96 protein-coding genes and 1 pseudogene (2 of these 97 running past the window's edge) are annotated in these 114,081 nt (G+C 68.1%); 39 read left to right on the top strand and 58 right to left on the bottom strand.

The window, feature by feature from the left end; genetic code table 11:
* Positions 1 to 679, bottom strand: the 5' end (the start) of a protein-coding gene (locus BLU09_RS30005; RefSeq protein ID WP_244172134.1) for an OmpA family protein. The gene continues 899 nt to the left of window position 1, outside the view; 679 of the gene's 1,578 nt are visible here — the first part of the coding sequence; it begins with the start codon at positions 677 to 679; its stop codon lies off the left edge, out of view.
* 36 nt (positions 680 to 715) lie between these two features.
* Positions 716 to 4,585 carry a Kelch repeat-containing protein gene (locus BLU09_RS30000; protein ID WP_090493507.1) on the bottom strand — a complete coding sequence of 1,290 codons (3,870 nt, stop codon included), beginning with the start codon at positions 4,583 to 4,585 and terminating at the stop codon, positions 716 to 718.
* Positions 4,586 to 4,896: 311 nt separating this feature from the next.
* Here BLU09_RS30000 and BLU09_RS29995 point away from each other — a divergent pair, with 311 nt between their 5' ends.
* Together BLU09_RS29995 and BLU09_RS29990 are read left to right on the top strand one after the other, a co-directional pair.
* Positions 4,897 to 5,544, top strand: coding sequence for a TetR/AcrR family transcriptional regulator (locus tag BLU09_RS29995; protein WP_167371188.1), 648 nt, complete (start codon positions 4,897 to 4,899; stop codon positions 5,542 to 5,544).
* Between the two features lie 34 nt (positions 5,545 to 5,578).
* The gene (locus BLU09_RS29990; protein ID WP_090493502.1) at positions 5,579 to 6,055 is read left to right on the top strand and encodes a VOC family protein; all 477 of its coding nucleotides are present in this window, start codon (positions 5,579 to 5,581) and stop codon (positions 6,053 to 6,055) included.
* A gap of 85 nt (positions 6,056 to 6,140) precedes the next feature.
* Here the strand turns inward: BLU09_RS29990 and BLU09_RS29985 are convergent, their stop codons facing one another.
* Positions 6,141 to 6,956 (bottom strand): spermidine synthase, encoded by an 816-nt coding sequence (locus BLU09_RS29985; RefSeq protein ID WP_244172133.1) that lies wholly within the window; start codon positions 6,954 to 6,956, stop codon positions 6,141 to 6,143.
* 287 nt (positions 6,957 to 7,243) lie between these two features.
* Here BLU09_RS29985 and BLU09_RS29980 point away from each other — a divergent pair, with 287 nt between their 5' ends.
* From BLU09_RS29980 to BLU09_RS29970, 3 genes are read left to right on the top strand one after another with little or no spacing between them, the layout of a single operon-like run.
* The gene (locus BLU09_RS29980) at positions 7,244 to 7,576 is read left to right on the top strand and encodes a hypothetical protein (protein ID WP_090493608.1); all 333 of its coding nucleotides are present in this window, start codon (positions 7,244 to 7,246) and stop codon (positions 7,574 to 7,576) included.
* Positions 7,573 to 8,535 carry a hypothetical protein gene (locus BLU09_RS29975; protein WP_244172132.1) on the top strand — a complete coding sequence of 321 codons (963 nt, stop codon included), beginning with the start codon at positions 7,573 to 7,575 and terminating at the stop codon, positions 8,533 to 8,535. The genes BLU09_RS29980 and BLU09_RS29975 overlap by 4 nt, the downstream gene beginning before the upstream one ends.
* 12 nt (positions 8,536 to 8,547) lie before the next feature.
* Positions 8,548 to 11,700, top strand: a complete 3,153-nt coding sequence (locus tag BLU09_RS29970; protein ID WP_090493498.1) for a hypothetical protein — start codon at positions 8,548 to 8,550, stop codon at positions 11,698 to 11,700.
* Between the two features lie 41 nt (positions 11,701 to 11,741).
* On the opposite strand, the gene BLU09_RS29965 is transcribed toward BLU09_RS29970, so the two are convergent.
* Positions 11,742 to 13,349, bottom strand: a complete 1,608-nt coding sequence (locus tag BLU09_RS29965) for a right-handed parallel beta-helix repeat-containing protein (RefSeq protein ID WP_090493496.1) — start codon at positions 13,347 to 13,349, stop codon at positions 11,742 to 11,744.
* Between the two features lie 300 nt (positions 13,350 to 13,649).
* Here BLU09_RS29965 and BLU09_RS29960 point away from each other — a divergent pair, with 300 nt between their 5' ends.
* Positions 13,650 to 16,256: an MXAN_6230/SCO0854 family RING domain-containing protein gene (locus tag BLU09_RS29960; protein ID WP_090493494.1), complete on the top strand. Its 2,607-nt coding sequence runs from the start codon at positions 13,650 to 13,652 to the stop codon at positions 16,254 to 16,256.
* Between the two features lie 199 nt (positions 16,257 to 16,455).
* Entirely contained in the window at positions 16,456 to 16,701 is a 246-nt protein-coding gene (locus BLU09_RS29955; protein ID WP_090493492.1) for a hypothetical protein, read from the top strand.
* 58 nt (positions 16,702 to 16,759) lie between these two features.
* Here BLU09_RS29955 and BLU09_RS29950 read toward each other — a convergent pair whose 3' ends face one another.
* From BLU09_RS29950 to BLU09_RS29930, 5 genes are all read right to left on the bottom strand, one after another.
* Positions 16,760 to 17,221 carry a hypothetical protein gene (locus BLU09_RS29950; RefSeq protein ID WP_244172131.1) on the bottom strand — a complete coding sequence of 154 codons (462 nt, stop codon included), beginning with the start codon at positions 17,219 to 17,221 and terminating at the stop codon, positions 16,760 to 16,762.
* A gap of 26 nt (positions 17,222 to 17,247) precedes the next feature.
* Complete coding sequence (locus BLU09_RS29945; protein WP_143043221.1) at positions 17,248 to 17,715, bottom strand: hypothetical protein; 468 nt, start codon at positions 17,713 to 17,715, stop codon at positions 17,248 to 17,250.
* A gap of 5 nt (positions 17,716 to 17,720) precedes the next feature.
* Positions 17,721 to 18,767 (bottom strand): hypothetical protein, encoded by a 1,047-nt coding sequence (locus tag BLU09_RS29940; RefSeq protein ID WP_279627379.1) that lies wholly within the window; start codon positions 18,765 to 18,767, stop codon positions 17,721 to 17,723.
* A gap of 73 nt (positions 18,768 to 18,840) precedes the next feature.
* Positions 18,841 to 19,392, bottom strand: coding sequence for a response regulator transcription factor (locus BLU09_RS29935; protein WP_090493487.1), 552 nt, complete (start codon positions 19,390 to 19,392; stop codon positions 18,841 to 18,843).
* A complete protein-coding gene (locus tag BLU09_RS29930) occupies positions 19,379 to 20,752 on the bottom strand; it encodes an ATP-binding protein (RefSeq protein ID WP_090493485.1) in 1,374 nt (457 codons plus the stop codon). Before BLU09_RS29930 ends, BLU09_RS29935 begins: the two co-directional genes overlap by 14 nt.
* Before the next feature lie 164 nt (positions 20,753 to 20,916).
* Here BLU09_RS29930 and BLU09_RS29925 point away from each other — a divergent pair.
* Positions 20,917 to 21,393: pseudogene (locus BLU09_RS29925) on the top strand (SDR family oxidoreductase); the annotation flags it as partial.
* A 371-nt stretch (positions 21,394 to 21,764) separates the two neighbouring features.
* Here BLU09_RS29925 and ileS read toward each other — a convergent pair.
* Together ileS and BLU09_RS29915 are read right to left on the bottom strand one after the other, a co-directional pair.
* Positions 21,765 to 25,508, bottom strand: a complete 3,744-nt coding sequence (gene ileS, locus BLU09_RS29920; protein ID WP_090493482.1) for an isoleucine--tRNA ligase — start codon at positions 25,506 to 25,508, stop codon at positions 21,765 to 21,767.
* Positions 25,509 to 25,562: 54 nt separating this feature from the next.
* A complete protein-coding gene (locus BLU09_RS29915) occupies positions 25,563 to 25,844 on the bottom strand; it encodes a hypothetical protein (protein WP_090493480.1) in 282 nt (93 codons plus the stop codon).
* A gap of 150 nt (positions 25,845 to 25,994) precedes the next feature.
* Here BLU09_RS29915 and BLU09_RS29910 point away from each other — a divergent pair, with 150 nt between their 5' ends.
* From BLU09_RS29910 to BLU09_RS38930, 5 genes are read left to right on the top strand one after another with little or no spacing between them, the layout of a single operon-like run.
* Positions 25,995 to 26,735, top strand: a complete 741-nt coding sequence (locus BLU09_RS29910) for a hypothetical protein (RefSeq protein WP_090493478.1) — start codon at positions 25,995 to 25,997, stop codon at positions 26,733 to 26,735.
* Complete coding sequence (locus BLU09_RS29905; RefSeq protein WP_090493475.1) at positions 26,726 to 27,328, top strand: toxin-antitoxin system YwqK family antitoxin; 603 nt, start codon at positions 26,726 to 26,728, stop codon at positions 27,326 to 27,328. The genes BLU09_RS29910 and BLU09_RS29905 overlap by 10 nt, the downstream gene beginning before the upstream one ends.
* A gap of 16 nt (positions 27,329 to 27,344) precedes the next feature.
* On the top strand, positions 27,345 to 28,508 hold the full coding sequence (locus tag BLU09_RS29900; RefSeq protein ID WP_244172129.1) for a S1 family peptidase: 1,164 nt from the start codon (positions 27,345 to 27,347) through the stop codon (positions 28,506 to 28,508).
* An 18-nt stretch (positions 28,509 to 28,526) separates the two neighbouring features.
* Positions 28,527 to 28,901, top strand: coding sequence for an ArsR/SmtB family transcription factor (locus tag BLU09_RS29895; protein WP_090493473.1), 375 nt, complete (start codon positions 28,527 to 28,529; stop codon positions 28,899 to 28,901).
* Positions 28,894 to 29,061 (top strand): VOC family protein, encoded by a 168-nt coding sequence (locus BLU09_RS38930; protein WP_167371187.1) that lies wholly within the window; start codon positions 28,894 to 28,896, stop codon positions 29,059 to 29,061. Before BLU09_RS29895 ends, BLU09_RS38930 begins: the two co-directional genes overlap by 8 nt.
* Positions 29,062 to 29,083: 22 nt before the next feature.
* Here the strand turns inward: BLU09_RS38930 and BLU09_RS29890 are convergent, their stop codons facing one another.
* Together BLU09_RS29890 and BLU09_RS29885 are read right to left on the bottom strand one after the other, a co-directional pair.
* A complete protein-coding gene (locus tag BLU09_RS29890) occupies positions 29,084 to 30,793 on the bottom strand; it encodes a hypothetical protein (protein WP_244172128.1) in 1,710 nt (569 codons plus the stop codon).
* Between the two features lie 122 nt (positions 30,794 to 30,915).
* Positions 30,916 to 31,182, bottom strand: coding sequence for a hypothetical protein (locus BLU09_RS29885; RefSeq protein WP_090493467.1), 267 nt, complete (start codon positions 31,180 to 31,182; stop codon positions 30,916 to 30,918).
* Between the two features lie 48 nt (positions 31,183 to 31,230).
* Between BLU09_RS29885 and BLU09_RS29880 the strand changes: the two genes are divergently transcribed.
* Both BLU09_RS29880 and BLU09_RS29875 read left to right on the top strand, forming a co-directional pair.
* Positions 31,231 to 32,055 (top strand): SDR family oxidoreductase, encoded by an 825-nt coding sequence (locus BLU09_RS29880; RefSeq protein WP_090493465.1) that lies wholly within the window; start codon positions 31,231 to 31,233, stop codon positions 32,053 to 32,055.
* 225 nt (positions 32,056 to 32,280) lie between these two features.
* Entirely contained in the window at positions 32,281 to 33,453 is a 1,173-nt protein-coding gene (locus BLU09_RS29875) for a winged helix DNA-binding domain-containing protein (protein WP_244172127.1), read from the top strand.
* An 89-nt stretch (positions 33,454 to 33,542) separates the two neighbouring features.
* Here BLU09_RS29875 and BLU09_RS29870 read toward each other — a convergent pair whose 3' ends face one another.
* The gene (locus BLU09_RS29870) at positions 33,543 to 34,430 is read right to left on the bottom strand and encodes an RNA polymerase factor sigma-32 (protein WP_090493462.1); all 888 of its coding nucleotides are present in this window, start codon (positions 34,428 to 34,430) and stop codon (positions 33,543 to 33,545) included.
* 312 nt (positions 34,431 to 34,742) lie between these two features.
* Between BLU09_RS29870 and BLU09_RS29865 the strand changes: the two genes are divergently transcribed.
* Positions 34,743 to 35,198, top strand: coding sequence for a hypothetical protein (locus tag BLU09_RS29865; protein ID WP_090493604.1), 456 nt, complete (start codon positions 34,743 to 34,745; stop codon positions 35,196 to 35,198).
* Positions 35,199 to 35,319: 121 nt separating this feature from the next.
* The gene (locus tag BLU09_RS29860) at positions 35,320 to 36,267 is read left to right on the top strand and encodes an alpha/beta fold hydrolase (protein ID WP_090493460.1); all 948 of its coding nucleotides are present in this window, start codon (positions 35,320 to 35,322) and stop codon (positions 36,265 to 36,267) included.
* Positions 36,268 to 36,317: 50 nt separating this feature from the next.
* Here BLU09_RS29860 and BLU09_RS29855 read toward each other — a convergent pair whose 3' ends face one another.
* Positions 36,318 to 37,121, bottom strand: a complete 804-nt coding sequence (locus BLU09_RS29855) for an AraC family transcriptional regulator (RefSeq protein WP_244172126.1) — start codon at positions 37,119 to 37,121, stop codon at positions 36,318 to 36,320.
* Between the two features lie 137 nt (positions 37,122 to 37,258).
* Between BLU09_RS29855 and BLU09_RS29850 the strand changes: the two genes are divergently transcribed.
* A complete protein-coding gene (locus BLU09_RS29850; protein WP_090493602.1) occupies positions 37,259 to 39,499 on the top strand; it encodes a M9 family metallopeptidase in 2,241 nt (746 codons plus the stop codon).
* A gap of 42 nt (positions 39,500 to 39,541) precedes the next feature.
* On the opposite strand, the gene BLU09_RS29845 is transcribed toward BLU09_RS29850, so the two are convergent.
* The 7 genes from BLU09_RS29845 to BLU09_RS29815 form a co-directional block, all read right to left on the bottom strand.
* Positions 39,542 to 41,116 carry an aldehyde dehydrogenase (NADP(+)) gene (locus BLU09_RS29845; protein ID WP_090493457.1) on the bottom strand — a complete coding sequence of 525 codons (1,575 nt, stop codon included), beginning with the start codon at positions 41,114 to 41,116 and terminating at the stop codon, positions 39,542 to 39,544.
* Positions 41,117 to 41,186: 70 nt separating this feature from the next.
* Positions 41,187 to 42,077 (bottom strand): dihydrodipicolinate synthase family protein, encoded by an 891-nt coding sequence (locus BLU09_RS29840; RefSeq protein ID WP_090493455.1) that lies wholly within the window; start codon positions 42,075 to 42,077, stop codon positions 41,187 to 41,189.
* Positions 42,074 to 43,351: an NAD(P)/FAD-dependent oxidoreductase gene (locus tag BLU09_RS29835; RefSeq protein WP_090493453.1), complete on the bottom strand. Its 1,278-nt coding sequence runs from the start codon at positions 43,349 to 43,351 to the stop codon at positions 42,074 to 42,076. The genes BLU09_RS29840 and BLU09_RS29835 overlap by 4 nt, the downstream gene beginning before the upstream one ends.
* Entirely contained in the window at positions 43,344 to 43,613 is a 270-nt protein-coding gene (locus tag BLU09_RS29830; protein WP_090493451.1) for a (2Fe-2S)-binding protein, read from the bottom strand. The genes BLU09_RS29835 and BLU09_RS29830 overlap by 8 nt, the downstream gene beginning before the upstream one ends.
* Positions 43,606 to 44,742 carry an NAD(P)/FAD-dependent oxidoreductase gene (locus BLU09_RS29825; RefSeq protein WP_090493449.1) on the bottom strand — a complete coding sequence of 379 codons (1,137 nt, stop codon included), beginning with the start codon at positions 44,740 to 44,742 and terminating at the stop codon, positions 43,606 to 43,608. The genes BLU09_RS29830 and BLU09_RS29825 overlap by 8 nt, the downstream gene beginning before the upstream one ends.
* Positions 44,739 to 45,674 carry a proline racemase family protein gene (locus tag BLU09_RS29820; protein ID WP_090493447.1) on the bottom strand — a complete coding sequence of 312 codons (936 nt, stop codon included), beginning with the start codon at positions 45,672 to 45,674 and terminating at the stop codon, positions 44,739 to 44,741. Before BLU09_RS29820 ends, BLU09_RS29825 begins: the two co-directional genes overlap by 4 nt.
* A 179-nt stretch (positions 45,675 to 45,853) precedes the next feature.
* Positions 45,854 to 47,146 (bottom strand): ATP-binding protein, encoded by a 1,293-nt coding sequence (locus BLU09_RS29815; RefSeq protein WP_186817932.1) that lies wholly within the window; start codon positions 47,144 to 47,146, stop codon positions 45,854 to 45,856.
* Positions 47,147 to 47,373: 227 nt separating this feature from the next.
* On the opposite strand from BLU09_RS29815, the gene BLU09_RS29810 reads away from it, so the two are divergent.
* Positions 47,374 to 48,222 (top strand): DUF2911 domain-containing protein, encoded by an 849-nt coding sequence (locus BLU09_RS29810; protein WP_244172125.1) that lies wholly within the window; start codon positions 47,374 to 47,376, stop codon positions 48,220 to 48,222.
* Positions 48,223 to 48,242: 20 nt separating this feature from the next.
* Here the strand turns inward: BLU09_RS29810 and bshA are convergent, their stop codons facing one another.
* Genes bshA through bshC form a run of 3 tightly spaced genes read right to left on the bottom strand, consistent with a single transcriptional unit; the run spans position 48,243 to position 51,879 of the window.
* A complete protein-coding gene (gene bshA / locus BLU09_RS29805) occupies positions 48,243 to 49,406 on the bottom strand; it encodes an N-acetyl-alpha-D-glucosaminyl L-malate synthase BshA (RefSeq protein WP_090493441.1) in 1,164 nt (387 codons plus the stop codon).
* Positions 49,403 to 50,209, bottom strand: coding sequence for a bacillithiol biosynthesis deacetylase BshB1 (gene bshB1, locus BLU09_RS29800; protein ID WP_090493439.1), 807 nt, complete (start codon positions 50,207 to 50,209; stop codon positions 49,403 to 49,405). The genes bshA and bshB1 overlap by 4 nt, the downstream gene beginning before the upstream one ends.
* Positions 50,206 to 51,879 (bottom strand): bacillithiol biosynthesis cysteine-adding enzyme BshC, encoded by a 1,674-nt coding sequence (gene bshC / locus BLU09_RS29795; protein ID WP_186817931.1) that lies wholly within the window; start codon positions 51,877 to 51,879, stop codon positions 50,206 to 50,208. The genes bshB1 and bshC overlap by 4 nt, the downstream gene beginning before the upstream one ends.
* A gap of 94 nt (positions 51,880 to 51,973) precedes the next feature.
* On the opposite strand from bshC, the gene BLU09_RS29790 reads away from it, so the two are divergent.
* The 4 genes from BLU09_RS29790 (at position 51,974) to BLU09_RS29775 (ending at position 57,425) form a co-directional block, all read left to right on the top strand.
* The gene (locus BLU09_RS29790; RefSeq protein ID WP_090493434.1) at positions 51,974 to 54,457 is read left to right on the top strand and encodes a PIG-L family deacetylase; all 2,484 of its coding nucleotides are present in this window, start codon (positions 51,974 to 51,976) and stop codon (positions 54,455 to 54,457) included.
* Positions 54,454 to 54,633, top strand: a complete 180-nt coding sequence (locus BLU09_RS29785) for a hypothetical protein (protein ID WP_011556135.1) — start codon at positions 54,454 to 54,456, stop codon at positions 54,631 to 54,633. The genes BLU09_RS29790 and BLU09_RS29785 overlap by 4 nt, the downstream gene beginning before the upstream one ends.
* Positions 54,630 to 56,342 carry a sodium:solute symporter family protein gene (locus tag BLU09_RS29780; RefSeq protein WP_090493431.1) on the top strand — a complete coding sequence of 571 codons (1,713 nt, stop codon included), beginning with the start codon at positions 54,630 to 54,632 and terminating at the stop codon, positions 56,340 to 56,342. Before BLU09_RS29785 ends, BLU09_RS29780 begins: the two co-directional genes overlap by 4 nt.
* 93 nt (positions 56,343 to 56,435) lie before the next feature.
* Positions 56,436 to 57,425, top strand: coding sequence for a hypothetical protein (locus tag BLU09_RS29775; protein ID WP_090493429.1), 990 nt, complete (start codon positions 56,436 to 56,438; stop codon positions 57,423 to 57,425).
* A gap of 1 nt (position 57,426) precedes the next feature.
* Here the strand turns inward: BLU09_RS29775 and BLU09_RS29770 are convergent, their stop codons facing one another.
* The 6 genes from BLU09_RS29770 to BLU09_RS29745 all read right to left on the bottom strand — a co-directional run bounded on the left by BLU09_RS29770 (position 57,427) and on the right by BLU09_RS29745 (position 66,007).
* Positions 57,427 to 59,577 carry a catalase gene (locus BLU09_RS29770; protein ID WP_090493426.1) on the bottom strand — a complete coding sequence of 717 codons (2,151 nt, stop codon included), beginning with the start codon at positions 59,575 to 59,577 and terminating at the stop codon, positions 57,427 to 57,429.
* A 156-nt stretch (positions 59,578 to 59,733) separates the two neighbouring features.
* Positions 59,734 to 60,393, bottom strand: coding sequence for an SRPBCC family protein (locus tag BLU09_RS29765; protein ID WP_090493425.1), 660 nt, complete (start codon positions 60,391 to 60,393; stop codon positions 59,734 to 59,736).
* Positions 60,394 to 60,516: 123 nt separating this feature from the next.
* A complete protein-coding gene (locus BLU09_RS29760) occupies positions 60,517 to 61,932 on the bottom strand; it encodes an L-serine ammonia-lyase (protein ID WP_090493423.1) in 1,416 nt (471 codons plus the stop codon).
* A gap of 313 nt (positions 61,933 to 62,245) precedes the next feature.
* Entirely contained in the window at positions 62,246 to 63,070 is an 825-nt protein-coding gene (locus tag BLU09_RS29755) for a hypothetical protein (RefSeq protein WP_090493421.1), read from the bottom strand.
* 14 nt (positions 63,071 to 63,084) lie between these two features.
* The gene (locus tag BLU09_RS29750; RefSeq protein WP_244172123.1) at positions 63,085 to 63,888 is read right to left on the bottom strand and encodes a hypothetical protein; all 804 of its coding nucleotides are present in this window, start codon (positions 63,886 to 63,888) and stop codon (positions 63,085 to 63,087) included.
* Positions 63,889 to 63,949: 61 nt separating this feature from the next.
* On the bottom strand, positions 63,950 to 66,007 hold the full coding sequence (locus BLU09_RS29745) for a serine/threonine protein kinase (RefSeq protein ID WP_090493601.1): 2,058 nt from the start codon (positions 66,005 to 66,007) through the stop codon (positions 63,950 to 63,952).
* 162 nt (positions 66,008 to 66,169) lie between these two features.
* Between BLU09_RS29745 and BLU09_RS29740 the strand changes: the two genes are divergently transcribed.
* The gene (locus tag BLU09_RS29740) at positions 66,170 to 66,853 is read left to right on the top strand and encodes a GNAT family N-acetyltransferase (RefSeq protein WP_090493417.1); all 684 of its coding nucleotides are present in this window, start codon (positions 66,170 to 66,172) and stop codon (positions 66,851 to 66,853) included.
* Between the two features lie 75 nt (positions 66,854 to 66,928).
* On the opposite strand, the gene BLU09_RS29735 is transcribed toward BLU09_RS29740, so the two are convergent.
* The 8 genes from BLU09_RS29735 to BLU09_RS29700 form a co-directional block, all read right to left on the bottom strand.
* Positions 66,929 to 68,320 (bottom strand): ammonium transporter, encoded by a 1,392-nt coding sequence (locus BLU09_RS29735; RefSeq protein ID WP_090493415.1) that lies wholly within the window; start codon positions 68,318 to 68,320, stop codon positions 66,929 to 66,931.
* 143 nt (positions 68,321 to 68,463) lie between these two features.
* On the bottom strand, positions 68,464 to 68,748 hold the full coding sequence (locus BLU09_RS29730; RefSeq protein ID WP_090493414.1) for a hypothetical protein: 285 nt from the start codon (positions 68,746 to 68,748) through the stop codon (positions 68,464 to 68,466).
* Between the two features lie 374 nt (positions 68,749 to 69,122).
* Positions 69,123 to 70,226, bottom strand: coding sequence for an efflux RND transporter periplasmic adaptor subunit (locus BLU09_RS29725; RefSeq protein WP_090493600.1), 1,104 nt, complete (start codon positions 70,224 to 70,226; stop codon positions 69,123 to 69,125).
* Position 70,227: 1 nt separating this feature from the next.
* On the bottom strand, positions 70,228 to 73,371 hold the full coding sequence (locus BLU09_RS29720) for an efflux RND transporter permease subunit (RefSeq protein WP_090493413.1): 3,144 nt from the start codon (positions 73,369 to 73,371) through the stop codon (positions 70,228 to 70,230).
* Positions 73,368 to 74,801: a TolC family protein gene (locus BLU09_RS29715; protein WP_244172122.1), complete on the bottom strand. Its 1,434-nt coding sequence runs from the start codon at positions 74,799 to 74,801 to the stop codon at positions 73,368 to 73,370. Before BLU09_RS29715 ends, BLU09_RS29720 begins: the two co-directional genes overlap by 4 nt.
* Positions 74,802 to 74,956: 155 nt before the next feature.
* A complete protein-coding gene (locus tag BLU09_RS29710) occupies positions 74,957 to 75,382 on the bottom strand; it encodes a hypothetical protein (RefSeq protein ID WP_244172121.1) in 426 nt (141 codons plus the stop codon).
* Between the two features lie 160 nt (positions 75,383 to 75,542).
* Entirely contained in the window at positions 75,543 to 76,094 is a 552-nt protein-coding gene (locus tag BLU09_RS29705) for a hypothetical protein (protein WP_090493408.1), read from the bottom strand.
* Positions 76,081 to 76,614 carry an RNA polymerase sigma factor gene (locus BLU09_RS29700; RefSeq protein WP_090493406.1) on the bottom strand — a complete coding sequence of 178 codons (534 nt, stop codon included), beginning with the start codon at positions 76,612 to 76,614 and terminating at the stop codon, positions 76,081 to 76,083. Before BLU09_RS29700 ends, BLU09_RS29705 begins: the two co-directional genes overlap by 14 nt.
* Positions 76,615 to 77,028: 414 nt before the next feature.
* Here BLU09_RS29700 and BLU09_RS29695 point away from each other — a divergent pair, with 414 nt between their 5' ends.
* Positions 77,029 to 77,592, top strand: coding sequence for a hypothetical protein (locus tag BLU09_RS29695; protein ID WP_090493404.1), 564 nt, complete (start codon positions 77,029 to 77,031; stop codon positions 77,590 to 77,592).
* Positions 77,593 to 77,634: 42 nt separating this feature from the next.
* Here BLU09_RS29695 and BLU09_RS29690 read toward each other — a convergent pair whose 3' ends face one another.
* Positions 77,635 to 78,660: an aldo/keto reductase gene (locus BLU09_RS29690; RefSeq protein ID WP_090493402.1), complete on the bottom strand. Its 1,026-nt coding sequence runs from the start codon at positions 78,658 to 78,660 to the stop codon at positions 77,635 to 77,637.
* Positions 78,661 to 79,063: 403 nt separating this feature from the next.
* Here BLU09_RS29690 and BLU09_RS29685 point away from each other — a divergent pair, with 403 nt between their 5' ends.
* Together BLU09_RS29685 and BLU09_RS29680 are read left to right on the top strand one after the other, a co-directional pair.
* Positions 79,064 to 80,149, top strand: coding sequence for a glucose 1-dehydrogenase (locus BLU09_RS29685; protein ID WP_090493399.1), 1,086 nt, complete (start codon positions 79,064 to 79,066; stop codon positions 80,147 to 80,149).
* Positions 80,150 to 80,301: 152 nt separating this feature from the next.
* Positions 80,302 to 82,146 (top strand): glycoside hydrolase family 15 protein, encoded by a 1,845-nt coding sequence (locus tag BLU09_RS29680; RefSeq protein ID WP_090493397.1) that lies wholly within the window; start codon positions 80,302 to 80,304, stop codon positions 82,144 to 82,146.
* Positions 82,147 to 82,304: 158 nt separating this feature from the next.
* On the opposite strand, the gene BLU09_RS29675 is transcribed toward BLU09_RS29680, so the two are convergent.
* On the bottom strand, positions 82,305 to 83,204 hold the full coding sequence (locus tag BLU09_RS29675; protein ID WP_090493598.1) for a LysR family transcriptional regulator: 900 nt from the start codon (positions 83,202 to 83,204) through the stop codon (positions 82,305 to 82,307).
* A gap of 145 nt (positions 83,205 to 83,349) precedes the next feature.
* Here BLU09_RS29675 and BLU09_RS29670 point away from each other — a divergent pair, with 145 nt between their 5' ends.
* The gene (locus BLU09_RS29670; protein WP_090493395.1) at positions 83,350 to 84,270 is read left to right on the top strand and encodes a pyridoxal-phosphate dependent enzyme; all 921 of its coding nucleotides are present in this window, start codon (positions 83,350 to 83,352) and stop codon (positions 84,268 to 84,270) included.
* 147 nt (positions 84,271 to 84,417) lie between these two features.
* On the opposite strand, the gene BLU09_RS29665 is transcribed toward BLU09_RS29670, so the two are convergent.
* Positions 84,418 to 85,710, bottom strand: a complete 1,293-nt coding sequence (locus BLU09_RS29665) for a hypothetical protein (protein WP_244172119.1) — start codon at positions 85,708 to 85,710, stop codon at positions 84,418 to 84,420.
* Between the two features lie 1,317 nt (positions 85,711 to 87,027).
* Here BLU09_RS29665 and BLU09_RS29655 point away from each other — a divergent pair.
* Positions 87,028 to 87,606, top strand: coding sequence for a class I SAM-dependent DNA methyltransferase (locus BLU09_RS29655; protein ID WP_090493389.1), 579 nt, complete (start codon positions 87,028 to 87,030; stop codon positions 87,604 to 87,606).
* A 24-nt stretch (positions 87,607 to 87,630) separates the two neighbouring features.
* On the opposite strand, the gene BLU09_RS29650 is transcribed toward BLU09_RS29655, so the two are convergent.
* The 6 genes from BLU09_RS29650 to BLU09_RS29620 all read right to left on the bottom strand — a co-directional run bounded on the left by BLU09_RS29650 (position 87,631) and on the right by BLU09_RS29620 (position 92,200).
* Positions 87,631 to 87,948, bottom strand: a complete 318-nt coding sequence (locus BLU09_RS29650) for a DUF1634 domain-containing protein (protein WP_090493387.1) — start codon at positions 87,946 to 87,948, stop codon at positions 87,631 to 87,633.
* A complete protein-coding gene (locus BLU09_RS29645; RefSeq protein WP_090493385.1) occupies positions 87,945 to 88,811 on the bottom strand; it encodes a sulfite exporter TauE/SafE family protein in 867 nt (288 codons plus the stop codon). Before BLU09_RS29645 ends, BLU09_RS29650 begins: the two co-directional genes overlap by 4 nt.
* 15 nt (positions 88,812 to 88,826) lie before the next feature.
* Complete coding sequence (locus BLU09_RS29640; protein ID WP_244172118.1) at positions 88,827 to 89,573, bottom strand: GntR family transcriptional regulator; 747 nt, start codon at positions 89,571 to 89,573, stop codon at positions 88,827 to 88,829.
* A gap of 224 nt (positions 89,574 to 89,797) precedes the next feature.
* A complete protein-coding gene (locus BLU09_RS29635) occupies positions 89,798 to 90,778 on the bottom strand; it encodes a homocysteine S-methyltransferase family protein (RefSeq protein ID WP_090493383.1) in 981 nt (326 codons plus the stop codon).
* Between the two features lie 282 nt (positions 90,779 to 91,060).
* Positions 91,061 to 91,843, bottom strand: coding sequence for an SDR family NAD(P)-dependent oxidoreductase (locus tag BLU09_RS29625; RefSeq protein ID WP_090493379.1), 783 nt, complete (start codon positions 91,841 to 91,843; stop codon positions 91,061 to 91,063).
* A gap of 75 nt (positions 91,844 to 91,918) precedes the next feature.
* Positions 91,919 to 92,200 carry a hypothetical protein gene (locus BLU09_RS29620; protein WP_167371186.1) on the bottom strand — a complete coding sequence of 94 codons (282 nt, stop codon included), beginning with the start codon at positions 92,198 to 92,200 and terminating at the stop codon, positions 91,919 to 91,921.
* A gap of 95 nt (positions 92,201 to 92,295) precedes the next feature.
* Between BLU09_RS29620 and gcvA the strand changes: the two genes are divergently transcribed.
* Together gcvA and BLU09_RS29610 are read left to right on the top strand one after the other, a co-directional pair.
* Positions 92,296 to 93,273 carry a transcriptional regulator GcvA gene (gcvA, locus tag BLU09_RS29615; RefSeq protein ID WP_244172117.1) on the top strand — a complete coding sequence of 326 codons (978 nt, stop codon included), beginning with the start codon at positions 92,296 to 92,298 and terminating at the stop codon, positions 93,271 to 93,273.
* Between the two features lie 220 nt (positions 93,274 to 93,493).
* Positions 93,494 to 94,660, top strand: coding sequence for a cytochrome c biogenesis protein CcdA (locus BLU09_RS29610; RefSeq protein WP_090493373.1), 1,167 nt, complete (start codon positions 93,494 to 93,496; stop codon positions 94,658 to 94,660).
* 10 nt (positions 94,661 to 94,670) lie between these two features.
* Here BLU09_RS29610 and BLU09_RS29605 read toward each other — a convergent pair whose 3' ends face one another.
* Complete coding sequence (locus BLU09_RS29605) at positions 94,671 to 95,174, bottom strand: TlpA family protein disulfide reductase (RefSeq protein WP_090493371.1); 504 nt, start codon at positions 95,172 to 95,174, stop codon at positions 94,671 to 94,673.
* 341 nt (positions 95,175 to 95,515) lie between these two features.
* On the opposite strand from BLU09_RS29605, the gene BLU09_RS29600 reads away from it, so the two are divergent.
* Both BLU09_RS29600 and BLU09_RS29595 read left to right on the top strand, forming a co-directional pair.
* Complete coding sequence (locus BLU09_RS29600; protein WP_090493369.1) at positions 95,516 to 95,857, top strand: zinc ribbon domain-containing protein YjdM; 342 nt, start codon at positions 95,516 to 95,518, stop codon at positions 95,855 to 95,857.
* Positions 95,858 to 95,945: 88 nt separating this feature from the next.
* The gene (locus BLU09_RS29595) at positions 95,946 to 96,314 is read left to right on the top strand and encodes a hypothetical protein (RefSeq protein ID WP_225888145.1); all 369 of its coding nucleotides are present in this window, start codon (positions 95,946 to 95,948) and stop codon (positions 96,312 to 96,314) included.
* 25 nt (positions 96,315 to 96,339) lie between these two features.
* Here BLU09_RS29595 and BLU09_RS29590 read toward each other — a convergent pair whose 3' ends face one another.
* The 7 genes from BLU09_RS29590 to BLU09_RS29560 form a co-directional block, all read right to left on the bottom strand.
* Positions 96,340 to 97,359 (bottom strand): trigger factor, encoded by a 1,020-nt coding sequence (locus tag BLU09_RS29590; RefSeq protein ID WP_244172116.1) that lies wholly within the window; start codon positions 97,357 to 97,359, stop codon positions 96,340 to 96,342.
* Positions 97,360 to 97,553: 194 nt separating this feature from the next.
* The gene (locus BLU09_RS29585) at positions 97,554 to 98,600 is read right to left on the bottom strand and encodes a hypothetical protein (protein ID WP_090493363.1); all 1,047 of its coding nucleotides are present in this window, start codon (positions 98,598 to 98,600) and stop codon (positions 97,554 to 97,556) included.
* Positions 98,601 to 98,973: 373 nt separating this feature from the next.
* Positions 98,974 to 99,741, bottom strand: a complete 768-nt coding sequence (locus tag BLU09_RS29580) for a glucose 1-dehydrogenase (RefSeq protein WP_090493361.1) — start codon at positions 99,739 to 99,741, stop codon at positions 98,974 to 98,976.
* Positions 99,742 to 99,808: 67 nt separating this feature from the next.
* Positions 99,809 to 100,795 (bottom strand): aldo/keto reductase, encoded by a 987-nt coding sequence (locus BLU09_RS29575; protein WP_090493358.1) that lies wholly within the window; start codon positions 100,793 to 100,795, stop codon positions 99,809 to 99,811.
* Between the two features lie 147 nt (positions 100,796 to 100,942).
* Complete coding sequence (locus BLU09_RS29570) at positions 100,943 to 102,169, bottom strand: NAD(P)-dependent alcohol dehydrogenase (RefSeq protein ID WP_279627377.1); 1,227 nt, start codon at positions 102,167 to 102,169, stop codon at positions 100,943 to 100,945.
* Positions 102,170 to 102,243: 74 nt separating this feature from the next.
* Complete coding sequence (locus BLU09_RS29565) at positions 102,244 to 103,071, bottom strand: SDR family oxidoreductase (protein ID WP_244172115.1); 828 nt, start codon at positions 103,069 to 103,071, stop codon at positions 102,244 to 102,246.
* 294 nt (positions 103,072 to 103,365) lie between these two features.
* Positions 103,366 to 104,295: a LysR family transcriptional regulator gene (locus BLU09_RS29560; RefSeq protein WP_186817930.1), complete on the bottom strand. Its 930-nt coding sequence runs from the start codon at positions 104,293 to 104,295 to the stop codon at positions 103,366 to 103,368.
* A gap of 141 nt (positions 104,296 to 104,436) precedes the next feature.
* On the opposite strand from BLU09_RS29560, the gene BLU09_RS29555 reads away from it, so the two are divergent.
* Entirely contained in the window at positions 104,437 to 105,453 is a 1,017-nt protein-coding gene (locus BLU09_RS29555) for a zinc-dependent alcohol dehydrogenase family protein (RefSeq protein WP_090493354.1), read from the top strand.
* The gene (locus BLU09_RS39955; protein WP_306440807.1) at positions 105,416 to 105,976 is read left to right on the top strand and encodes a cyclophilin-like fold protein; all 561 of its coding nucleotides are present in this window, start codon (positions 105,416 to 105,418) and stop codon (positions 105,974 to 105,976) included. The genes BLU09_RS29555 and BLU09_RS39955 overlap by 38 nt, the downstream gene beginning before the upstream one ends.
* 146 nt (positions 105,977 to 106,122) lie before the next feature.
* Here BLU09_RS39955 and BLU09_RS29545 read toward each other — a convergent pair whose 3' ends face one another.
* Positions 106,123 to 107,631, bottom strand: coding sequence for an alkaline phosphatase family protein (locus BLU09_RS29545; RefSeq protein ID WP_341865188.1), 1,509 nt, complete (start codon positions 107,629 to 107,631; stop codon positions 106,123 to 106,125).
* 510 nt (positions 107,632 to 108,141) lie between these two features.
* Between BLU09_RS29545 and BLU09_RS29540 the strand changes: the two genes are divergently transcribed.
* Positions 108,142 to 109,653 carry an alkaline phosphatase family protein gene (locus BLU09_RS29540; RefSeq protein WP_090493350.1) on the top strand — a complete coding sequence of 504 codons (1,512 nt, stop codon included), beginning with the start codon at positions 108,142 to 108,144 and terminating at the stop codon, positions 109,651 to 109,653.
* Positions 109,654 to 110,073: 420 nt separating this feature from the next.
* Entirely contained in the window at positions 110,074 to 110,997 is a 924-nt protein-coding gene (locus tag BLU09_RS29535) for a hypothetical protein (RefSeq protein ID WP_090493347.1), read from the top strand.
* 67 nt (positions 110,998 to 111,064) lie between these two features.
* Here BLU09_RS29535 and BLU09_RS29530 read toward each other — a convergent pair whose 3' ends face one another.
* A complete protein-coding gene (locus BLU09_RS29530; protein WP_090493344.1) occupies positions 111,065 to 111,988 on the bottom strand; it encodes a LysR family transcriptional regulator in 924 nt (307 codons plus the stop codon).
* A gap of 148 nt (positions 111,989 to 112,136) precedes the next feature.
* Here BLU09_RS29530 and BLU09_RS29525 point away from each other — a divergent pair, with 148 nt between their 5' ends.
* Complete coding sequence (locus BLU09_RS29525) at positions 112,137 to 113,063, top strand: alpha/beta hydrolase (protein WP_090493342.1); 927 nt, start codon at positions 112,137 to 112,139, stop codon at positions 113,061 to 113,063.
* 352 nt (positions 113,064 to 113,415) lie between these two features.
* On the top strand, positions 113,416 to 114,081 hold the start of the coding sequence (locus tag BLU09_RS29520) for a ligand-binding sensor domain-containing protein (protein ID WP_244172112.1). It continues 2,553 nt past the right edge of the window; only the first 666 of its 3,219 coding nucleotides appear in the window; its start codon is at positions 113,416 to 113,418; its stop codon lies beyond the right edge, outside the window.

The following is a 114,081-nucleotide window of genomic DNA, read 5'->3' as shown; positions in this document are numbered from 1 at the left end:
CGCCTTGCTCCAACTCGGTGCCGAAGTCGCGTCCGGGTTCGTTCTCCGTGGAGCGGATGCGCACGCCCGCGCTGGCGCCGAGCACGACGGGGCCCAGCTCCCGGCTCACCGCGACCCGGGGCGCGACCTGGAGGCCCGCCCAGCCCTGTTGCCGGCCAAAGGCATCCGCGGTGCCACCGGGCGTGCCCACGTCCAGGCCCAGGCTGAGGAAGACGGGGGCGCCGTCCTCGCGCCGCAGCAGCGCGTAGCGGGCGCCCAGCTCTGGCGTGCCGAGGCCGAACGCGTCCGGCGCGGAGATGCCGACCAGCGTGTCCGCGCCTTTGCCGCCCTGGTGGATGATGACGGGCAGCCGCGCGGACAGCTCCAGTCGGTCGGTGGGAGACCAGGCGCCCGCGAGCCAACCGGAGACGCGGTAGTCGAGGATGGAGCGCTCCTGGCCATCGCTGCCCTTGAGCAGGAGGATGCCGCGCTCATACCCGGCCATGAGCATCAGCCGGTAGGCGCCCTGGGGGAGCACGTGGCCTGTGTCCACGAGCATCGAGTCCGTGGCGGCGGGGGTGAAGCGAAGCCGCTCCAGGTCGATGGGGACGAGCGCGCCCGTGGTGCTTTGTGCCAGGGCATTGGGCGCGATTGAGGAGATGAGCGCGGCCAGCGCCCAGCTCCGAGCCTGTGTACGCAAGGTGAAGTCCATTCGCGAAAGAGGGTGACGTACGGGTCAGTGCGAGGCGTGACGCGAGCGGCGACGCAGTCCGCTCCACGATGCCAGAACCACCAGGAGGGCCAGCGACGAGGCAGCGCCACCGCCAGCGGCCTGGCAGCCGCCTCCGGCGATGGAGACGACCGTTGCCTGGACGGTGACCTGGAACGTGCAGCGGGCTTCATTGCCTGCGGCGTCCGTGGCGGTGACGGTGACGGTGTTGTTGCCGTGCCGGAAGGTGCTCCCCGACGCCGGCGAGGACGTGACGGAGGGCGTCGAGACGCCGTCCGTGGCCTCGGGCAACTCGAAGGTCACCGTCGTTCCCGACGCATCATCGGAGGTCGTCCGGATGTCGGCGGGGCACGTCAGCGCGGGCGGGGTGGTGTCCCGCACCTCGACCTGGAAGGTGCATGTGACTTGCGTGCCAGAGGCGTCCTCCGCGGTGGCGGTGACGGTCGTGGTCCCCAGCGGCAGCGTGCTGCCCTCCGCCGGTGAATAGGTGAGCGTGGCGGGGCCGCCCGCTCCAGGCGTCACGGTGGCGGGGGGCCAGTTGCCTGGAGCGCCGTCAGGCCCTGTTGCCTCGATGACGGTGTCCTCGGGGCAGGTGATGGCCAGGGGCTGGGTGGCCTCCACCGCGATGTCCACCGAGGGCTCGTTGCTGTCCAGGCCGCAGTCACTGACGCGATAGGTGAAGCTGTCGGCGCCCACGTAGCCCGGGTTGGGCGTGTACTGGAGGTTCGGCGGCGTGCCGCTCAGCGTTCCATGCTGGGGCGGCGTGACGATGGTCCACGTCAACGTCTGGTCCGCGTCCGGGTCGGTCGCGGTGAGCGTGATGTCCAGCGGGACGCCGGTCATCGTGGCGATGCGCACGGCGTCCGCGGTGGGCGCGGTGTTGGCGCGCACCATCACCATGCGTCCACCCGGAATGGCGTTGGCGAAGACAGACAGGGCATACGGGCCCGGCGGCGCCTCCGCGGGCACCCGCACCGTCGCGCGCGTGGTGGACATGTCCGTGGCGGGAAGCGTCCAGAGCCGCCCTCCCTCGGCGGCGCGCAGGCGCACCAGGGGGAAGTCCGTTGGCGAGTCCAGGTAGCTGCCGCTGGACGCGCCCGAGATGCCCCGGAAGCCCTGGCCTTCGATGACGGTGGGGCAGGTCTGGTACAGCGTCTCCGGCGCGGAGACGACCGGACGCCAGGCGGGAAGCGCGAGGACGTCCTCGTAGCGCTGGGCCGTGGTGGCGGCCGTGCCACCCGCGAGCAGGACCTCGCCCGTGGGCAAGGCAACGGCAACGGCCCCACCCCGCACGTCGGGCGCGATGACCGGTGTCCAGGTCCGCGACGGGGCTCCGTAGGTTTCGGCGGAGGCCACGTAGGTGTCTGGCGCGCTCAGGCCTCCGGCGACCAGGAGTGTACCGGACGGCATCAGGGTGGCGGTGTGGCGCCAGCGCGCTTGCGTCAGCGGGCTGTCTGGCGTCCAGGTGTTCGCGACGGCCGAGTACCGCTCCGTGGTGGTGAGCGCCACGCCTCCCGCGGCGCCGCCCGCCGCCAGGAGCTCTCCAGAGGACAGCAGCGTCAGCGTGAAGCGCTCGCGTCCCTGGGCGAGGCCGGCGATGGGCGCCCAGGTGTTGGTGGCGGGGTCGTACACCTCCGCCGACGTGAGGGCTGCTCCACCCGCGTCACGTCCTCCCGCGATGAGCACCCGTCCATCGGGCAGCAGGGCGGCGGCGTGCGCGGTGCGCGCCCCGGCCGCGGACGCCGCGGCGGTCCACGCCTGGGTGCCCGGGTCGTACAGCTCCGCGGAGGCGAGCACGTCCGCGCCGTCCTGGCCACCGACGACGAGCACCCGACCATCCGGCAGGCGCGTCGCGGTGTGCAGGTGTCTCGCGCGGGTGAGCGACGCCGCGGGGCTCCAGGTGTTCGTGGCCGGCGTATAGCGCTCTGCCGTGTTCAGCGTGCCGCCTGCGTTCGTGCCACCCACGACGAGCAGCTCGCCCGAGGCCAGCGTCGTCGCCGTGGCATCCGCTCGCGCGGTGGAGAGGCCCGCGGCCGCGGACCAGGCGTTCGTCGCCCGGTCATACAGCGAGGCGGACGCCAGCGCGGTGCCCGCTCCGTCACGGCCACCCGCCACGAGGACGCGGTTCGTGGGCAGCAGCGCCATCAGCGGGTCAATGCGAGGAGCGCCCAGGGTCCCCGCCGCGGCCCAGGCCTGGACGCCAGGGTCATAGACCTCCGTGTCCGCGTAGAACGTGGTTGCCGGATTGGAGTGGAAGCCTCCGGCGGTGAGCACCTTGCCGGAGGGGAGCAGGGTCGTCGTGCTGTTCTCCCGGCCAATCGCCATGGCGGCCGTGGCGGTCCACGTGCCGGTGGCGGGGTCGTAGAGCTCGGAGACCGGCTGGGCATCTCCCGCGGCGTTGGCGCCGCCCATGACGAGCACCCGGCCGTCGGGCAGCAGTGAGGCGGTATGGCCGTTGCGCGGGAAGTTCAGGGCGCCCGTGGCCGTCCACGTGTTGGCCGCCGGGTCGTAGAGCTCCGCATGCGTGGTGACACCGGTCGCGGTGCGTCCACCCGCGAGCAGCACGCGGCCATTGGGAAGCAGGGTGGCGGTGGCGTAGTGCCTGGGGACCAGGGGCGCCGCGGCGGCGGTCCATGTTCCCGCCGCCGGGGCGTAGAGGTCGGCGCCCGGGACTTCGCGGTCCTCGTTGTTGAAGCCGCTCACCGCGAGCACCCGGCCGTCGGGCAGCAGCGTGGCGGTGTGGCGGCTCCGGGCCCTCAGGAGGCTGCCGGTGGGGAGGAACGTGTTGCTCGCGGGGTCGTACAGTTCGGCGGTCGCGAGATTGTTGCCGCCCGCGATGAGGAATTGACCGGAGTCGAGCCGCGTGAGGGTGGCCAGGGGGCGGGGCGCGGCCATGGGGCCCGTGGCCGACCAGGTGTCCGTCGCGGGGTCGTAGATGCGCCCCGACGTGGAGCCGTCCGTCAGCACGAGCGCACGCCCGTCGGAGAGGCGCGCGGAAATGGTGACGTTGCCTAAAATCCCGGCGGCGGCCGCCGCGCTCCAGGTGTCGGTGTCGGGGTCGTAGCGTTCGGACGAAGCCACGAAGCCCAGGCGGTTGACGCCGCCGACGACCAGCAACTGGCCGGTGCCGAGCAGGAGGCCGGCGTGCTGAGCGCGGGCCTCCGCCATGGCAGCGGTGGAGGACCAGCCTGGGTCGACGACGAGCGGCGCGGTGAGCCCGGCGAGGGAGACCTCGGTCGTGATGCGGACCTGCGCGCCGTCCACGTCGAACACCTGGGTGCGCGGATTCATGCGTCCACCCGCGAGCCGCGTGCTGCCCGCGCGCGAGTGGCCGTTGGCGTCTCGCACCACGGCGGGATGGAAGCGGAGCACGGGGCGCGCGCTTTCATCCAGGAACTGGAGGTAGTCGCCCGTGTCCTGGATGCGCCGGACGGAGGCCGGCAGCGTGACGGTGTACTCGGCGCGGTGCGTTGGCTTGCCACCGCGCGCCTCCGGTACCTCGTCCAGAATCCACGCCTCCTCGACCCGCGAGGTGCGCCAGCCCTGTGGGGTGGTCTGCGTGCTTCCCGCGGGCCACCAGAGGTGCCGCTCGCCCTGGAACGCGGCGAAGCGCTCGCGGTGGAGTGTGCCCGGGGTGGCGGCCGCCGGCTGGACCTGGAAGGTCAGCCCGCGCGTGGTCAGCGTCAGCCCTCCGTCATTCCCGAGCTGCGCATCGAGCAGCCGGGACGAGGGCGCCGAAGGGGCCGGACCCGTTTCAAGGTCGGGGAAGTAGGCCAGCGCCAGCGCCAGGGCGGTGGGGGCGGAAGGGGCCTGCTTCCACTGGGACAGGGCCTGGCCTCGTGCGGCGGCCAGCGCGTCGTCACCCGGAGGCGTCAATCCCTCCTTCCCGCATGACAGGAGGATGACGCTCCCCACGAGTATCAGGCGCCTGCTCCAGACCGCGCGATGTGACTGCATCCAGGAACTCCGGTTCGAAAGGAGCGGCGGGACGGCGCGAGCCGTGAACCCGACGCTGTGAGTCATTTTCAACGGCTTATCCGCTGCGGGGGCGGATGGGCAATGTCGACCGTGTCTCCGTTGTGCGTTCTGTGCGTCTCCTGGCTCACGGCGCTGGAAGCTTCCGTTCCCCCTGTCGCTTGACGGGGTGGGGTGGATTCAATACATACCAACCAGTCTGTATGAGCCAGATGCCCACCCGACGAAGGCGTGACGCCCCCGAGACGCGGCGTCAGCTCATCGCGGCCGCGACGCACCTGATGATGCGTCAGGGGTTTTCGGCGACGACGGTGGACCAGATTTGCGCCGAGGCCGGGCTGACCAAGGGCAGCTTCTTCCACCACTTCGAGTCGAAGGAGGCGATGGGCCTCGCCGCGATGGCCGCCTTCGCGGAGATGGGCATGGGGCTGTACGCCGAGGCCTGGGACGAGCCCGGCGTGGACCCGCTGGAGAAGCTGCACCGGCTGCTGGACGTCATGAGCGACCTGGCTCGCCAGCACGGCGGGATGCTCACGTGCATGGTGGGCATGCTGTCCCAGGAGCTGGCGCTGTCGAACGCCATTGTGCGCCAGGCGGGTGAAGGCCACATGGAGGCCTGGGTCGGCGCGGTGGCGGGGCTGCTCACGGAGGCGAAGCGGCTGCATCCGCCGCGCGTGGGCTTCGACCCCGACGCCGTGGCCTGGATGCTCTACAGCACGTGGCAGGGCTCGATGCTGGTGGGCAAGACGCGGCAGCGGCCCGAAATGGTCCTCGAGAACCTGCGCCAGATGCGCACGTACCTGGATGGGCTCTTCGAGTCGCCGGTGAAATCAAAGTCCAAGCAATCCAAGCGCGCCTGACGCCGGGCGCATCCTGAACAGAGGAGACCGCACCATGCAGAAGATCACGCCTTTCCTGTGGTTCGACGGCAACGCGGAAGAAGCCATGAAGTTCTACGTGTCCGTCTTCAAGAAGGACGCGAAGATTCTCAGCCTCAACCGCGCTGGGGACTCGGACACCGCGCCGGTCGTCTCTGGCACGTTCCAGCTTCATGGACAGCAGTTCATGGCGCTGAACGGCGGGCCTCACTACAAGTTCACCGAGGCCATCTCCCTGTTCGTGGACTGTCAGACGCAGGAAGAGGTGGATGAGCTGTGGTCGAAGCTCCTGGAGGGCGGAGGCCAGACACAGCAGTGTGGCTGGCTCAAGGACCGCTTCGGCCTGTCCTGGCAAATCGTCCCGTCCGTGTTGGGGAAGATGCTGAATGACAAGGACCCGGAGAAGGCGCGCCGGGTGATGGAAGCCATGCTGGGCATGGTGAAGCTCGACATCCAGGGCTTGCAGCGCGCGTACGACGGTGCGGACCAGTAGGCTGCCCGACGGCACGGTGGTGCCGCCCCCTGTCCGTATGGGGCAGGGGGCCGCTTTCAACTCGACGTCAGTCGATACCTGCGCGTCAGCCGTGGCTGTTCGCAGGGGTGCGGCTGACGCTCACGCGGCGGGCCACCCGTGCGCGGAGGTTGAAGGGCACGCCCCATTCGCGCGCGAGCTGCCCGGCGCGTGCCAGCAATCGCGCACGGAGGAGCCTGCGCGCATGGGGCAGCCCCACGAGGATGCGGTTGTCCGACGCCTGCACGTCGAAGGCGTAGAGCTGCGGGAAGCTGGCCCGCCACAGCGGGTCCATCAGCGAGCCGGGCCGGCCCGACTTCCGGAGCACGTTGCCCACCACCACCCCGTCCGGCGTCAGCCTCGCCTGCGTGGCCCGCAGGAACTCCTGCGTCGCCAGCGCCGGCGGGATGCTTCGCGTGCCGTAGGCATCCAGGATGATGACGTCATACGGCGCCCCGGGTGATTCGATGAAACGCCGTCCGTCCGTGAGATGGGCGTGCAGGGCCTCGTCCTCGTGGAAGTCGAAGTAGCGCCGGGCCATGTCCAGCACCTGGGGCTGGATTTCCACCGCGTCGATGTGCGCGTGCGGGAGCACCGCGCGGAGGAAGGTGGGAATGGTGCCGCCTCCCAGTCCCACGACGAGCAGGCGCGAGGGCTCGGGCACGAAGGCCAGCGTCGCCGCCACCGCTCGCGTGTAGTCCAGCTCCAGGCGCAGCGGGAAGCCCGGCCACATCGCGCTCTGGAATGCGCCAATCCACCCGAACTGGAGGTAGCGGCGGCCCTCGTCGTCCTCGCTGACGATGATGGGGCCACTGGCGGACTTCGCGACGTGCAGAATCGTGCGGGGAAACTCGAAGGCGCGGGAGACACGCGCCAGGGCCACGACGATTCGGTGGCGCTGCCTCGCTCGTGAAGGCTCCTTCGTTGGCCACCGGGCGGAACTGGCGAGTGCCGTCCGCCAAGGCCTCGGGCCCCACGCTTGTCCTGCCTGACGCATCCACCTCACGCCCCGAGCATACGGGCTGCTCGGCGCAGGGGAAGGATGTGTCGAGCGTGAGGTGGCATTCCAAGGGCATTGATTTTGCTTCGATTACATCTATTCCTGCTTTGTTGCTGTTGATAGCCTCCGTGCCCGCCATGCTGAGAATCCGTCCGGAGCAGATGGCTTTCATGAACGCGCAAGGGCGCGAGCGCTTCATCGCGGAGACGCTCCATAGCCTGCCCTCGGTATTTCCGGGAGACGCGCGACTCCAGGATGCGAGGGTCCTGCGCGGCACGGTGGAGGATGGCATCGCCCATGCCGAGCGTCACGGCATCACGGACGCCCGTGAGGTGACGTTGTACGTCTTCTTGTTCATCGAATTCGGGCCCGGGTTCGAGAAGGCGCCAGCCACCCGCTGGATGGGAGACCTGCTCACGGATGCTCAGCGGCCGGCTTCCGAGAAGCTCAATCTCATCTATGCGCGCTTGGAGCTGGCTCAGGCGCGCGAGGGGAATGGATGAATCTCGACGCCGCCTTGAAGGCCGCGGAGAAGACCGCGTCGACCGTCGTGGGGACTTCGACTCTTCCCTGTGTCCAGCACCAGACGGGCCTGTTGGTGCTCGTCTATCGGGCAGACACCCAGGAGATGCTGGGGCAGGTCCAGGTGTCGCTGTCGGGACGCGCCATCCGGCTCATCCCTCCCGTGTACGATCCGCACCGCAACAAGGCCATGCAGCCCAAGGGCCGCGTCCTGCGCTACGCCGTGAATGACATGACGGCCGCGACGCAAGACGATGGCGTGGCTCGGTTCCTGCCCTTGGATGCGGGGGCCTACACCGTCACGGTGGATGGCCTCTCGGCGGTGGACGACCTGCTCCTGAATCCAGGGGCCCGGGAGCAGCCGGTCATCTTGAACACCTGCCCGGTGTGCCTGGTCCCAGTCGAAGTGGGGGCGCGCCCCGAGTTCCTGCTGCGATGGAAGCACGATGCCGCGGGTGTCGGCGGCGTGGAACTCACGCTGGGGGATGCCCATCCCCTGGCTCAGGCCACGGGGACCTCGGGCCTGGTGGGATGGAGTGGGGAACCGCTGGTGCCCGGGCCCTATCCGCTCGCCCTGCGCTTCGCGGGAGGCGGCAAGTTCCAGCTCTATTCCGCCACGGGTCAGTTGCTGGACGCCGCACCTGTGCTGGACATCCCCGCGGGCCGGTCTCAATTCCACTTCCAGGTCCAGCAACTGGGACAGCTCAAGCTCGCCGTCCAGCTCCAGCGGCCTGATGGGACGATGGCGCCCATCGACCGGCCGCACGTCACCGTCCAATGGCCGCCGAGTGCCTCGCCAAGGCAGTGGGTGCTCGACCACGGCGTCAGTGAGGACATTCCCCTGGTGAATGGACCTCAGACCGCGTTGACGCTCGACGCACTCGAGCTCGAGGACGACGGCGCCCCCGAAGTCTTCGAGTTCATGGCCTTGAACCCGTAACGGAGGGCGTCCATGCCTCCTGTCTTCGCCCGCCGGTCGGATTCCAACAAGATTGATGTGACGCACCGGCAGACACTGGGTGAGTTGCTCGACACGAACGGTCTCACCGGACGGTTGAACGACGTGGCCCTCTACAATTGGGGCACCCTCGTCCCGGCGGAAATCAACCGCGCGCTGATCGAACTCGTGGGTTGCGCCAGGCCGGAGACGGACCCGCTCGCGTCGCTGCTCGACCCCGCGCTGGGACCGAAGCCCTTCATTCACAAACCCGTGCCGTGGAAGCCCGCCGCGCCGCTCGCCCTGGACACGGCGCACACCGTGCAGGTGCGGCGCCGGTTTCCTGCTCCGGCGGTGTCCATCCGCAAGCTCACCCGGTGGTTCCTGCCACCCTCCGGCACCTGCGAAGCGGAGTACGTGCTGGAAGGTGTCGCCTCTAGTGCCGACAAGGTGGACTTCGAGGTCCACGCCCATGGGTATCACTCGCTTTCGCCTCAGGGCGGGCAGGTGGCCTGCGACACGGATGCGACGGAGGGGGGCTCCACGCACTTGTTCCGCCGGCGCAAATGCTACGAGGTCGCTGACAGGCGGCCGCCCGCCGTGGCCCAGAAGCTCCCGGACTGGAAAGGGGAGAGCGAGGCCACGCAGGGCGTGCTGAAGCGGGAGGGCACGGGGACCTTCATCCACCACGGCTGCGCGCCCTATGACGTGCTGGTGCGGTACTACAAGGATGACCGGGACAACGCGGCGAAAATCCTCCTGACGCCTTTCGCTCCACGCTGGAAGCCCGTCAAGGGCGCGGACCCCGAGCTCGACGAGGACACGCTGAGTGTCTCGTGGGAGCTGCAAGGGGACCACGGCAAGCTCAAGCGGGGGCAGGTCGTCGTCTGGGACAAGGACGACAACGTGGTGTTCTTCGCGCCCCTGGACGAGCAGCAGCTCCGGACCCGGAAGCGCTACGAGTTCCTGAAGGATGCGCGGAAGACGTGGGACAAGGCCGCGATTCGCCGCGACCAGTTGCCCTACCGGGTGCAGCTCCAGGCGCACAGTGACGAAGACGAACCGCTGGGCCTCGCGCTGGCCGTGATGCCCACCCAGGTCCGTGCCTTCGACTATGCGCAGGTGCAGTTCATTGCCTTCAACGTCAAGCCGGGGACGAAGGCTCGCGTGCCTGGCCCCGGAATCGACTACCTGGGCGACGCGGACCCGGACGTCGACATCCAGACGCGCTGCGATGTGATGAAGGATGCCATTCGACTCGCGGCGGCGGATGGCCACATCCGTCCCGAGGAGAACGTCCTCAAGTTGTTCATGGCCCCGGAGTTCTACTTCCGAGGAAAGGACGGTGGATATCCGGTCGAGAAGCTCTGGGACGTCACGCGGCAGCTCCGGCAGGAGACGGACAAGCCGGAGTACGCAGACTGGCTCTTCGTGTTTGGCAGCGCCATCGGCTATCTCCCGCACGAGGAGTTGGATGCGGTGACGGGGGCGCCCACCGGGACGCCTCTCACGCATGGCGGGGAGGGGCAGGTCCACGCGGTCCTCCTCGAGGCCAATACGTCCGGCGTGGATGACGTCCTCAAGGTCGCGCTTTCGCGCCCTCCCGAAACGACCTGGAAGGTGCGTGGGATTGGGCAGAACCACGCACTCAAGGCCGTCGCGACGACGCTCACGCCCGGCGAGTACCAGCTCACCGTGGACGGCAAGAGCGGCCTTGTTCCAGGCCCTATCGCTTTGTCCGAACCCGTGGCTTGGATTGACACCGTTGACCAGACGGGACCCTGCACGGAGGTCGTGGTCAACTCCAGGGTGTGCTCTCGCATCTTCATTCCGTCATCGGGCGCCGCGCCTGCTGCGCCGTGGAAGCTGCGCACGGGGTCTGAAGAGGACGACATCAAAGGGTGTGTGCCGCTGGGGGCGGGCCGGTACTGCCTCACGCTGGCGAACAAGAAGGTGGGCTTCGCCAGCGGGTCGGCGGAGCTCGTCGAGCCCAGGTCGACGGAAGTCTTCAACGTCGTCATGGTCCAGAAGGGCTGGCCTGCACCCCTGCTCAGCCAGGGGTTGAAAGGGGCCGCCGTCTACAAGGAGTACGTCTCCGCCATCGATTTCGTGGGACCCAACTCCCACAATGCCAATGCCTGGTTCGACCCAACGGGCTTGGGCCGGCGTATCGAGATCCATGGCGGCACGGACAGGCTGGCGCTTCCCACGGAAGGCTCCACGGACGTACCGGCGGCGAGCCCCAACCGGGTGGGGCTGGGCGCCACCTGGTTGAACCGGCCGAACCGCGTCGGGTCGGAAATCAACCTGTCGGGCGACGGAGGCGGCTCAGTGGTCACGGTGGATGGCGTCACCCTGGGCCTGGAGGTCTGCCTGGACCACGCCATGAACCGCCTGGACCTTTTCTATCACGGGGGGAACAGCCCCGTTCCCCCCTTCGGGCCGCAGCCCCCTGGCGCCGTGGCTGGTGACCCTCGGGTGCAGGTCCAGCTCATCCCGTCGTTCGGCATGTCCATTGGTCGTGGAAAGCTGTGCACCTGGATTGGGGGCCCGCGGCCTGGCCTGGTGTTCAACGTCGATGGTCAGCGGTGCGCATCGGTGGCACGCGTGACGGATGGCGCCTACGCCTGCGATGACCATCCGGCCATGCACGCGACCGTGCCGGGCCTTTGCACCCAGGACAAGGAACTGCGGTGGTGCGTCGGCTGTAACAAGACGCGGAGCGCGCCCGGGGACTGCCCGACTCACGGTCCGACCGAGGCGCGGCATCTGTGCGGCTACGCCTGGCAAAGGTGGCAGTGTGGGGTGGTCGGCTGTACCAATACCATGCCCTGCATCGCACACCCCTATCCCCCCGCGCCTCCTCCGCTTGGCTTCAACTGGTGTCTGAAATGCAGCAAGGAATTCCCCGTGGGCCTGCCTTGCTCCACCTGCGGTGGCCCACCCGCGCCATGTCCTGAGTCCTACAGGGTGGGGACGACCTGCTCCAAGCACACTCCCGCGCTCCCTCAGCGATGCAACGCGCCGCTGGTCTCCATGGGGCAGTCCATCGCCACGGTGGGTGGCCCCACCCAGGTGAATTCCAGCCACGACCCGGCTTTCTTCGACGAAGGGGGACACGTGCTCGTCTATTCCGCGCAAGTCCTTCCGCGTCCCGACGTCTTTTGAGGCCGTGGTGGGAGCCTCGAACTTCGAGGCTCCCGATGGACCTACTGGCCTCGCGCCGGGTTTCTCCTCCGGCGTCCCAGGATGCCGAGAATCGCGAACGCCAGTGGGCCCGCGAAGCTGGCTCCAGCGGCTGTGCAGCCACCCGAATTCTCGGTGTCGTCTGGCTGCTGCGGCGTCGTGCCCGCATCCATGGGTGTGTCCGTGCCCGCATCCGTGGGCGTGCCTGTTCCCGCGTCGGGCTCGGTGCCCGTGCCCGCGTCCGGTGTCTCGGTCCCTGGCTCGGAGGCATCCCCATACGCGCCGATGTGGGCCGGGCTCACCTGGGCGCGCGGCTCACCCGCGGTGTGTTTCACGTACTGCCAGGTGACGGGCTCGCTGCGGGTCTCGGCGGGGAGCGCCACCGCCTGACTTCGCAGGGTGGAGGCAGCGGCCAGGCGGAAGTCCTGTCCGGCGAGGTTGATGAACCCGGGGTCGGTTCCGGTGAGATTCCCCCCCGCATCCACCACGGCGCCCGTGAGCGTGCCGAAGGTGCTCACGTAGCCGGGCTTGTACCAGTTGCCGCCATGTCGGAGCGTGCCCGCCTCGTCCGTGAGGGACAGCGTGTTGCCATGGGCCGCGGCCACCAGCACCATGTTGTTCATCACGTGCGCCGTCTGGTTCTGGTGCGACAGCCGCAACAACGTGGTCCGGTCCGTGCGGCTGGACACCACGGTGTTGTGGAAGAAGTAGAGCGTGCCCCGGTAGTTGGCCGTGTTGCCGGAGTCGCCACCGAAGTGGACGATTTGCCGGTTGCCCGCGCCCTCGGGCTCCAGCAAGACGTTGCCGTAGACGAAGGTCCGCGCATACGACGGCGCCGCGCGCAGCGTTCCGCTGGACGAGTCCACCAGGTCGAGCTGCCGGTTACCTCCCTCAATCCAGTTGTACCGGATGAGACTGCCCGCCGAGCGGTCCTTCAGGTTGTTGCCCAGACAGCCGGTGCAGAGCGGACCGAATCGGTTGAACTGGTAGGTGATGCCCAGCGCTTCGGTGTACGCGTTGTGCTCGAGGATGCTGCCGGTGTTGCCGTTGCCCAGGATGTGGCTGTGCTCGACGGTGACATTCGACGCCTGATTGGCGATGAACAGGCCGTTGCCGCTGTCCTCGAGCACGCAGCCCCGGATGGTGATGTGTTCGCCCTTCTCGATGAAGATGGCGGCGGCGTTGTCCAGGTAGGTGGACGCGCCATTGCGGCCGGTGAAGGCGCCGCGTGCCCGGCGCAGGTGGAGGTTCTCCACCACCAGGTGCGCGGGCATCGTGTCCGCGGGCCGGTTGGAGCCACCAATCTTCAGGATGCCGCGCTCCTCACCCCAATAGTTGAGCTGCGAGCGCGTGGTGGCGTTCTCGCCGACGATGACGGGCAGGTTGCCCTGCGCGTCCTTCACGCCGCGCACGGTGATGGGCGCGGCGGCAGTGCCCCTGCGGCCCAGGACCCACTTCTCCGCGTAGGGCGTGGGCCGTGCGTGGACGAAGACGGTGTCTCCGGGCTCGAGGGACTCCCAGGGCACGTCACCCAGGCGGGTGTACTGCTGGTCGGGGCCTACGCGGTACTCCGCGGCCTGGACGGCCAGCGGCTGGAGCAGGACGAGAAGGGCGGCTCGCGAGAGGTTCATGTCTCGCAGTCTGACGGCTCCTCCCGGTCCAGGTCCACGAGGGCTGACGCTCCTCGAGGACACGGGTGAAGCGCACCGGGAAGTTTGTAGGCGGAGCGCTCGCCAGGCTCAGGCAGGCGGGCGCGCTGAGTCGCGAGGGCAGGCCCGCATAGGGGGGACAACCGCGTGCTGCAACGGTAGCGGCGCCCCGCCGGGCCCTGGTAGGGTTCCCCACGGGGCGGCCCTGGGTGTGCTTCCTTCTCACTCCTGAGGTAGCGGATCCGCTCTCCGCCCCGTTTTTTCCTCTCGTCTGGAGTCACCATGGGCTCCCCTTCGCTCGACGTGATGGGCGGTACCGCCGCGCTGCTGCTCCGGACCATGGGGCTTGTCTTCCTCCCCTCAGGACTTGCTCCCAGCGGTGACTCGCAGGAGCGGGAGCAGGGCATGGATGCCCTGGAGGCAGACCTCGCGGGGGTGGGCTACACGCTGGACGGCGCGCTCCGGGAGGCGCTGCTCGCGCTGCCCACCGAGGTCATGGCGGCTTCCGGCCGCTTCATCTACGACAACTGCGCGGCGCTTCGGGGCTCCAACCGGCCCTTCGTTCCGTTGTTCCGGAACTTCCCCGAGAGCGTGCCCCGCGACACCCGGCAGTTTTACGTGCAGCGGATGCTGGGCTGGCTGTTCCAGTCGCCGGAACAGCCGTGCATCCACTGCGGCGCGCAGGGCACGGTGCGTGCGCTGTCGCCGTGCGCCCACCTGGTCTGCGAGCGGTGCTACGACGGAAGCGACTACAGCGCGTGTCCCATCTGTCACCGTCGCTTGTCTCCGTCCGAGCCCTTCCTCAAGCCCACGGCGCTCGAGGCCGCCAAGCGCGTGTATGCACTGGCCGCCAACCGGCTGACGCGGTTGTCCCTGGGGACCGACCCGGATGCCGCGGGGAGGGAGGTCATGCGGCGCCTGGTGTCCCGGTCCACGGTGCTGCACCCCTCCGAGGTGATGTTGCTGAAGATGCTCGTCTCCGTCACGGGGGTGCGCATCCTGGGGTGGCTCCCTCCGAGCATCCCGGTGAAGGAGACGCTGGCGCAGGTCATGGGCCTGCTGCTTCAGGATGCCCGCACGGCGGGAGACGTGCTGGCCAGCGCCGCGGCATACGTGAAGACCGCCACGGATGTGCTCCGGATACTCGTCGCATGGGCGGGCGGCAACCCCGACCTCACCGTCAAGATTCCGCTGAAGAGCCCTCCGCGTCCGGTACGGCGCGCCGTCCTGCGGATGCTGGAAGGCTTCTCCGTGCTGAACCTCACCGAGGACCTCCGACGCCACCCCGGCTTGTGGAAGGCCCACGCGAAGCTCCTGCATGTCTTCGAGGAGTGGCAGCGCCATCCGAAGGTCGCGCTCGCGTTCGCTGTCTTGCGTGAGACGGTGTTGGTGCCGGAGACACCGTTCGGAGCATCCGTGCTGAGTCTGGCCAGCGAGCATCCGGCGGCCTTTCACAGGCTGGAGGCCGACGGAGGCGTCCGCGTTGGCTTCCGCTCCTTTGCCTCACACGTCGAAGCGGCGCTGGACGCGAGCGATGTCCGCGGCGCACTGCGGCTGCTGCGGCAGCGACCCGGTGAGCTGCTGCGCCGGTTGGACCATGTGAGCCGCCTGTCGGTGGCCCAGTCGAGCTCCGCCGCGCTCGACCCGGAGCTGCTCGCGGTGCTCGAGGCGGTGCTGCCTCGGGGCGCGCCTGGGCTGCTGCTCACCGTGGCGGCGCACCTGCGTCAGCGGCACAAGCCGTTCGCCAAACGCGTGTTCTTTCCCAAGGGCGAGGCCACCCACGCCTGGGGCATGGAGGACCGGCGCCCCTTGCTCCCTGGCGACGCCATTGGCCAGCTGGTGGCGCCGCTGGAGCGGGAGCTGCTGCGCCGGGCGGAGGCCCTGCCGGCCTTCCCTCAAGCGGTGCTCGACGAGGCCCTGGCCGACCTGATGGTTCCGCTGGCGGAGAAGACGGCCTCCCGGGCGTTGGTGGCGGTTCCGCGTGGGAGCCTGCTGCCGCTGCCGGAAGGGAAGACCTTGCGCTTCTTCGTCCACTGGACGGAGCCCAAGGGGACGCGGGTGGACCTGGACTTGTCGGTGGCCTTCTACGACAAGGATTGGTGGTTGGTGGACGTGTGTGACTTCACGAACCTGCGGCTGGCGGACGACGCCGCGGTGCATTCGGGGGATGTCACCTCCGGGCCCCTGCCGACGGGTGGCGCCGAGTTCCTGGATGTCCATGCTCCGAGGCTGCTGGCGCAGGGCGTTCGCTACGCCATCCCGGTGGTGTTCTCCTACAACAGCGTCTCGTTCGATCGCATGGAGGACGCGTTCGCGGGCTTCATGGTCCGGGACGGGGAGGGCGGGCCCCACTTCGATGCGCGCGCGGTGGAGCAGCGCTTCGACCTGCAGGGGAGCGGGAAGATCTCCGTGCCGCTCGTCATCGACCTCGTCGAGAAGACGCTCCGTTGGGTGGATGTGAAGGTCCCTCCAGAGGATGGCTTCCAGAGTGTGCACAGCTCGCGAGGCGAGCTCGCGAACCTTGGAAAGGACACCCTGGCCTACTTCGGAACCGGCGCCCGCCCCACGCTCTGGGACCTGGCTTGCCTTCACGCCGCCGCGCGCAGCCGCACGGTGCAGGTCCGGCGCCGGGATGGCACGGTGTCTGTCCTGACGCGGGGCTCGGACGAGGACACCGCCGCCTTCCTGCGCAGGCTGCGTGGCCTTGAAGTGGATGCCACCCCCCACGGCTTCACGCCTGGCTCAACGCCCACATTCTTCGCGGGGATGACGGACCGCCCCTCGCTCCCGGCCGGCAGCGAGGGCTATGCGCTGCGGTTCCTCCACACCTCCGCGGAATCCGTTTCACGGCTGGCCGCGGGCGATTTGGTGTCCGCGCTGAAGGCATAGCCCGGTCCAGGTTCGCCCGTGCCACCTCGGCGGAAGCGCGTCGCCCGGCAGTAGCCTCCAGGGTGGTGGAGGTGGGAGCCCTGACGCGTCGGGTGCGGGGTTCCTCCCTCCGAGACATTGCTCCGGGCGCACTTTCACAGGAAGGACGGAAAGTGCGATAATCGTGAAGGCAACCAACGCCTTCAGGGGAGCGACTGACATGCCTTTGTATTACGTGCAGAACTTCACTTACGACGGTCCTGGCAGCTCGAAGATGTATGGCGCCATGGGTGCCCACAACCACGACCAGGCCAATCAGTTCACCAAGGACTGTGTCGCCTACCTGAAGAGCATTGGCTGTACGAACGTGCAAGAGACGGGCAGCTTCGCGAGCAATCAGGCCGAGCCGCTCAAGGGCAAGGAGATGCGCTGGGACGTGCTTCAAGACAAATGGGTGAAAGCCTAGCGGTGCCCGCGGGCGTGCCTCTCCTCACGGGCCGAGGCACGCCGCTGCGCGCGGTGGCTCAGGGCGAATCCACGGCGTGCGTCAGGGGACGGCCGTCCTTGGGCGCGGCGAACCGGGCCTCGTCGCGCGAGAAGCGGTACTTCTTCATGGCCGAGAAGTCCCCCTTCATCCGAGGGTATTCGAGGTCCATGACGACCCGTCCTTCCTTCACGAAGACGAGCAGGCATTCCGATTCATAGATGTCTCTCGCGCCGGACCAGTCGTTGCCAAGCGATTGGCGGACTTCCTCCGCGACCACATAGGGCGTGAAGACGTGGAGGGTGTCCCAGTCGAAGTCCGTCACCTCCGACAGGTGGAAGGCCTCTCCTGTCTTCGCGGCGGAGCGGATGCGCTGCTCCAGCTTCGTGGCGAGCGCAGCGCGCTCCTTGCCTCTTCCACAGCCGCTCATCGCCACGCCGCAAGCGAGCCAAAGCGTCACCGCAATCACTGACGTGCCTGCCCAGTTTCTGTGTCCGCGCATGCGCGGCACTCTAACGGATTGTCTGGCTAGAAGCCCCGGAGCAGGGGCCGTCCGTGGGACAAGCCGGGCCAGGGAATGGCCAGTGCGACGAACAGCATGGCCAGCAGGAGCCCCACCGCCCAGGTGCGGTGCTTGGATTGAGCGGGCGCCTCCCGCCGCGTCATCGCGGAGGTGGCGTGCGCGGCGGTGAGGGCCAGGAGCATCAGCAGTGGGTGCTCCAGGCTGAAGAAGCGCAGGTGGCCGATGGACATGCTCATCCGCAGCGCGTCCAGGCTCCGGGGCGTGACGGGGCTGAGCGCGAAGTAGAGCGTCATCCCCAGAAGCATCTGGGTATCGAAGGCGGAGACGAAGAAGACCTGGAGCCGCCGGTCGCCGGGCGTCCAGTCACGGGCTCGCGCCCAGCCCATCAGTGCCCTCGCGAGCGCGAGCACTCCCAGCACCACCACCGCCCAGCGCAGCCAGGAGTGGAGGAGCAACACCACTGAGTAGAGCATGGCGCCTACCCCCCCTTCTTCGTGGGCATCGCTTCAATCCAGCGCTGGATGAGCGCCCGGCCCTGTTCATCCACCACGCGAGTGCCCAGGGGGGGCATTTGCATGAAGTCCCCGCGCTGGCCCATCCGGTAGAGCAGCGAGCTGTGCTGGACGTCACCCGGCGCGACGCGCTGCGAGCTCTTCCCGAACATGCCCGACGTCTGGATGAGCGCCTTCACATTCACGGACGTGCGCCAGGTGTCCGTCTCCTGCACGGAGCCGAGCTCGCCCGCTTCCAGGCGCAGGTGCAGGCCGGAGCTGTTGCCCAGCGCCATCCGGTTGCCGCTGTGGCACGACACGCCGCAGTTCATGTGCAGGTAGCCCAGGGCGGCCTGCTCCACCGGCGTGCCAGGAATGCGGGGCACTTGCGCGGGCGGGTGGCTCAGGCGTCCCTCCTCCACCAGCTTCGCCAGCGTGAGGCCGCGCGCGCCGTCGTGGGCCAGCGCGACGGCCTCGAAGCCGAGCACCTCGTCGCCGCGCCCTCGGTGGCAGGACTGGCAATCCTGCTGGCTGGGGATTTCGTAGCCCTCCGTGCCGGGCACGTCCTTCTCGCCGCTGGTCAACTCGAGCGCCGTCTTCCCGTCGTCGCTCCAGCGGTAGGTGGTCCGCAGCCAGCTCCCGTCCGGGCGCTTCCAGAGGAAGCGCGTCTCGATGGGCCGCCCCTTCCAACTGAACTCCTTCCAGAGCTTCGTGCCCACGGGGAAGCGCCACTCGTCGCTCTTGGACGTGTCCACCTTCGTGCCGGGCGGCAGGTAGATGAAGCGCGCCTTGTCCAGGCCGTCGCTCCAGAGCTGGAGGCCGGGCTCGTAGGGGCGCACCTCGGGGGGAATCGCCCGGGTCGCCCACCCGGCGCCGCCCTCGCCGTAGAGCCCCGTGCAGGCCAGGTGCTGGAGCGTCTGGCACTGGATGCTGCCGTTGGCTTCCTTCACGCCCTCCTCGGTGGGCGTCTTGGTACAGCCTCCGGCGGACACCATGAGGGTGAGCAGCAGCGCACTCGCGCGTGGCGGGGACATCGGGCCTCCTGACACCTTCCACCCTACCGGCTCGGGCGCCGCGTTTCGTGCGTCTTGCTGACGCACCCCGGGCTCACTTGGGAACGGGGTACTTGGACAGCTTGCGTTGCAGGCTCCGCCGCTGGATGCGCAGCAACCGGGCGGCCTGGGAGATGTTGCCCCCACAGTCGGCGAGCACGCGCTGGATGTGCTCCCACTCCGCGCGCGCCAGGGAGGGCACCTCGTGGGTGAGCGCGGCCTCCTGCCCGGAGGGGAGGGTGGCGCCGGCGAAGGCCAGCAGGATGTCGTCCACGTCCGCGGGCTTGGCCAGGTAGTGCGTGGCGCCTCGCCGGACGGCCTCCACCGCCGTGGCGATGCTGCCATAGCCCGTCAGCACCACGACGGTGGTGCTCGCGTCCAGGGCCTTCAGCTCGCGCACCAACTCCAGGCCGGAACCGTCGGGCAGGCGCAGGTCGACGACGGCGTAACCCGGACGCAACGTCCGCGCGGCCTCGAGCGCCGCTTGCGCGCTGGCCGCGCCATGGGCCTGGAAGCCGTGCCGTACGAAGGCGCGCACCAGCCGCTCTCGGAACCGCTCGTCGTCGTCGGTGACGAGCACCGTGGCGGGGGCTTCACCTGGGGGCATCGGACGACTCCTTCCTCAAGGGCAGCTCCAGCGTCACGCGCGTCCCCTGTCCCTCCTCGGAGCTGAGCTCCAGGCGGCCTCCACACAGCTCGGCGTACGTCTGGGTGAGGAACAGGCCCAGCCCCATGCCCTGGCCCGCGGGCTTGGTGGTGAAGAAGGGCTCGCCCAGCCGGGGCAGCAGCGCGCGTGGGATGCCGGTGCCCTGGTCCTCCACGATGAAGCGCAGGCGGTCTTCCTCGCGGTGCGCGGACACCACGACGTTCGCTCCGGTGGCCTCGCTGGCATGCAGCCCGTTGCGCACCAGGTTCGTCAGAACCTGCACCAGTCCTCGCACGGGGCACCAGAAGGGCACGTCCGGGCCGGGCTCGAGTTGGAGGCGCGCCTGGTCGGCGGTGCCCAGTTGTTCCCGGAGGCGGGCGAGCACGTCGCTCGGCGTCGTCCGTTCGGGGACCTCGCCCAGCGTCTGTCCTGCGCGGGCGCTCATGCGCTCCAGGATGTCCCGGCAGCGCTCCACCTCGTCCCGGATGAGGCGGGCGTCCTCCAGCGCCTCCTGGGGCGCCTCCAGGATGAGCGCGTCCAGTTCGTTGGCCGCGATGGCGATGGTGCCCAGCGGCGTGCCCAGCTCGTGTGCCGCGCCGGCCGCCAGCGTGGACAGCGACGCCAGCTTCTCCGCGCGCGCCGCCAGCCGCTGCGTGCGCGCCAGCGCGGCATGCCGGTCTCTCAGCGCGGCGGCCACGCGGGCGACGACGAAGCCGATGATGAGCGCCGTCAGCGTGAAGGCGACCCACATGCCCACGACGTGGAGCGAGTCCAGGCCGTGGCTGCCCGGCGGGTTCACCGTGTCGGGCAGTGGGACGTGGCAGGCGAAGAGGCTGGTCGAGCCCAGCACCGACAGCATCGCGATGAGCGCCGTCCAACGGGGGCCCAGCACGATGGCCGCCAGCGTCACATGGACGAGATACAGCATGGCGAACGGGTTGGCCGGGCCACCGGACAGCGCGAGCAGCCCCGTCAGCAACGCGGTGTCGAACGCGAGCACGGCGCCCAGCAGGCCGGGACGGACCTCGGGCTCGCGACGGAGCCAGAGCGCGAGGAGCAGGTTGGACACCGCCGTCGTGGCCACCAGGGCCAGCAGGGGCGCCACGGGCAGCTTCAACTCCAGCACCCGGACGGCGACGCCCACGGTCAGCGCCTGGCCGGCGACGGCGTGCCAGCGCAGGCGGACCAGCCACCCGAGCGCGATGTCGCTGGAGGACAGCCGCGCCGCCATGTCCCCGGTGGAGCGTCGGAAGGCGGAGCGCGGGGGCGAGGACAGGACGTCAGGCGACGGCGCCTCGGGGTGAGTCGGCGCGGTGGACACCCGCACGTCATATCCCGGCGATGGCAGTGGCGTGTGCGTCAAGTTGACGCATTGGCCTGCCGGACCGGTGCCTGGCCCTGGAGCGTGCTCCGCAGCCGGCCGATGTTTCGCGAGGGCGGCGCGCCAAGCAGCCGGCTGTACTCCCGGCTGCATTGCGAGGGGGCCTCATCAACAACGCGGGCGTGATGCCCCTGTCGAAGTTGGAGGCGCTCAAGGTCGAGGAGTGGGACCGGATGATTGACGTCAACATCCGTGGCGTCCTGCACGGCATCGCCGCCGGGCTGCCCATCATGCAGGCGCAGCGCTCCGGCCAGTTCATCAATCTCTCCTCTATTGGTGGCCACCTGGTGGTGCCCACGGCCGCCGTGTATTGCGCGACGAAGTACGCCGTCATCGCCATCTCCGAGGGGCTGCGGCAGGAGGTCGGCGGTGACATCCGGGTCACCGTCATTTCACCGGGCGTGACGACGTCCGAGCTCGCCGACTCCATCTCCGACCCGGTCGCGCGCGCGGGCATGCGCGAATACCGGCGGGTGGCGATTCCGCCCGAGGCCATTGCGCGGAGCATCGCCTTCGCCATCGAGCAGCCCGACGACGTGGACGTGAACGAAATCATCGTCCGTCCCACCGCTCAGTCCTGATGGAGGGTGACACCGCGGGACGGGGCTTCGCGTGGCTCCGTCCTGGAAGAAGCGAATCTGGGCGCCGTGGCGGACAGGGGCTGGGTCTTGATTGACAGCCTGTCTTACGTTTTAATAATCGAGTAAAAGCGGTAAATGTCGAAATGTTCGGGGCTGGGGAATGACGTCATGAAGCTGGCAACGGGAACGCTGTTCTGCGCCATCGCTTCCAACGGGCCCCAGACGTTGCTGTACCGGAACGACACGACCTTCACTGTGAGCTGAGTGAAGGCTGGCACGGCCCTTTTTCACGTGGGAAGGGCAGCGCCGGGGTGCCGTGACTTGCGGGCTGCCTCATCGCGGGGATGAGGCAGCCCGTGTTTTTTCGCGGCTCAGGCCCGTTCCACGCGGATGCGCGCGGGCAGGCCGTTGATGCTGGCTTCTTCTTCCTTGCCGGTGAGGCCCTCGGGGCCCACGAGGATGCTGGAGGCCAGCGTCTCCCGCGCGATCAGCTCCCGCGCTTCGTCCGTCACGCGCTTCACGCGCGCGTCGCCGTCCACCCAGAGCTGGATGCGGTCGGTGTAGCCCAGCTCCATGTCCTTGCGCGCGCCCTGCACGCGGGCGAGCAGCTCGCGCACCAGGCCCTCATCCACCAGGGACTCGGTCAGCTCGGTGTGGAGCACCACCACGCCCACGCCCATGCCCGCGGCGGCGTAGCCGGGGTTGGCCTCCACCAGCGTCTCCAACTCCTCGGCGGTGAAGACCAGGTCCTCGCCGGCCACCGTCATGGCCACGCGGCCCGTCTGGAGCAGCTCGCGGTGCAGCGCGGCGCCGTCACCCGTGTCGAAGGCCTTGCGCACCGGGGCCAGCTTGGGGCCCAGCCGTCCGCCCACCGCGCGCAGGTTGGGCCGGACGCGGAAGCGCACCACGTCCGCCTCCGGGCTGCCCGGCTCCACGAAGCGCACCTCGTGGACGTTCAGCTCGTCCGCGATGAGGTCGCGGTACGCCGCCACGCGGTCCGTCAGCTCCTTGCGCGCCAGGATGACGTCCGCGCGCGACAGCGGCTGGCGCACCTTGAGGCGATTGTCCGTGCGCACCTTGAGGCCCAGGGAGACCAAATCCCGCACAGCGCCCATCTCCGCCGCGAGCCCCTCGTCGATGAGGGACGCATCCACGGAGGGGAAGCGCGCCAGGTGGACGCTCTCCGGCTGCGTGGTGGGCCAGGGCTTGCGCACCAGGTTGCCCCACATCTCGTCGGCGAAGAAGGGGATGAAGGGCGCGGACAGCGAGGCAATGGTGGTGAGCGCCTCGTAGAGCGTGAAGTACGCGTCCTGCTTGTCCTGTTCGAAGCCCGGCGCCCAGAAGCGCGACCGGCTGCGGCGCAGGTACCAGTTGGACAGCGCGTCCACCAGCGCCACCATCCGCTGGGCCGCGTCGTAGACCTGGTAGGTGTCCAGCGCGCGGGTGACGTCGCGCAGGGTGAGGTGGACCTCGGACAGAATCCAGCGGTCCAGCACCGGCCGCGCCTTCACCTCGCGCCAGCCCTGGCTGCGGCGGATGGCTTCCCACGGCGAGTCGGTCGCGTCCGTGTTGCCGGCTGCGGGGTTGAAGCCGTCGATGTTCGCGTAGATGGTGAAGAACGAGTAGACGTTGCGCAGCTTGACCTGGAAGTCCTTCTGCAACAGCCGCACGTTGCTCAGCGAGTGCCGCGTGTTCGACCAGGTGGGGCTCGCCGCGTAGAAGAACCAGCGGAACGCGTCCGCGCCCGGCGCCTTGGCGGCGGGGTCCTTCAGCACCACGCGCTCGGAAGGCGCCAACCGGGGCACCTCCACCGGCATGACACTGGCGCCCCGCGCGGAGGGCGCCACGTCCAGCGTCTGCAGGTCAGCGGGCGCCAGCAGCAGCACGCGGCGCTTGAGCTTCTTGTGCGCCTTCACCGTTGCCGTGATGACCACGTCCGGACGGTCTGGCCGGAAGAGCTGCACCTTGGCGCCCTCCTGGATGTCCAGGCCCTCCAGGTCCTCGCGAGCGATGAGCGCCACGCCCGGCTCACCTGGAACGCCGGCCTCCGTGGCCGTGAGGACGGCGAAGTCCATGCGCACTTCGTCCAGGATGATTTCCGGCGGCGTGTAGTTGCCCTTGGACTTGGACTCCTTGCGGCCCTCCTTGTCGGAGACGTGGCCCAGCACGATGCAGCTCTTGTACGGCTGCGGCCAGCCGCGCTGGGGTGACAGGCCCATGCGCGCCTGCGTCTCCTCGTCGAAGAGGAGCGTGCTCACCATCAGCAGTGAGTAGAACCAGCCACGCGTCTGGTCGATGGCCTCGGAGATGAAGTCCGCGGGGAAGGCGCGGTTGAAGATCTCCCGCGAGCCCGGCGCGTGCGGGAAGCCCCACTGCGCGAAGGGCATGCAACCGGAGTCGAACCACACGTCGACGACCTCGGGCACGCGCTGGAAGCGCCCCGGGGTGCCGGGCTTCTCGAACGTCACCTTGTCGATCCACGGCTTGTGGACGATGAGGTGCCTCGCGTTGGCCTCGTGGGGCTTGCCCGCGAGGAAGGCATTCAGCTCCGCCTCCACCGCGGCCACGTTGTTGCCCGGCTTCTCGCGCAGCGCCTGGAGCGAGGGAATGGCCTCCACCTCACCCGTCTCCGAGTGCACCCAGAGCGGCAGCGGCGTGCCCCAGTAGCGCTCGCGCGACAGGGCCCAGTCCACGTTGTTGGCCAGGAAGTCGCCGAAGCGGCCTTCCTTGATGTGCTCGGGCACCCAGTTGACGGCGCGGTTGTTGGCAATCGCCTCGTCCTTCACGGACGTGGTGCGGATGTACCAGGCGGGCCGGGCGAACTGGATGAGCGGGTCGTCGTCCGCGCGCCAGCAGAAGGGGTACTCGTGCTTGTACTGCTCCGTGAAGAGGACCAGCCCGCGCTCCTTCAGGTGGCGCTGGATGTCCTTGTCCGCCTCCTTCACGAAGCGCCCCGCGACGAGCGGCACGTCGTCGGAGAAGGTGCCGTCCGGCTTCACCGCGCAGAACAGCTCCAGCACTTCCGGCTGGGCGAAGCGGGCCTTGTCCTTGCGGAAGGCCTCGTAGTCGTCCTCGCCAAAAGCCGGGGCGATGTGGACGATGCCCGTGCCGCTGTCGAGCGTCACGAAGTCCGCGCCCAGCACGCGCCAGGCCTGCGCGTCCTCACCGCCGTCCTTCAGCGGCAGCCGCGTGTCGCCCGCGCGCTGGTGGTAGAGGTCGAAGGGCGGCTGGTAGCGCTGGCCCACCAGGTCGCTGCCCTTCTGCGTGGCGAGCACCGGCAAGTCCATCTTGAGCTTCTTCGCCAGCGCCTCGCGCAGCGCCGCGGCGACGATGAGCTTGCGCTCGCCCGCGTCCACGGTGACGTAGTCCACGCCCGGGTTGACGGCCGCGTACATGTTGGACGGCAGCGTCCAGGGCGTGGTCGTCCACACCACCAGCGCGGTGTCCGGCGTGTCGCGCAGCGGGAAGGTGACGTAGACGCTCGGGTCGTCCACCGTCTTGTAGCCCAGGCCCACCTCCGCGGCGCTCAGCGCGGTGCCGCCCTGCGGCCACCACCACACCACCTTGTGGCCCTGGTACAGCAGGCCCTTGCGGTGCAGCTCCGCCAGCGCCCACCACACGCTCTCCACGAACGGACGGTGATAGGTGACGTAGGCTTGGTTCAGGTCCACCCAGAAGCCGATGCGCTCGGTGAGCCGTTCCCACTCGGAGGTGTAGCGGAAGACGGATTCGATGCAGCGCTCGGTGAAGGGCTCCACGCCGTAGCGTTCAATCTCCGCCTTGCCGTGGATGCGCAGTTCCTTCTCGACCTCCACCTCCACGGGCAGGCCGTGGGTGTCCCAGCCGGCCTTGCGGGGGACGTAGTGGCCCGTCATCGTCTTGTAGCGGGGGAACAGGTCCTTGATGACGCGCGTGAGGACGTGGCCGTTGTGCGGCAGGCCGTTGGCGGTCGGCGGGCCCTCGTAGAAGACGAAGCTGGGGGCATCCTCACGCGTTTCGAGCGAGCGCTCGAAGATGCGGCGGTCCTTCCAGAAGGCCTGGATGCGGCGCTCGTCGGAAGGAAAGTCCATCTCCGCGGGCACCGCATCGAACAGGGAAGGGGGCGTTTCAGGCATGGTGCGGTGCTTGATAGCACCGCCCGCGCCAGGGATGGATGCCCGTCCTGTGAATCAGTACAGCGGACAGATGACCGGCCCGTTGCGCCCACAGACGTCGCGGTTGATGTAGTAGCCCCAGTCCGGGCTGTAGTAGGCGTACATCGTCGGACCGCTGCCGCAGGACACGTACTGGGACGAGACCAGGCAGTGGATGTCCGGGTCATACTCCGGGTAGAGCGCCTGGGACGCGGACTCCGTCGTGGAAGGCTCCGCCGTGGCTTCGTCCATGGCTCCACCACAGCCAGCCATCAGCAGGGCGGCAATGCACATCAGGGTTGCGCGATTCTGGGGCATGGGACTCTCCTGAGACCGGCGTCCGTCGCCGGGGTGCCGAGCCTAAGCCGGGATGGTATTGATTTCAGGGTAAGCACGTTGACGACCATGTGCGCATGTTTCTAGATTCTCGTGTACTGAGAATTTCACGCCCTTGGAATCGAGAGAGACATGAAAAGGCTGCTGCTCTGTGCCGTGTCGCTGGCGGTCGTGGTGGGCTGTTCCGGTGCGCCGCCCGAACAGCCCGTCGAGCAGGAGGGCTTCAAGGTCCTCCAGCACGACGCGACGACGCTGGAGGCCACGTACGGCTCCGGGGGCGCCGTGGTGCGGATGCTCGCGGTGGAGACGCAGGCCAATGTCGTCGAGGTGACGTACGACTTTGGCGACCCCGTCATCGGGTTCCACATCGACTTCAATCAGGGCGTAGGCCAGTTCATGCCGTCGGGCAGCCCGCTCGACGCGGCCCATTCGCACCTGCTCGCGTCGCTGATGGAGGGGCTTGCCCGCGAGCTTCCCGAAGAGGGCCGCACCCGCGTCGAGGACGCCGCCGAGCGCCAGACGAGCTTCATGCAGATTGTCCCCGTGGGAGAGGCCCTCACGGCGTACGAGTACGTGTCCGAGCGCGGCTGGACGCACATCTCCTGCTCCTGCGGCCGGCAGTACATCGGCTCCGGCTACTACCGCACGGCGGGCATGGGCTGCGGCTGCACCGGCGGCTCGGGCAACGGCTGCAAGGGCCGTTGCGGGCAGGGCTGCGGCGTCACCAGCCTGCCGCGTTGCGTGGGCAGCACGGCCTACACGCAGGACTGCGCCAAGCACGACTACGGCCTGGGCAGCTTCGCGGCGGCGTCGGATGACTACTCGTTCGCGCGCAACAACTGCAGCTGCAGCGGCGTGGGTTCGTGCAGTTGAAGGAGCGCGTGCTGACAGGTGCGGTGCTGGTGCTCGTCGCGGGGATGGCCCTGGGCTGCAACCGGGCTTCCTCGCCTTGTCCCGATGGCGCGCGGCTCCAGGGGCGCGCGCCGCCCGACGGCGTCCTCCAGTGGTGTGCCCGGCCCGACGGGAAGAAGCACGGCCGTTGGGCGGAGTGGCACGCCACCGGGAAGCTGAAGACGGAGGGCACCTACGTCGACGGGAAGATGGAGGGCCGCTGGGTCAGCTACTTCGAGGACGGTGTGAAGCAGTACGAGGGGGAATACCGTGGCGGGCTCAAGCAGGGCCTGTGGACCCTCTATTACGAGGAGGGCCAGAAGAACCGCGAGGAGCTCCATTCACCCGGCTCCGGCCCGGTGAAGTGGACCGCTTGGCGCTCGGACGGCTCGAAGTGGGCGGAAGGGACGCTGGCGGGGCATCGCTCGCAGGGCGCTTATTCGGAGTGGCACCCCAGTGGCGCGCTGGCCGTGCAAGGCCAGTACGAGAAGGGGGAGAAGACGGGTGAGTGGAAGTACTGGGACGTCGCGGGCGTCGCCACGGACGTTCCGCAGGGCGACTTCGACAGCGAGTGACGTCACGTCCGCCGCCGTGGGACTCCTGCTGGCCGCGGGCGCGTGCGGTTCTTCTGTCGTCCCCGTCTCCCCGGAGACGCTCACCCCGGCGCGGCGGGCCGTGGTGGGCGGAGCGCCCGAGCCGGGCTTCCCCGCGGTGGCCGCCATCGTCCCCGTCTCGCCCTTCTGTGGGGAGCCTGACGAGGCGGCTCGCGTGCTCTGCACGGGCACGCTGGTGGCGCCTCGGGTGGTGCTGACGGCGGCGCACTGCGTGGAGAACGCGGATGCTCCGCGGGTGTTCTCGGTGGTGTTCGCCGCGGAGACAGCCCGTGCCTCCGCCGTGCAGCGCATCCGCGTGGTGGAGGGCCGGCTCCATCCCGCGTGGCGTCCGGGCGTGAGTGACCTGGGCGTGTTGATTCTCGCCAGCGATGCGCCGGTCGCTCCGCTGGCCTGGGCGGCGAGGGCGTTTCCCGCTGACGGCGTGGGGCGGTTGGCGCGGGTGGTGGGCTTTGGCGTGGACGGGGAGGGCGGCTCGGGCCTGCGCCGTGGCGGCCTGTCCCGAATCACGTCGGTGGAAGCGGACGCGTTCTCCATCGAAGCGGCGCCAGCGATGTCGTGCGGCGGGGACAGCGGTGGCCCGGTGTTCATCGAACAGGACGGCATCGAGCGCCTGGTCGGTGTGACTTCGTTTGGTGACCTCACCTGCACCACGGGGACCAACAGCCGCGTCGACGTGCACGCGGACTTCATCCAGAACGCCATCGAGGACGCCTCACGAGGCGCGCCCGTCCGGACGCCGGTGGACCCGGACGTGGACGCCTGCGCGCAGGGGTGCCGTGCGCATGCGGACTGCCCCGTGGGCATGGCGTGTGTCGCGCGGGCGGACGGTACTCGGAGTTGCGCGGTGGCGGGGCTCGAGGCGGGCCACTTCGGGCCTGCCTGCACCGGCGCGCAGGGGGCGCATCCGTGTGTGAAGGCGGGCTCGGCGTGCCGGCTGTGGCTGCCCTGCTCCGAGCCGCGGGATGCAACAGCGCAGGGTGGGTGCGCGGCGGCAGGGGGCGGAAACCCCGGCCTGGTTCCGCTGGTGCTTCTGGCCTGGTCCTGGGGACGCGGCCGTCGCGCGAAGGGCGGGTCGTCCGCGAGCGCCTTCTGCCGTCCGCCTGCCCACCCCTCTGGCATGTTGTTTAACTGGGTGGTTTAATTTGGGGCGGAGGTCGTTATGGTCACCCCCATGGTTCAGCAACGTTCCGAGCAGCTCGACGCGGTCTTCCACGCGCTTTCCGACCCGACGCGGCGGGAGATGCTGCGCAGCCTGTCCTCGGGACCGAGGAGCATTGGCGAACTGGCGGCGCCGTTCAGCATGTCCTTCGCGGGCGCTTCCAAGCACGTCAAGACGCTGGAGCGTGCGGGGTTGGTGAACAGGTCGGTGGAGGGGCGCACGCATCGGTGCAGTCTCGCGCCGGCGCCGCTGGCCGGAGCGGCTGACTGGCTGCGTTTCTACGAGCGCTTCTGGAATGACCGGCTGGATGCCCTGGAGCGGGAGCTCCGCAAGCCCGAGCGCGGCGGCGCCAGGAAGGGCGCGCGACATGAGTGAGGTCCGGATGCGTCCGGCCGTCCTGTCGCATGCGACGTCCACCCGCAAGGAGGTGGACGTCAGCGAGCAACCCTGGGGAGACTTCGGCTACTTCAAGGGCCCGGAGGGGCACCTCTGGGAGGTGCCGTGCCATCCGGAGCTCGCCGCCACCGATACATAGGTCCCCAGGGCTGCGGTTCCGCTCATTCGTAGGGCCAGAAGCGTGCCGCGAAGGGCGCCGAGGTGGACGTGCCTTGGTCGGCGCGGAGGCCCGCCACGCACATCGAGCCATCGGAATGGAGCGCGGCGGTGAGCGCGGCCTCGGTCCCCGGCAGGTTGGTGCGATGGGCGCGCAGGGCGGTCTTCCCGTCCGCGGACAGGTGGATGAGCCCAATGCCATCCGTGACACCGTCGATGGTGCTCGCCGCCGCCAGGACCAGCTCGCCCCCCGGAAGGATGCCGGCGCCGACCAGTCTCTCCACCGGGTTGTCCGGCGCCGACCACCGGCCGGTGCTGGTGCCCTCGATGCCGAACGCCACGTCACGCTTCCCGTCCGAATGGAGCCGGGTCACCGAGGCGGAGGTGTAGGCGGTGGTGCCCGAGGAGAACTGCGCGGTGCCACCGACCAGCAACGCGTCTCCGGCCAGCAGGTGCAAGGTCCGGGGCTTGATGGTGCGGATCCCCGGCGCCTGGCCGTCGTAGCTGAAGGTCCGGTCGACCGTCCCGTTGACGTTGTAGCGACGCAGGGTCATGCCACTGGTGCTGGCGAGCGTGGTTCCCACCACCACGATGCGGTCATCCGCCTGGGTGACGACGCCCAGCCCGTCCTCGTCCTCGCCCAGGTCTTCCCAGGCCAGACCATCCGAGCTGAAGGTCGTGTCCGCGGCGCCGGTGGGCGTCAAGCGCATGATGACGAAGTCCAGGTCATCGTGCTGCGCCGTGCCCGCCCCGACGATACGCCCCTGGGAGTCCACCGTGACGGCATGCAGCGTGGCGTTGCCCTCGGAAAGCTGGAAGGTGCGCACGCCCGTGCCGCCTAACGTGGTGTCCAGGGTGCCCGCGGGGGTGTACCTGGCGAAGAGCAGGCTCTGATGCTGCCTCCCCGAGCAGTCCCCGGGGCCCGAGATGGCGCCTCCCGCGACCAGGATGCGCCCATCGGACAGCACGGTGACGGCGTCCACGTAGTCATCGCCTCCGCAGACATCCAGCGTCACCGTGCCCTGGGTGCCGAAGTCAGGGTCCAGCGTCCCGTTCGCAAGCAGGCGCGCTACCAGGACGTCGCGCAGGCCCGTGGAGCCCGTGGCGCCCGCGAGAATCCACTTGCCGTCGGGCTGCGGTGCCACGGCATGGATGCGCACCGCCGGGTGGCCGAAGGCTGGCGCCGCCACGCCCCTGTTGCCGAAGGAGGTGTCCAGTGCCGCCGGGCTGGGCTGGATGTTGAGGAGCTGCGTCTGCTCGACGCGGACCTCGCCGGCGCGTGCGACCAACGTCACGGGCACGATGCCGTAGGAGGCGAACTCCGTGACGCTGAACTCGAGCGTGCCATAGATTTCTCCCTCGGCCACGACGGTGCTGGACGCGCTCACGTGCTCGGGGAGCCCTTCCACGGAGATGGAGACGGCGTCAGTGAACGTCGGCTCGCGGAGGACGACCACCGGCCAACTCTCGGTGGCGCGGTCCAGACGGAATCGGAGTGACAGTTCGGGTGATTGCTGAAGCGTGAAGGCCGGAGGCGGCTCTCCCGCGTCGGGGTCCTCCGTCCCGGCATCGGTGCCCGCGTCGTTCGTCGATACCCCCGCGTCCGGCCGCTGGGTGCCCGCATCGGGTCTGGGGGAGGGCGACGGCTCCGAACCACCACAGCCCCAGGTGACGGGGGCCAGGCACAGGAGCATCAACGCCAGGAGCGATTTCACGCGCGGCGATGGGAAGCCCATGACATTGGAGGAACCTCGACGGCGGAAATGCACACTGTCTGTGGAAATCATATGAGCCGGCCTCTTAAGCGAGGACTCGGCGATTCGTAAAGACAGACGCCTCAGTGTTCGCCGTGTCCTCGCGGCGCGTCATCCGCCCCGGGTTGCGTGCCCCGGAGCCGCCTGAGCAGGTGGCGCGGCCAGAAGAACAGCGCCATTCCGGCCATGACGAGGAAGAGGATGACGAAGGGCAGCACGAGCACGCCGCCGACCAAGCCGGCCGCCATGCCGCCCAGTCCCCACAGCAGGCCATGGGGAAATCCCAGGACGGCGCCGGTGAGGGTGCCCACCACCGCGCCCGCCAGCACACAGGGCTCGATGAGGTTCACTATGCGCTCCCACGTTGATGCTCGTCACGAGCCTGGGCAGGAACACGCATGAGCAAGTCGCGACGCAAGGTGGTCCTCATCACTGGCGCATCCTCTGGCATCGGTCAGGCCTGCGCGGAGCTCCTGGGGGCACATGGCCACGCCGTCCATGGTACCAGCCGCCATCCCCGCGCGGATGGTGCCCACCACCGGATGGCCGTGTTGGACGTCACGGATGAGGATTCCGTTCAGCGCGCGGTGGCGTCGGTGCTCGCGGCCGAGGGCCGGCTCGACGTGGTGGTGAACTGCGCGGGCTTCGTGATGGCCGGCGCCGTGGAGGACGTGTCCGTCGAAGAAGCCCAGCGGCAGATGGACACCAACTTCTTCGGCGTGCTGCGCGTCTGCCGGGCGGTGCTCCCCACGATGCGCGCGCAGCGGTCGGGCCTCATCGTCAACATGAGCTCCATGGGCGGCGCCGCCGGGCTTCCCTTCCAGGGGCTCTACAGCGCCAGCAAGTTCGCCCTGGAGGGAATGACGGAGAGCCTCCGGCAGGAAGTCGCCGCCTTCGGCATCGAGGCCACGCTGCTGCAGCCCGGGGATGTCCTCACGCGCGTGCGCGAGTACCGGCAGCGCGCCCGGCAGTCCGGTCCCGGGTCCGCCTACCAGGAGGCCTTCGAGCGCGTCATGAACCTGGTGGAGTCAGGAGAAGGCGCGGGCGTTCCTCCCGAGCAGGTCGCCCGGAAGCTCCTGGCCCTGGTGGAGCGGCAGCGCGTGGACGTGCGTTACTCCGTGGGTCACTTGTCGCAGCGCGTCGGCCTGGTGTCGAAGCGCCTGCTGCCCGGGCGCACCTTCGAGCACCTCGTGATGGCGCTCCACGGCATGTCGCGGCGCTGAGCCGGGCCCGGTGGGTCGTACATTCCTGACATAGGACTGTCAGGGGCGGGTCGCAGGATGGCGTCTACGAAGCCCCTTGGGTTCTTCCGACCCAGGGGCGTTCGCATCCCACCCCAGGTGCCACCCGACATGATTCCCTTCTTGATGATGTTGCCGATGCTCGTCCCCGCGGGTGTCAAACGTGGACGCTCCAGCAAGGCACAGAGGGGAGGGGGGCTGAGCCCAGTGCCTTCACCCACGAAGGAATCAGGAAGCGCGCCGCCTGTCCGCGCCTCCTCGCGGCGGCGGCTGCCGGCCCAGGTCCTGGGGCAGCGGGCCCTCAACCGGGCCCTGCTCCAGCGGCAGTGGCTGTTGCAGCGCTCCCGGGCGGGCGTGATGGAGGCGCTGGAGCATCTGGTGGGGCTTCAAGCCCAGGCCACCCATCCTCCCTACGGCGCATTGTGGACGCGGCTGAACGGCTTTCAGCAAGAGGCGCTGACCCGGCTCGTGATTGAGCGCCAGGTGGTGCGCGCCGGGATGATGCGCGGGACGTTGCACCTGGTGACCGCGCGTGACTGCCTCGCGCTGCGCCCCGTGCTGCAACCCGCGCTGGACAGGGGGCTGAAGCACGCCTCCCATGGCAAGCAGCTGGCGGGTGTGGAGGTCCAGGCGCTGGTGGCGGAGGGACGGGCGCTGCTGGAGGCACGTCCCAGTCCCCGGGGCGAGCTGGGCCGGCGGCTTCAGGAGAAGTGGCCCGGCCATGATGCGAGCGCCCTGAGCCTGGGTTTCTCGAGCCTGGAGCCGCTCGTTGTGGTGCCACCCTGTGGAACGTGGGGCCATGGCGAGCGGATGGTGTACGCCACCGCCGAGTCCTGGCTCGGCCAGCGCTTCGAGCCCGCCGCGCCGCCAGACGCGCTGGTGATGCGCTACCTCGCCGCGTTTGGCCCCGCGAGCGCCAGGGACCTGCAGGCCTGGTCGGGCCTGTCACGCATGGGCGCTGTCCTGGAGCGGTTGCGGCCTGAGCTGCGCGCCTATCGTGACGAGCACGGCGTCGAGCTGTTCGACATCCCGAATGCCCGGAGGCCCGACCCGGACACGCCCGCGCCCGTCCGCTTCCTGTCCGAATTCGACAGCGTGCTGCTGGCCCACGCGGACCGCACGCGCATCATCTCCGATGCCGCCCGCAAGCGCGTCTTCACCCTCAACGGCATCGTGCGCGCCACCCTCCTCGTGGATGGCTTCGTTCGAGGAACCTGGCGCATTGAACGTGCGCGCGGCACCGCGACCTTGTGCATCACGCCCTTCGCGCGGCTGTCGCGTGAGGACCGCGCCGCGCTGACCGACGAGGGCGGGCGGCTGCTCGCCTTCGCCGCCGCGGATGTCCAGCACGCCGACATTCGCTTCGAGCGGGTGGGGTGAGCCCGCGCCATGTCGAGCCGGTGCGGGGAGGCGGCGCTCCAGCCGGGCCGGGCTGGAGCGCCGTCGTCTTCCCCAGGAAGGCGTGAGGCTCAGGCGTTGAGCGTGCTCTCGTCGACGCCGGCCTCGGCCATCAGCGTGGCCAGCGCGAGCTTGAGCTTGTCCTTCGCCCGAATCTCCAGCTGACGGGCGCGCTCGCGGGAGAAGCCGAAGTGCTCGCCCAGCTCGCTGAGCGTCATCTCCGCGTCGCCCATGACGCGCTGCTCGATGATGAAGCGCTCGCGCGGGTCCAGGCGGCGCAGGGCGCGCTGCACGAGCTCGCGGGTGAGGTTGGCCTGCTGCCGGTCGGCGACCTCGTCCACCGCGGAGACGGACTCGGACTCCACGAAGTCCAGGTGCGTGGCGTCGCCGTCCTCGCCCATGGGCGCGTCCAGGGACAAGTCACGGCCGCCCATGCGCTGCTCCATCTCGCGCACCTCGGAGGCCTTCACGTTCAGCTTGCGCGCAATCTCCTCGGCGTTGACCACGTTCGCGTCGCCGGCGCCCATCTTCTCCAGCTCGCGGCGCGTGCGGGCCAGGCTGAAAAAGAGGCGGCGCTGCGCCTGCGTGGTGCCCAGCTTCACCAGGCTCCAGTTCTTCAGGATGCAGTTCTGGATGTACGCGCGAATCCACCAGACGGCGTAGGAGATGAGGCGGATGCCCTTGTCCGGATCGAACTTCTGCACGGCCTTCATCAGGCCGATGTTCGCCTCCTGGATGAGGTCCGACATCTTCAGGCCGTAGGAGCGGTACTCGTAGGCCACCTTCACCACGAAGCGGAGGTTCGCCGTCACCAACTGGTGGCCCGCGGCCAGGTCCCCCGCGCGGAAGCGCTTCGACAGCTCCTGCTCCTGCGGCTGGGTGAGCAGCGGGTACTGGTTGATCTCCGACAGGTAGGTGGAGAGCGAATCAGGGGAGGAGAAGGAGTTGGAAGCCTGCATGGTGTCTCTCGGGGAAAAAGAGATCTGGTTGGGGGATCGCGATGACGCTACGGGGGGTTGCCCATTGCGACCCACGTGCCAAGGGGTGGCACCATCGTTTCCAAGTGAATCCAGGGGTTTGCATCCAAGCCGGCCCATGCATAAGGGCGGTAATCGGTCGTTTTTACAGCCAGCCCCACGGAAGTCTCTTCCGAACGTCGACTGGCCAACGGCGCCACTCGCGCCGGGGGGCAGGCAGGGCGAGCAGGCGGGCGGGGCCCTTCATGGAGGCCCGCTGTTTCTTGCCCGATGCGTCATCGCCACCTTGACGACATGGGGGACCTCTTTCAGCTCTTCGCCGTCTCCGCCGTGGTGATGGGCGTGTCGCAGACGCTGTCCCGGGAGCGCATCTTCGCGCCGCTGCGCGCGCGGCTGGGCGGCAAGGACACCTGGTGGGGTTATCTGGTGTCGTGCCCCTATTGCGTGTCGCACTACGTGGCCTTCGTCCTGGTGCCGCTCACGGGGACGAACGTCATTCGGGTGACCGTGGGAGGCTGGCCCGGCTACGTGCTCAGCTGGGTGCTGTCCACGCTGCTCATCACGGTCATCGCGGCTTTCTTCCGGGTGGTGTTCTGGTTCGTGGATGAGACGCAGGGCCTGGTGAAGCGGCGCCAGCGGACGGAAGAGGAGGAGACGGCCACGCGGCGCCTCCACCGCGAGCAGGCGGAGCAGACGCTGAACCACCACGACCCCGAAACGCGTGAGCCCTCACCGCCCGTGCCGCATTGACGCGGCATGTCGCGTGCCCTCCGTATGGATTGACACGCGCGAGGTGGGAGGACGCAACTTCCCTCTGGAAGCTTGAGAAGATGGGGAGAACACCCGTCCCCCCACCGGGCAGGAGGCCCTCGTGAGCCCCATCGACCGCAGCCGCAGCGCCGTCACCCCTCCGATTGCGAAGGCACCCACGGCGGCTCCGAAGAACGCCCTGGTGGGCGGGGTGGTGGATGCCATCAAGGGCGGCATCGCCGACGTGCCCCGCTTCATCGAGATGGGCAAGGACGTCTTCCAGGCCGCGCATGTGAACGAGCTGAAGCGCATCTTCGGCGGGGATGCGAAGCCGGACCGGATGAGTGACGGGAAGTTCGTGGGGGCCAAGGGGCAGACGTTTCCGCCCGGCACGCCGCTGAAGGACGTCCCGGGCGTGACGCCGCTGGACAACCCGAACCCGTCGAAGACGATTCTCTACGTCAACGGCATCATGACGCCGACGTCGGGGCAGCTGAGTGAGATGCAGGCCATCGCGGAGACGGCGGACGCGAAGGTGGTGGGCATCCACAACGCGACGCAAGGCCTGGTGGCGGACCTGGCGCAGTGTGTGGCGGACAAGCTGGACAAGGGCCGCAACCCTGCGGTGGATACGCTGGCGGACACGCTCTACAGCGAGTTGAAGGCGGGCCGTGAGGTGCACCTCATGGGCTACAGCCAGGGCGGCCTTATCACCGCGCGGGCGCTGGATGACGTGGCGAAGCGGCTGCGCATCGAGGATGGCATGTCCCAAGCGCAAGTGGAGAAGACGCTGGGCAAGCTGAGCGTGGAAACGTTTGGCGCGGCGTCCACGCGGTATGTGGATGGGCCCAGGTATGTGCACTACGTCAACAACGCGGACCCGGTGCCCACGCTCACGGGCCTGGGCGGGAGCGTGGACCCGACGGCCTTCCTGAAGGACGCGGGCAAGGGCGCGGTGGTGCACCGGTTCACGGATGGGAATGCCAACCCCATCAGCAACCACATGCTGGATACGCTGTACATGAAGCACCGCGTGGACTTCGACCAGGCTCGGGCGGGGCGGTTCTAGGCGGGTGGCTGTGGTGACTCCGGCGTGAGCTTCACGCCGGTGGCCTGGCTTCAGCGAGCCCGCTTGCCCCGTGGCGCTCCCGGCACGGACGTGGCGACGACGAGCTGCCGGTACTGTCGCGGGCTCAACCCCGTCACCTGCTTGAACTGGCGAGACAGCGCGCTCTGGTCACAGAAGCCCACCGCCAGGGCGATGGCGGAGATGGGCTGCGCATCCTCCACCAGCCGCTCCGCCGCCGCGTCGATGCGAGTCTTCATGATGAACTGCCCGGCAGACAGCTGGAAGATGCGCTGCATCCGCCGCTCGAACTGCGCCGCGGACATCCCCGCCCGTCGCGCCAGCGAGTCGATGCGCAGCCGCTCCCCATAGTTCGCCTGGATGTAGTCGATGGTCCCCGCGAAGCGCTCGTCCACCAGCCCCGCGCGCCCCGGCTCGTGCACGTCCTTGGACAGACACGCCAGCCCCATCACCTCGCCCGTGGCATCGAACAGCGGCACCTTGCTCGTCAGACACCAGCCCGGCTTGCGGTTGTTGAACAACGTCAGGTCCAGGTTGTCCACGAGCGCGCGCCCCGTCCGGAACACCTGCTCGTCCTGTCGCACGTACCGGTCCGCCATGTGCTGGGGGAACAGCTCGTGCGCCGTGTGCCCCACCGCCGCCGCCTTGCTCTTCAGGCCACAGCGCTCCGCACACGCCTCGCTGATGCACACGTAGCGGCCCCGGATGTCCTTCACCGAGAAGACGATGTCCGGCACCCGGTCGAACAGCTCCTCCGCGAACAGCGGATTCGCCACCCGCCCCATGAAGCCCATCCGCCAGTGCTCCAAGGTTTCACGCGTTTTGGTGGTTTCCATTCGTCCCCACATGGGAAAGACACAAGAATGTCACACGTCCTCACGAATACCTTGAACACCGCGTGAAACCCACGTCGGTGTCACTCGGAACGGACGACACCGTGCGGCAAGCCCCCCCATTCGAGGAGCACGAAGCCATGCGCAGTCCAATCCCGGATTGGTGTCGCTGTCACATCGTCCTCGCCATCTGTTGTCTCGCCCTGTTCGCACCCGGAGCGGACGCCCGCCCCGGAGGTCCTCTCCCGGCCGACCCTGCTCAGCGCGTCCATGGACTGGAGCACGCGCACCAGCGCATCCAGCCCGACGAACGGCAGCCGGATGTCTCCCCGGAGCAGCTGCGTCAGGCCCTCACCCCACCGGCACCGAAGCGCTTTCTGCTGGCGTGTGACACGGCGGCCTTCGGGTCCGCCACCGGCACGGCGCTCGTCACGCTGGTGAAGGGCTCCTCGACGGAGTGCATCAACACGCTGTTCAGCGTCACGGGCACGCTCGCCCGGCAGGTGTTCATCGAGAGCAAGATGGTCACCATCGCCAACGCGCTCACCACCAGCGCGCAAGGCTATGGGGGCAACAACAACGGCCAGACGCTCCAGCTCATCATGTTCCTGCGCGCGGGGTACTACGTGCAGTACTACGCCCCGGACGTCGTGGGCAGCTACGGCACGGCGCTGGCCAACGCCATCCGCCCGGCCCTGGCCGCCTTCGTGGCCAACAGCCACTTCCGGGACGTCAACGACGACCACGGCGCGGTGCTGCGGGAGTTCGTCACGCTCATCGACAGCGCGGGGGAGAACGCGCGGCACCTGGGCACCTTCAAGGGCCTGCTGGACCGCTTCAACAATACCGCCCTGGCCTCCTGGTACATGCGCAGCGCCACCAACAACGTCTTCGTCGGACTGTTCCGCGGCCACTACAACGACGCCTTCGTGGCGGCCGTGCAGCAGGACCCGTCCATCATCGACTCGCTGGACTCCTTCGGCCTGCGCACCGAGCACCTGCTGGGCACCGACAACCAGTACCTCTCCGTCAACGCGGCCCGCGAGCTGTCCCGCTTCCTCCAGTACCCGGGGACGTTGCAGACGAAGACGCGCCCCAAGGTGAAGGCGCTCATCACCAGCCACTCGATGACGGGCCCCACCGCGGGCGTCTGGGTGGGCGCCGCGGAGATGGCCGACTTCTACGACGGCGCCAACTGCGCGTACTACGGCATCTGCGACTTCCGGCGGGCGCTGGAGCAGGCGGTGCTCCGCGTGACGCACAACTGCGGCGCCACGCTGCGCATGCGCGCCCAGGAGATGACGGCCACGCAGCTCACGCAGAGCTGCGGCCAGCTCGCCACGCAGGAGTCCTACTTCCACGACAAGCTGAAGACGGGCCGCCTGCCCGTCGCCAGTGACAACAACACGTCGCTGGAGATGGTCATCTTCGACAGCAGCCTGGACTACCAGACGTATGCCGGCGCGCTGTTCGGCATCGACACGAACAACGGCGGCATGTACCTGGAGGGAGACCCGGCGGCGTCCGGCAACCAGGCCCGCTTCATCGCCTACGAGGCGGAGTGGGTTCGGCCCGCGTTCGAAATCTGGAACCTGCGCCACGAGTACGTCCACTACCTGGATGGCCGCTTCAACATGAAGGGCGACTTCGGCGACAGCATCAGCCAGCCCACCATCTGGTGGATTGAAGGGCTGGGGGAGTACATCTCCAAGCAGGACGACAACGCGTCCGCGGTGGAGCTGGGCACCAGCAAGAGCTTCCAGCTCAGCCAGATTCTGCGCAACGACTACAACAGTGGCACCGAGCGCGTGTACTACTGGGGCTACCTCGCGGTGCGCTTCATGTTCGAGCGTCACCCGGCGCAGGTGGACACCTTCGTCGGCCAGTTCCGCGCGGGGAACTACACCGGGTATCGCGCGTCGCTGGACAGCTTGGACTCGGCGAACGACGCGGAGTTCCACCAGTGGATTGACTGCGTCTCCACCGCGACCGACCCGAGCACCTGCGCGAATCCGGACCCGGGCCCGGGGCCTGGCTCCGGCACGCCGTGCACGGGCGCGGACACCCGGATGCTGGACAACGGCTGCTACCGGGGCCCGCTGGCTGGCGACAACATCCAGTACTTCTACCTCTGGGTGCCCGCCGGCGCGCGCAACCTGCGCTTCCAGATGAGCGGCGGCACGGGCAACGCGGACCTCTACGTCCGCGCCAACCAGTGGCCGTCGACGACGGCGTATGACTACCGGCCGTATCTGGCCGGCAACGACGAGGTGGTGGACATCCCCTCGCCGCTGACCGGCGTCTACTACTACGCCATGGTGAGGTCCCGCGCGGCGTTCGCGGGCGTGAAGCTGGAGGCCCGCTTCGACGCGACGCCGTGAAGCCCGGGAGTGACTCCCGGGTGAACACGGGGCGCCCGGGAGTCACTCCTGCTTCAGTACCCCCTCCACCGTTCGCCACAGGTGCAGGGGATTGGCCTCGCGCAGCTCCGGCGGGAGCAGCGCGTCCGGCACATCCTGGAAGCACACCGGCCGCACGAAGCGGCGGATGGCGCCCGTGCCCACGGCGGTGAAGCGGCCATCCGAGCTGGCCGGAAAGGGACCGCCATGCACCATGGCCGGGCAGACCTCCACGCCCGTGGGGACACCATTCATCAGCACGCGGCCCACGCGGTCCGACAGCGTGGGGAGCAGCTCGGCGGCCAGCGCCGTGTCTCCCGCATCCATCATCACCGTCGCGGTGAGCTGGCCTTCCAACCTGGAGGCCACGCGCACCAGCTCCGCCGCGTCACGCGCCACGGTCAGCACCGCGCAGCTTCCGAACACCTCTTCCGTGAGCGCGCGCTCGGCGAGCACCACGCGGGCCTCCGCCTCGAACAGCGCGGCAGCACCCAGCGCGGCCTTCGACTCACCCCGCGCACAGGTCCGTGTGTCCGTGCGAGCGGCGAGACGGCTCACGCCCTCGCGAAAGCGCTCGGCGATGGCGGGCGTCAACATGGGGGCGGCCGAGGCGGCCCCCAGCTTCTCCGCGAGCCGCGCGCGGAAGACCTCGTACCCCGGGCCCTCTACCGCCACGAGCAGGCCAGGCGAGGTGCAGAACTGGCCCGCGCCCTGGAGGATGGACGTGGCCAGCGCGTCCGCCATCGCCTGGGGACGGGCGGCCAGCGCCTCCGGCAGGAGGAAGATGGGGTTGATGGAGCCCATCTCTGCGAAGACGGGAATGGGGACAGGCCGCGCGGCGGCCAGCGCCATCAGCGCGCGTCCTCCGCCACGCGAGCCCGTGAAGCCGACGGCGCGGATGGCGGGGTGACTCACGAGCGAGGCGCCCACCTCCGTGCCCGCGTCGAACAGGAGCGAGAACACGCCTTCGTGCAGCCCACACGCCACCACGGCCGCGCGGATGGCCAGGCCCGCGCGCTCCGACGTCGCGGGGTGCGCGGGATGGGCCTTGGCGACGACGGGACAGCCCGCGGCCAGCGCGGACGCGGTGTCACCTCCGGCGACGGAGAACGCGAGCGGGAAGTTGCTCGCGCCGAACACGGCCACCGGCCCCACGGGGCGCAGCACGGAGCGCAGGTCCGGACGCGGCAAGGGACGGCGCTCGGGGAGGGCCCGGTCGATGCGCGCATCCACCCAGCTGCCTTCCTCCAGCAGCCGAGCGAACTGACGGAACTGTCCGGCCGCGCGGCCCAGCTCTCCCTGGATGCGCGCGGGGGGAAGTCCGGTCTCCTTGGGCGTCACGGCGAGGAAGTCCGCCTCCGCCGCGAGGAGCGCCTCGGCGATGTGCTCCAGGAACACGGCGCGCTGACGCGAGGGCAGCGCCGCGAGCGTGGGGGCGGCCTGCTCCGCGAGCACGCAGGCCCGCTCCACCTCCTGGGGCCGCGCGCCGTGGAAGCGAGGCTCGAGCGCCACGCCCTCCGCGGGATTCCAGCCGGTGAACGTCGGCCCACCGGGCTCGCCGCGTTCGGCGCCAATCAAGGACAGTCCCATCCAGCTCATGCGGCGACCTCACTCCGGGAGGGGCCCATCGCCCCTCCAGCTTCGATACAGGACACTTCGCGACGGGGCACTACAACGCGGGCCGGTTCGCCAGGGCCTCGCGCAGCACGCGCAGGCACTCCTCGCGCTCGGCACCCGCCAGCTCCAGCCGAGGCCCGCGCACCCGCTCGTGGCCCCAGCCGACTTCCTGCTGGACCAGCTTGATGAGCTGGATGAACTTGGTGACGGTGTCTAGGCGCAAGAGCGGCAGGAACCAGCGGTACAGCTCGAAAGCGGCCTGCTTCTTTCCAGCGAGGGCCAGCTCGAACAGTCGCACGGACTCGGCGGGGAACGCATTGACCAGCCCCGCCACCCAGAAGCGCGCGCCCGCGTCCACGCCCTCGACGAGGCAGTCGTCCACGCCCACGCCCACGGCCAGCCGGTCTCCCAGGAGGGCGCGAATGGCGGTGACGCGACGGGCGTCGGTGGAGGACTCCTTCACGGCGACCGCGTTGTCATGCTCGGCGGCCAGCTCCGCGAGTTGGGCGGGGGTGAAGTCCGTCTTGTAGGCGACGGGGTTGTTGTAGAGCAGGCACGGCAGCTTCGTGGCGCGCAGGACGGCGGAGATGTGGGCCTTCATCTCGCGCCAGTCGCTGGAATAGACATAGGGGGGCAACACCATCAGTCCGGCGCAGCCCGCCTCCTCCGCGGCGCGAGCCAGCCGCACGGCCTCCTCCGTGGACAGGGCGGCGATGCCCGGGATGACGGGCACCTTCGCCGCGTCCACGCACGTGCGCATCACCGCGGCCTTCTCCTCCAGGCTCAGCGTCGCGCCCTCGCCCAGTGAGCCGCAGGGGATGATGCCGGTGCAGCCCTGCGACACCAGCCAGCGCACGTGTGAGCGCACCGTGCCGTGGTCGACGGACAGGTCCGTGTTGAATGGGGTGGTGATGGCGGGGAGGACACCAGTCCAGAGGTTCATGACTCTCTCGTGTGGGTAGAGGAAACGTCCGGGGGAAGGCGCAGGCTGCCGATGCGCGCGGGAAGACAGGGTGGGCGCACGTCCTCTCCCGGCCAGCCGAAGAGGGTTTGCGCCGCCATGCCGCAGGTGCGGCCCTGACAGGCGCCCATGCCCAGCCGGGCGTACAGCCGGGCCTCGCGCAGGTTCTGACAGCCCTCCAGCGCGGACAGGGGCACGTCCTCGCAGCGGCACAGCAGCGTGTCGGGCGTGGCCAGCCGTCGCAGCTCCGCGCGTGGCGCGTCATGCCGCGCGAGCTGGGCGGCGAACGCGCGGACGCGATGCCAGGTGCGCTCCAGCTCGACGGGGATGGGGTGCTCCGCGGCGACGAGTCCAGCCAGCTCTCCGGTGACGAGCGCCTGGTCCACGCCGCCGATGCCGAGCAGTTCGCCCACGGCGTGGACCTTGGAGACTCGCGTCTCCAGGCGCTCGTTCACGACCACCGCGCCGGCAGAGGTCTCACAGCCCAGCAGCCGGGCCACTTCCAGATTGGGCACGAGCCCGTAGGCCGCGCCCAGGTAGTCGCACCGCAGCTGTTCCTCGCGACCGCGCACGGACAGGCGGACCGACTCCACCCGGCCCTCGCCTTCGGCGGCGATGACCCAGGCGTCCGTGGACGTAGGCACGCGGATGAGCGCCGCGGACATCAAGGCGCCTTGGAGCAGCTTGGCGGGGTGTCGCCAGAGCTGGAGGGCGAAGCCCCAGTGGCTCGCGGCGGCGGCCTGCTCGGCGATGTAGAGGACCTCGCCACCGTGGGCGTGAATCGTCGCGGCGGCGGCGAGCAACAGTGGGCCCGTGCCGGCGAGCACCACGCGCTTGCCGCGAATGGGGAGGCCATCCTTGACGAGCACCTGGAGGCCGCTGACGCCCAGCACGCCCGGCAGTGTCCAACCGGGGAACGGGAGGAAGCGCTCGCGTGCGCCGGTGGCGAGCACCGCGCGGCCGTAGCGCACCGCGAACGAGGAGGCGCCCTCTTCGACCAGGAGCACTCCCGGCTCGGGCGCGGCGACGACGCGAGCGCCTGGACGAAAGCGAGCGCCCGACGCGGCGAAGCGGGTGAGCCACCGGCGCGCGAGGCGATTCGCGCCCTTTCGGGCCTCGCCTCTCCAGACCTGCCCCCCGGGCTCGGGCTGGGCGTCGAGGACGAGCACATCCAGCCCCGCCTCGGCCGCACGGCAAGCGGCGGCGAGTCCGCCAGGTCCGGCGCCGACGACCACGAGGTCACAGGCCTCACGCATCGGTCACCACCTCCTGGTTCTCACGGCACGGCGTCAGACACATGAGGACCTCGGGCACACCATCGATGGTGGCTCGGCACTCGAAGCAGACACCCATTCCGCAGAGGGGCCCGCGGGGGCGCCCGCTCAAGTCGGCGCGACTGACGAAGCGGTCCGTCATCGCCAGCGCAGCCGCGACCGACGTTCCCACTGGCACCGTGACCGCACGTCCGTTGATGCGCAGGGTGACGCGCGGGGTGGCCTTCGACGCGGGCTCATGCATGAGCGACCTCCCGAGAGGACACCGTCAGGAATCGCGCGGGTGAATACGGACGCGCATCGATGGCGCTGGTGCGCCCGAGCAGCTGGTCCGCTACCAGACGCGCGCTGCCCGTGGCGGTGGTGATGCCGAGCCCCTCATGGCCACAAGCCAGCCAGAGCCACGGCTTCTCCGGATGAGGCCCCAGCAAGGGAAGACCATCGGGTGTCGCCGGACGCAGGCCCGTCCAGACGCGCAGTGCCTGCAAGCCATCGAGCCCCGGAAGGAACAGGGCCGCGCGCTTCAGCATGCGGTCCAGGAGCGCCGCGTCCACCTCGCGCGTCGCATCGCCCGGCTGGCGCGACGAGCCCAGCAGGAGCTGCCCCGTGACACGCGGCTGGGCATTGAACGCCACGGAAGCGCCGTCCGTGCCGTGCGCGCTCTTGAGGTAGCCCAGCTCCACCAGTTGGTGATGCACCACGGGCGCCCCGCGCCGGGTGATGAGCAGGTGTCCCTTGCGCGGAGAGATGGGCAGCCCAGGGCAGAGCGCGGGACTGGCCACGCCGGCCGCGAGCACGATGTGCCGTGCCGTCAGCACCTCCCCATGGGAGAGCACGACGCTTCCCGGGCGCAGCTCCCGAACCGGACTCCCCGTCATCAGCCGCGCACCCCGAGCCTGGGCACGCAGCGCGAAGGTCCGCGCGGCGAGCGGCGGATACAGCACGGCATCATCCACGACACGCAGCGCTCCCACGAGTCCCGGAGCAAGCGCGGGCTCGGCCTCATGGAGCGCCGCGCTGTCGAGCACCTCGGCACGGATGCCCGCGGCGCGGTAGTTGGCCACCTTCGCGGAGACAGCGGCCATCTCCTCTTCGTCGGCGGCGAGCCAGAGGGTGCCACACGCGTCGTACTCCACCGCGCGAGGCAGTCCATCCGCGAGCTCGCGCCACAGCGACACGGACCACGACGTCAGCGCGAGCTCCGCCGCGTTGTCATCCATGGCCACCAGGTGGCCCATGCCGCACGCCGTCGTCCCCGCACCGATGGACCGCGCCTCGACGAGCGCCACCGACACGCCGTCAGCACTGAGCACATCCGCGAGCGCCGCGCCGACGATGCCACCGCCGACGATGACGCAGTCGAAGGCGCTCATCCGATGCCCCAGGCAAAGGGGTCCGTCGGGTCCACCAGCAGCGTGGCCTCCGCGTTGACGGACGCGGTGCCGGTGATGGTGGGCAGGATGCGCGCACCGTCACGGACGTAGCGCGCCTCGAAGCGACTGCCGAGGATGCTCTCCTGCACCCACGTCGCGCCTTCCGCGAGCACACCCTCGGCGGCCAGACACGCGACCTTCGCGCTCGTCCCGGTGCCACATGGCGAGCGGTCATAGGCCAGCCCTGGGCAGAGCACGAAGTTGCGAGCATCCACCCCTGGCGTCGGAGAGGGGGCGTACAGCTCGACGTGGTCGATCTCCGCGCCGCCCTCCCCGGTGATGCCCTGGTCCGAGAGCGCCTGCTTGATGGCGGAGGTGTACGCCAGGAGCGCGGGAGTCCGCGACAGCTCCAGCGGCAGGTGCGTGGCGCGGGAGAGGAAGAACCAGTTGCCACCCCAGGCGATGTCGCCGCGCACTTCGCCATGTCCCGGCACGGACACCGCCACGTCCTGCGCCCACCGGTAGCTCGGCACATTGGCGATGCTGACGCGCCCATCTGGATGCAGCGTGGCCTTCACCACGCCAACGGGAGTCTCCAGCGAGTGGACGCCAGGGCCGATGCGCCCCAGGTACTCCAGCGTCTTCACCACGCCGATGGTCCCGTGGCCGCACATTCCGAGATAGCCGACGTTGTTGAAGAAGATGATGCCGGCGACGCTCGACGTACTGACAGGCGGACACAGCAGCGCGCCCACCATGACGTCGGACCCACGGGGCTCGCAGACGATGGCCTTGCGAAAGGCGTCGAACTCCTCGCGGAAGCGCTCACGCAGGCTCGGCAGGTCGCCCGCTCCCAGCTCCGGGCCTCCGTCCGTCACCACGCGCGTGGGCTCTCCCCCGGTATGACTGTCGATGACACGAATGCGCCGCATGCGAGCCGCTCCCGCTACCCGGGCCTCCCATGCGCCACCCTAGGAGTCCCGAGGCGCTGTTTCTTGGGAGATTCGACCGCGCTCGCGAGGCAATCACGCAAATGCGCCAGCGAGCAGCCCCCCTCAGGGACACCCGCCGGGGACACGCGCGCCCGTGGGGAGGTGCCGACGGTCGGGGCTCACCACAGGCCCTGCTGGCGCAGCAGCTCCGCCAGCGGGTGTGCGCCCAGCCCGTGCGCGTCGAAGAGCCGGCCCGCGACCTCGTGTGTGGGGTTCTTCCACGCGATGCGCTCCGGCCCGTCCTCTCGCGTGTTGCCACACAGCAGGAGCGACGCCCTCAGTACCTCGGCGGACGGAAACAGCGTGTGCTCGAAGAGGAGCGGATTCTGGCTGGTGAGAAATACCTGCCGCGCCCCCAGCTCCCGCATGCTCGCTTCCACCCAGCGCGGATGCAGCCCATTGCCCAGCTCGTCCGCGATGGCGAAGTCCTCGTTCACGTCCAGGTAGTAGAGCAGTGACAGCAGCCGCTTCTGCCCGAAGCCCAACGCCTCGTGCGTCAGCACCCGGCCATCGCGCCGCGTGAACTCGAAGCCAAAGCCCCCAAAGCCCACGCGCCCGCCGTTCTCGAACGACCGCTTCTCCAGCACCTCCACGCGGAAGCGGCCCGCCTCAAAGCCCGCCAGCGCCACGAACTTCGCCAGGAAGCTGTCTTCGCGCGCGTCGTGCGTCAGCTCCAGCACGTCCTTGACGGATGGCTGCTCCATCTGCTCACGCAGCCACCCCGGCATCCACGTGGGCAGCGCCATCAACCCCAGCGGGAACACTTCGCCGTCCCGCACCTCCATGGCATAGCGGATGGCGCCGATGCGTTCGAACATCCCCAGCGCTTCATCGAAGCGCTGCGGCGCCAGCAGGAACGTACGGCGCAGCAGCTCCTTGAGCCGCTCCTTCATCCCCGCGTCGATGTACTGCGCCGTCATGAACAGCAGGGTCCACACCGACCGGTCCAGCAGCGACCAGTGCATGCTCCGCGACCACACGGCCTCGCCGTCCACCTTGCAGTCCATGCCCGCCGCGTCCGCACGCATCACCAACCTGGCTGACGGCGAATGGAACTGCACGTCCACTTCGATGCGCGGGTGCAGCGAGGAGTCCAGCGCGGGCGTGCGCAGCGGCATCAGCGCGGAGCCCTTTCTCGGCGGTGCTTCCGTGTCTGGCGCCGGCGCGTTCTCCTCGTTCCGGACGAAGACGTGCAGCTTCATGCCCGGAAACGCCAGGTCGTACTCCAGCGCGAACGGCTCGTGGATGAGGCCGGAGAAGTCCGAGCCGAGCACCGTGGAGATGAGCTCCAGCAGCGTCGTCCTGCCGGTGCCGTTCTCCCCCAGCACCAGATTGGACGACGGGCTGAACACCAGCGAGGTGCCAGGGACGACGTTCCGGTAGTGATGGACCTCGAGCCGCGTGAGCTTCATGGGTCTCCTCGGCGCGCAGCATGGCCAGTGTGGGCGCGCGGGGGAACCGCGCAATGTCACGGAATGTCCACCTCCTTTCGTGTGTAGAGGGCGCCCGAGCCCCTCCCTGGACGCTCGCCGCATGACGCGGTGCAGGCCAAGGTGGAACGTGAGGTGGAGCGAGACCTCGTCTATACACTCCGCCGGCTCTGCGACCCCTCCGGGTCGGAAAGGACGAAGTGAGGACGATGAAGAACCAGCTTCTCAGCTGTATGGCCTCCGCGCTCATGACCCTGTCGGCGATGCCCGCGCTGGCTCAACTCAAGCTGCCGGCCGCCAGCCCCGCGGCGAAGGTGACGCAGGAGGTGGGCGTCTCCGAGATTTCCGTCGAATATTCCAGCCCGGCGGTGAAGGGCCGGAAGGTCTGGGGCGAGCTGGTCCCCAATGACAAGGCGTGGCGCAGCGGCGCCAACTCGGCGACGAAGATTACCTTCAGCCACCCCGTCACCTTCGGCGGCAAGGCCGTTCCGGCGGGCTCCTACGCCATCGTCAGCCTGCCCTCGCAGAAGGGTTGGAAGGTGATGCTGAACACGGACCTGGGCCTGTGGCGGGGCGGCGCGCCCTACGACACCTCCAAGGACGTGGCGTCGGTGAGCGCCACCACCACGGAGATTCCGTCGCGTGAGCGCCTGACGTACCTCTTCACCGACACCACGGACAACAGCACGCGGCTGGACCTGGAGTGGGAGAAGCTGCGCGTCTCCGTCCCCATCACGGTGGACACGGCGGCCATCGCGAAGGCCAACATCGCGGAGGCGCAGAAGGGCATTGCCGGCATGCACGTGAGCGCCGCCTCCTACGTGGCGGAGACCACCAAGGACTACGCCGCCGCGCTGAAGCACGCCGACGCGGCCGTGGCCGCCAACGGCACCTGGTACAACCACTGGGTTCGCGCGGGCGTCCTGTCGCAGATGGGCAAGTACAGCGATGCCCGCAAGGCCGCGCAGACCGCGTGGGACCTGGGGCAGAAGGACAAGAACTTCTTCTACCGTGACCAGGTCTCCAAGGCGCTGGCGGAGTGGAAGAACAAGAAGTAGCCAGCCACTCCCGGGGCTCCTCAGCGACGGAGGGGCCCCGTCAGGAGCCGGCGGTAGAGCGCCTCGTAGCGGTCGATGGCGGGTTCCTTCTGGAAGCGTTCCAGGACCTGCGCCCGCGCGCGGTGTGAGAAGCCCTGCCAACGCTCCGCGTCCTCGACCAATGTGAGCACGTGCCGGGCCATGGCCGGGACGTCACCCAGCGGCGCCAGGAAGCCCGTCTCCCCGTGCGTGACGAGCTCCGGGATTCCGCCCAGGTCGCTGGCCACCACGGGAACGCCGCAGCTGAGCGCTTCCAGCGCGGCGAGCCCGAAGCTCTCCTGCTCGCTGGGGAGCAGGAAGACGTCGGAGGCGGCGACCAGCTCCTCGAAGCGGTCCTGCTTGCCGAGGAACGCGACGCGGCCCTCCAGGCCCATCTCCCGCAGCATCCGCTCCGCGGGTGAGCGCTCCGGACCGTCTCCCACCATCACCAGGCGGCAGGGACGGTGGCGGTGGACCTCGGTGAAGATGGCGACCACGTCGGTGATGCGCTTCACCGGCCGGAAGTTGGAGACGTGGATGAGCACCGGCTCGTGGTCACGCAGGGCGGGGAAGAGCGCGCGCAGGCAGGCGCGGTCTCGCACCGGGGCATAGCGGGCGGTGTCCACGAAGTTGGTGATGACGTCGATGGGGACGCTCTCGGGAATGTCGAAGCCCCGCCACGTCGCGCGGCGCAGGTAGGCCGACGGCACCGTCACCGCGTCGCTTCGCGTGATGGAGAAGCGCGTAATCGGCAGGTAGCTGGGGTCGATTCCCACCAGCGTGGTGTCCGTCCCGTGCAGCGTGGTGACGACTCGCGGCGCCTTGTGGCCCAGCACCTCGCGCGCCATCCACGCGGCGGTGGCGTGGGGCACCGCGTAGTGGACGTGGAGGATGTCCAGGCGCTCGTAGCTGGCGACCTCGATCATTTTGGAGGCCAGCGCGATGGGATAGGTGCCGGACTGCTGGAGCGCCGGGTAGTCGCTCTCCGTCACCTCGTGGAAGACGACCTTCCGGTTCGCGCCATGGAGGCGGACCGGCAGGTCCCGAGCGATGAAGTGGACGCGGTGGCCCCGGTCCGCCATCGCGAGGCCAATCTCCGTGGCGACCATGCCGCTGCCACCGAAGGTTGGAAAGCAGGTGATGGCCACGTTGAGCGGGGCGTTCATGTGCGTGACGGGAAGAACAGGGGCTTGGCGAAGCTATTCCTGCGAAAATGGTCGAGCGGGTCGGCCAGCCCCAACGCCTCGCGGAGGATGTAGGGCTCGCCGTGGGTGACGCCAATCTGCGCGCCATGAAAGCGATCCCGGGCTTCCAGCGAGGACACCGACAGCGGTGAGCCCACCAGCGTGGGCGGGGCGTCCGGACGGGGCATCACCTGGCTGGCATAGCAGTGCACCGCCGCCAGCTTGCGCTCGTAGACGGCGGAGACGTCGACGATGACGCTGGGCTCGGCCAGGTGCCGCATCGGGTAGTAGAGGACCTGCCGCGGCGTGAAGGGCTCCGCGGCGGGCTCCGCGTCGAACTTGCGCACGCCTGCGAAGAAGAGGGCGCGCGTCACCAGCGCACTGGCGGCCTCGTGGTCCGGGTGGCGCTCCTGCTCCCAGGGTACGACGACCAGCTCCGGGCGCAGGCGGCGCAGCGCTTCCACCACGCGGGCCACGGCGGCGGTGCGGGCGCGCTCGGGCTCGGGCGTGTCGAAGCCCGCCCACGGATTGAGCCAGCCGTCGGGCAGCTCCAGGTTCTCCCGGTGGGCCAGCCCCAGCGCGCGGGTGGCGGCTTCCGTCTCCTCCGCGCGGGACTGGAGCGTGCCGCGCGAACTCTTCTCGCCGCGCGTCAGGTCGACGATGCCGGTGCGGTAGCCACGGGTGGCCATGCTCGCCAGTAGCCCGCCGCAGAACAGCTCCACGTCATCCGGGTGTGGGCCAAAGGCGAGGACGTCGATGCCGTAGGCGGTGCCGGTCGCGCTCATGGCGTCAGGTCCTTCGAATCACCGGAGAAGGGGACACACGCGTCCAGCACCGTCTTCGTGAAGGCGCGCGTCCCGATGCGGCAGGCGAAGTAGGGCAGCCCGAGGATCCGCTCCTGGGGCGCGTCCTCCGGGAAGAGGACGGTGCGCAGGCGGTCCACCTGTTCGGCCGCGGTGGCATCACGCCGGGCGAGCGCGCGGCGGTAGCGGCCCGTCAGCCGGGACACCGCGACACGCACCGTGCCCTGGGTGCGGCGCAGCGCGTCCTGGAGGTTCGCGTCCACCGCGGACACCTGCCCGGCGACGCGCTCCAGCTCGGAGGAGAATGCGCCGAAGAGGCGGGCCTCCAGGGCCTCGGGCGTCTCCAGCGACTCCGGGGCATCACGCGTGGCCAGCCGCGTGAGCAGCGCTTCGCGCGGCACGTTCACCTCATCCGGCTGGAGCCCCACCTTGCCCAGCCACCGCCGCGTGCGGTCATCGAGCACGCGGAAGCGGGCCCGGGGAATGGCGAGCGGCATCGGACGGCCCGCGTGGGCGTAGAGCGGCGCCAGTTGCGCGAAGTAGGCCAGCTCGCCCGGGCCGCCGACATACGCGGCCGTGGGGAGCCACGTGTCCTGGAGGAGGGGGCGCAGCAGCGCGGACGTGGTGAAGCGCAGCGGCTCTCGCTCCAGGGCGGCATGCAGCGCGTCCTGGGTGATGGCGCTGCTTTCCGGGTGACCCACCAGACTCCAGGCGCCCGCTTCCGCCGGGTCCAGCCGGTAGCGCGGGCCATCGAGCGCATCGGGTGAGAAGAAGCTGAGCGGCGAGCCCGGACGGACATGGACCTGCACCGTGTAGCCCGCGCGGGTGAGCGCCTCCGCTCGGGCCGCGAGCACCGAGGAGAGTGCCCCCGCTTCCTGGAGGGCGAAGCGGTGCACGGGCGCGGCGAGTGGCGCCAGTCGTGCGTCTCTCGGGTCGAGGAAGACGAGCCCCTCGTCGGCGAAGAGGGAGGACAGGACGTCGGTGAAGGCTCCCGCGAGCGTGGCTTCAGGGCGGTAGGCCCGCTCCAGCAGGGAGAGGAATTCCTCCGCATGGGGCTCTGCTTCCAGCTCGGCGCGGAGGGTGGCCAGGGCGGGGAGGACGCTGGGTCCAAGGTGGCGGTGGGCGATGGGCGCTCGAGACGTTGCTGCATCCGGAAGCTCGAGCGCCAGGCGACAGGGCCCTCCGCCCGGACGTGGGATGACACAGTGGTCAATCTCCGGGAGGTCGTGGTCCTCCGTCTGGAGCCAGAAGACGGGAACACAGGGCCGGCCGGTTTCTTCCTGAAGCGCGCGCGCCGTGACGATGGCGGACGCGGCTTTGTAGAGCGTGTACAGCGGCCCCAGGAAGAGGCCCATCTGCTGCCCCGTCACCACCGCCACGGTGCCAGGCTTCGCGAGCAGCGCGAGGTTGCGCTCCCGCGCGGGACTGGGCGCGAGGCGCGCGTTCTGCGCACCGAGGACGTCCAGCAGCGCGGGCGACACCGCGCGCGACGCGGCGGCGGCCACGGCCCGGGCGCGCGCTTCACGGTGTCGATAGTCGTCGGGAAGGAAGGAGAGCGCGGACGCATCTCCGCGAAGCCACGCGGTCGAGAACGGGGACGTCACGGCATGCCGTGATAACAGGTCGCGGCGGGCGCGCCACCGGAAGTGCACGCTTGCACGTCATGTGCGGCCGTGACGGCGTGTGTCATCCCGGAGCGAACGCGAGCCGCGCGCAGGGGAGAGGCTTGTTATAGGGTCCGCCCGAATGCGGAACCTGCTCCTCGGAATGACGCTGGCCATGAGCCTTGGAATCGGGTCGAAGGCGGTGGCGCAGCCTCCTCGGCAGCTCCATGCGGGTGAAATCGCGGCGGGCCTGAAGCGGCTCGGTGTGACGGGCAGTGTCCTCTATGTCGCGGCCCACCCGGACGACGAGAACACGCGCTTGCTCGCGTGGCTGGTGGGAGAGCGCGGCCTGCGCGCGGGTTACCTGTCCGTGACGCGCGGCGATGGTGGGCAGAACCTCATCGGCACCGAGCAGGACGCCCTGCTGGGGCTCATCCGCACGCACGAGCTGCTCGCCGCTCGGCGCGTGGACGGCGCGGAGCAGTTCTTCACGCGGGCGCGAGACTTCGGCTACTCGAAGAGCGCGGAAGAGGCGCTGCGCATCTGGGGACATGAAGAGGTGCTGGCGGACGTGGTGCTCGCCATCCGCCGCTTCCAGCCAGACGTCATCATCACCCGCTTCACCACGGAGCCGCCGAACCACGGGCACCACACGGCCTCCGCGCTGCTCGCGGCGGAGGCCTTCATCGCCGCCGCCGACCCGAAGCGCTTCCCCGAGCAGCTCTCCGAGGTGAAGCCATGGAAGGCGGACCGCCTGCTGCAGAACGCCTCCCAGTGGTGGTTCAAGCCCGATGAGGACCTGTCCCGCTACGTGAAGCTGGAGGTGGGCGGCTACGACGCGCTGCTCGGGCGTTCGTGGGGCGAGGTGGCCGCGGAGAGCCGCAGCCAGCACAAGAGCCAGGGCTTCGGTCAGGCCGTGGACCGAGGCCCCAGCACGGAGTACTTCACCCCGCTGGCGGGGACGCTGCCGAAGCGCGACGTGTTCGAGGGGCTCGACTTCTCCTGGAGGCGTTGGAAGGGCTCCGAGGCCGTGTCCCGCGCGGTGGCCGCCGCGGCGAAGGCGTTCGATGCGCGCGCCCCCCACCGCTCCCTTCCCTCGCTCGTCCGCGTCCACGAGGCGCTGACCGCGCTGCCGGACACCCATCCGTGGAAGGCGCCCAAGCTGCGGGAGACGGAGGCGCTCATCGCCGCCTGCGCGGGTCTGTTCCTGGAGGTGCGTGCCGCCGCGCCCACGGGCATCCCGGGGCTGCCGGTGGCGTTGGACGTGGTGGCGCTGAACCGCTCGCCCGCCGCCGTCGAGTGGGTGGGGTTGACGCTGCCGGGCGAGAAGCCCGAGGCCGTGGGGAAGGCGCTGGGGGCGAACGTGCCCTTGAAGCTGTCGCGCACGGTGACGCTGCCGACGACGGCGCCCATCTCCACGCCCTACTGGCTCCGCGAGCCTGTCACGGGAGGGCTCTACACGCTCGAGGGCGAGGACCGCGCGCTCACCGGCCAGCCAGAGGGCGTTCCCGCGCTGTCGGTGGCGTTCGAATACAAGGTCGCGGGCCGGCGCTTCCGCGCGGTGCGTCCGGTGGTCTACGTCTGGACGGACCCGGTGCGCGGCGAGCTCTACCGTGACTTCGAGGTCGTCCCGCCCGTCACCGCCACGCTGGCGCAGGACGTGCTCATGTTCCCCAACGGGGCGTCCCGTGCCGTGCCGGTGGTGCTGGCCGCGGGGATGGACCAGGTGCCGGGTACGGTGCGGATGGTGGCGCCGCCCGGGTGGCGCGTGGAGCCCGCCTCGGTGGAGTTCAAGCTCGCGGCGCGCGGAGACGAGCGCACCGTCACCTTCCAGGTGACGCCGCCCCAGGGCTCGGCGCGGAAGGGTGACCTCTTCGTGGATGTCGACGTGGGGGACCGCGCCTGGTCCTGGCGTGCCCGCTCCGTGTCCTATCCCCACATCCCGCCGCTGACGGTGCGCCAGCCCTCCACGGCCACGGTGGTGCCGCTCTCCCTGGCCACGAAGGGCAAGCGCATCGGCTACATCCCCGGTCCGGGCGACCGCGTCGCGGAGAGCCTGCGCGCGGTGGGTTACGAGGTAACGCTGCTCCCCGAGGAGCGGCTGGCCCAGGAGAAGCTGGAGCGCTTCGACGCCATCCTCGTGGGCGTGCGCGCCTTCAACGCCAACACGCACCTGACCGTCCACCGGGAGCGGCTGCTCCAGTACGTGGAAGGCGGCGGGCGGCTGGTGGTGCAGTACAACACCAACAGCCGCGTGGGGCCGCTCACGTCCTTCGTCGGGCCCTATCCGCTGGAGATTGGCCGCGACCGGGTGACGGATGAGACGGCGGTGATGACGCCGCTCCGCGCCGATGAGCCGCTGCTGCGCGCGCCCAATGCGCTGACGGCCGCGGACTTCGAGGGCTGGGTGCAGGAGCGCGGCCTCTACTTCGCGTCGTCGTGGGACGCTCGCTACCAGCCCGTGTTCGCCATGCACGATGCCGGCGAGGCGCCGCTCCAGGGCGCGCTGCTGGTCGCCCGCCATGGCAAGGGCACGTTCGTCTACACGGGCCTCGCTTTCTTCCGTCAGCTTCCCGCCGGCGTTCCCGGCGCCTACCGCCTGTTGGCCAACATCCTTTCTCAATGAGCACTGCCCCCCATCTGAATCCGAGTGAGCCTTCCGCCGAGGTCCCCGCGCCCCGGCCCGAGCTCGATGACGCGCCGCCGCTGCTGGGCTCGTGGCGCAACATCTACATCCTGGTGCTGGGCACCTTCGTCCTGTTCCTCGCCCTGGGTTGGGTGCTCACGGAGGTGTATTCGTGACGGGGCTCGACTGGTTGGTGCTCGGTGGCACCATCGCGTTCATCGTGGCGTGGGGCCTCTGGAAGTCCCGAGGGACGGCCACCAGCGACGAGTACCTGCGCGGCGGCCGTGAGTTGAAGTGGCCCACCATCGGCCTGGCGGTGATGGCCACGCAGGCCAGCGCCATCACGTTCCTCTCCGTCCCCGGACAGGCCTACGAGGACGGGATGCGCTTCGTGCAGTTCTACTTCGGACTGCCGATCGCGATGATCATCATCAGCGCCGTCTTCGTGCCCATCTACTACCGGCTGAATGTCATCACGGCCTATGAGTACCTGGAGTCACGCTTCGACCTGAAGACGCGGCTGTTGGGCGCGTTCCTCTTCCTCATCCAGCGGGGACTCGCGGCCGGCATCACCATCTACGCGCCCGCCATCATCCTCTCCGCCATCCTCGGCTGGCCGCTGGAGCCCACCGTCATCGTCATGGGCGCGGTGGTCATCCTCTACACGGTGACGGGTGGGGCCAAGGCGGTGAGCCAGACGCAGAAGCAGCAGATGGTGGTGATGATGGGCGGCATGGTGGTGGCCGCCATCGTCATCATCTGGCGGCTGCCGGAGCACGTGTCGTTCGGCAAGGCGGTGGACGTCGCGGGTGCCTTCGGCCGGATGAACGTGGTCAGCTTCGACTTCGACATGCAGGACCGCTACAACTTCTGGTCCGGCATCACCGGAGGACTGTTCCTGTCCCTGTCGTACTTCGGCACGGACCAGTCGCAAGTGGGCCGCTATCTCTCCGGCCGCTCCATCTCCGAGAGCCGGCTGGGGCTGCTCTTCAATGGCGTGCTGAAAATCCCGATGCAGTTCCTCATCCTCTTCGTCGGGATTCTCGTCTTCGCCTTCTACCAGTTCAACACGCCGCCGCTGCTCTTCAACGAGGCGCTGCGCACCCGTGTGCAGGGCACAGAGCAGGCGGCTGAGTACGCCGCGCTGGAGTCGAAGTGGGAGCAGGTCCAGTCCGGCAAGCGCGCGGAAGTGGAGCGCTACCTGTCGGCCGTCGATTCAGGCGACGTGGCGGCCGGGGATGCGTCGCGGGCGCTGCTGCAGGGCCGCGCGCAGGAGGCGAGCGCCGTCCGAAAGGAGGCCAAGGACCTGGTGGCCCGCGCGCTGCCGGGCGCGGAGACGAAGGACTCCGACTACATCTTCATCTCCTTCGTGAAGCGCTGGCTGCCCAGCGGCCTGTTCGGCCTGCTCATCGCCGTCATCCTGTCCGCGGCCATGAGCTCCATCGCCAGCGAGCTGACGGCCCTGGGCACGACGACGACGGTGGACTTCTACCGGCGGGTCTTCCAGCGCAACGCTTCCGACCGGCACGTGCTGGTGGCGTCGAAGCTGTTCACCGTGTTCTGGGGCGTCGTCGCGGTGGGCTTCGCGACGTTCGCGTCGCTCTTGGACAACCTCATCCAGGCGGTGAACATCCTGGGCTCCATCTTCTACGGCACGGTGCTGGGCATCTTCCTGGTGGCCTTCTTCGTGAAGCGCGTGCGCGGCCATGCCGTGTTCGCGGCGGCCGTCATCTCCCAGGCGGCGGTGATTGCCCTCTTCTTCCTCTCCGACGTGGGCTACCTCTGGTTCAACGTCATCGGCTGTGCGCTGGTGGTGGCGCTGAGCCTGGTGATGCAGGCCGTCCTGCCGAGCGGCGAGACGCCAGCCCCGGCGCCGGGGGCCTGAGTCCGCGGCGTCCAGGGCGGTGAAGGCCGGGAGGCGTCCGTGAAGGGGCGCCGGCCCGGCCTTGAAGTATGCTCGCCCGGGAGAGGGACGGACATGTCTGACGGGAAGAGGCGGCCCGGTCGCCCGGGGCGTTCCGAGGAGCCACGCATCGCCCCGGAAGAGGACGAGGACGCGACGCGGGACATTCCGCTCTTCACGCGCCCCGAGGAGACGCGCATGGGGCCCGTGGAGCCCCGCTTCGAGGAAACGCGCATGGGCCCCGTGGAGTCCTTCTCCCACGATGAGGACCTGCCCCCCTTGGAGCCTCCCGCGCTGGAGACGCGGATGGGGCCCGTCCCGGACGCGAGGCCCGCCTGGGCGGGGCGCTCACGCAGCGCCGCCAGAAGCGCGCGGACCGAGCCTCCAGCGCCTGTCATGCCTCCGAAACCTCCCAGGCCGCGCGGAGGCCCGGAGAAGCGCGCCAGCCCGCCCAAGGCCAGTGCGTCCCCCGCCAGCGTGGGCGTGGTGCGGCTGAGTCCGTTGGAGCCCCTGGGCGCGAAGGTGGTGGCCGCGGAAGAGGCTCCCGCGCTGCGGACGATGTTCGCGAACCACTCGGCGCTGCTGGCCGAGCAGCTCCGCGACGCGCTGTCGACGAAGATGTATGGCCGCGGTCCTCACCGAGTGCTGCGCATCGACGAGCCGGAAGGGCCCAGCACCGCAGGCGGGAAGCTGGCGCGGCAAGCCATCTCCCTGGTGCCTCGCAAGGGCGCGGGGACCTCGCTGACGTGTGGCTGGGTGGATGTGTCCAAGCGCGAGGCCCAGCTCCGCAACTTCGAGGCGGTTGCGAAGCGGTACGAGCTTCACCACGGCGAGCCGCTGGAGATGCAGGCCGAGGAGTACGAGCGCTTCCTCACCGACGTCGAGGCCGTGCTCACCCAGGCCGTCATCAAGGTCCGCGTCATCGTCCCCGAGGAAGCGGGCGCGGTGCGCGTCGCGAGCCCTTCCGCCTCCGCGAAGGGCGTCCCGCCCGTCTGGGCGGGACTGCTGGCCGTGCTGGCCTTCGTGCTGGGCCTGCTCGCGGGGCGGATGGGCTCAGGCGGCTGAGCTACGCCGGGGGCGGGGCCTCACGCTCCCAGTGGCGGCGGGCGATGGACTCGGCGAAGAGCTGGCCGAGGCCCTTCGTCTCCACCTTCGCGCTGCGGACGACGCCGCGCGTGGCGTCCAGGCCCTTGCTCGGCGGCGCCTCCAGGTCGCGCACGCCCGCGGCGTCCAGCAAGGTGTTGGCGTCCGCGGAGAGCGCCAGCGCCTTGCAGTGCACGTAGGCCTCGCGCACGAAGTCCACCGCCAGCGGCGCGCGCCGCAGGGCCGCGACGCTCTTCTCTCCACCGGGCACGTAGACGGCGTCGTACATGACGGAGGACGCCGTGGAGAAGGTCCGCAGGGGCCGCTCCTCCCGGCCTTCCTGGCTCGTCACCGGGCTCAGCGTGGGGCCCACCAGCTCCAGCGTCGCGCCGCGCTCCTCCAGCACCTTGCGCACGCCGTCCAGCTCCTTGCCGGCGAACCCGTCCGATACCAGGGCCGCGATCTTCCGCGTCCGGATGGAGTCATGCGGCGAGTTCTCCATGCTCAGCGCCGGGGACACTTCCACCGAGGGCGCCGCCTTCTTGGCCGCGGCCTTGGACGGCTTGGGGGGCCTGGTCGCCTTCGGCGGCGTGACGCCCACGGCGCGCGCCACGCGCACGGCCAGCTCCGGGTCCACGTTCACCAGAATCTGGTTCACCACGCGCTCGCGAATCTCCGCGCGCTCCACCTTGCCGACCTCGAACTCGAGCGCGGCCACGAGGTGCTCCTGCTCCGGCTTCGACAGGCTCTTGTAGAAGAGGGTGGCCTGGCTGAAGTGGTCGCTGAAGCTGCCGCTGCGCGCGCGAATCGTGTGGCCCTCCACGCGCTCCTGGGTGTGGCGGAAAGCGCTCGCGGGGTTCGCCAGCACCGGGCAGCCGCCGCCCAGGGAGTTGGGGTGGTAGTTGGCGCGCGACGTGGGGATGGTCTGTCGCCCGAAGCCGTCCTGCTGGTGGTTGGTGACGGGGCACACCGGCTTGTTGATGGGCAGCTCCGCGAAGTTGGGCCCGCCCAGCCGCGTGAGCTGCGTGTCCAGGTACGAGAAGAGCCGCGCCTGCATCAGCGGGTCATTGGTGAAGTCGATGCCGGGGACGATGTTGGCCACGCAGAAGGCCACCTGCTCCGTCTCCGCGAAGAAGTTGTCCGGGTTGCGGTTGAGCGTCAGCTTGCCCACGCGCTGCACCGGCACCAGCTCCTCGGGGAGCAGCTTGGTGGCGTCCAGCAGGTCGAAGCCGTACTTGAGCTCGTCGCCTTCGGGGATGATTTGCAGCCCCAGCTCGTACTCGGGGAAGTCACCGCGCTCGATGGACTCCCAGAGGTCGCGGCGGTGGAAGTCCGGGTCCTTGCCAGACAGCTTCTGGGCCTCGTCCCACACGAGCGCGTGGTTGCCCAGCAGCGGCTTCCAGTGGAACTTGACCAGGTTCGCCTTGCCGGCCGCGTTGACCAGCCGGAAGGTGTGGACGCCGAAGCCCTCCATCATCCGGAAGCTGCGCGGAATGGCGCGGTCCGACATCAGCCACATGATCATGTGCGTCGTCTCGGGGACGAGCGAGACGAAGTCCCAGAGCGAGTCATGCGCCGAGGACGCCTGGGGGATTTCGTTGTGCGGCTCGGGTTTGACCGCGTGGACGAAGTCCGGGAACTTGATGCCGTCCTGGATGAAGAAGACGGGCATGTTGTTGCCCACCAGGTCGAAGTTGCCTTCCTCCGTATAGAACTTGGTGGCGAAGCCGCGCACGTCACGCACGGTGTCCGCCGAGCCACGTGAGCCGCCCACGGTGGAGAAGCGCACGAACACCGGCGTGCGCAGGGACGGGTCGGTGAGGAAGCGGGCCTGGGTGTACTTCTCCAGCGACTTGTAGACCTGGAAGTAACCGTGGGCGCCCGCGCCACGCGCGTGGACGGCGCGCTCCGGGATGCGCTCGTGGTCGAAGCGCATCATCTTCTCCCGGAAGTGGAAGTCCTCCAGGAGCGTGGGGCCGCGGATGCCGGCCTTCAGCGAGTTGTCCGTGTCCGAGATGGGAATGCCCTGGTCCGTGGTGAGGACCTTCCCCACCGCATGCATCCGGTGGGGTTCGAGGCTTTCGCTCTTGAGCGTGGTGGGCCGGGTCTTCGCCGAGGGCTTGCGCAATTTCATGGGAGCCTGTCGCCAACGAGAGAGGTGAAGGCGCCGTCTACGCTGGCCGCGTCCACCCTGAGGCCATGAGGCTTGGGGGGACGTCGGCGAGTCGGCACTCGCGCGCGTGGCAGTGTCCACCACCGCGCGCTCGGACCTCGTGGCGTCAGGCGTGCATCACGGCACGGCGGGCGCGGCCACGGCGGGAGCACCTTCCCCGGCCGGAGCAGCAGCCGCGGCGGCCTCGGCCTCCGCGCGAGCCTTCTCCTCCGCGACGCGCGCGGCCTCGGCCTCCGCGCGCTTCTTCGCGTCGGCCACGGCGACGTCCTTCATGGTCGCTAGGCCCTTCTCGAAGTCCTTCCCAATCATGGCCTCCATGTCCATGAGCAGGCTCATCGCCTTGCTCATGAAGTTGTTCTCGCCGGACATGGCCCAGACGACCTGGGTGCCGCCCTCGGCGGCGCTGAAGGCGAAGGTGGAGGTGTTGGTGGCGGCGAAGGGCTTGATGAACTCCAGCTTGATGGTGACCTGCTCGTTGGCCTTGCTGTCGGTGATGGTCATCCGGCCCTCACCGACCTGGTCGTTACCCACCCACGCGTAGCCCGCGCCCGTGCCTGACTCCGGGCCGGAGTAGGTGCGCTGCTGCTGCGGGTCCAGACCGTCCCAGGGGGACCAATCCGTCCAGCGGCGGAAGTCATTCACCAGCGCGAAGGCGATGTCCGCGGACACGGGGAGCACCGCGGTGCGCTGATAGGTGAACGTGTCGGGGCGGGTGACGACGAAGCCGACGAGCAGCAGGATGGCGGCGGCGAGGCCGACGAGAATCTTCTTGAGCATGGGGAGCGGGTCCTCAGGAGGCGGCCTGGGATGGCCGCGCTCCTGGCGCGCGTCTTAAAGCGTGTCCGGCGCCCCACGCAACCCACGCACAGCACAACGACTACGACGGAGATTGGTTGCGGCTCAGCATTCCGGAAGGCCCACGCTCAGGTTGGCCACCTCCAGCACGTTGGCGGCCAGCCCCCCTCGCGCCGTCTCCTTGTACTTGTCCTTCATGTCGCGGCCGGTGTCGCGCATCGTCCGGATGACCTTGTCCAGGCTGACGAAGTGGCGCCCGTCGCCGTGGAGGGCCATGCGCGTGGCGTTGATGGCCTTCACGGAGGCCATGGCGTTGCGCTCGATGCACGGCACCTGCACCAGTCCGCCAATGGGGTCGCAGGTGAGGCCCAGGTTGTGCTCCATGGCGATCTCCGCCGCGTTCTCCACCTGGAGCGGCGTGCCCCCCATGACCTCCGTGAGCGCCCCCGCGGCCATGGAGCAGGCGCTGCCGACTTCACCCTGGCAGCCCACCTCCGCGCCGCTGATGGAGGCGTTCTCCTTGTAGAGCACGCCAATGGCGCCGGCGGTGAGCAGGAAGCGCACCACGCCGTCTTCGTTCGCGCCGGGCACGAAGCGCCAGTAGTAGTGCAGGACGGCGGGGATGATGCCCGCGGCGCCGTTGGTGGGCGCGGTGACGACGCGGCCTCCCGCCGCGTTCTCCTCGTTGACGGCCAGGGCGTAGAGGTTCACCCAGTCCAGCACGGTGAGCGGGTTGGTGAGGCCGGCCTCGGGACGGCTGATGAGCTTCTGGTACATGCCCGCGGCGCGGCGCTCCACCTTGAGGCCGCCGGGGAGGATGCCGCCGCTGGTGCAGCCGCGGCGCACGCAGGCCTGCATCACGTCCCAGACGCGCAGCAGCCCGGCGCGAATCTCCGCCTCGTCGCGCCAGGTCTTCTCGTTGGCGAGCATGAGCGAGCTGAAGCTCATGCGCTCGCGCTCGCAGTGGGCCAGCAGCTCCGCGGCGGACTGGAAGGGGAAGGGCAGCGGCGTGGTGTCCTTGCTCAGCGGGTCCTTGCCCGCCGCGGCGGCGGACTCGTCGACGATAAAGCCGCCACCCACGGAGTAGTAGGCGGCCGACGCCAGCTCCGCGCCGTCCGCGCCGGAGGCGGTGAAGCGCATGCCGTTGGGATGGAAGGGCAGCGAGCGGCGGCGGTGCATGACCAGGTGCTCGCCGTCTCGGAACGTCACCTCGCGCTGACCGAGCAACGCCACGCGGCCTTCCGCGCGCCAGCGGGAAATGATGGCGGGCACGGCCTCCACGTCCACGGCCTCCGGTGTCTCGCCCATCAGGCCCAGTACCACGGCCTTGTCGCTGCCGTGGCCCTTGCCCGTCGCGCCCAGTGAGCCGAACAGCTCCACCTTGAGCCGGGTGAGCCGCTCCAGCACGCCCGTGTCCGCCAGCTTCCGGGCGAACATGCGCGCCGCTCGCATGGGCCCGACGGTGTGCGAGCTGGAGGGTCCAATTCCAATCTTGAAGAGGTCGAAGACGCTGACGGCCATGGCGAGCGCAACATGCCACGTTTCCAGTTCCGTCCCAGTGTCCCTCCGCCGAAGCGCATGTCACCGCGTGGACGGATGAACGTCATTGGAAGTCCAACGAGCGCGGGCGGGTCGCACTCCAGGCGAGCGTCCTCCGTGTCGTGCGCGTGTGATGCGCTAGACGCGGTGCGTTGTCTGGCCGGTCTCTGGCCCGCTGCGTCGCAGTGGCGGGCTCGAGCGACGGCGCGCCGCGGGAGCCGCTGACGCCAAAGACACGAAGGGCCGGGAAGACGTCCGTGGGACGCCGGCTCCCGGCCCTCGTGCTGACGGACGGCTACTGGTCGTCGCAGGGTGTGCCCAGGCGGGCACCTTCGTACACACCGAGCTCGTTGTAGATGAGCGGCAGGTTCTCCTCCACGGGCACCTGGCGCAGCTCCAGGCGGCGCTTGGTGTTTTCAATCCACATGGCGGGCTTCGCCTTGTCGAGCAGCAGGCGGAGGTCACCGCGCTTGGTGGAGAAGATTTCGCCTTCGGAGTCGGAGATGACGTTGGTCATCTTCTGGGCCTTCAGGTTGCCGCGCGGCCCGATGAAGACGCGGTAGTTCTTCTTCTCCGCCTCGTGGAAGCCACGGTCCACGAAGTAGTAGGCGCCCTTGGTGTCACGCAGCAGCGCGTAGGGCACGAACTTCTGCGGGTTGGGCTGGAAGGTGGCCTTGCGCAGCAGCTCCGCGGCCGGCTCACCGTCCAGCATGGTGAGGGGAATCTTCTTCTCACCGCAGGTCAGGGAGCAGGTGCGCTCCTTGCGGTCAATCTCCACGCTCGACATCACCCGCCAGTCGATGCCGCGGAAGTTGGGGTTCGCGCCCTTGTTGAAGAAGCGCGGGTCCAGGAAGGAGGTGGCCGACGTGTAGGGGCCGGGGCGGGGCACCTGGACGAGCTGCTTCTCATCGCCGTAGTAGAGGACGGCGTTGGTGTCCTCGTCATCGGGCGTGAGTGCCACGAAGTGGCCCTTGCCGTCGGTGCACACCGACGTGGCCTCCAACATCATCTTCTCGCCGAGGTTGGACTCCTTGCCCCAGGGGGGCTGGATGGGCTCGGCCGCCATGGCGGCGGTACACGCGAAAGACATCGCCGCGAGGGCGAAACGCTGGAATCGCATCGTGAAGGCTCCGACTACAGGTTCTGCTTGAAGTACTTGGTGGCGAACTTGTCCTGATTGGGGGCATCGCGGGAGGTCGTCCAGATGACGCGGTCCGCCTCAATCTTGGGCTCCAGCGCGGAGCCGAAGCGGCAGCTGACCTGCTTCACCTTCTCCTGGATGGTCTGCTTCGCGATGGCGGACGCGGTACACAGCTCCTTGAGGCTGGTCAGCGGGGTGCCACAGAAGCTGGAGATGCTCAGCTCCTTGAGCTGGTCCTCGTTGATGCTGCTCCAGTCGATGCGGGCGGCCACGGACGTGCCACACGCGTTGTTCATCTCCTGGAGGGTGGCGGCGAGTTCCTTGTTGTGGCCGGACTCCTCTCCCTTGCGGTCGAAGGCCATCAGCTTCGCCAGGGTGCCGTCCTTCATCTGCTTCTGGTGCTGCGCGTAGACCTCCTCCGGCTTCAGCGCGGCGGTCTTCTTCTCGTCATAGGCCAGGCGGATGGGGCGCTGGCGGCCGGGCACGTAGAGCTCGTACTTCGTGTCGCGTACGTGCAGGGCCGTGTACTTCCGGCCGTGCCACTGGGTGCTGTAGTTGAACTGCTCAGTGCTGCGGGTGCTCCAGTCGTTCTGCTCGTAGGGGAACACCAGGCCGTCGAACTCCGAGCCCGTGCCCTTCACGCGCAGGATGAACTTCTTGTCGGAACGGGGCGTGAGCGGCACCACGGCCACCTCTTCGCCCTCTGTACCGGAGTACACCTTGCCAGCTTCCACCGGCGCGGCGGCCAGGGCCTGCGACGCCCCCAGCGCGACTGCCGTGACAATCACTGCGACCATGTTTCTCAAGCGAATCACCTCGTGTTGCATGAGGGCCCCCCAACCCGGATGGCCCGCTGTTTCAGAGCTCGATGTCGTGCTTCTGGCAGAACTTCTTGACCTTGGCACGCTCCGCTGACGCGACCTTGGGCCACTCGCTGACCGCACCGCCCAGGTCCTTCTGCTGGCAGTAGGCGCGGGTGAGCAGCGAATACGCCGCCATGGAGCGCTTCGTGCGCTGGCTGCTGCGTGCCAGCGCGATGGCGCGGCTGGCGTCACCCGAGGCCAACGCGCTTTCTCCTTCCTTCAGCAGCTTGCGGACCTGCTCGGGAAGTTCTTCCTTGGGCTCGGGACGCGTCACCGGGCGAGAGGTCGGCTTGTCGGGCGGGGTGACAGTGGCCACCACCACCTGCTGCGCGTTCTCTGTGTCCGGCGGAGTCTGCGTGCCGTTTGCCTGTTCAGTGCCGTCTGCCTGCTGCGTGCCGTCTGCCTGCTGCGTGCCGTCTGCCTGCTGGCCGTTGGGCTGCTGCGCATCGTTGGGCTGCTGCGCATCGTTGGGCTGCTGCGCATCGTTGGGCTGCTGCGCATCGTTGGGCTGCTGCGTGCCGTTGGCCTGCTGAGCACCGTTGGCTTGCCGCGCGTCCTGGGGCGCGCGGGCGTCCGCCACGGGCGTCGTGGGCGAGCCCGTGCCGGAGGTGCCACCCTTCATCCACCAGACGAGTCCCACGCTGGAGGCCAGCAGGACCGCCGCGGTGGCGCCGATGAATGCACCGCGCCCCTTTGCCGCGGGGGGCGGTGAGACGGGCATGGACGGGGCGGACAACTGCGCCGCGGCGGCATGGGCCTCGGCGGCGCCCGGGATGGGCACGGGAACACTCACGGCCGTATGGTGCTGAGCGGGGCGTTCCGGCACGGGAATGGCCGGAACCTGCTTCGAGATGAGCGTGGGCTCCAGGCCAGGCGGGTCGATGAGCGATGCGGCGGACAACTGCGCCACGCCCATCTGCCCCGTGGCGGATGGACTGAAGCCCTGCGCCTGCACCACGCCCATCTGCCCCGTGGCGGATGCACTGAAGCCCTGCGAGCCGGTGCCGGGCGCCATCGTGGAATCCAAGCCCTCGCGGCCCGTGTCCGGTGCCACCTTCAGGCTTCCGGGCGGGGCGGTGGCGGAGAGTGAGGCCGGGCCCGTGGAGGGCAGCGCGATTCCAGACGCCGGGGCCTGGGGACGCGGGGCGGGCTGGTTGCCCGCCGTGGTGGACAGCGAGTGCAGCGGCGTGCCCGTCAGGTCCTCGATGAAGGAGGAGACGTCCGGGTAGCGCTCGTCCACGCCCTTGGCGAGCGCGCGCATCACCGCGGAGATGGCCTCCGGCGTGGCCTCGGGACAGAGCGGGGCCAGGGGCTCGGGAGGCTCATAGACGACGCGGAAGATCATCTGGGCGAGGCTGCCTGAGCCGAACACGGGCTTGCCGGCCATCATCTCGTAGACGATGCACCCCAGCGCGAAGACGTCCGTGCGCGCGTCGATGTCCCGGTTCTTCCCCTGGGCCTGCTCCGGTGACATGTACTGAGGCGTCCCGATGATGGTCGCCTCCTGCGTCTGCACCGTCGTGGAGCTGAGGACCTTGGAGATGCCGAAGTCGAGCAGCTTCACGCGCTCGCCCACCACGCCACCGGAGTCGGTGGGCACCAGGAACACGTTGGCTGGCTTCAGGTCGCGGTGGATGACGCCCGCGCCGTGCGCCGCCTGGAGGGCCGAGCCCATCTGCCGGGTGAAGGAGACCACGTCCTCCATGGGTAGGCGCCCGCGCGCCAGGCGCTCCTGGAGGCTCTCACCGCGCAGGTACTCCAGCACCAGGAAGGGGTTGCCGTTCTCCAGGGTGTCGTAGTCGAGCACCTCGACGATGTTGGGGTGGCCCAGCCGCGAGGCAATCTCCGCCTCCCGGCGGAAGCGCGCGAAGATTTCGGGCGTCAGGTGGTCACCGCCACGCAGCACCTTGACCGCCACCTGCTTGCCGGGAAGCCGCAGGTGTTGGGCCAGGTACACCGAGCCCATTCCTCCCCGTCCCAGTAGGGAGACAATCCTGTACGTATTCCGCAGGACCTCATCAATTCGGAGGTCACCGTCAGCGGGTAGGGTCATGGGGCTGGGACTCTCAGGCAGGGCATTCCGGGGAAACTTCGCCCATTCCATCCTCCCACCCCCCCATGAGGCAACCCTCCTGATGTCGCAGGACACCCAGCCGGGTCGTGGCACGCGACGAGACTGTGCGTCCCACCGGCAGCCTGCTAAGGAGGCGGGCGTATGCCGAAGGCCAAGACTCCCAAACCCCCGGACTCACTCGAAGTCCGAGTGCGCCGCATCCACAGGCGGGACCTGAACCGGACCTGGGAGTTCCTCAAGCTCGTCTTCCGGGACGTGAACCGGGAGACGGTGGAGTACCAGCGGCCTCGCTCCAAGCGGCGATTCCTGGAGGTCTACACCTCGGAGTGGATCGAACAGCTCCTCTATGAGGTGGACGGTAGCATCGTCGGTTACTCGGAGTGCGCCTTCGAGGCCACCGGGGACGACAACTGGGTGAACCCCCGCTGGTTCGAGAAGCGGGGCATGCGGCCGCTCTTCGTGGAGGAGCTGGCGGTGCACCCGGACTACCAGGGGCGGGGCGTGGGCAGCTTCATGTTGGATCAGCTCCAGCACCTGGCCCGGACGCGGGGCTGCACGCACCTGGTCCTGGAGGTGGCGGAGAACAACGAGTCCGCCCTGACGTGGTACCGGACGCGGAGCTTCTACAAGCTGGATGCCGCCATCTTCATGGCGCAGAAGGTGCCCGGCGAACCGGACCTGCTGCCGCCGCGCCGGTTGAAGCGCCGGCAGAAGCCCACCGCGGAGACGGGGACTCCCTCGACGGGCCCCATGCCGGAAACCGCGCCCACCCGGGCGGCGGCACGCAAGGGGCGCGCGCCCGCGGCGAGGAAGAAGAGCAGCTGAGGCTGCTCAGGCTTCGCACGAGGCCGCCGCCCGGGATTCCGAGCGGCGGCACGCGGCACAGGACTTCGGTGTCGTTCAGGCGGGCTGAGGCAGGCGGGAGGCGTCCGGCGCCGGCTCGGGGGCGACCGCCGTCGTCGCGGTGAATGTGGGCTGCGGCGCGGGCGCGATGATGGACTCGCCCACCGTCTCGCCGTGCTGGCTCAGGTCCAGGCCTTCTTCCTCATGCTCGCGGGTGACGCGCAGCGGGACGATGCGGTCCACCAACTTGTAGAGCAGGAACGCGCCGGCGAAGGAGAACACCGACACCAGCACCAGCGCCAGCAGGTGCATCATGAAGGTGCGCGTCTCACCGTGGATGAGGCCCACGTCCTTGGCCAGCACGCCCGTCAGCACCATGCCCACCACGCCGCCCAGGCCGTGGCAGGGGAAGACGTCCAGCGTGTCGTCAACGGAGGTGCGGTTCTTGAAGTGCACCGCCGCGTTGCTCACGAAGCTGGCGACCAGACCCACGAAGATGCTCTGCCCCACGGTGATGAAGCCGGCCGCGGGCGTCACCGCCACCAGGCCCACCACCGCGCCGATGCACGCGCCCATGGCGCTGGGCTTGCGGCCGCGCAGCCAGTCGAAGGCAATCCATCCCAGCATCGCCGCCGCGGACGCCGTGTTGGTGGTGGCGAAGGCCAGCGTGGCCAGCGACGAGGCCGACATCGCCGAGCCCGCGTTGAAGCCGAACCAGCCGAACCACAGCATGCCCGTGCCCAGCATCACGAAGGGGATGTTGGCGGGCGCGTGCGTCGTGTTCTCCACGTGCACCTTGCGGCGGCCCAGCACCAGCGCGCCAGCCAGCGCCGCGAAGCCCGCGGACATGTGCACCACCGTGCCGCCCGCGAAGTCGAGCACGCCCCACTGACGGAGGAAGCCCTCCGGGTGCCACGTCCAGTGCGCCAGCGGCGCGTAGATGACGAGCGTGAAGAGCACCATGAAGAGCACGTATGCCTTGAAGCGCACGCGCTCCGCGAACGCGCCGGTGATGAGCGCCGGGGTGATGATGGCGAACTTGAGCTGGAACAGCGCGAACAGCATCAAGGGGATGGTGGGCGCCAGGTCCGGGTGCGTCTCACCGCCCACGCCGCTGAACATGAAGAAGGTTCGCGGGTCGCCGATGAGCCCGTGGAAGCTGTCGCCGAAGCACAGGCTGAAGCCCACCACCACCCAGATCAGGCTGATGACCGCCATGGCGATGAAGCTCTGCAGCAGCGTGGACACCACGTTCTTCAGTCGCACCATGCCGCCGTAGAAGAAGGACAGGCCCGGCGTCATCAGCAGCACCAACGCAGTGGCTGTGAGGATCCACGCCGTGTCCGCGGTGTTGATGGGCCCCCCTTGCTTCAACTGCGCCGCCGGTTCGACCAGCAACCCCGCCACACCCACACCCACGAGAAGGGCCATCGCCATCCACTTCTTCATTGCGCCTCCACCCGGAAGACTGACGCAATGCAGGATGCGGCGAGTTCGCGCTAGATTCAATCCGGCCTGGGCTTATTTGGCGCCCAGGTATGTTAAAACGGTCCAGATTTATTCTAAGTTGAGGCTGCCTGGCGGGCGGGGGCTCACTTCATCTGGATGCGCCCGTCCTTGATTTCCAGGTCTTCACCGCCCTTGAGGACCACGGTTCCCGCGTCCGTCTTCACGGCGCAGGGCCCGGAGCCCTGGATGGTGACGGAGGCCGTCTGGCTCTTGCCGAACGTCACCGACGTCTTCACGCCGCTACACACCACGGACCACGAGTGGTCGCGCGAATCGCGGTTGTAGTAGCGCACCGTCACCGCGGCCCACGCGGCGGACGACGCGAGCAGGGATGCAACCAGTATCACCGCGGCGAGCTTCGTCTTCATGCCTTCTTCCCTGAGTCAGGAGCGTTGGTGCCGCGCACACTGGAGCACGGAGTTGGTGCTTGTCCATGCCTCGCGCGTGACGGCAGGCCACGTCATACGACGCATCCCTGACAGTCGCGCGGACAGACAGGTGCTTTGCCTACGTACAAACCACCACGCCTCAGCGGGTGGGCGTGGGCAGGTCGGAAACGTCGGTGGCGTCCACGTCGGTCGCGCCGCGCTTGAACTCCCCGGAAGAGCGCCATCCGCCAACGATGGTGCGGCGCACGAAGGCAGCGCCGCAGGACTCCCGTCATGCGTGGTCCGAAGAACGGGGGCAGGGCAACCCCTCCGTCCTCGGTCCTGGGCCTTCGCCGTCGCCTCCTGAGCGGAGCTCAGCCACCGGCAACGGCCATTCCGTCCTTCATCTCCTCCGACGCCTTCAGCACGAGCACGTCTCCAGTCTCAATCGCGCCGAACACCTCGACCTTCTCGCCGGCACGCATGCCGCGCGAGATAGGCACGCGCTTCGCCGCGCCATCCTGCACCCGCAGGACGTAGGTGCCCATTCCGCTCTCCACCAGCGCCGTCCGGGGAACCATGACGGTGGGGCCCTGCGAGGAGAGCGCAATGCTCGCGTCGGCGACCATCAAGGGCAAGAGCGCCCCGTCCGGATTGTCGACGTCCGCCTCGATTCGCTCCGCGCGGAGTGCCGCGTCGAGTGCCCCCGCCCTCCGGGTGATGCGCGCGGAGAACTCGCGCCCCGGGAGCGAGCGTATGGTGAACTTCACTGCCTCACCCACCTGGACATAGGGGCTGTACGCCTCTGGAATCGACACGTGGAGCCGGAGCTTCTGGACGGTCCGCACCACCAGCATCGGCTTGTGCGAGCCCCGGCCCGAGGGGCCCACGTAGGTCCCGAGCTCCACGTTCCGTTCCGTCACGACGCCATCGAATGGTGCCCGCATCACCAGGTAGCTCCGCATGGCCAGCAGCTCGTCGTAGTGCGCCTTGGCGGCGACCACCTGCGCGGCATCCGCCTGCTCCTTCGCCCGCGCCTGGTCGAGCGCGTCGTGGGCCACGGCGCCCTCGGTCGCGCTGGTCCGCACGGTGCGCTCGTAGCTTGCCTTCGACGCGACATGGAGCGCCTCCATCGCGGCCCATCGCGCCCTGGCGGATGCGAGCTGCGCTTCAATCTCCGGCGCTTCGAGCGTCACCAGCAGGTCGCCCTTCTTGACGACGTCGCCGATATCCACTCGGAGGTGCTTCACGTAGCTGTTGACCTTCGCGTACACGTCCACCGTCTGGTCCGCGACCAGCTCGGCCGGCAGTCGCAGGTTCGACGCCAGCCGGGATGCCTCGACCCGGAAGGTCTCCGTGGCTGTGCGCGCGGTGGGCACGGTGGCCTCCATGGAGGGCTCCGCGGTCCGGCAGCCGCTCACACTCGCCAACCCACCGAGGGTCAGCAGGATGCACCAGCGGTTCGCTCGTGTACGCATTTCAGGCAGCTTCCAGGGCATGGTGTTCACTCTCCACATCGGTAGGGTCAAGAGACCGGGACGTCGTAGGGACCGCGTCCTGCGCCCAGGCGAACGCGAGCGGCAGGCCGAACAGCACCATCAGCGTCGACGCGCTCAGGCCGCCAATCACTGCTCGCGCCAGGGGGGCCATCTGGTCGCCGCCCTCCCCATGCCCGATGGCCATGGGCAGCATTCCCGCGAGCATTGCCAGCGTCGTCATCAAGATGGGGCGCACGCGCAGCGATACGCCTTCGAGCGCGGCGAGGGGCGCGTTCGCGCCCGCCTTCCGGCGCTGCTCGGAGCTGGCCACCAGCAACACGCCGTTGGCGATGGAGACACCGACGGCCATGATGATGCCCATGTAGGACTGGAGGTTGAGCGTGGAGCCGGTGAGTCGCAGGGAGATGACCGCGCCCAGCACGACGGCCGGCACCGCCGTCAGGACCACGGTGGCCAACCGGAACGACTGGAAGCTGGCCGCGAGCAGCAGGAAGACGACCAGGACCGCGACCACCAGCCCGTTTGCGAGGCTGCGCATGGTGTCGTCGAGGACGACGGAGAGTCCCGCCAACTGCACGTTGACGCCCTTGGGCAGCTCGCCCATGGATGCAATCGCCGCCTGCACGTCGCGCCGGGCCTGCGCCAGGTCCTTGCCGTGGACATTCGCGGTCACCGAGGCGAACGCCATGGTCCCCAGGTTGTGCGTCTCCCCGTACGCGATGCCAGGGGTGATGGTCGCCACGTCCCCGAGGACGGGGCGGCTCGCGTTCTTCAACAGCGGCACCTGCGCCAGGTCCTGCTCGCTGTTCAGCTCGCTCGCGGGCGTCTGGACCTGCACGTCGTAGGCGATGCCCATCATGCCCTCGACCCACATGTTCTTGGACGTGTAGCGCGAGGACGACGTGGACGCGGTCAGGGAGCGCGTGACGTCCTGCATGTCGATGCCCAGCTGGGCCGCGCGAATCCGGTCCACCTCCACGTTCAGGGCCGGGTAGCGCAGCGACTGCTGCACCTGCTGGTCTCGCAGATAGGGGATGCCCCGGAGCTTCTCGAGCAGCATCCCCACGTACTTCTCGTTGACCTTCTTCTTCATCCCGGAGAACCGGACCTCGATGGGATACAGCGCGCCCTGACCGAGAATCTTCTCCGTGATTTCCACAGGCTCGAACGCGACCTGGACATCTGGCATCACCTCGCGCACGCGCTGCCGGATGCGGTCCTTCAACGCGTCGATGTCGCCGACGCCGCCCTCGAAGGCGACCTGGAGGAGCGCCTCGTGGGGGCCCGCGTTGTAGAGATAGATGGGGCTGATGGCGAACGATGAGGGGTGCTGGCCCACGTAGGCCGAGGAGATTCGGACCTTCCCGGCGCCCACGACTTCTTCGACGAGGCCCATGGCCTGGTGGACGACCTGCTCGGTCTTCTCGATTCGGGTTCCCTCCGCCGCGCGGAGCCGCAGCTGGAGCTGGCTGGAGTCGACTCTCGGCAGCACGTCCTTGCCAATGCGCTGGAGCGAGACCACCGCCAGGACGATGAGGCCTCCCACGCCTGCCGAGACGAGCCACTTCCTGTGCGGCAGCATGCGTTCAATCACGCGGCGCACGCGCCCAGGGGAGGTGCTGGCGCCCTCGCCGCCCGAGGGCGGACCGTGCTGCTTGAGCAGCCAGTTCGCCAGCACCGGCACCAGTGACTGCGAGAGCAGGAAGGAGACGACCATCGAGCACCCGATGGCCAGCGCGAGCGGCCGGAAGAGCGCCCCGGGGATTCCGCCCATCGTGAGGGCGGGCGCGAAGACAGCGAGGATGCACAGCAGGATGAGCAGCTTCGAGAAGGCGATCTCCAGGCACGCGTCCCACACCGCCACCGCCACCGCCTTGCCGCGCTGGAGGTGCTGATGGATGTTCTCGATGGTCACCGTGCTCTCGTCCACCAGGATGCCAACTGCGAGCGCCAGGCCGGCCAGGGTCATGATGTTGATGGTCTGGCCAAACAGCTTGAGGAACAGCACGCCGGAGATGATGGCGATGGGAATCGTGACGATGACGATGAGCGCGGAGCGCATGTCACGCAGGAACAGCAGGACCATCAGCCCCGTCAGCACTGCGCCGAGCACGCCCTCTGCAATCAGCCCCTTGAGGGCCCCCACCACGTAGACGGACTGGTCGAACTCGTAGGAGATGTGCACGTCGTCGGGCAGGTTGCTCTGGATTCGGGGGATGGACTCCTTGAGCTGCTGCACCACGTGCACCGTCGAGGCATTCCCCGCCTTGGCGACGTTGAGATAGACGGAGCGCTTGCCGTTCACCAGGGCGTAGCCGGTGGCGATGTCGGCTCCGTCCTTCACGGTCGCGACATCCCGGACGTAGACGTTCGCCACCGAGCCCTTGAGGAGCGGGATGTTCCCGAAGTCCTCCACGGCGCGAAGGGTGCTGTTGGTCGGGGTGATGTAGGTCACGTCGCCGATGTGGACGTTCCCGGAGGGAGCCGTCACGTTCTGGCGAGCGATGGCCTCCACGACCTGTTCGGGCGTGAGGTTGTGCACGCGCAGCTTCTCCGGCTCGATGTTGATTTCAATCGTGCGCGGGCTGCCGCCGAACGGGGGCGCCGTCGTGAGGCCGGGGATGGAGATGAGGAACGGCCGTGCGGTGAAGTTGGCGATGTCCTGGAGCTGGTTGTTGGTCTTGCTCTCGCTGCGGAACACCAGTTGTCCTACTGGCTGCGACGAAGCATCGAAGCGGATGATGAAGGGGGGAGGCGCGCCGGGAGGCAGGAACACCTGGGAGCGATTCGAGAGCGCGTTGATCTCCGCGACCGCTTGCCCCATGTCGGTGCCTTCGTAGAACGAAAGCTTCATCAGGGTCAGGCCCTGGGAGTTCTTCGTCTCGATGTTCTTGATGCCGTTCGTGAACAGCATCATGTTCACGTACATCTTCGTGAAATACCCCTCCATCTGTGCCGGCGTATACCCGTTGAAGGTGTGCGCGATGTACACGACAGGGAGGTTCATCTCCGGCAGGACGTCGACCTTGATGTCTCCGGCCGCACGCACACCAAAGAAGACCATGGCGACGACCAGCACGAGGACGGTGATGGGCCTTCGTAAGGAGACCTTCAGGATGCTCATTGCTTCTTCACTCCACGGACCTGCTGCAAGAATTCGTTGAGGTCACCGGTCGCGGCCGACTTGAGGAGAAGGGCTTGCCAGATGCCGTTCTGGGCGAGCTCGAGGTCGACCTCGCCCCGGGTCGCGGAGAAGGTCGCCTGGGTGAGCTCGACAATCGTCCCGAGCCCACTGTCGTAGCGGGCCTTGCTCTGCCGGAACCCTTCTTCGGCGGCGTCCCGTTGCAGCACGGCGTGGTGGCTCACCTCTCGCGCCAGGGTGAACTTGTGCTCGGCGAAGCGCGCCTGGGCAACCAGCTCCTGGGTGGCCAGCTCCTGCTCCTGGCGGAGCGCGCGGGTGCGCGCGTCCCGCGCTGCCTCGCTGGAGAAGCTGCGCAGCACGGAGGCGAGGTTCCAGCTCAATCCCAACCCGACAAGGGTGTTGCCCCGATCGATGCCAACCCCGCCGAGGTACCCGCTCGAGAACGCGCCCGGGTCCTGCGCGTAGCTGGAGCGAAAGCCCGAGCCGCGCCCCTGCAACATGCCGAAGGCGAAGAGCGTGGGCAGGCCCTCGGCCGCGGCCACTTTCTTTTCCTGCTCGCCGCGGAGAACCTGCCCTTCGTGCACTCCGAGGACGGGATGCCCGGGCGCGACGTGCGCTGGCGCGCCGGGCTCGGGCGTCGACTGGTGGAACGTCGGCTCGAGCTGGAACTCGCGAAACGGAACGCCCATCAGGACGGCGAGCTCCTTCGATGCCAGGAGTTCGGCGTCATAGGCCTTGAGCTGGAGGGACCTGGCGTTGGCGAGTTCGGCGCGCGCGAAGGAGACATCCACCCCGGGGACCAATCCGTTCTCGGCGTGGCTCTGGACGGACTCGAGCACGACCTCGAAGCGCGCCACGCTCTGCTTCTGGATGTGGGTGATGCGCTGCGCGGTCGATAGGTTGAGGTACGCGTGGGTGACGCGAACCCCGTGCTGGAACCGCGCGAGCTCGAGCTCGCGCTGTTTCAGTTCGTGCGTCCTCTCCGACAGCTCAATCTGCCGGTCGAGACGGCCGAAGGTGGAGACGTTCCAGTGGACGAGCACCGAATACAAGGCGCCGAACGCCGCGTTCCAGTTCTGCTCCGGCAACGGGAGGCTGGTCGATGCATTGGAGGGACCGCCAGGGGAATAGAGCGTCCCATGCAGGGCATTCACGGTGCCGAATGTCTGCTGCGCCGACAGCACGACGTCGGGGAGATAGGTCTTCCGGGTGTATGACACATCATGTTCGGCCGCGTCGCGACGAGACTGTGTCGCGCGGATGTCGCCGTAGTTGTGAAGCGCGGTGTCCAATGACTCGCGCAGGGTCAGCGTTTGAGCCAGGGCTTCGGCCGGAGACAAGGCAACGGCGAGCACGGCGCCGAAGCCTGAAATGGCGGCGGCGCCACGCGAGAGCAATGCAAACCCGTACACGACCTCTCCTTGATGATTCACGCACAGCGACGAGGTGCGCCGAGCCTGCCGTCCGCGGATGCGTGCGAGCGAACTGGCTGACTCGACGTGTTCCTAGGCGCGGCAGGTGTGGAGCGTGACACCTTGAGAGTCGTTGGGGCCCGACGGGGGCAGACCTACCGGGACGCCCCCGCAGCCTGACGCGAGTAGGCGGCGAAGGTCTGGTCGTTCTCGAAGTAGAGCGCGGAGTTGTCCTGCGTGATGCCGATGACGGCCGTCGCCTTGTCCACGGGCCGCTGACTCACCGGGTCCGTCGCGGTCCGGAACGTCGCGTCATTCGCGAGCCGGTCCTTGCACATCTCGCAACAGCCGTAATACGTGCGCCCGCCGACCTCGACCGGTATCTGCGGCCGGCCCATGTGCTGGTCGTTCACCATGCAGACAAGGCTGCGGTCCGTGACGAGGGTGAGGTGGCCTTGCTGCCCCGCACTCTGTTCAAGGGCTGGAGGCGCTGGCGTCACCTTCATGGCGGGCGCGGCCTGCTGTGTACAGGCCCCCGCGAGCATCATCAGTCCTGCTACAGCCCAGAGATTGGCTCTCATCGTCATGTCTCCCTTTGAAGGGGCTCCGCCAGGCCGGAGTTCACGATTCTCGAGCGGCCGAACGCCTCATGACTTGGCGGAGGCCCGCGCTCCGACGGAAATTCAGGGCGATGGTGCGAGTCCGCGCATCGGCGAGCGTTCGAGAATCAAGAGCGTTTGTTCAGGAGTCTTTCTTGCCGAAAGCGCGACGCAAGAGGCCAGGAACAATCCCTGCTCCGAAGCCCATGCCAAGGCCGACGACACCCGATGCGCCCATGCACGCGCAGCCCATGGCGCCGGTCAGGAGCGCGAGCCCGGAGGCGGAGACCCAGAACCAGGGGCCCGCGCGACGCTGGAGGCTGACCCCCGACACGGCCATGCCCGCGACCACACCGCCGAGCACACACGCAGGGATGCACAGGTAGGAGCAGTTGGCCGTGCCACAGGTGTGGAGGGCGCCGGTGCCGAGCGCGAGCGAGAGCGGGACGAGCCCCGCGATGACGCCAGGCAGGAACGCCTTCTGCGCATCGCGGCCGTGCCAGAGCATCATCGCTCCCATCAGCACGGTCGCCAGGCCGAACGTGAGAGGTGGCGCGGGCCGGCTCGCGAGAAGGGCGGCAAGCGCGGTGACGACGACAATCGGGAGCACGCCGAGGAGCGCGCGTCGCAGCCTCGCGAGCTCGTAGGTCCGGCGCACCCGTCGTTGAAGCAGTTGGATGTCAGTCGAGCCCATAGAGCCTCCTGAAAGTCTTTCGGAGCCGGTCCAGTGCGCGCTCCCGGCGCTTTCGCAGCGTGGCGCCAGAGACCGACGCGGCCTCGTCCCAGAACGTGGCGATGAGTACCTCGCGGTCCAACTCCGAGAGCGCTCCCAGGGCGGCCATCGCGGCGGCGGTCAGGTCCCGCTGGAGGAACTCCTCCTCTGCGTGAGGTCCGGCGCACGAGGGCATGGCGTCCGCGGGGGATTCGCGCCGACGATCTCGGCGGCGCGCCAGGGTCCGGCACTCCCAGCCCGCGATGGCGAGAGCCCAGGGCATCGCCGGACGGGTCTTGTCGAAGTCGGAGGCGCGTTCGAGAATCTTGTGCATCGCTTCCTGGCCGGCGTCAGCGGCGTCTGCTTCGTTCCTGAGAAGGCTCAGGCATAGCTTCTGGATGGGGCCCCAGAGCAGTTCGAAGACACGCGTGAACGCGACCCGGTCGCCCTCGGCGAGCCGTGCCATCAGCGCATCGAGTTCAGAGACCGTGCGCACGCTCATGCTGAATGCTTCCGGTTCAGGCCCGTACCTCGAGGGAAGTCACCCTGCTCCCCTGTGAATCGGTCAACCCAGCGGCATCGGGGCACGAACAGGAGCCCTCCGGCCCGCGCAAACGACCTGTTCCTTCTCCGGCGCGAAGTCAACAGCGGCATGCATCAAGAAGGTCCTCTGGGACGGGCCTCGTGCCGTCCTCGCCCCTCCTAGGCGGCACGGGTGATGCGCGTGACAGGCCTTCGTTCGAATTTCCCGGAGATGGCGCAAGGCGTCCCGTCACCCAGGCGGCCTCCTGGCAGAGGGCCGGACCTTCCCTCCCTGGGCAGCTCGGTCGATTTCCTGCAACGGTGTCGCCCGGCCTGTCTCTCCCTGTCAGGCGGGGGTGTTCATTGCCCCACCGCGACTGTTCGGGAGGACGACATGAAGGCGATGACGCGGTACCTGGTGCTTTTCTCCATGCTGGTGGTGGGTTGTGGTGACTCGAGCGAAGGTGATGGGGACTCCGCGCTCAAGTGCGACGCGATAGGGTGGTGTACCTCGTGGGAGTCGGACCAGGCGGCGGTGACGGACGCCCCCGCGCTGAAGGGCGGCTCGGTGTCTGATGGGCTGTACCGCCTGGAGCGCGGCTCGGAGGAGTCGCGTGCCCTGCTCTTCAAGGGCAAGTCTGTCCTCAAGGTGGGCGGTAGCTGGGGGAACGACCTGGGGACCTGGAAGGTGGATGGGAACCACCTGGTCATCACCACGACGACTTCCTGCTACGGGACCAGGGAGGAATCCTACGACAGGACCTTCCGTTATGCGTTCGCCGTCAAGGGGGACACGCTGTACCTGCACGAGGATGAGTTCGAGGACATGCCCATCCTGGCCTGGCGCAAGGTGGACTCGCTCTGTCAGGAGAACGCCTCGTTCAACTGCAAGGTGAGCAACTGCACCTGCAAGTACGTGGCGAACTCGTCCTTCGATACCTCGGAAAGGTGCTTCTGATCCAGGACGTCACGGGCCTCGGGCAAAGCCGGGGCCCGCGGGTCAGACGGATGCCCCTGGCCGCTCGCCCGACTCTTCCGGACGCCGCTCCGGGGGCGCCATGAACTCGGGGCCTACGGGCTCGGGCACGGACTCGTTCACCACCGAGTCCGTGTACGTCAGGGCCTCGTCGTCGAGTCTCCAGCCCATCACGTCCCGCAGTGGCTCCAGCTCGCCGGGGTGGCGGGCTCCCCACAGCGCCGCTGTGACGCCGGGCTGGTCCAGCACCCAGCGGACCGCGAACGGGAGCACGCCCTTGTCGTAGCGCTCGCGCGCGAACTGCGCGAGCCGCTGGACGGCCTGCAGGTACTGTGCGTAGCGCGGCGGCAGGAACTTGGGGTCGGTCTTTCGCAGGTCGTCTCCTTCAAACCGGGTGTTCTCGTTCATCGTCCCGGCCAGCAGTCCCCGGCAGAGTGCGCCGTAGGTGAGGGTGGCCACGCCATTCGTGCGGCACCAGGGGATGATGTCCTCCAGGGCTTCCCGCTCGAAGAGGTTGAGCGGGGGCTGCGCCGAGGCGAGCGGCGCCACACGCCGGAACCGCTCCATCGCCTCGATGGAGTAGTTGGAGACGCCGATCGCGCGGACCTTTCCGGCGCGCTGGAGGTCGAGCAGCGCCTGGGCAGTCTCCTCATAGGGCGTGGAGAAGTCCGGCCAATGGACCTGGTAGAGGTCGACGTAGTCGGTGCGCAGGCGCCTCAGCGAGACCTCGAGCTCCTGGATGACCTGTTGTCGCGACGAGTTGCGGATGACTCCGTCCCCGCGCCGCTCCAGGCCCACCTTGGTGGCCACGACGACCAGTTCGCGCCCGCCTCGTTCGGCGAGCGCCCTGCCCACGACTTCCTCTGAGTGCCCGAAGCCGTAGGCCGGCGCGGTGTCGATGAGCGTGATGCCCAGGTCGAGCGCTGCGTGGATGGTCCGCACCGACTCGTCGTCGTCGGTGCCACCCCACTGCGACCCGCCCATGGCCCAGGTGCCCAGGCCCACGCGGCTGGTAGGGGCCGAAATGCCGAGAATCGATGCGTACTCCATGGCGCTCCTCCGTGTGCGTATTGCTGCCCTCGGGCGGGGGCTCATCCGGGGGCGGCGCGGCTTCGGGGCTGGCGTTCAGGATGGATGGTGCATCGGCGGTGTCGCTCCGCCGCCCGTCGGATGAGCGCCCGGCCGGTAGGCGGGGGCCTCATCGGGCTTGCATCGTTGTTCCACCAAGCCTGGCTGCGAAACGCCCCCTTCGTGTCATTCGTCGCCCTGGCACATCGGTGTGCACCGCTCACCTGCGAATCAAGCTGTCGCCTGGCGGGGGCAGGGAGCCGACTCGTACTGCCCGGCTCACGAGGGCGTGGAACTGCCGCACGGTGCGGCTGTCCGGCCCAGGCTTTCCGTCGCGAGGGCGTGCCTATTTGAAAGACAGACCCGTCATTGAGCGAGGTGCGGCATGCATGCGGTGGCAGTGTTTCCAGGGACGCGCGAGGTTCGCCTCGTCGACTCGCCGGAGCCTCGGCCCGTGACGGGCTCTCAGGTGCTCCTGAAGGTCCTCGAAGTGGGCATCTGCGGCACGGACCGGGAGATCGGTGCCTTTGAATACGGGACGCCTCCTCCGGACTCCGACCACCTCATTCTCGGGCACGAGGCGCTCGCGAAAGTGGTGGCGACGGGCCCGGACGTCACCCTGGTCCGCGAGGGAGACCTCGTGGTCCCCACCGTTCGCCGGCCCTGTCCTCATGCGCGCTGTCATCCCTGTCGCGCGGAGCGTCAGGACTTCTGTGTCACAGGGGATTTCCGGGAGCGGGGCATCAAGGCGGCGCACGGCTTCCTCCAGGAGTGGGTGGTGGAAGAGGAGGGGCACCTGGTCGTGGTGCCCCGCCAGCTCTCCGACGTGGCGGTGCTGGTCGAGCCGCTCTCCGTGGCCGCCAAGGCCGCGGAGCAAGTACAGGCCATTCAGCGGAGGCTGCCCTGGGAGCGCGCACGCGTGCGAGCGCTGGCTCTCGGCGCCGGGCCGGTGGGGCTCCTGGGCGCCATGAGCATGGTGGTGAACCACTTTGACACCTTCGTCTACTCCCTGGAGCCCGCGGCCAGCGAGCGCGCGAACCTCATCCGCTCCTTCGGTGCCACCTACGTCTCCGGACAGGACGTGCCCCTCGGGGAGCTCGGAAAGAAGGTCGGGACGTTCGACATCATCTACGAGGCTGTGGGCGTGTCGAAGGTCGCGTTCGCGGCCATCGATGCGCTGGGGCCCAATGGGCTCTTCATCTTCACAGGCATCCCCGCGCACGGCGGCCCGAACCCCGTGGATACCGACACCCTGATGCGCAACATCGTGCTGAGGAACCAACTGCTCCTCGGGACCGTGAACGCGAGCCGGAGCGCTTACGAGCTGGCGCTCCGCGAGCTGGAGCAAGCGATGTTCTTGTTCCCGCAGAGCGTGCGCGCCCTCATGACCCATCGGGTTCCCATCCAGGAGACGCCCGCGCTCCTCAAGGGGGCAGGTGGCATCAAGCAGGTGGTTCAGTTGGCTTCATGAGTGAGGCGTCCTGAGGCTCCGGCCTGGGGCCTGCTTCGCCGCCGGCCCGGAGCCATGTGATGGCGGGCCGACGCAGCTGAGGCTCACTCCGCTGCCCGGGTGCGCCGGAGCGGCGCGTTGCGCGAGCCCGTCTCACATCCCAATGTCCAGACATGTCATCCCCCCTCGAGCACTACGGCCTTATCGGCGACCTGACGACCATTGCACTGGTATCACGGAGCGGCTCCATCGACTGGATGTGCCTGCCGCGCATCGACTCCGATGCCTGCTTCGCCAAGTTGCTCGGCACAAACGAACATGGCTACTGGAGCCTCCGGCCCGCGGCGGAGGTCCGGGCCGTCCAGCAGCGCTACCGGCCGGAGACGTTGGTGTTGGAGACGGAGGTGACCTGTGACGGCGGCCGGGCGCGCATCATCGACTTCATGCCTCCGGGGGAGACTGAGCACGACATCATCCGCATCGTCGAGGGGCTCGAAGGTGAGGTCCCGATGCATTCCGACCTCAAGGTGCGCTTTGCCTATGGCAAGTTGACCCCCTGGATTCAGTGCAGCAGTCACCGCGCCACCCTGACCTCGGGGCCGGACGCGCTCGCATTCAGCAGCCCGGTTCCGCTCGTACCGGACTGGGATGAGGCTCGCCTGGAAGCGGACTTTGTCGTCCGCGCAGGGGAGCGGCTCCCCTGCTCGCTGACGTTCTATGCGTCGCACATGGCTGCGCCGGAGCACCCTGTCGATGCGGAGCGGGACCTGGTGCGGACTGAGCAGTACTGGCGTGAATGGGCGAGCCGGTGCCGATACGAGGGCTCTTTTCGCGACGCCGTGGTGCGCTCGCTCATCACCTTGAAGGCGCTCACCTATGCGCCGACCGGAGGCATCGTCGCGGCACCGACCACGTCGCTCCCCGAAGAACTCGGCGGAGTCCGAAACTGGGACTACCGCTACTGCTGGCTTCGAGACGCATCCCTCACGCTCGAGGCGCTGATGCGAGGAGGCTACCTCGATGAGGCGCGGGCCTGGCGCGACTGGCTGCTGCGTGCCGTCGCTGGCGCTCCGGCTGAGGCGCAGATCATGTACGGCGTCGCCGGCGAGCACCGTCTCCCCGAGATCGAGCTGCCATGGCTTCCCGGTTACGAGGAGTCTCGGCCGGTGCGCATCGGGAATGGCGCGTACGGCCAGTTCCAACTGGACGTCTACGGTGAAACGCTGAACGCGATGTATGAGGCGCGCGTGTACGGGGTGCCGGAGGCAGGATCGCTCCCCTGGGACACGCTGAAGGTGCTCGTCGACTTCGTGGAGAAGAGCTGGCAGCGTCCGGACGAGGGCATCTGGGAGATCCGCAGCAAGCGCCTGCTCCATTTCACGCACTCGAAGCTCATGGCGTGGGTCGCGGTGGATCGAGGCGTCCGCTTCGTCGAGCAGTTCGGTGCCAACGCGCCGGAGAAGCTGAAGAAGCGCCTGCCCCGCTGGCGCGCGCTGCGCGAGGAGATCCGCGCCGACATCCTGGCGCGTGCCTACAACTCGCGCGTGGGAGCCTTCACGCAGTCCTATGGCTCGGACGCCCTCGACGCGAGCGTGCTCCTGATTCCGCACTTGGGCTTCCTGCCTGCGGATGACCCGCGCATGTTGGGCACTGTCGCCGCCATCGAGAAGGGCCTCACCAAGGCTGGGTTTGTGGAGCGCTACTTGACCGAGACGGGCGTGGACGGACTTGCGGGCCATGAGGCCACGTTCCTCATCTGCAGCTTCTGGCTCGTCGACAACTACACCATGGTTGGCCGCCTCGACGAGGCGGGGGCGCTGTTCCAGCGCCTCGTCTCCATCCGGAACGACCTCGGGCTGCTGGCCGAGGAGTACCACCCCGGGCTGCACCGCCAGCTTGGCAACTTCCCACAGGCGTTCTCCCATGTCGGGCTCATCAACAGCGCTGTGTTGCTGGAGGCCAAGCGGGCAGGGCGGGACGTGTCGTTCACCGCCATGGCCGCCGCGAGCATGCACTAGGCGCTCGAGGTGCAACCACTCCCCAGCCCCACCTGGCCAGGGCACGTGCCCCCTGTGTCAGGGATGTTGTCGCCTCGGCTGACGTGCCGAGCTGACCAGCTTGTGCCCCACGTGGCACGCAGCGCTTGTCGACGCTGCGACCTCCAGTGGGGGCCCGCTCATGTGTTGGCGGTCGTGCGCAGCGCCGCGAGGAATTGCTGCACGACCGGCGAGTTCGCTTGGCCGTCGTACACGAATTCGACGTCGAAGCGGCCGTCGAGCTCGTCAATCGGGACCAGCCGCACCGTGCGCGGGCACGTTGGTGAAATGCTCTCTGGCACGAATGCGTAGCCCATTCCGGCTGCGACGAGTCCGATGAGCGTCGGGATGTCGCTGCCGACCTGCGCGATGCGCGGCGTGAAGCCGGCCCGCCGGCACTGCTCGAGTAGGAACCGGTGATGCGCTGCGGACCGGAGTGGGTCGAACCAGACGAACGGCGCGCCGGCGAGTTCAGCCAGTTGACGAGGCGCGCGGAAGCGCTGGCCCGGCGTGGATGGCATCGCGAGCACGAATCGGTCGCGTAGCAGCCGCATGCCTGACAGATGCGATGCCTCGCTCTGTCGCCACGCCATGATGCCGCCATCGAGATCGCCGCGTGATATCGCGGTTGCCTGCTCGGCTGATAACATTGGCGAGATCGACAGCATGACGTCCGGGCAGGCGCTCCGGAAGGCCTTGAGGGCGTTCGACACCATCGGCAACGGGAAGTAATTCGGTAGCACGCCGAGACGCAGCTCGCCGAGCTGACCGGCCGCGCTGCGCAGCGCACGTTCGCGGCTACCCTGCAATTCGGAGAGTAGGCGTGTCGCGTCCTGCAGGAAGCTCGCGCCGGCTGCTGTGAGTGCGATGCCCGTCGAGCGGCGGCTGAGCAGCGGGGTGCCGACCGCTTCCTCGAGCTCGCGGATCTGCCGGGAAAGCGCGGGTTGAACAATCCCGACTGCGCGGGCGCCGGCCATCATGCTGCCGGCCTCAGCGACCGCCACAAAGTAGCGCAGATGGCGCAGTTCGACCTGTCGCATGAGATGCCTGTCCGTTCCGTCGATATACTCAATAGGCATGACGGGCTGCACTGAAGAGTATTGGAAAGTATGAGTGGCGCGGCTTAGGTTGTCCAGGGGCACGACAACTGTCCGCATGTTGCAGACGTGTGTCGCACTTCGATAGATGCCACTTCATATCCAGACGCCTTACATCCGTTCGCAAGCTGCATCCCGTCGGCTCGGCAAAGACGTCTTGTTCAAGCTCGAGGCGATGCAGCCGTCCGGCTCGTTCAAGCTGCGCGGCGTCGGTGCGGTATGTGACGCGCGGCGCGCGGCAGGCATCCGCCGCTTCGTGTCGTCGTCGGGTGGCAATGCGGGCATTGCGGTCGCCTATTCGGGTCGCGAACTCGGCGTGCCGGTGCTCGTCGTTGTTCCGGAGAGCACGTCCGCGCGCGCACGCGACCTGATCCGTCTCGAAGGCGCGGAGTTGATCGTCCACGGCGCGTCTTGGGCAGAGGCGAACATGTTTGCGCAATCCGTGCTCAGCCCTCATGACGCGTTCGTGCATCCATTCGACGAGCCAGCGCTGTGGCAGGGCCATTCAACGATGATCGACGAGATGGCGGCAGCCGGACCGAAGCCCGACGCCGTCGTGCTGGCAGTTGGCGGCGGTGGGTTGCTGTGCGGCGTTCTCGAAGGACTGGCTCGCAATGGCTGGGGCGATGTGCCGGTTGTCGCGGCCGAGACCCAAGGCGCAGACTGCTATGCGCGCTCGATTGCGCAGGGGCGGCCAGTCGAATTGCCTGCGATTACGAGTGTCGCCACGTCGCTCGGCGCGAAGCGGCCTTGCGATGCGGCGGTGGAGTGGGCGACACGCCATGTGGTCGAGAACATCGTTGTGTCCGATGCAGCAGCAGTGGCCGCCTCACTGCGGTTTCTCGACGAACACCGGATTCTGGTGGAGCCCGCGTGCGGGGCCGCGCTGGCCGCGCTCGACGCGGCATCGTCGGTGCTTGCCGCCGCGTCACGCATCGCGGTGATCGTCTGCGGTGGCGTCACGGCGACGGTTGAGCATCTGCAGGCATTGAGCCGCCGGGAGCGATGACAGCGGGTCGAGCGGAACTCATGGCTCTCCCTGAGCCTTCGAGGGCGATTCCGCCTCCGCTTCGCCAGCACGGTCATTCGTTAGACCCGTGCGCGCCGTGACGGAGCAACCGGATTCAGGGGCGGAATCGCCACTCCGGCCATTCCTTCACTCAACGAGCCTCACATAGCCTTGCCGAGACAGGGACCACGTCCCTCCCTGTTGGACGGGGGCCTCGTACTGATTGAAGAGATCCGCGTAGGCGCGGTCTGCACCGTTGTTCTTGGCCCACATCGAGAGCGATGCCAGTCCCGGAGGGAGTCGGGTCACAGGCGTCAGCTCCGCGGGTAGCTCGAACGGCGTGAACGATGTCACGTGGCTGGGAGCCGTCAATCTCCAGAGGAGTTGGTGGTCTCTGCTCTGAGCGTTGAGATACGCATGCACCACCTGCGCGGTGGGGGCCACGTTCCACGCCAAGGTGAAGCCCTTGGTCCGAGCGACGGCCGGCGTCTCCATGGTGCCGAGTGGAATCGAGGTGAGTTGAAGGGGAGGGGGGATTGTCACGACAGGGGACGAGCCGCCCTCCGTGAGGACCGTTGCGCTCGCGGAGGTGACTCCGGCCGCTCCATCTGAACCCACGGTCACCGTCGTGACCATCCGGAGGAGGTCGAAGGGCGGGGTGAGCGACATCGAGGGAAGCTGGAGCGGCGGAGCGCCGGTCACCATGCTCCTGAAGAGGTACATGGTGCCGAGTTTGAAATCCATCGTGACGAGGGCCTCCGTGCCGTAGGGCTCGAAGTTCTCCACGCTGACCTGCTGAAACTGGTCCTCGGCGCGGTCCAGGGCGATCTCCACGTCGTCAAGTGTCTGCCCGGCCTGGAGCGTGATGTTGCTCTTGAGTCCGAAGCGACGTGTCGAATTCACGTACTCCATGGCAAAGAGATGCACAGGCATGACTCCGCTCCCCGAAATGTCAATTTCGAATGAGCCATCTGTTGCTGCCCTCGTGGAGTTGCCATGGCCCTGCTGGTCGGCGCTCGCGACGAAGACCTCCTGGACGACGCTGGTCCTCCCGGTGATGCGCCCCTTCAGGGTGGCTTGCCCCGTCTCTCCTCCGGTGTCCTCTTTCGTGTATTGCTGGAGCCAGACTTCTGGCTGCTCCAGGGCGAGGTAGGTGTCGGCGAAGGTCTTCTCCGTGGAAACCGCCAGCAGGGTGACATCCTGTGGACCCTGGATGTCGGGGTCCACGAAGCGCGCGACACCATCCTGGCCGAGCGGCTGCCGGAACCGGCTCCCATCCCCAAGCAGGACATAGATGCCGACGAGCTGGCTCGGGTCTCCGATGTCTTCCCAGAGCCGCGAGTGGACTGTCAGCGAGCCCCGGATGGGAGCGTTCGATGGCCCTGGCTCGGCAGGTGGCGGCTTGCCGGGTTTGTCGCCGCAGGCCACGAGGAACAGCACGATGAGCGGAAGTAGTCGGTGCATGTGTCGGCTCCGGGATCGGGATGGTCTGGGTCGGACGAGGAGGACATGGGTGCTACCTCGCGAAGCAGTCGGTGTGCCATGCGGCGCCACGGCCGAGGCAGCGTGTTCTCTCGAGGGGTTATCGAAGGGGGTTGCCATGGCCCCGCTTCTCCGAAGGTGGCACCGTGCCTTCGCGGTGCGTACGTGGCGATGCGGTGGGCAGGGAAGACATGCCATGACACCGGAGCTTCTTCTGCGCGATTGAGACGTCTCGAAAGCCAGAGGGTGCGTGGACTGTCGAGCCGTGGTTCGCTTCGCTCGTAGGGCGGAAGTGACTCCCCTGTGTGTCTATTCCGGCAGGCTTCCGACGGCGTCACCACGATGATGACGATGACGGTGCGCCATGCGTACTCGACTTGATGCATTATCGAGTGTGTCCGCCGCGTGTGGCTGGCCCAGCGGCCGAATGGGGGATGGACTCCGGGATTGACATCCTCGCTGTTACTCGGAGAAGTCGAGCTCGACCTCGACAGAGCCGGAACCCTCCGTGGGGTCGAGCTCCATCAGGCGTGCGCGCATCGTGCCCCAAGCCCAGTACACGGGGAAATTGGAGGTACCATCGTCGGCGGCCGCTATCGCCGTGAGTGTCAAGGTGCAGCTGCCCGTTTGGCTGCCTACCTCGTGTGCCGAATCCCATCGCCGGTCATTCGAACTTATGAAGACACCGCAGTCGACCGACTCCGATGGCCCCGTGAACGTGCCGGTCTCGGGCTTCTGACGCACGAAGGTGCGGACTTGGAGGACGATGGGTTCTTCCTCGAGGGGATCAAGGAGGAACGAGAAGGTGTTGAATTGTTTGGAGTGGATGAGAGAGCCTCTTGGGCACGCGGCTGTCGCGGTGATGGCGCCCGTTACCCTCGCGGTACACGTGGTGCTGCGTTGCGTAGTCGAAGGTGTGTCCGCAGGCGGCAAGTGACTCTCTCCACAGCCGACCAGAAGCACGGCGCCCAGTGTGGCCCTACCTATCGTGATATTCATATGTCCTCGCGTCGACGTGCTCTATGGGAGCGGAAGAAGCATGTGGAGGCGGAGTGGAGTCGCCCCCGCCAAATCGGACACGGTCAAGCCTCGCGCGGTCATCGCCACCATTCAGGGCGAATGGGACATGAGTCACCTCCGCTCGCGAGTCTGGTCCTGAGGGTGTGACCCAACTGTGACGGTGCGAGAGTCGTGCGCCCATCGACGTGCTGAGATGGAGGGCGTGGTGCGATGGCCGTTCACTCTAGGGCATAGTGCCGAAGGCGAGGTTGATGCGTGCACGAGTACGATTTGATCGCGGACTGGTATGCCGCCCAACGCGCAGGCCGCATGGGCGTCCCGGAAGTGACTGCGCTCGCGGCCTCACTTCCAGCCGGTGCCTGGGTGCTGGACGTCGGCTGCGGCACTGGACTGCCGCTGACGCGGGTGCTGCTGGAGCACGGCTGCCACGTGATGGGCGTGGATAGTTCCCGCGAGCTGCTGGCGCGATTTCAAGTGAACTTCCCCCACGTGCCAGTGAGCTGTGCGCCCATCCAGTCGTGTGAGCTTCAGGAGCGGGCGTTCGACGCCGCGATCGCGTGGGGTGTCCTGTTCCACCTGCGCCACGAAGCGCAGGAACAGGCGATCGCCAATATCGCGAGGGCATTGAAACCTGGCGCCGCGTTCCTCTTCACCTCGGGCGACGCCCACGGCTCCATCGACGGCGAGCCGATGAATGGCGTGTCGTTCCGCTATCACTCGTACAGCGTCGACGGGTATCGCGACCTGCTGCGCGCGCACGGACTCACGCTGGAGTCGACGCACACGGACCCAGGCGAGAACGTCTACTACCTGTCGCGCAAGGCGGGTCCGTAAATCGGAGAGCAGACCCTCACAGGCTCACAGTTCGACCATGACCCCGGCCGCGATGACAGCCAGGACGAACACCGAAATCGCGGTGTAGATGTAGTCGCGCTCGCGCAGGGACATGACCAGCATCAGCGCCACACGCGCGATGGGCAAAATGATGAACAAGGCCACACCGATTTTCATCACGTCATGGCCGCTGAGGCTGGGGGCGAGGACACTCCAGAAGTCATGTGTCGCGCCCAAGGCCATCCCGGCGGCAACGAGCGCTGAAGCAAGCCAAGTGCCGTTCCAAAGCAGTCCGGCGATGCTCTGCTCGTTTCGATCAATGCGATTGGTCGTAGACTTCATGCCGACCCTCCGAGGACCTGAACACCCAGGGCGCTCAGGAGCATTTGAACCGCAAGCAGGGTGAGGATCACCACGAAGGAGATGCGAATTTTCTCAGCGGGCAGCCTCATCAGCAAACGCGCCCCGACGAGCGCCCCGACGACTGATCCAAGTGCGACAGGCCCCGCAATGCCGATGTCGATATCGCCTCGCACGAAGTAGGCGCCAGCGCTCGCGGCGGCCGTCACGCCGATCATGAAGTTCGAGGTGGCAGACGAGACCTTGATGGGCAGCCGCAAGGCGGTATCCATGGCAGGGATTTTGAGCACGCCGGAGCCAATGCCGAGCAGCGCCGAGATCACGCCAGCCCCGTACATCAGAGCCAGGCTGACCGGCACGTGACCCACCTGATAAGGCACGTCGCGGCCTGATGCATGGTCGGGAAAGCTCGAATGCAGGCGTAGCACCGTGGCCAGACTCTTCACGTTTGGCCCGCTGGCATCGACCCCTTGCACTTCGCGCCGCCGCGCTAGCATCTGCTTTGCGGAGAGCGCCAAGATAAAAGCAAACAGGCCGTACAGAAACGAATTCGAGACGATGCCGATCAGGAAAACGCCTGTCAGCGCGCCGAGTGTGGTGGCTGTCTCAAGGACGATCGCAAGCCGAATGTTGGTCAGGCGCCTCTTCAGGAGCGGCGCAGCGCTGCCGCACGAACAGGCAATCACCGAGATGATGCTCGCGCCAATCGCCACGTGAATGTCGATGCGGAAGAACAGCGTGAGGATTGGCACGATGAAGATGCCGCTGGCCATGCCAAGCACACCGCCGAGGGCACTCGCGCCAAAGGCGGACGCGAACAGCCAGAAGACCATCGTGGGGTTCATTGACGTGTCTCCGGCTCATGACCGCACGCGTGGGCGCCGGGACAAGCGAGTGATGAACCTGATGAGGTCGCCGCGATAGTGGAGCCTTTCGTAGTCGATTGGGCGAGACCCTTCGGTATAGGACGTGCGCTCGATCAGGAAGATCGGGTTGCCGGGCTCCACGGCGAGCGCTTGTGCAACGGTCGGCGTGGCTGTGATGGCTTCTAGCCGGTATTCGGCCTCAATCAATGGCAGGCGGTATCGTTCTTCGAGCAGTGCGAAGATTGGCTCGGTTTCTAGATCGTGGGTGACGATCTTCTCCCCTAGCTCGCGCGGCAGGTAGGTTTCATCGAAGGACATGGCCAAGCCGTCGGCGAGCCGCACGCGTTGGATACGCATGACGAGGCTGCCGGGCGACACGGCGAGCTGCCGGGCAACGTCAGCATCGGCTGGGACGATCTGACTATCCAGGAGCCGAGCGGTCGGGGTGCGGCCGAGTGCCTGCATGTCCTCGACGAAGCCAGTCAGCTCGGTCAGTTCTTGGATGATCTTGGGCTGCGCGACGAAGGTGCCTACGCCGCGCCGGATCTCCACCAAGCCCCGGGCCACGAGGTTCTCGATCGCTTTTCGGACTGTCGTTCGGCTAACGCCGAACCGCTCAATCAAGCGGTCTTCCGTGGGAAGTTGGCTGCGAGGAGGGAGGACCCCGGCTGCGATTTCAGAAGCAAGCGTCAATTCGACTTTCGCATAGAGGGGGTTGGATTCACGCGTGGCACCCATCATGACATCACGACATCATGATGTCGTGATGTCAATGTCCCTCTCGAGCGAGAAGACGCCCATGCTGTGCATGGTCGCTTCCTGATTCAGGACTCGACGAGTCCTTCTCGGATTCACCCTGCGTGCGTTGGTTGGAGCTGAGCGGGGAGCAGAAAGACGAGCTCAGGGCGGCCCATGGCACTGGCACCCGGGGCCCCCGTGGCAGGCCGTTCACCGCGAGCTTGTCGTCATGGGGGCAGAGCGCCTGGCGTGCCGTCTGTGAGGATGCCAGCGAGCGCGGCGATGTGCCGCTCGTCGGTGCCACAACACCCGCCGAGCACGCGTGTGCCGAGTTCCACATGGACGCGAGCCATCTCCCGAGCAAAAGCGTCCGGGGGCGCGCAGTCGAGCTCCGTGCGCCCGTCGAGCTCCTCGGGCGAGAGTCGAGAGGTGTTGGCCTGCAGGCCCACCACCCGCGCGCCGAGGGAGGGCGATGCGGCCAGTTGGTGCGACAGGCCCTCGCGGAAGACGGAGGGGTGGACGCAATTCACCATGTACGCGGTTGGGCGCGCGTCGGGCAGGGCGTCGATGCGCGCGACGGCCTCGGCCAGCGGGGTCCCGTCGAGCAGCGTCCCGGTGGGGCGGAGGACGAAGCTCAGCAGGAACGGCGCCCCGGTGCGCGCCATCGCCAGGGCGAGGCCCTCTGCCTCCGAGAGGGCCGGCAGCGCCTGGGCCACGAGGAAGTCCACTCCAGCACGCGAGAGCGCCTCCACGTGCGGCGCATGGAAGGCTGCCGCCTCCCGGCGGGGCAGCGCTTCCGCGGGCTGGTAGGCATCCCCGCGGCACCCGACGAGCCCGCCGATGAAGATGCGCGTCTCCCGCTCGCCGAACTCATCGCGCAGGCCCGCCAGCAGCCTCACCGCCTCGGTGAAGACGTCCCGGCCAGCGAGGCCCGCGCGCGCGAGTCGTTCCGCGTTCGCGCGCCAGGTAGGCGTGAGGAGGAGGGTGGGCAGGCCATGACGCAGGCCGATGTCGCGGTAGTCACGGTAGATGGCTGCGAGCGCCTCACGTCCCTCCGGCTCAACGAGGAGGCTCGCGTTGGCCACATGCGGGTCCAGCAGTCCCGCGGGGTGGCGGCGCAGGCGCTCGACCACGGAGCCCTCGGTGAGCATCCGCGGTGCGTTGTGCAGGGCATGAAGGAACGCCGCGTGGTTCGCCAGGCCACCCATCAGCGGGCCCCCTTCATCGTCAGCACCATCCGAAACCTCGCTTCGCCAGACCTCATTCGGGAATATGCCTCGCCTGCCTTTTCAGTGGCATCGTTTCGATGAGCGGCCGGACGTCGGCGAGGAGGCTGACGTCCAGCGCCTTCTCGGCCTCGCGCGGCGAGCCGGTCAGGGGTCCTCGTACTCGACCTGGACGAAGGGCGACCCAACCCGGGGACGCTCCGGAGCCCGGTTCGCGCCGGACTGACTTCGAATCATTCCGACGTCTGGGAAGCCTTCAAGGGGTCAGCTGTACTTGTTGCGCCCTGCCATGACGCCGCCGTCGACATCCCAGATTGCGCCGGTGACCCAAGAAGCCTCGTTCGACAGCAGATGGACGATGGTCTGCGCAACATCCTCTGCGCGGCCCACGCGGCCGAGTGGATGGAACCCGTTGAACCCCTGGAGCGCACCGTGAACCTGCTCCTTTGGGATGAAGCCTTCGTAGATGGGGGTCTCGACGACAGCGGGCGAGACAGCGTTGACGCGGATGCCATGTCCGGCCAGCTCCATCGCCAGGTGCTGCGTCAACGAGTGGAGTCCTGCCTTGGCCATCGAATAGGCCGAGGAGGGAGTGGCCTGGATGGCCTGCCTGGCCCACATCGAGCCAATGTTGACAATCGCGCCCCCCTTGCGCAGCGCGACCATGGAGCGGGCGACAGCCTGCGTGATGAAGAAGATCGCCTTGTTGATGTCGAGGTACAGGTCGTAGTCACGCTCCTCGTGCTCCAAGAATGCCTTCGGCAGGAAGACCCCCGCTGCGTTGACCAGCAGCGTCGCGTCGGCGTGGTCCTTCTGCAACTGGGCCACCAGGGCCTGTCTCTCCGCGCTGGATGTGATGTCCGCGCGCAGGCCCTCCACAGGGCCGGACGAAGCCAGCTCCGCGACGGCGGCCTGGAGCTTGTCGTCTCGATGACCGATGACGACGGCGCGACCGCCCTCCTCAAGGAGGATACGAGCCACGGCCTTCCCCATCCCGCTGGTACCGCCCACAACGATGAGCTTCTGATTGGCGAATCGCGCGCTCATTGGAAATGTGCTCCTTTGCTGGTCCTGGGTGAATGTCGGGCCGCCACGGTCGGCGGCGGCCCGACACGGAAGGCATCAGGCGGCTTGGTAGATGCGGACTTCCGGGGCGGCGTCGAGGAGTGGCTTCAACGCGCTCACAACGTCGGCGGTGAACAAGTCGCTTTGGAGATAGGCGTTGGCCTGCTGCGCCGTGTCGAACCCATGGAGCACCTGTACGTCTTCGTCACGCACGAGCAACTCCTTCGACTTTGCGCCGACGACCTTCTCGAGGAATGGCGCCTTGTAGCGCTTGTACACGTCGGCGGCAGCGGGCCGGTTGGCGGGAGAAATTTGCAGGGTGATCTGCAGGTAGACCATCGGTTTCCTCCGTCTTGATGTCTGTGTTACGTGAAAGAACAACTATCCATTGTGTGGGTGTCTCGACGTCGGCACAGTGGGGCGACGAAGGATTCATGCTCCCGGGGCATCGTCGCGGCAACCGAGATGTTCTTGGCATCCAGCAAAGGAAACCTTTACCGCCCATGAATGCGCCCGAACACCTCAACGCCCTGCGCGCCTTCGAGGCGAGTGCCAGGCACGAGAGCTTCTCTGCCGCGGCCGCCGAGCTTCATGTGACTCCGGCGGCGGTCGGACAACTCGTGCGAAGCCTCGAGGAGGCGCTCGGCACGCCGCTCTTCCATCGGGGCACGAGTGGGCGCAAGCGGCTGGTCCTCACCGAAGCGGCCCAGCGGGCGCTGCCGGATATCCGCGCGGGGTTCGAGCGGCTGAGCGTCGGCGTCGCGAGGCTGAAAGAAGGCTCACCGGTCGGGGTGCTGACGGTGACGGTGAGCCCCGCCTTCGCGGCCAAGTGGCTGCTCCCTCGCCTGGAGCGTTTCCAATCCGCGTGGCCAGAACTGGACGTTCGGCTCGATGCGTCCATCGACCTGCTCGACTTCGCCGCGCGCGGTGTGGATATCGGCGTGCGCTACGGAGCGGGGGACTGGCCCGGGTTGGTTTCGGAGAAGCTTTTCGACGAAGAGGTCTATCCCGTCTGTTCCCCTGCGCTCCTTCGGCAGGGCCGCCGTCTGCGTCGGCCTTCGGACCTGGGCGGCGTACGACTCATCCACGACCGCTCCGTGGATGCCCGGGCGGGATTCGCCACGTGGGATGCCTGGCTTGAGAAGGCGGGGGTCAAGGACGTCGAGACGAAGCGAGGCCTTCGTATCAACAACTCCGCTGCGGTACTTCAGGCAGCAATCGACGGGCAGGGCGTGGCGCTGGCCCGCAGCATCATGGCGCATGACGACCTCGCGGCCGGACGGCTGGTGCGCCTGTTCCCGGAGGTCGAGTTCCCTTCCAGGCTCGCCTACTACGTCGTCTACCGACCCGAGTGCGCCACCCTCCCGAAGTTGGTGGCGTTTCGTGAATGGCTCGTTCGCGAAGCGTCCTAGCGCCAGGCGCTCTCGCACAGATGCAGGTCGCGCGGGGAGGTGAGGCGGACAGCCACGTGTCACATGTCGAGGTCCTCGTGCGCGTGCCGGTCGTAGCGGGCGCCGACGGCCCGGCGTGATGTCCTGCTGGGGCCGATACTCGTCGACGCCCTGACCCGCCTGGCTCCTTGAAGGCGCGAGGCCGGGAACTTCCGAGGTTCGAGGCCGTGTCCTCGAGGACATGAGTCTTGGCCTCCCCGGCATCTTCCTCGCGGGCCTGCTGACATTCCTGTCGCCCTGCGTCCTTCCACTCGTCCCGCTCTACCTGTCCTTCCTCGCGGGTGTGTCCCTGTCGCAGCTGCGGGAGGCGGGCAGTGGCGTGCGGCGGCCATGGGGTGTGGCGCTGGCGTTCTCACTGGGGCTCGGCTCCGTGTTCGTCGCGCTCGGCATGGCGGCCACCGCCATGGGCGGGCTGCTCGCGGAGCATCGGAGCGGGCTCCTCCAGTTCGGAGGGCTCGCGCTCTTCCTGTTGGGGCTCAAGCAGCTTGGGGTCATCCAGATTCCCTGGATGGACGGTGAGGCGCGGCCCCTGCTCGGGCGGGTGCGGCGGGGCGGCAGCCTGCTGGGCGCCTTCCTCTTTGGCGCCGCCTTCGCCCTGGGGTGGACGCCGTGCATCGGGCCGGTGCTCGGTGGGGTGCTCACCTATACCGCCTCCTCCACTTCGGAGCCCCTCATGGGGGCGCTCTACCTCGGCACCTATGCCGCGGGGCTCTCCGTTCCGCTGCTCCTTGTGGCCGCCGCCGCTCCGGTGGCGCTGCGGTGGATGGAGCGCGCGAAGCGGCACTTGCGCAAGTTCGAGGTCGCCACAGGGGTGCTGCTCGCCGGGTTGGGGGTGCTGCTCTTCACCGACTCGTTGGCGTTGCTCGTGCCCTCGGCGGGGGGAGGAGAGACTTCCGCCCCCGTGATGGAGCGTCGCGCCTCGTCCTCGCCGGCCGCCTCGGAGACGGCGTGCACTTCCGAGGAAGGCGGCGATGGCACGTGCGCGCTCCCGGAGGAGGGGGGCGTCCCATCCTTCATCGGTCCGTCCGCGCTGGCCCGGGTTGACGGCCCGACGATGGTGGAGTTCGTGAGCCAGAGTTGCCCCGTCTGCCAGCGGATGGAGCCCACGGTGGCCCTGGCCGAGCAACACTGCTCGGGAAAGGGCGTTGAGGTCCTCCGCCTCGATGTGGGGACCGCGGAGGGCCGGCGGGCCGCGGTCCAATATGGCGTTCGCGGCGTTCCCACGTTCCTCTTCCTGGACGCCGCGGGCCAGGAGGTGGCGCGCCGCGTGGGTGAGCAATCCCTGACCTCCCTCTGGCAGGGACTGGAGGTCATCGCGGGCGGCCGCTGTGCTGGGCTCTTCCCGTAGACGCCAGTCGCTACGGCGCGGCGAGTAGCGCCTCCAGGCGCCGCGCGTAGAACGCACGCGAGCGCTCGCCGTTGACGGCTGCCACCACCACGCCCTCTCGGTTGATGAAGACGGTGGCGGGCACGGTGGAGATGCGCAGCGGGCCCAGCACCTCCCCCTTCGCCGTGGCCACGGTCATGTGCACTCCCAGCGCGGCCGCCGTCTGGCGGTTTCGCGCCTCACTGGGATTGAGCGAGAGCGCGAGGAAGCCGACGCCGCGCGCCTCGTACTCACTCCTCAGGGCTTCGAGCTCGGGCAACTCCCGAGCACAGGCGTGTCAGCCTGGGGCCCACACGTTGATGACCCAGGGACGGCCCAGCAGCGCCGCCCGGTCGATGCGCTCTCCCGCCAGCGTCTCGGCCCGCAGGGTCTCCGGCACCGGCGTGCCGGGGCGGTCATAGCGGTCATTGCGGTCACACGCTCCCTGCATCAGGGCGAGCGCAATCAGGAGCGGGAAGCAAAGGAGACGGCGCATGGGTTTCTATATGCCCACGGAAGCACGCCCGCGCATCTTCTTTCCGAGCGGGCGTTCCGGCGGTCGGGGTGTTCCGGAAGGACACCGCGACTGCCCACAAAAGTTCCACGCGGGGACAGTGGTGTCCTCCACGGACTCGGCTTCAACGCCGCGCGCGACTGGCCGCGCTACCTCCAGGAGCGCCGCGAGGGTGCCCTGCTGGCCGCTGAGTTTGGTGGCTCAACAACCCGGTGCGGTACACGCAGGTCTTCCGTTCCATCAGGAGCGCTGTTGGTGGAACGGGAGCCCTTCGGCTCGCCGCTCGTGTATATGCCTCCGCTCCTCCTTCCTCTGGAGCCGATATGAGCGCCCTGCCCGCGTGCCCGAAGTGCAACTCCGCCTACACGTACGAAGACGGCAGCCTCTACGTCTGCCCGGAGTGCGCGCATGAGTGGTCGACCGTCGCTGCCGCAGCGCCAGGGGAAGAGAAGCGCGAGGTGCGCGACGCCTACGGCAACCTGCTTCAGGACGGCGATAGCGTCACCGTCATCAAGGATTTGAAGGTCAAGGGCTCGTCGACGGTGGTCAAGGTCGGCACCAAGGTCCGGAGCATCCGCCTCGTCGACGGCGACCACGACATCGACTGCAAGATCGACGGCATCGGTGCGATGGGGCTCAAGTCGGAGTTCGTGAAGAAGGCGTAAGTGGGCTCGAGCCGCTTCGCGAACCGCCCCAGGCTGCACTAGAAGAGGCTGCCAGGTTCACCGCACCCCGTTCCTGGAGCCGCCCCACGTGCAGCCCTCAGCCCCCCAACGTCATCGAGAGCCGCCCCGCTCCTGGTGGACGCGCTTCCTGGACTTCATGGAGCTGTCCTCTCCCGAAGGGCGCTGGGGGCTCGGGCTCGTGCTCGGCCTGCTCGTCATCGGCTTCTGGCCGCTGTTGCTGCTGGCGGTCCTCGACGTGAGCGGGACGCCGCGCAAGGTGCTGGTCGCGCTGGGGCCCGCGTCGATCTGCCTGGGGTTCGCCCTGCTCATCCTGGTGTGCGGCTACCGGTACGGTGAGTCGCTCCGGTGGTCGCGCGCCCAGACGTGGGGGCTCGCCGCGCTGTTCCTGGGCATGGGCCTCGCGGGTGGCGCGGGCCTGTGGTTCAGCGAGGGCTGAGCTCGCGCTCCCGGCGAGCGCGCCCTCAGCCCTCCTGCTCAGCGCCCTCGAAGGTGACCTTCGCCTTGTTCATGACGTGCTCCACCGCGAGCAGGTACCAGCCCATCTCGGCGAGTTGTTTCGTCGTCTCGGCCGACTCGCGCAGGGCGGCGTGCGCATCCGCGGCGGTGAGCCCGAAGGGCTCCAACTGGTCGCGCACCAACTGCTCGAGCTTCTCCGGGGTGAGCTGAAGCTTCTGCTCCTCGGTGATGGCTTTCAGCACGATGCCGATGTGCAGCCGACGCTCGACGTCCGCGCGCGTGGTGGGGTCCGTGAGCCAGCCCTCGAGCGCTTCCCGCTGCTCGTCGACGTCGAACTGGTGCTCGAGCATGCCCTGGCCCTCGGCCTGGACCCAGCGGCGGCGCAGCTCTTCGTCCACCAGCGCGCGAGGCAGCTCCACCGGAGCACGCCGGACCAGCTCGTCCAGCACCATGTCCCGCGCCTGGACCCAGAGCTGTGCCGCCGCCGCGTCCTCCAGCTCGTCGCGCAGGTGGGCCATCACCTCGCCCAGCGTGCTGCCCAGCCCGAGCTTCTCGAGGAACTCGGGGGCGCTCTCCGGGGGCAGCGTCACCTCGTGGGCGGCCAGGACGTCCACCAGGAAGCGCGCGGGCTTCCCCTGGAGCGCCTCCACGGGGTACGTCTCCGGCAGCTCCAGGGCAATCTGCAGGGACTCGCCCACCTTGGCACCCTCGGCCACGGCCTCGCTGAAGCCGGGCAGGGCCTCGATGGGGGCCAGCTCCGTCGTCATGCCGAAGCGCGCGGAGAAGGGGATGAGCTTCCCGTCGCAGTAGCCCACGATGTTGAGCCGCACCTCGTCGCCCAGCTCCAGCGACTCGCCGGGCTGACGCTCGCGCGAGGTCGCCAGGGCGCGGCGCTTCTCGTGGAAGGCGCGCAGCAGGTCCTCCTCGGTCAGGTCGTCCGGGGTGGGGACCCGCACCGAGACTCCCTCCAGGGAGGGCGCCTGCACCGTGGGAAGCTCGAGGGTCTTGGCGGAGCCGAGGCTCACCACCGGGCTCATCTTCAGGAGGCGCTCGACTCCACGACCTGGTCCTTGCGTCCCTTGCTTGCGGCTCACGAATGCTCCCGGGAGATAGGCTTGCCAGCGCCCGCGCCAATGGGGGGAAAAGCGACGGCTCGGCATGGACCAGGGCATAGTCCAGCCGAGCCGTTCTGACAAACCCCGAAGGGTGGGGCGCTGCTCTAGAAGAAGGCGCCCACGATGCTGGACACCGTGGAGACCGCGGCGCCCACCTGGCTGACAATCGGGATGTTGGTGGCCGCGGCGACCGAGCCCACCGCGGTGATGACGGACGTCACCTTCTTGCCCGTGCTCGCGTTCTTGTCCATCAGCGTCGCGCCAGCGTTGGCCACGTCGACCGCGGCGATGGCCACGTTGACGCCCGGGGCGAACCGGCCCAGCGCCTTGGCGGCGGTGCCGGCGGCGGCCTTCGCGCCCTGCTTGAGGGCCGCCTCACCGGCCTCCTTGCCCGCCGTCTTCAGCGCGGCCTTGGCGGCCTGGCGCGTGCCACTGCCCGTCAGGCCCTGGGCCAGGGTGCTGGTCGCCTTCGCCGTCTCGGCCGCGGCGGACTTGACGGCCCGGCCCACGCCCTTCGCGGTGCCGCCCTCGAAGATGCCCTTGGTGGCGGCGTCCTTGACGGCCTTGAGCACGTCGTCGCTGGCGTTGGGGAGCGACTTCTTGAAGGCGTCGACGGCCTTCTTGCCGGCCTCCAGCTTGTCCTTGAAGACGGTGCCACCGAGCACGCCGCCCATCACCTTGCCGCCGACGATGCCGCCCGTCGCGGCGGACAGGCCCGCCTTGGTCGCGTCGAGCGTCGAGCGCGTGGCGGTGATGATGTCGTCCTTGCTACCGCTGCGGATGGCCTGACGGATGTCCTTGACGGCCGTGGCGCCCGACATCACCGCGCCAGGGATGCCCGCGTAGCGCGCGGCGGCCTTCATGCCAGCGCCCAACTTGGTCAGGCCCTTGAACTCGCCCACGGCGTAGGTGGGGTTGCTGACGAACGCCCGGTTGGCGCCGGTCAGCAGGCCCTCGGCGCCGTTCTTGATGTTCTTGATCTGCTGGAAGGCATCCTTGCCGTACCCGAAGGCCTTCGCGCTCTGGGTGGCAACCGCCGTGGCGCCCTTGATGAGCCCCTTGTTGTCCTCGACGGTCTTCTGGACGTCCTTGGCTACCTTCTGGACGTTGGCGCGGGCAGAGTTGAAGGTCTTGCGGATATCGAAACCCATGGTGGGCCTCTCGGAATTGGATGGGACGAACTTGCGGGGATTATCGCGTGCACCCCGCCGGAGTTGCGTCAGGATCGACAATCCCGCGATGCCTCAGCGCCAGTGCCCATGGCGGCGTTCAGAATCCCCGATACCCCCTGTAAAAAAGGGGGTGGGCGTACTCCCGGCCGTCGAGGCGTGATGCGGTGCGTTACGCTTGGGGGGAGGCGGTTTCCTGCCTGTCAGCAGGAGCCGCCGGTCTGTGGCTGCCGAAAAGTAGGGTCCGGTGCCACATGTGCGTTGGCGAACGCGTCATTGCGTGCACGGTACTGCGAGTGGGGCCCCGAAAAACGGGGGCAGAGCAGGGCCATCGGCCCATGTTCTTACGGGGCGATCACTGCACCGTCAGACCTCCGTCGACGGTGAGCGCCTCGCCGAGGACATAGCTCGCTGCGGAACTGCAAAGCCACAACACGGCCGCGGCGATTTCCTCGGGCCGGCCCGCGCGGCCGATGGGCGCGCCTTTTTCCAGTTCGGCAAAGGCTTGCTCGCTCCCGCCGACGACGTCCCGAGCAATCTGCGTGTCGATCGTGCCGGGGTTCACCGCGTTCACGCGGATGCCCCGCTTGGCATACTCCAGGCCGGCGGTCCGGGTCAGGCCGACGACGCCATGCTTGGAAGCGATGTAGGCGCCGATACCGGGATTGCCGGTCAATGCGCCGACCGAGGCGTTGTTGACGATGGCTCCGCTGCCCTGACGCTGCATCTGCTGCAGTTCGTACTTCATGCAGTTCCACACGCCGCGCAGGTTGATGCCGATCACGCGGTCAAACTCCTCGCTGGTGGCGTCGGCGGTCGGGGCGAGCCTGGCCATGACGCCTGCGTTGTTGAACGCCATGTCGAGCCGGCCGTACTCGGCGACCGTCCGCTCGATCAGGGCGGCGACCTGCGCCTCGTTGCTGACGTCGCAGGCCACGCCGATGGCGATGCCGCCTTCCTCGACAATCTTGGCGACTTCCTTGGCGACGCGGTCGCCGTCGCGGTCGGCCAGGACCACGGACGCACCGCTCTGTGCGAAGGCGCGAGCCGTGGCGAGGCCCATTCCCATTGCAGCGCCGGTCACCAGGGCCACCTGTCCCTTGAAGTCATACGTCGGATTCATGTCTCATCCTCCAGGTTGGCGATGAAATACAAACAACGACGACTCTCGTCGGCCGGGCGCCGCGCGGCTACCAAGCGTAGGCATTGGGCGCCTCGCCGCCCGGACCCGGCCAGATCTCATCCAGCTTCGCCAGCGTCTCGTTCGAGAGCGTCAGGGAGGGGGCCTTGAGGTTCTGGCGCAGTTGCTCGACGGTGCGCGGGCCGCTGATGGCGGCGGTAACGACCGGATTGTGGAGCAGCCACGCAAGCGCAACGTTGGAGGGCGTCTCGCCGAGCTCGCCGCACAGCGCTTCGTAGGCCGTGAGCTGCGGGCGCAGTCTTGCGATCTTCTGCTGGAGCTGCGGCGCGGCCCGGCGTCCTGCGGCAACCTTGCCCAGCACGCCGCCCAAGAGGCCCATGCCGATGGGACTCCACGGGATGAGGCCCACGCCGAAGTGACGCAGCGCCGGAATCACCTCGAGCTCGATGGTGCGCTGGGTCAGATTGTAGAGGCTCTGCTCCGACGCGAGCCCCAGGAGGTTGCGCGAGGCGGCCGTGCACTGCGCGGTAACGATATCCCAGCCGGCGAAGTTGCTGCTGCCGACGTAGGTGATTTTACCCTCCCGGAGGAGCTGTTCCATGGCCTGCCAGATTTCCTCCCAGGGCGTCGCCCGGTCGACGTGGTGCATCTGGTAGAGGTCGATGTGGTCGGTCTTCAGCCGGCGCAGGCTGGCCTCGCACGCACGGCGGATATGATAGGCAGAGAGCCGGCGATCGTTCGGCCCGGTCCCCATCGGCTGGTACACCTTGGTTGCCAGCACGATCCGATCGCGCCGGCTGCCCTGCGAAAGCCAGCGGCCGATGATTTCCTCGGAGATGCCGAATCCCTTTTCCATGTCGGGCGATTGTGGGCCGCCGTAGACATCCGCCGTGTCGAAGAAGTTGATGCCGGCGCCCAGGGCTTCGTCCATGATTGAGAAGCTGGTGGCTTCATCGGTCAGTTCGCCGAAATTCATGGTGCCGAGCGCCAACCGGCTGACCTTCAGGCCGGTGCGGCCCAGATGTGCGTAGTCCATCGGTAGTCCTCCTGGGAATCATGCGATGAGGCATTGCAAGGCAATGCACAGGGAGTCTGGAGCCCGACTGGCTGTTGAGCAGTCATTGACAACGGCCTGGGACGACAGGGGGTCGAGATTTTCGGACGCATCTCGAACGGGTGAGGTTCAGCCGTTGATTTCGATGACGTAGCGATAGCGAGCCTTCTTGGCGACGACCTTGGACCACGCGTCGTCGATGCCCGTCATCGGGATTTTCTGGATGTCTGGCTTGATGTTGTTGCGCGCGCAGAAGTCGACCATCTCCTGCGTCTCGCGAATGCCGCCCGTGTTCGAGCCGGCAATGGCGTTGCGGAGCAAGACCAGGTTCATCTGGCCGACGTCGAGGGTGTCCACCGTCTTACCCACGCCGACCCGGCAATATGTCGCGTCGCGCTTGAGGAGAGGGACGAAGCGATTGAGATCGTGCCGCTGGGGAACCGTGTCGAGCGCGAAGTCGAAGGAGTGCCTGAGCGCGGAGAAGTCTGCGCCGTCGCGGTTGACGACCACGTTGGTGGCGCCGAAGCGCTTCGCATCGTCGATCTTTTCAGGCGACGTGGTGAACACGGTAATCTCCGCTCCCAGCGCCTTGGCGAGCTTCACTGCCAGGTGCCCGAGGCCGCCCAGGCCGATGATCGCGACCTTCTTGCCCGTCGAGACGCCCCATCGACGGAGGGGCGAGTACACGGTGATGCCGGCACACAACAGAGGTCCTGCCTCCGCGAGGTCGATGGCGTCCGGGATGTTGATGACAAAGTCCTCGTCCACCACGACGAATGTGGAATAGCCGCCTTGGGTCGTCGAGCCATCCCTGTCCTTCGAGCCGTAGGCCTGTGTGTTCCCGTTCAGACAATAGTTCTCGTGGCCGGCGTCGCATTCGACGCAGCGCCGGCACGAGTTGACCATGGTGCCGACGCCGACCCGTGCGCCGACGCGGAACTTGCTGACGCTCGAGCCCACGGCGACGACCTCGCCAGCGAGTTCGTGGCCTACGATGAGAGGGTATTGAATCGGTCCCCAATCGCCGCGGACCGTGTGGATGTCGGAGTGGCACACGCCGCAATAGTGGAGCTTGATGGCGACGTCCCTGGGGCCGAGCGCGCGACGCTGGAACTGCATCGGCCTGAGCGGGCCAGTCGGCGCGTAGGCCGCCATGCCTTCGGTGGGGAAGGGCCCCGGCCCCACGGTGTCAGAGGTCGGCCTCGCGGGAGCCGGCGCACCCGCTGTCGTCTCCGCTCGCAGGTTGGCTCCCGTTCCAGTTGCGGCGCACGCCGCCACCGGTGCAGCGGCGAGCCCGAGGAGGAGTCGCCTTCGCTCAGGTGAATGCTGCTTGCTGCGGTCAGATGAGGTGGTCATGCCTTTCTCCTTGCCGTATGCGTTCCAGCCGGACTCGCGCCGACCCGCGGCATGAGCCGGCACCCGGGGTTGCGTCAGATTCCGACCGTCTGACCGCCGTCGATGACCATCGCGTGTCCCACGACGAATGCTGCCTCGTCCGAGCACAACCAAAGGGCCGCAGCGGCGATCTCCTCAGGCTTGCCCATGCGCCCGATGGGCTCCTGAGCGATCACGCGCGCTCTCCCTTCCGCGGTGCCGCCACTGAAACGCTCCATCATCGGTGTGTCGATGATGCCGGGGCAGAGCGCGTTGATGCGGATGTTCGACGGGGCGTAGTCCAGCGCCGCCGCCTTCGTCAGGCCGATGACGCCATGCTTCGCGGCGGTGTACGCGGCTTGCCCTCGAACCGCCGTGATGCCAGCCCCGGAGGACGTGTTGACGATGGTGCCGCCGCCCTGCCGGAGCATCAGGGCGATTTCGTACTTCATGCACAGGAACACACTGCGAAGGTTGACGTGAAGGATTCGGTCCCACGCGTCTTCGGTGAGGTCGGCCGCCTTGGCGAGCGGCTGCTCGGCGCCGGCGTTGTTGAACGCGGCGTCGAGACGTCCGAACGCATCGATTGTCGTCTCCAGGGCGCGCTTCACGTCCTCCGCGCGTGTGACGTCGCACTTGACGGTCAGCGCTTCCGCGCCGAGGTCGCGGAGCAGCTGGGCCGTCTCCTCGTTCCCGCGCTCAGAGATGTCGGCGAGCGCCACCCTGGCTCCCTCTCGGGCGAAGGCCAGCGCCGTCGCTCGCCCGATTCCGTTCGCCGCTCCTGTCACGAATGCGACCCTGCCCGCGAACCGCTGTTGCCTCTCTGTCACCATCACGCTCTCCTTTCCTTTCTGCTGCGCTGCCGTCAGTGTCTCGGCCAGCATCCTGGGTTCTTGAGCCGGTACCGCAGCCAGACGGCGCCTCCCTTGAGGCCCTGGACGGGGCATGCAGCCCCTCCTCCTCGCGTGCCGCGTCGAAGAGGCTCGGCGCGCCGTCGACGGACGGGCAGACAATGCGGCTCACCTCTTTGGGCATGCACTGCCGGGCGGCTTGGGGACTACATTGCAGCCGACGTTGACTGCGGACTAGGCACCCATGGATGGACGTGCCGTTAAGCAGCGCTGGACAGTGGCCGGGCTCGACGCCAGGAGGCATCGTCGCCCCGCCTCACGGGCGCGCTATGCCTTCTCGGAACTCGCCAACGACAACTGCTCTGCTGCGAACTCGCGGATCGCTTCGACAAACAGTTTGAGCGCAGGAGAGCGCTGAGACCGACTCGGGTAGTACAGGTAGAAGCCGGGCACGCTCGCGGCATACGGTTCGAGCACGTGGATGAGCCGCCCCTCGCGCAGATGCGTCCTCACGAGAGGCTCGAACGCGTAGGCCAGCCCCAGTCCCTGGAGCGCCCACTCCACGCAGAGATGGCCATTGTTGGTGACCACGCCGCCACGGACCGGCACGCGCCAGGTCTTGCGACCTCGTTCGAACTCCCAGGCATAGAGCGCGCCTGTCGTCTCTGAGCGAAACGTCAGGCACTCATGGTGGAGGAGGTCCTCGGGCCGCACTGGAGTCCCGTGCTTCTCGAAGTAGTTCGGGGCGCCGACGACGATGAAGCGGACGGCGCTCGTCAGCCGCAGACTGACCATGTCGCGCTCGACGTATTCGCTCAACCGGATGCCGGCGTCGAACCCCTCCCTGACGATGTCGACACGCCGGTCTTCAAACACGAGCTCGAGCTCGATGCTGGGATGGCGCTCACGGAACCTGGGGAGGAATGGCTTGAACACGAACTCAAACCCGGCCCGCGGAGTGGTCAGTCGGAGGCGTCCGGCGACCTCCCCCGGTTTCGCGGTAGCCTCCGTGAGCGCCGCCCGTACTTGCGCCACGGCCGGGCCGGCGGACTCGACGAGGCGCTTTCCCGCTTCGGTGAGCGCCACACTCCGCGTCGTGCGGGCAACGAGCGTCACATGGAGCTCCTCCTCGAGTTGGCGCACGCTCTGACTCACCGCCGAGCGTGAGACCCCAAGTTCTCGGGCGGCACCGCTGAAGCTTCGTGCTCGGGCGACGGCAAGGAACGCCTGGAGTTGCGGAAACAGAGTCGTACTCATGGGTTGCTCCCGCAGCAAACTACATCGGCCGCAGGGGGCGCATTGTCAACGGCTGCTTAACGGCCTGTTCGCGAGGAGCGCCTTCTCCCGACGGTTATCGGTGGGCATCTTTTCAATGAGCACCGCGAGAAAGGACCTGCCATGCGAGCCACCGTCCTCCACAAGCCCGGCGACATCCGCTTCGAGGAGCGAGCCGACCCGAAGATCCTCACGCCGACCGACGCCGTCATCCGCCTGTCGGCCACGTGCGTCTGCGGTTCGGACCTCTGGCCTTACCGGGGCGTGCAGGCGGTGACCGAGCCGACGCCGATGGGGCACGAGTACTGCGGCATCGTCGAGGAGGTCGGCAGCGCCGTCACCTCGGTCAAGCCGGGGCAGTTCGTCATTGGCTCGTTCTTCGCGTCCGACAACACGTGCCCTCACTGCAAGGCGGGCTACCAGACGTCCTGCCAGCACCGTGAGCAGGTGGGGGGCGCCCAGGCCCCTCGGCTCCGCGTGCCCCTGGCCGACGGGACGCTCGTCGCGACTCCCGAGGTGCCGCCTGCCGACCTCGTGCCGAGCTTGCTCGCGGCGTCCGACGTGTTCGGGACCGGGTGGTTCGCGGCCGATGCCGCCAACGTGAAGCCCGGCATGACGGTCGCCGTCGTGGGCGATGGCGCTGTGGGCCTCCTGGCTGTCCTCTCCGCGAAGCAGATGGGCGCCGAGCGCATCATCGCGATGAGCCGGCACACCTCGCGGCAGAAGCTCGCGCTCGAGTACGGTGCGACGGACATCGTGACCGAGCGCGGGGACGAGGGCGTCGCGCGCATCAAGGACCTCACCCGGGGCGTGGGCGCCGACGCGGTGCTCGAATGCGTGGGCACGCAGGAGTCGATGCTGCAGGCGATTGGCGCCACGCGGCCCGGGGGCTTCGTGAGCTACGTGGGCGTGCCGCATGGCGTGACACTCGAGGGCCAGAACTTGTTCTTCTCGCACGTCCATCTGCATGGCGGTCCCGCTCCAGTACGCCGCTTCCTTCCGAAGCTGATTGAGCTCGTTTGGAGCCGGAAGGTCGACCCCGGCAAGGTCTTCGACCTCACGCTGCCTCTTGAGCAGGTCGCTGAGGGGTACCGTGCGATGGATGAAAGGCGCGCCATCAAGGCGCTCCTGCGGCCGTGAGCTTGGAGGCCCCATGTATCGGCAATTGCCCCGAGCGTTCCCGGTAGCAGTTCTCCTGCTGGCGAGTTGTGAGCGTGCTGGGACAGCCCACGCGGCGGCTGGCGAGACCACACAGTCGCCTTCCGCCGTCACCGGCGGTTCATCCCGAAGGATTGGCACCGTGAAGATTCGATTGGTTGCAGAAGGCACGGTCTTGACCGCCACCTTGGACGACAACGCGGCGACCCGGGACTTCGTCTCGCTGTTGCCGCTCAGCCTCACGCTCAAGGACTATGCTGGCACGGAGAAGGTGAGCGACCTGCCGAAGCGGCTCTCCACCAGCGCCACGCCGGCCGGTGTGGATCCAGATGTGGGCGACCTTGCCTACTATGCGCCGTGGGGGAACCTGGCGATTTTCTATCGCGACTTCGGGTACTCGAGCGGGCTCGTCAGGTTGGGCCGCATCGACTCGGGAATCGAGAAGTTGGCAGGCAAGAGCGGAAGCTTCGCGGTCCGCTTCGAGCTGGTCGAGGAGGGGCGTTGAGGCTCCGTGTGTTGTGCAAAGAGCAGTGACGCCAGGTCGGCGGCCGAGGCCGCGACCGTGTACGCAGCTCACTCCCGCGGGGGCTGTGGACACGGATGGGTCTGGATGGAGCACCCGTGTGCGCGTGCTCCTCCTCTGCCCCCGTCTCAAAGCGGAAGCAAATGGTAGCGGCCCTTGCGGAGGTGGATTCCGCCTCCAGCCTCTGGCTGGAACGCGAGAATGAGCTCATCGCCCACCCGTGCCATGGCGAGCCCCCCACCTGGCGCGCAGTGAGCGCCGGGGATGGGGGTCTGCGGACTCCAACCCGCCTGCGCGAGGGTGCCGAAGCCATCGTTGAAGGATGCGTAGTCCGTTGTGTTGTACGACACGGGCTTCGCGGGAGTCATGATGCCGCTGAGGGAGAAGGTCTCCGTCATGAGCGAGACATGGGAGCTCACCGGGTGGACGAGGTGGAGCACTCCCGCCAGCTCCGCGATGGCGAGGGGACTGCCTGCCTTGTAGGGCCTGTTCCAAGGCTCCGGCTCGCCACCGCTGTCCTTGCCAGGATGGCGGGTGAAGGCCGCGACCGGGAACTGACTGGGAGACCAGGTATCCCGAGTCGTGTTCTCGTCCACCCCTGGAAACCGCTCGTCAGCAGGAGTGCGGACCACGTTGAAGAGCGCGGTGTTGTACGAGACCACGGACAAGGTGCTTTCCCCGGTGGGCTTGTAGATGAGGTAGAGCGAGGCCCCCAGGACGCCCAGCGTCAAGGGCCCCTCGGTGGAGGCTCCGGGTACCCGAACCTCCTCTCCCCACGCCCCGCGCTCGTGGATGCGCGACTGAATCGCTCCCTCCGCGGTCCGATAGGTCAGCATGAGGCGCTTCCCATCCGAGAGGGCCGCGAGCGCCAGCGCGCCACGCGCTCCGGTGGCGACCTGCGTGGGCGTCGCGGACCAGCCGGTGCCGACCCGATAGGAGAGGGAGTTGAGGGTGCCGTCACGCGTCTCGTAGGCGAGCACCAGCCGCTCCGCCGTGGCTGCGAGGGCCAGGGCTCCACCCCCTGAGGCCCCGAGCGAGCGCTCCGCCGACCAGCCGGACGCCTCCGACATGCGGACGCGCAGTTCGCCTTGCTGGGTCGCGTACACGAGATGGAGCACCCTCGCGAACTCCGCGAGCGCGAAGTGGGCCGCCTCGGAGACGGGCGTGGGGGGCGCATCCTTCCACCAGAAATGTCTGTTCCAGAGGAACTGGAACCAGTTGCTGGAGGCGTCATTCTTCTCCAGGGTCCCCAGCTGGAAGTTCTCCTCGATGGTGCGCAAGAGGCTGTAGTGGTTGTAGCCCTCGGCCTGCTCGCCGGGCTGAATCATGTCTCCCAGCAGCACGGTGTAGATTTGATTGGGCCCGTCATAGACGAGCAGGTCCACGTTCCCGTGGTCGTAGGTCTTCTTCTCATAGGACTTCTTGAAGTCCGCCTCGTCGAAGGTAATCACCACGAGCGTTCGGGGCGGCAGGAGCGAGTTCGGCCCGGGGAAGCGCAGGTCTCCCAGAAACGACTCGAGCCACTTCGCGGTCTGGTCGACAAGCGCAGGCGCGCGCTCCTCCGGCTCATCGTGTGTGCCTTCGAGGTAGTGGCCGTCATTCCACATGTTGGGCGTGAACCAGGCGTAGTTCGGCAAGGTGCCGTGCTTGATATCCTCCCAGAAGGCGTTCTCGCCCTGGATACGCGCCCATCGAGCACTGTTCCCCTGGATGTTCGCGGATGTAGTTGGTCTGTGAGGGATGCATGACACCAAAGGAATTGCTCAGGCAGATGCCCTGCTGCGCCAACTACTTGAAGTAGGGATTCTGCATCACGTAGCTGCGGTACTGGTTCTCAAGCATGATCACGAGGACATGATCGAAGACGCGCGGGTACTTGGTTCTCATGATGGATCCCCAGGGCATGGGTAAGGGGGCTGGGTAGTGCATGCCTCATGCCTCATGCCTCGCCCGTCGCTCCACAGAGGGAAGGAGGCAAAGAGGAAGGAGGCTGGCCCGCGGTTCTGACGTGTCAAACGCAATCACTGGTGCGTCAGACGTCATTCCTGACACGTCAATCAGAAAGCGAGAAGGGTGAGCTGGCGTGGTGTTGACGTGTCTTTGTGGAAATGGCAATTCGATGGGAGACCCCAGCGAGGAGCCTCCGCATGGCTACGCCCATTCGACACGTTTTTGTTCTGATGATGGAGAATCGTTCGTTCGACCATATGTTGGGGTTCTCGGGCATCTCGGGCACCGACGCGGCGACCGGCAAGTTCACGCTGCTCAACGGCCTGACTGGAAACGAGTTCAACACCTTCAACGGCGTCCGGTACCCGGTGAGCAGTCCCGCGGACTATTCGATGCCCGTGGGACCCCATCACGACTTCCTGGACGTGCTCCTGCAGCTCACGGGGATTGACTGGTCGTCACATGATGGAAAGTCCCTGCCCCCCATCTCGAAGTATCCCCCCATCACGATGTCAGGCTTCGTCGAGAGCTATGCCGCCGCGGCGAAGCAGGCCAAGGTCGGGCAGTTCGACCCGGGCGAGCTCATGAAGTGCTATGCCCCTCACCAGCTTCCGGTGCTCAACGCGCTCGCCCGGGAGTTCGCCGTCTGCGACCAGTGGTTCTCCTCCCTGCCCGGGCCCACCTGGCCCAACCGGTTCTTCGTGAACGCGGCGACGTCCGGCGGGCTCGACCACAGCCCCAGCCTGTTGGAAACCCTCGAATGGGAGGAGCATCTGGACGGTGGCTTCAGGTTCGAGGGCGGTTCGCTCCTCACCCATCCGAAGCTTGAGTCGGCGGTCTACTCGGCGGGAGGGCTCTGCATCACGGAAGCCATCGCGGGTGTCCGTGCCCGGGACGTTCGCCCGTTCTCGCGCTTCGCGAGTGATCTCCGTGAGCGCCCGGTCGCCCAATATACCTTCATCGAGCCGAACTATGGCGAAGTGGTGAATGACTCCTACGCGGGGGGCAACTCGCAGCATCCGCGGGACGACGTCCGGCATGGCGAGCAGCTCATCAAGGACACCTACGAGGCGATTCGCAACTCACCTGTCTGGAACGAGAGCCTGCTCATCGTCACCTGGGACGAGCACGGTGGCTTCTACGACCACGTGACACCGCCCGCCGCGCCGGCGCCCTGCGACACGTGGCAGATGTCCTCGTCTGTCAACAAGTACGGATTCACCTTCCAGCAATACGGTGTCCGGGTCCCCGCCGTCGTCATCTCGCCGTGGATCGCCAGGAATGTCATTGACCATCGACTGTACGACCACGCCTCGGTGCCGGCGACAGTCGAGGCCGCCTTTGGCCTTCCGCAGATGACGCTGCGTGACGCGAACGCGAACAACGTGCTTTCGCTCGCCACGTTGTCCGCGCCAAGGACGGACTGCCCGGAGTACCTGCCGGGGCCGGAGGGCTCCGCGGCCATGCCGCACCAGGAGTCGAAGCCCACGACGCTCCCAGCTCCGACCGACCTGGTGACCGAAGGCCATCTTCCAGGCTTCCTGCACCTCGCGGTGCGTACCGACCTGGAGCTGTCGTCGCCCACGGAGAGACAGGCGATCCTCACACGGGTGCGCGCGATTCAGACGCGCGCCGAAGCGGAGCAGTACATGCGAGACGTCAGCCAGAAGCGGGCCACTTTCCACTCGGGCACCACGACGAAACCGTAGCGGGTTGCGGCCGGGCGATGATGACCGCGCGAGCGGCGCTCGGCGCAATGCGGGCCACGCGCCTGACCGCGAGGGCCTCAACGCCGGCTCGCTGACCCTGGTGGGCGGCAGTGGCTCCCTCCCCAGGGGGCAATGGTCTTGTCCGAGGCTTCGTGGTGGATGGGCAGGGGACATGCTCGACCTGAGCTGCCGTCAGGCTCCCTCCGGTCGTTTCCGTCTCCATCGGAGCCAGAGGCCCCGCCCGGCGTCCGCGCCTCCCAGTCCACTCCAGCAGGAGGCCGGGGGCTCTCCCGGAAACCGTGACAGCAAATCGTCGTGTTTCACATGGGGCATTGCGCTAGGGGAGGCTGACGCCTCGCGGCAAATCCTTTCGTTTCCCTGGTGCTTGACATTTCATTGAAAGAGGCGTTCGATTTCAAAATGACAAATCAAACTTCGGAGTATCAGTCCTGTATCCAGAGCTCGGAGAAGGTGTCCTGGTGTCTTGATGAGCTGTTGCCCAAGGACACCGCCCTGGATTTCAGCCGCAGGTTCCTTTCGGATGCGCTGACGGGCGCGGAAGCCATTCCCTTCCTGAGCGCGGAGGAGCGTCTGATGTTGAATCACATCCGCTCCAACAGCTATGCGCACCTGTTCCTGTTCCTGGAGGAGTACGCCGTGGCCCTGGCCGCCCAGCGCGCAAGCCTGGAGCTGCACGGGAACGCGACGCACATGCGCGCGCTCCTGCGCTTCACGGAGGAGGAGCTGAAGCACCAGCAGCTCTTCGCGCGCTTCACCGGCGCGTTCGCTCAAGGGTTCAAGGTCATCCCCGCGCTGCTCGACAACCACGTCGAGGTGGCTCGGGCCATCATGGCGAAGTCGAACCTGGGGGTGCTCATCTTCAACCTGCACCTGGAGCTGATGACGCAGCAGCACTATCTGGAGACGGTCCGCGGAAACAAGACCGAGGTGCTGGATCCGCTGTTCTGCAACCTGCTCAAGCACCACTGGCTCGAAGAGGCGCAGCACACCCGGCTGGACTTCCTGGAGGCTCAGAAGATCCTCGCCCGGGAACCCGACACGCTGGACGCGGCCCTCACGGAGTACGCGGAGCTGCTCCAGGCGCTGCGGGGGACGTTGAACGCCCAGCTCGCGCTGGATCTCCAGACGTTGGAGAAGGCGGTGGGGCGCATGTTCACTCCGGAGGAGAACAAGCACCTGTACGAGTCCCAGGAGCGTTCGTATGTCTGGGGTTTCATCGGAATGGGGATGAAGGCGCCCCTCTTCCGCTCACGCCTGCGCGCGCTCTCCCCCATCGCCGAGCAGCGCGTCCTGGAGCTGGCGCCGACGTACTACTGTGATTGAGGCGGGCTTCTGTGGGAGGGGCACGGGCGCGGTTCGCTGACAGCGGCCGAATTGGGGCCGCGCGAGGTCAGGTCCTCTTCTCCCACTGCTTTCGCTTCTCCACCAGGAAATCAATCAGCGCCTGTGTCTTCTTCGGCATCTGCTTGCGTGAAGGAACGTAGAGGTAGAACCCCGGGAACGGTGGGCACCAGGGTTGCAGAACGCGCACCAGACTGCCGTCGTCGATGTGCTTTCGCACGACGATGTCGATGTGCTGAATCAGGCCGACACCCTGCAGCGCGGCGCGCAGCATGCTGTCGTCGTCGTTGGTGATGAGGTTGCCCTTCGTTTCCACCGAGAAGTCGTGGCCGTTGCTGCCGGGTGAAGTGAATTCCCACTCGTAAAGCGCGCCGCTGCCTGTGTGGCGGTAGTTGAGGCAGTTGTGATGGACGAGGTCGGCTGGCGTCTTCGGCGGACTCCGACGCGCGAAGTACGCTGGTGCACCGACGACGGCCATCGCTAGCATGGGTGTTATTGGCACCGCGACCATGTGCTCGGCGAGGTTCTGCCCGAGGCGGATGCCGACGTCGCAGCCGCTGGCGGTGATGTTGGACAGGCCGTCGTCCATCACCAATTCGAGCGATAGCTTCGGGTGGCGTGAGAGGAATTCACCGACGTAGGGCTCGATCAACGCCTTTGCGGCCAGGCGCGCTGTGTTGACTTTCAGCAGGCCGGATGCCTCCCCAGCCGCCTCCCCGAGACTGCGAACGGCGCTTTCGATGGAGCCCAGCGACGGCTGCAGTGCGTCGAACAGGTGCTGCCCTTCCTCGGTCAGTGACATGTCGCGCGTCGTGCGGTTGAGCAGCCGAACGCCGAGCTGCTTCTCCAGTGCCTTGAGGTTCTGCGATAGCGCGGCACGAGACACACCCATCTTGGCGGCGGCCTTGGTGAAGCTGCGGTGGGAGGCGACGTGGGCGAACCATGCGAGGGACGGCAGCAGCGATGGGTCCATCACAGGATTGTAAACCTGGGCATACATCTGTGCTCATGATTGTGGCATTGAATGCGTCCAATCGTGGGCGCATCTTCCCCTCACAACTGACGGTGGTGGCGACAGGCAAGCAGAGATGCCGCTCGCCCGGCCACCAGGGGAACTGGCCATGGATACCGTGAAGATTCGCAACAAGGACATGCTCTGGGACATCGCCGCCGACCTGCATTTCCCTCCTGGCTTCGATTCCAAGAAGAAGCATCCGGCCATCATCAGCGTCCATCCGATTGGAAGTTGTAAGGAGCAGACTTCGGGCAACGTCTACGGTGAGGCCCTGGCGAAGGCAGGCTTTGTCGTGCTCGTGTTCGATGCGAGCTTCCAGGGGGCGAGCGGCGGCGAGCCGCGCTTCATCGAGGACCCAGCTCAGCGCGTCGAGGACATCCGACGCGTCACCGATTATCTGGTCACGCTGCCGTATGTCGACGAGGCGCGGATTGGCACCATCGGAGTCTGCGGTGGTGGCACGTACGCAATCAACGCCGCGATGACCGAGCGCCGCATCAAAGCGGTTGTCAGCATCACCGGCGTGAACTTCGGGCGTCTGAGCCGCGAGGCCTTCAGTGGCTACAATCCGCTCGGCGCGCTGGAGGCGATGGCGCAGCAACGTACGTCCGAAGCGCGCGGTGGCGAGGTGCGAGTCGACAACTACCTTCCGTGCTCCGTCGAGGCAGGCAGGAAGGCTGGCTTGACGGATATCGACGTACTGGAGGCGACCGACTACTACCGCTCGCCGCGCGGTGAGAAGCCGCATGGCGCGACGAGCGGGCTGTTCTCCCACCGAGCTGCCGCCATTGGCTGGGACGCGTTCTACCTGGCGGAGGTGCTGCTGACGCAGCCCCTGCTCGTCGTCATCGGTGACAAGCCTGGCGGCTTTGGCGCCTACCGCGACGGCCAGGAGATCTACGGCCGCGCGGCGTCAAAGCAGAAGGAGCTCGTGGTCGTGGAGGGGGCATCGCATTACGACCTCTATGACAAGCCAGAGCCGGTCGCCGAGGCGTTGGAGAAGGTCGTGCCCTTCTTCACGAAGCATCTGTAACGCACTCCCCGATTTTCGGACCCGTTTTCCCCGTGACGTGTCTCACGACTGCGTGACACGCCAGGGGCCCTGGAGCTCCTGCTCGGCGCCTCGTGCCGCCGACACCTGGCGGGCAGGGCGTGACGCGGCGCGGGAGACGTGACGTCACCGTGACACTCGACTCAGCCCGCCACCTTCGGGCCCGACTCCCCGTTGCTGGCGCTCCTTCTGGCTGACATAGGAATCTCTTCGGGTCGTTTCACGTTCGTTTCTTCGGCGGCTCGTTTCCCGTGAGGCAAGGCTGTCTCGACTTGGACGAATTCACCGGAAGGGTTGCCCTGGTGCGCGCGTGAGCTCGTCGCGGAGGCTCTCCTTGCGCACGGCTCCCGGATGGCTGGGAGTCCTCTTGTTCCTCCTGGTATGTCCTGCCGTCGCGCCGGGTGCTCAGGGGCTCGGGTTGATGCAGGTGGGCGGCGCGCGCCCCTTCCAGGCCGAGTACATCACCGAGGTCCTCTACGACCGGGTGGGGCTGCTCTGGATAGGAACTCGCGAGGGCCTCTACCTCCACGACGGCCAGCGCTTCCGCAAGTTCCAGTACGAGCTGGGCAACCCGGCTTCCCTGGCAAGCAACGCGGTGCGCACCCTGCACGAGGACGCCCAGGGACGGCTGTGGGTCGGCACGATGACGGGTGGCTTGAGCCTCGTGGACCGGGCTCGCTGGTCCTTCCGGCACTTCCGTCACGACTCCAGCAACCCCGCCAGCATCCCCCATGACGGCGTGTTCACCCTGGCGGACGCCGACGATGGGCGCCTGTGGGTGGGCACCCACAGGGGGCTCGCGCTGCTGGACCCGGAGACGGGCGTGGCGGAGCGGATTCCGCTCCAGCCTGGTGGGGGCCAGGAGTTCGTGATGGCCCTGAAGCACGACCGCACGGGAGCGCTCTGGGTGGGCACGCTCTCGCGAGGCTTGTTCCGACGCGGGCCCGGCGCCACGACGTTCGAGCCCATCTCTTCTGAAGAGCGAGGCCCTGGCTCCAGG

Source organism: Myxococcus virescens (assembly GCF_900101905.1).
GTDB lineage: Bacteria > Myxococcota > Myxococcia > Myxococcales > Myxococcaceae > Myxococcus > Myxococcus virescens.
The sequence above is the reverse complement of the archived record's forward strand: the minus strand, read 5'-3'. Positions and strand labels throughout refer to the sequence as shown.

Bases quoted from the DNA above. Each gene is read 5' to 3' on its own strand.
- BLU09_RS29555 (WP_090493354.1), top strand. From the start codon at position 104,437: ATGCGAGCCACCGTCCTCCACAAGCCCGGCGACATCCGCTTCGAGGAG.
- BLU09_RS29965 (WP_090493496.1), bottom strand. From the start codon at position 13,349: ATGAACCTCTCGCGAGCCGCCCTTCTCGTCCTGCTCCAGCCGCTGGCC.
- BLU09_RS29585 (WP_090493363.1), bottom strand. From the start codon at position 98,600: ATGGGTTTCGATATCCGCAAGACCTTCAACTCTGCCCGCGCCAACGTC.
- BLU09_RS29810 (WP_244172125.1), top strand. From the start codon at position 47,374: ATGAAGAACCAGCTTCTCAGCTGTATGGCCTCCGCGCTCATGACCCTG.
- BLU09_RS29765 (WP_090493425.1), bottom strand. From the start codon at position 60,393: ATGCTCAAGAAGATTCTCGTCGGCCTCGCCGCCGCCATCCTGCTGCTC.
- BLU09_RS29970 (WP_090493498.1), top strand. From the start codon at position 8,548: ATGCCTCCTGTCTTCGCCCGCCGGTCGGATTCCAACAAGATTGATGTG.
- BLU09_RS29945 (WP_143043221.1), bottom strand. From the start codon at position 17,715: ATGCTCTACTCAGTGGTGTTGCTCCTCCACTCCTGGCTGCGCTGGGCG.
- BLU09_RS29745 (WP_090493601.1), bottom strand. From the start codon at position 66,007: ATGACCCTACCCGCTGACGGTGACCTCCGAATTGATGAGGTCCTGCGG.
- BLU09_RS29770 (WP_090493426.1), bottom strand. From the start codon at position 59,577: ATGAAATTGCGCAAGCCCTCGGCGAAGACCCGGCCCACCACGCTCAAG.
- BLU09_RS29675 (WP_090493598.1), bottom strand. From the start codon at position 83,204: ATGCGACAGGTCGAACTGCGCCATCTGCGCTACTTTGTGGCGGTCGCT.
- BLU09_RS29640 (WP_244172118.1), bottom strand. From the start codon at position 89,573: ATGATGGGTGCCACGCGTGAATCCAACCCCCTCTATGCGAAAGTCGAA.
- BLU09_RS29530 (WP_090493344.1), bottom strand. From the start codon at position 111,988: ATGGACCCATCGCTGCTGCCGTCCCTCGCATGGTTCGCCCACGTCGCC.
- BLU09_RS29830 (WP_090493451.1), bottom strand. From the start codon at position 43,613: ATGCATGAGCCCGCGTCGAAGGCCACCCCGCGCGTCACCCTGCGCATC.
- BLU09_RS29895 (WP_090493473.1), top strand. From the start codon at position 28,527: ATGGTCACCCCCATGGTTCAGCAACGTTCCGAGCAGCTCGACGCGGTC.
- BLU09_RS29725 (WP_090493600.1), bottom strand. From the start codon at position 70,226: ATGCGTACACGAGCGAACCGCTGGTGCATCCTGCTGACCCTCGGTGGG.
- BLU09_RS29825 (WP_090493449.1), bottom strand. From the start codon at position 44,742: ATGAGCGCCTTCGACTGCGTCATCGTCGGCGGTGGCATCGTCGGCGCG.
- BLU09_RS29935 (WP_090493487.1), bottom strand. From the start codon at position 19,392: ATGCCCCCAGGTGAAGCCCCCGCCACGGTGCTCGTCACCGACGACGAC.
- BLU09_RS29995 (WP_167371188.1), top strand. From the start codon at position 4,897: ATGCCCACCCGACGAAGGCGTGACGCCCCCGAGACGCGGCGTCAGCTC.
- BLU09_RS29750 (WP_244172123.1), bottom strand. From the start codon at position 63,888: ATGGTCGCAGTGATTGTCACGGCAGTCGCGCTGGGGGCGTCGCAGGCC.
- BLU09_RS29975 (WP_244172132.1), top strand. From the start codon at position 7,573: ATGAATCTCGACGCCGCCTTGAAGGCCGCGGAGAAGACCGCGTCGACC.
- BLU09_RS29610 (WP_090493373.1), top strand. From the start codon at position 93,494: ATGAGTCTTGGCCTCCCCGGCATCTTCCTCGCGGGCCTGCTGACATTC.
- BLU09_RS29915 (WP_090493480.1), bottom strand. From the start codon at position 25,844: ATGCCCCAGAATCGCGCAACCCTGATGTGCATTGCCGCCCTGCTGATG.
- BLU09_RS29625 (WP_090493379.1), bottom strand. From the start codon at position 91,843: ATGAGCGCGCGATTCGCCAATCAGAAGCTCATCGTTGTGGGCGGTACC.
- BLU09_RS29820 (WP_090493447.1), bottom strand. From the start codon at position 45,674: ATGCGGCGCATTCGTGTCATCGACAGTCATACCGGGGGAGAGCCCACG.
- BLU09_RS29865 (WP_090493604.1), top strand. From the start codon at position 34,743: ATGGGGGACCTCTTTCAGCTCTTCGCCGTCTCCGCCGTGGTGATGGGC.
- BLU09_RS29790 (WP_090493434.1), top strand. From the start codon at position 51,974: ATGCGGAACCTGCTCCTCGGAATGACGCTGGCCATGAGCCTTGGAATC.
- BLU09_RS29670 (WP_090493395.1), top strand. From the start codon at position 83,350: ATGCCACTTCATATCCAGACGCCTTACATCCGTTCGCAAGCTGCATCC.
- BLU09_RS29700 (WP_090493406.1), bottom strand. From the start codon at position 76,614: ATGAGCGTGCGCACGGTCTCTGAACTCGATGCGCTGATGGCACGGCTC.
- bshB1 (WP_090493439.1), bottom strand. From the start codon at position 50,209: ATGAGCGCGACCGGCACCGCCTACGGCATCGACGTCCTCGCCTTTGGC.
- BLU09_RS29680 (WP_090493397.1), top strand. From the start codon at position 80,302: ATGTCATCCCCCCTCGAGCACTACGGCCTTATCGGCGACCTGACGACC.
- BLU09_RS38930 (WP_167371187.1), top strand. From the start codon at position 28,894: ATGAGTGAGGTCCGGATGCGTCCGGCCGTCCTGTCGCATGCGACGTCC.
- BLU09_RS29560 (WP_186817930.1), bottom strand. From the start codon at position 104,295: ATGAGTACGACTCTGTTTCCGCAACTCCAGGCGTTCCTTGCCGTCGCC.
- BLU09_RS29880 (WP_090493465.1), top strand. From the start codon at position 31,231: ATGAGCAAGTCGCGACGCAAGGTGGTCCTCATCACTGGCGCATCCTCT.
- BLU09_RS29785 (WP_011556135.1), top strand. From the start codon at position 54,454: ATGAGCACTGCCCCCCATCTGAATCCGAGTGAGCCTTCCGCCGAGGTC.
- BLU09_RS29730 (WP_090493414.1), bottom strand. From the start codon at position 68,748: ATGAAGACGAAGCTCGCCGCGGTGATACTGGTTGCATCCCTGCTCGCG.
- BLU09_RS29850 (WP_090493602.1), top strand. From the start codon at position 37,259: ATGCGCAGTCCAATCCCGGATTGGTGTCGCTGTCACATCGTCCTCGCC.
- BLU09_RS29695 (WP_090493404.1), top strand. From the start codon at position 77,029: ATGAAGGCGATGACGCGGTACCTGGTGCTTTTCTCCATGCTGGTGGTG.
- BLU09_RS29600 (WP_090493369.1), top strand. From the start codon at position 95,516: ATGAGCGCCCTGCCCGCGTGCCCGAAGTGCAACTCCGCCTACACGTAC.
- BLU09_RS29760 (WP_090493423.1), bottom strand. From the start codon at position 61,932: ATGGCCGTCAGCGTCTTCGACCTCTTCAAGATTGGAATTGGACCCTCC.
- BLU09_RS29540 (WP_090493350.1), top strand. From the start codon at position 108,142: ATGGCTACGCCCATTCGACACGTTTTTGTTCTGATGATGGAGAATCGT.
- BLU09_RS29955 (WP_090493492.1), top strand. From the start codon at position 16,456: ATGCCTTTGTATTACGTGCAGAACTTCACTTACGACGGTCCTGGCAGC.
- BLU09_RS29635 (WP_090493383.1), bottom strand. From the start codon at position 90,778: ATGGGTGGCCTGGCGAACCACGCGGCGTTCCTTCATGCCCTGCACAAC.
- BLU09_RS29580 (WP_090493361.1), bottom strand. From the start codon at position 99,741: ATGAATCCGACGTATGACTTCAAGGGACAGGTGGCCCTGGTGACCGGC.
- BLU09_RS29990 (WP_090493502.1), top strand. From the start codon at position 5,579: ATGCAGAAGATCACGCCTTTCCTGTGGTTCGACGGCAACGCGGAAGAA.
- BLU09_RS29845 (WP_090493457.1), bottom strand. From the start codon at position 41,116: ATGAGCTGGATGGGACTGTCCTTGATTGGCGCCGAACGCGGCGAGCCC.
- BLU09_RS29960 (WP_090493494.1), top strand. From the start codon at position 13,650: ATGGGCTCCCCTTCGCTCGACGTGATGGGCGGTACCGCCGCGCTGCTG.
- gcvA (WP_244172117.1), top strand. From the start codon at position 92,296: ATGCTCCCGGGGCATCGTCGCGGCAACCGAGATGTTCTTGGCATCCAG.
- ileS (WP_090493482.1), bottom strand. From the start codon at position 25,508: ATGCCTGAAACGCCCCCTTCCCTGTTCGATGCGGTGCCCGCGGAGATG.
- BLU09_RS29570 (WP_279627377.1), bottom strand. From the start codon at position 102,169: ATGACCACCTCATCTGACCGCAGCAAGCAGCATTCACCTGAGCGAAGG.
- BLU09_RS29705 (WP_090493408.1), bottom strand. From the start codon at position 76,094: ATGGGCTCGACTGACATCCAACTGCTTCAACGACGGGTGCGCCGGACC.
- BLU09_RS29775 (WP_090493429.1), top strand. From the start codon at position 56,436: ATGTCTGACGGGAAGAGGCGGCCCGGTCGCCCGGGGCGTTCCGAGGAG.
- BLU09_RS29685 (WP_090493399.1), top strand. From the start codon at position 79,064: ATGCATGCGGTGGCAGTGTTTCCAGGGACGCGCGAGGTTCGCCTCGTC.
- BLU09_RS29690 (WP_090493402.1), bottom strand. From the start codon at position 78,660: ATGGAGTACGCATCGATTCTCGGCATTTCGGCCCCTACCAGCCGCGTG.
- BLU09_RS29815 (WP_186817932.1), bottom strand. From the start codon at position 47,146: ATGAAGCTCACGCGGCTCGAGGTCCATCACTACCGGAACGTCGTCCCT.
- BLU09_RS29645 (WP_090493385.1), bottom strand. From the start codon at position 88,811: ATGAACCCCACGATGGTCTTCTGGCTGTTCGCGTCCGCCTTTGGCGCG.
- BLU09_RS29720 (WP_090493413.1), bottom strand. From the start codon at position 73,371: ATGAGCATCCTGAAGGTCTCCTTACGAAGGCCCATCACCGTCCTCGTG.
- BLU09_RS29575 (WP_090493358.1), bottom strand. From the start codon at position 100,795: ATGGACTACGCACATCTGGGCCGCACCGGCCTGAAGGTCAGCCGGTTG.
- BLU09_RS29980 (WP_090493608.1), top strand. From the start codon at position 7,244: ATGAACGCGCAAGGGCGCGAGCGCTTCATCGCGGAGACGCTCCATAGC.
- BLU09_RS29855 (WP_244172126.1), bottom strand. From the start codon at position 37,121: ATGGAAACCACCAAAACGCGTGAAACCTTGGAGCACTGGCGGATGGGC.
- BLU09_RS29735 (WP_090493415.1), bottom strand. From the start codon at position 68,320: ATGAAGAAGTGGATGGCGATGGCCCTTCTCGTGGGTGTGGGTGTGGCG.
- BLU09_RS29620 (WP_167371186.1), bottom strand. From the start codon at position 92,200: ATGGTCTACCTGCAGATCACCCTGCAAATTTCTCCCGCCAACCGGCCC.
- BLU09_RS29940 (WP_279627379.1), bottom strand. From the start codon at position 18,767: ATGTCCCCGCCACGCGCGAGTGCGCTGCTGCTCACCCTCATGGTGTCC.
- BLU09_RS29710 (WP_244172121.1), bottom strand. From the start codon at position 75,382: ATGAGAGCCAATCTCTGGGCTGTAGCAGGACTGATGATGCTCGCGGGG.
- BLU09_RS29755 (WP_090493421.1), bottom strand. From the start codon at position 63,070: ATGCGATTCCAGCGTTTCGCCCTCGCGGCGATGTCTTTCGCGTGTACC.
- BLU09_RS29565 (WP_244172115.1), bottom strand. From the start codon at position 103,071: ATGCTGGCCGAGACACTGACGGCAGCGCAGCAGAAAGGAAAGGAGAGC.
- BLU09_RS29525 (WP_090493342.1), top strand. From the start codon at position 112,137: ATGGATACCGTGAAGATTCGCAACAAGGACATGCTCTGGGACATCGCC.
- BLU09_RS29650 (WP_090493387.1), bottom strand. From the start codon at position 87,948: ATGAAGTCTACGACCAATCGCATTGATCGAAACGAGCAGAGCATCGCC.
- BLU09_RS29835 (WP_090493453.1), bottom strand. From the start codon at position 43,351: ATGCGTGAGGCCTGTGACCTCGTGGTCGTCGGCGCCGGACCTGGCGGA.
- BLU09_RS39955 (WP_306440807.1), top strand. From the start codon at position 105,416: ATGAAAGGCGCGCCATCAAGGCGCTCCTGCGGCCGTGAGCTTGGAGGC.
- BLU09_RS29910 (WP_090493478.1), top strand. From the start codon at position 25,995: ATGAAAAGGCTGCTGCTCTGTGCCGTGTCGCTGGCGGTCGTGGTGGGC.
- BLU09_RS29840 (WP_090493455.1), bottom strand. From the start codon at position 42,077: ATGAACCTCTGGACTGGTGTCCTCCCCGCCATCACCACCCCATTCAAC.
- BLU09_RS29740 (WP_090493417.1), top strand. From the start codon at position 66,170: ATGCCGAAGGCCAAGACTCCCAAACCCCCGGACTCACTCGAAGTCCGA.
- bshA (WP_090493441.1), bottom strand. From the start codon at position 49,406: ATGAACGCCCCGCTCAACGTGGCCATCACCTGCTTTCCAACCTTCGGT.
- BLU09_RS29535 (WP_090493347.1), top strand. From the start codon at position 110,074: ATGACAAATCAAACTTCGGAGTATCAGTCCTGTATCCAGAGCTCGGAG.
- BLU09_RS29870 (WP_090493462.1), bottom strand. From the start codon at position 34,430: ATGCAGGCTTCCAACTCCTTCTCCTCCCCTGATTCGCTCTCCACCTAC.
- BLU09_RS29950 (WP_244172131.1), bottom strand. From the start codon at position 17,221: ATGCGCGGACACAGAAACTGGGCAGGCACGTCAGTGATTGCGGTGACG.